The organism is Vibrio litoralis DSM 17657, assembly GCF_000426765.1.
In the GTDB taxonomy this organism is placed as follows: Bacteria; Pseudomonadota; Gammaproteobacteria; order Enterobacterales; family Vibrionaceae; genus Vibrio; species Vibrio litoralis.
This window is the reverse complement of the sequence record NZ_KE384567.1, coordinates 1-115,343: the sequence shown is the minus strand read 5'-3', so window position 1 is coordinate 115,343 and position 115,343 is coordinate 1. Positions and strand designations below refer to the sequence as shown.

Annotated in this window: 99 protein-coding genes, 3 tRNA genes and 1 riboswitch (1 of these 103 running past the window's edge); of the genes, 61 read left to right on the top strand and 41 right to left on the bottom strand. The window is 42.3% G+C overall.

The features are described from left to right. From K358_RS0114110 to K358_RS0114095, 4 genes are all read left to right on the top strand, one after another. Positions 1-212 carry the 3' portion of a DsbE family thiol:disulfide interchange protein gene (locus K358_RS0114110; protein ID WP_027697427.1) on the top strand. The gene continues 373 nt to the left of window position 1, outside the view, so only the last 212 of its 585 coding nucleotides appear in the window; the start codon falls outside the window, past its left edge; its stop codon occupies positions 210-212. Continuing rightward, a complete protein-coding gene (locus K358_RS0114105) occupies positions 212-709 on the top strand; it encodes a cytochrome c-type biogenesis protein (protein ID WP_027697426.1) in 498 nt (165 codons plus the stop codon). The genes K358_RS0114110 and K358_RS0114105 overlap by 1 nt, the downstream gene beginning before the upstream one ends. Further along, positions 706-1,938 carry a c-type cytochrome biogenesis protein CcmI gene (gene ccmI, locus K358_RS0114100; protein ID WP_027697425.1) on the top strand — a complete coding sequence of 411 codons (1,233 nt, stop codon included), beginning with the start codon at positions 706-708 and terminating at the stop codon, positions 1,936-1,938. Before K358_RS0114105 ends, ccmI begins: the two co-directional genes overlap by 4 nt. A gap of 254 nt (positions 1,939-2,192) precedes the next feature. Then, positions 2,193-2,939: an MlaA family lipoprotein gene (locus tag K358_RS0114095; RefSeq protein ID WP_051241357.1), complete on the top strand. Its 747-nt coding sequence runs from the start codon at positions 2,193-2,195 to the stop codon at positions 2,937-2,939. Between the two features lie 109 nt (positions 2,940-3,048). Here K358_RS0114095 and K358_RS0114090 read toward each other — a convergent pair whose 3' ends face one another. The 3 genes from K358_RS0114090 to K358_RS0114075 form a co-directional block, all read right to left on the bottom strand. Then, positions 3,049-4,404 (bottom strand): outer membrane protein transport protein, encoded by a 1,356-nt coding sequence (locus K358_RS0114090; protein ID WP_027697423.1) that lies wholly within the window; start codon positions 4,402-4,404, stop codon positions 3,049-3,051. Between the two features lie 640 nt (positions 4,405-5,044). Beyond that, the gene (locus tag K358_RS0114080) at positions 5,045-5,767 is read right to left on the bottom strand and encodes a DUF3379 family protein (RefSeq protein ID WP_027697421.1); all 723 of its coding nucleotides are present in this window, start codon (positions 5,765-5,767) and stop codon (positions 5,045-5,047) included. After that, positions 5,760-6,323, bottom strand: coding sequence for a sigma-70 family RNA polymerase sigma factor (locus tag K358_RS0114075; RefSeq protein ID WP_027697420.1), 564 nt, complete (start codon positions 6,321-6,323; stop codon positions 5,760-5,762). Before K358_RS0114075 ends, K358_RS0114080 begins: the two co-directional genes overlap by 8 nt. Before the next feature lie 451 nt (positions 6,324-6,774). Here K358_RS0114075 and fadI point away from each other — a divergent pair, with 451 nt between their 5' ends. Together fadI and fadJ are read left to right on the top strand one after the other, a co-directional pair. After that, entirely contained in the window at positions 6,775-8,127 is a 1,353-nt protein-coding gene (gene fadI, locus K358_RS0114070; protein ID WP_027697419.1) for an acetyl-CoA C-acyltransferase FadI, read from the top strand. Continuing rightward, entirely contained in the window at positions 8,127-10,271 is a 2,145-nt protein-coding gene (fadJ, locus tag K358_RS0114065) for a fatty acid oxidation complex subunit alpha FadJ (RefSeq protein ID WP_083962833.1), read from the top strand. The genes fadI and fadJ overlap by 1 nt, the downstream gene beginning before the upstream one ends. Positions 10,272-10,470: 199 nt before the next feature. Here fadJ and K358_RS0114060 read toward each other — a convergent pair whose 3' ends face one another. Beyond that, positions 10,471-13,266 carry an insulinase family protein gene (locus K358_RS0114060; RefSeq protein WP_027697417.1) on the bottom strand — a complete coding sequence of 932 codons (2,796 nt, stop codon included), beginning with the start codon at positions 13,264-13,266 and terminating at the stop codon, positions 10,471-10,473. 349 nt (positions 13,267-13,615) lie between these two features. Here K358_RS0114060 and sixA point away from each other — a divergent pair, with 349 nt between their 5' ends. After that, complete coding sequence (sixA, locus tag K358_RS0114055) at positions 13,616-14,080, top strand: phosphohistidine phosphatase SixA (protein ID WP_027697416.1); 465 nt, start codon at positions 13,616-13,618, stop codon at positions 14,078-14,080. Positions 14,081-14,146: 66 nt separating this feature from the next. Here sixA and smrB read toward each other — a convergent pair whose 3' ends face one another. Further along, the gene (gene smrB / locus K358_RS0114050) at positions 14,147-14,677 is read right to left on the bottom strand and encodes an endonuclease SmrB (protein ID WP_027697415.1); all 531 of its coding nucleotides are present in this window, start codon (positions 14,675-14,677) and stop codon (positions 14,147-14,149) included. A gap of 141 nt (positions 14,678-14,818) precedes the next feature. Between smrB and prmB the strand changes: the two genes are divergently transcribed. The 6 genes from prmB to K358_RS18850 all read left to right on the top strand — a co-directional run bounded on the left by prmB (position 14,819) and on the right by K358_RS18850 (position 23,759). Continuing rightward, entirely contained in the window at positions 14,819-15,751 is a 933-nt protein-coding gene (gene prmB / locus K358_RS0114045) for a 50S ribosomal protein L3 N(5)-glutamine methyltransferase (RefSeq protein WP_027697414.1), read from the top strand. Between the two features lie 180 nt (positions 15,752-15,931). Beyond that, positions 15,932-17,017 carry a chorismate synthase gene (gene aroC / locus K358_RS0114040; RefSeq protein WP_027697413.1) on the top strand — a complete coding sequence of 362 codons (1,086 nt, stop codon included), beginning with the start codon at positions 15,932-15,934 and terminating at the stop codon, positions 17,015-17,017. 191 nt (positions 17,018-17,208) lie between these two features. Continuing rightward, complete coding sequence (locus tag K358_RS0114035; RefSeq protein ID WP_027697412.1) at positions 17,209-19,260, top strand: hypothetical protein; 2,052 nt, start codon at positions 17,209-17,211, stop codon at positions 19,258-19,260. A gap of 197 nt (positions 19,261-19,457) precedes the next feature. Beyond that, entirely contained in the window at positions 19,458-20,156 is a 699-nt protein-coding gene (locus tag K358_RS0114030; RefSeq protein WP_027697411.1) for a Crp/Fnr family transcriptional regulator, read from the top strand. A gap of 214 nt (positions 20,157-20,370) precedes the next feature. Continuing rightward, positions 20,371-21,447, top strand: a complete 1,077-nt coding sequence (locus K358_RS18855) for an OmpA family protein (protein ID WP_051241330.1) — start codon at positions 20,371-20,373, stop codon at positions 21,445-21,447. Beyond that, on the top strand, positions 21,444-23,759 hold the full coding sequence (locus tag K358_RS18850; protein ID WP_051241329.1) for an Ig-like domain-containing protein: 2,316 nt from the start codon (positions 21,444-21,446) through the stop codon (positions 23,757-23,759). Before K358_RS18855 ends, K358_RS18850 begins: the two co-directional genes overlap by 4 nt. A 100-nt stretch (positions 23,760-23,859) precedes the next feature. On the opposite strand, the gene K358_RS0114015 is transcribed toward K358_RS18850, so the two are convergent. Further along, entirely contained in the window at positions 23,860-24,483 is a 624-nt protein-coding gene (locus tag K358_RS0114015; protein ID WP_027697410.1) for a trimeric intracellular cation channel family protein, read from the bottom strand. A 250-nt stretch (positions 24,484-24,733) separates the two neighbouring features. On the opposite strand from K358_RS0114015, the gene K358_RS0114010 reads away from it, so the two are divergent. The 3 genes from K358_RS0114010 (at position 24,734) to K358_RS0114000 (ending at position 26,265) form a co-directional block, all read left to right on the top strand. After that, positions 24,734-25,294 carry an elongation factor P hydroxylase gene (locus K358_RS0114010; protein ID WP_051241328.1) on the top strand — a complete coding sequence of 187 codons (561 nt, stop codon included), beginning with the start codon at positions 24,734-24,736 and terminating at the stop codon, positions 25,292-25,294. 52 nt (positions 25,295-25,346) lie between these two features. Next, positions 25,347-25,610 carry a YfcL family protein gene (locus K358_RS0114005; RefSeq protein ID WP_027697408.1) on the top strand — a complete coding sequence of 88 codons (264 nt, stop codon included), beginning with the start codon at positions 25,347-25,349 and terminating at the stop codon, positions 25,608-25,610. A gap of 127 nt (positions 25,611-25,737) precedes the next feature. Continuing rightward, on the top strand, positions 25,738-26,265 hold the full coding sequence (locus tag K358_RS0114000) for an NADPH-dependent FMN reductase (RefSeq protein WP_027697407.1): 528 nt from the start codon (positions 25,738-25,740) through the stop codon (positions 26,263-26,265). 111 nt (positions 26,266-26,376) lie between these two features. Here the strand turns inward: K358_RS0114000 and mnmC are convergent, their stop codons facing one another. Beyond that, on the bottom strand, positions 26,377-28,476 hold the full coding sequence (gene mnmC / locus K358_RS0113995; RefSeq protein WP_027697406.1) for a bifunctional tRNA (5-methylaminomethyl-2-thiouridine)(34)-methyltransferase MnmC2/FAD-dependent 5-carboxymethylaminomethyl-2-thiouridine(34) oxidoreductase MnmC1: 2,100 nt from the start codon (positions 28,474-28,476) through the stop codon (positions 26,377-26,379). A 311-nt stretch (positions 28,477-28,787) separates the two neighbouring features. Between mnmC and fabB the strand changes: the two genes are divergently transcribed. The 10 genes from fabB to purF all read left to right on the top strand — a co-directional run bounded on the left by fabB (position 28,788) and on the right by purF (position 40,576). After that, positions 28,788-30,011, top strand: a complete 1,224-nt coding sequence (fabB, locus tag K358_RS0113990; protein ID WP_027697405.1) for a beta-ketoacyl-ACP synthase I — start codon at positions 28,788-28,790, stop codon at positions 30,009-30,011. A 212-nt stretch (positions 30,012-30,223) separates the two neighbouring features. Further along, a complete protein-coding gene (locus tag K358_RS0113985; RefSeq protein WP_027697404.1) occupies positions 30,224-31,390 on the top strand; it encodes a 4-phosphoerythronate dehydrogenase in 1,167 nt (388 codons plus the stop codon). A gap of 49 nt (positions 31,391-31,439) precedes the next feature. Continuing rightward, positions 31,440-32,453: an aspartate-semialdehyde dehydrogenase gene (locus K358_RS0113980; RefSeq protein ID WP_027697403.1), complete on the top strand. Its 1,014-nt coding sequence runs from the start codon at positions 31,440-31,442 to the stop codon at positions 32,451-32,453. Positions 32,454-32,696: 243 nt separating this feature from the next. Further along, positions 32,697-34,316: a FimV/HubP family polar landmark protein gene (locus tag K358_RS0113975; RefSeq protein ID WP_027697402.1), complete on the top strand. Its 1,620-nt coding sequence runs from the start codon at positions 32,697-32,699 to the stop codon at positions 34,314-34,316. A gap of 118 nt (positions 34,317-34,434) precedes the next feature. Continuing rightward, entirely contained in the window at positions 34,435-35,223 is a 789-nt protein-coding gene (truA, locus tag K358_RS0113970) for a tRNA pseudouridine(38-40) synthase TruA (protein WP_027697401.1), read from the top strand. A 287-nt stretch (positions 35,224-35,510) separates the two neighbouring features. Then, complete coding sequence (accD, locus tag K358_RS0113965) at positions 35,511-36,425, top strand: acetyl-CoA carboxylase, carboxyltransferase subunit beta (RefSeq protein WP_027697400.1); 915 nt, start codon at positions 35,511-35,513, stop codon at positions 36,423-36,425. Positions 36,426-36,555: 130 nt separating this feature from the next. Further along, the gene (gene folC, locus K358_RS0113960; RefSeq protein ID WP_027697399.1) at positions 36,556-37,830 is read left to right on the top strand and encodes a bifunctional tetrahydrofolate synthase/dihydrofolate synthase; all 1,275 of its coding nucleotides are present in this window, start codon (positions 36,556-36,558) and stop codon (positions 37,828-37,830) included. A 20-nt stretch (positions 37,831-37,850) separates the two neighbouring features. Next, positions 37,851-38,456, top strand: a complete 606-nt coding sequence (locus K358_RS0113955; RefSeq protein WP_027697398.1) for an SPOR domain-containing protein — start codon at positions 37,851-37,853, stop codon at positions 38,454-38,456. 64 nt (positions 38,457-38,520) lie between these two features. Continuing rightward, the gene (locus tag K358_RS0113950; protein WP_027697397.1) at positions 38,521-39,015 is read left to right on the top strand and encodes a CvpA family protein; all 495 of its coding nucleotides are present in this window, start codon (positions 38,521-38,523) and stop codon (positions 39,013-39,015) included. 43 nt (positions 39,016-39,058) lie between these two features. Next, complete coding sequence (gene purF, locus K358_RS0113945; protein WP_027697396.1) at positions 39,059-40,576, top strand: amidophosphoribosyltransferase; 1,518 nt, start codon at positions 39,059-39,061, stop codon at positions 40,574-40,576. Between the two features lie 92 nt (positions 40,577-40,668). On the opposite strand, the gene K358_RS0113940 is transcribed toward purF, so the two are convergent. Then, positions 40,669-41,544: a LysR family transcriptional regulator gene (locus K358_RS0113940; RefSeq protein WP_027697395.1), complete on the bottom strand. Its 876-nt coding sequence runs from the start codon at positions 41,542-41,544 to the stop codon at positions 40,669-40,671. 411 nt (positions 41,545-41,955) lie between these two features. Here K358_RS0113940 and K358_RS0113935 point away from each other — a divergent pair, with 411 nt between their 5' ends. From K358_RS0113935 to recR, 7 genes are all read left to right on the top strand, one after another. Then, complete coding sequence (locus K358_RS0113935; RefSeq protein WP_027697394.1) at positions 41,956-43,056, top strand: response regulator; 1,101 nt, start codon at positions 41,956-41,958, stop codon at positions 43,054-43,056. Between the two features lie 144 nt (positions 43,057-43,200). Beyond that, on the top strand, positions 43,201-43,323 hold the full coding sequence (locus tag K358_RS19505; RefSeq protein ID WP_027697393.1) for a hypothetical protein: 123 nt from the start codon (positions 43,201-43,203) through the stop codon (positions 43,321-43,323). Between the two features lie 44 nt (positions 43,324-43,367). Continuing rightward, entirely contained in the window at positions 43,368-43,754 is a 387-nt protein-coding gene (locus K358_RS0113925; RefSeq protein WP_038150232.1) for a DUF454 family protein, read from the top strand. A 113-nt stretch (positions 43,755-43,867) separates the two neighbouring features. Beyond that, positions 43,868-44,413, top strand: coding sequence for an adenine phosphoribosyltransferase (apt, locus tag K358_RS0113920; RefSeq protein WP_027697391.1), 546 nt, complete (start codon positions 43,868-43,870; stop codon positions 44,411-44,413). A gap of 77 nt (positions 44,414-44,490) precedes the next feature. After that, positions 44,491-46,680, top strand: a complete 2,190-nt coding sequence (gene dnaX, locus K358_RS0113915; protein ID WP_027697390.1) for a DNA polymerase III subunit gamma/tau — start codon at positions 44,491-44,493, stop codon at positions 46,678-46,680. Positions 46,681-46,816: 136 nt separating this feature from the next. Then, the gene (locus tag K358_RS0113910; protein WP_027697389.1) at positions 46,817-47,146 is read left to right on the top strand and encodes a YbaB/EbfC family nucleoid-associated protein; all 330 of its coding nucleotides are present in this window, start codon (positions 46,817-46,819) and stop codon (positions 47,144-47,146) included. A 22-nt stretch (positions 47,147-47,168) separates the two neighbouring features. Next, positions 47,169-47,768, top strand: coding sequence for a recombination mediator RecR (recR, locus tag K358_RS0113905; RefSeq protein WP_027697388.1), 600 nt, complete (start codon positions 47,169-47,171; stop codon positions 47,766-47,768). An 81-nt stretch (positions 47,769-47,849) separates the two neighbouring features. On the opposite strand, the gene K358_RS0113900 is transcribed toward recR, so the two are convergent. After that, complete coding sequence (locus K358_RS0113900) at positions 47,850-48,098, bottom strand: YkgJ family cysteine cluster protein (RefSeq protein ID WP_027697387.1); 249 nt, start codon at positions 48,096-48,098, stop codon at positions 47,850-47,852. A 139-nt stretch (positions 48,099-48,237) separates the two neighbouring features. On the opposite strand from K358_RS0113900, the gene K358_RS0113895 reads away from it, so the two are divergent. Beyond that, a complete protein-coding gene (locus K358_RS0113895; RefSeq protein WP_027697386.1) occupies positions 48,238-48,675 on the top strand; it encodes a YcgN family cysteine cluster protein in 438 nt (145 codons plus the stop codon). Positions 48,676-48,724: 49 nt separating this feature from the next. On the opposite strand, the gene K358_RS0113890 is transcribed toward K358_RS0113895, so the two are convergent. Continuing rightward, positions 48,725-49,681, bottom strand: a complete 957-nt coding sequence (locus tag K358_RS0113890; protein WP_027697385.1) for a ChaN family lipoprotein — start codon at positions 49,679-49,681, stop codon at positions 48,725-48,727. Between the two features lie 169 nt (positions 49,682-49,850). On the opposite strand from K358_RS0113890, the gene K358_RS0113885 reads away from it, so the two are divergent. Continuing rightward, a complete protein-coding gene (locus K358_RS0113885; RefSeq protein WP_027697384.1) occupies positions 49,851-50,600 on the top strand; it encodes an endonuclease in 750 nt (249 codons plus the stop codon). A gap of 22 nt (positions 50,601-50,622) precedes the next feature. Here the strand turns inward: K358_RS0113885 and rlmA are convergent, their stop codons facing one another. The 3 genes from rlmA to gap all read right to left on the bottom strand — a co-directional run bounded on the left by rlmA (position 50,623) and on the right by gap (position 53,660). After that, positions 50,623-51,450: a 23S rRNA (guanine(745)-N(1))-methyltransferase gene (rlmA, locus tag K358_RS0113880; protein ID WP_027697383.1), complete on the bottom strand. Its 828-nt coding sequence runs from the start codon at positions 51,448-51,450 to the stop codon at positions 50,623-50,625. A gap of 115 nt (positions 51,451-51,565) precedes the next feature. Continuing rightward, the gene (locus tag K358_RS0113875; protein ID WP_027697382.1) at positions 51,566-52,450 is read right to left on the bottom strand and encodes a D-hexose-6-phosphate mutarotase; all 885 of its coding nucleotides are present in this window, start codon (positions 52,448-52,450) and stop codon (positions 51,566-51,568) included. A 214-nt stretch (positions 52,451-52,664) separates the two neighbouring features. Beyond that, complete coding sequence (gap, locus tag K358_RS0113870) at positions 52,665-53,660, bottom strand: type I glyceraldehyde-3-phosphate dehydrogenase (protein WP_027697381.1); 996 nt, start codon at positions 53,658-53,660, stop codon at positions 52,665-52,667. Between the two features lie 385 nt (positions 53,661-54,045). On the opposite strand from gap, the gene msrB reads away from it, so the two are divergent. Then, positions 54,046-54,429 carry a peptide-methionine (R)-S-oxide reductase MsrB gene (gene msrB, locus K358_RS0113865; RefSeq protein WP_083962832.1) on the top strand — a complete coding sequence of 128 codons (384 nt, stop codon included), beginning with the start codon at positions 54,046-54,048 and terminating at the stop codon, positions 54,427-54,429. Positions 54,430-54,520: 91 nt separating this feature from the next. Next, positions 54,521-54,802: a YeaC family protein gene (locus K358_RS0113860; protein ID WP_027697379.1), complete on the top strand. Its 282-nt coding sequence runs from the start codon at positions 54,521-54,523 to the stop codon at positions 54,800-54,802. Between the two features lie 108 nt (positions 54,803-54,910). Here the strand turns inward: K358_RS0113860 and ansA are convergent, their stop codons facing one another. Continuing rightward, positions 54,911-55,924: an asparaginase gene (ansA, locus tag K358_RS0113855; protein ID WP_027697378.1), complete on the bottom strand. Its 1,014-nt coding sequence runs from the start codon at positions 55,922-55,924 to the stop codon at positions 54,911-54,913. A 162-nt stretch (positions 55,925-56,086) separates the two neighbouring features. After that, positions 56,087-57,946 carry a signal peptide peptidase SppA gene (gene sppA, locus K358_RS0113850; RefSeq protein WP_027697377.1) on the bottom strand — a complete coding sequence of 620 codons (1,860 nt, stop codon included), beginning with the start codon at positions 57,944-57,946 and terminating at the stop codon, positions 56,087-56,089. Between the two features lie 270 nt (positions 57,947-58,216). Here sppA and K358_RS0113845 point away from each other — a divergent pair, with 270 nt between their 5' ends. The 6 genes from K358_RS0113845 to K358_RS0113820 all read left to right on the top strand — a co-directional run bounded on the left by K358_RS0113845 (position 58,217) and on the right by K358_RS0113820 (position 67,051). Beyond that, on the top strand, positions 58,217-60,220 hold the full coding sequence (locus K358_RS0113845) for an NADPH-dependent 2,4-dienoyl-CoA reductase (protein ID WP_027697376.1): 2,004 nt from the start codon (positions 58,217-58,219) through the stop codon (positions 60,218-60,220). A gap of 236 nt (positions 60,221-60,456) precedes the next feature. Then, positions 60,457-61,005, top strand: coding sequence for an NAD(P)H nitroreductase (locus tag K358_RS0113840; RefSeq protein ID WP_027697375.1), 549 nt, complete (start codon positions 60,457-60,459; stop codon positions 61,003-61,005). A gap of 100 nt (positions 61,006-61,105) precedes the next feature. After that, positions 61,106-63,073, top strand: coding sequence for a DNA topoisomerase III (locus tag K358_RS0113835; protein WP_027697374.1), 1,968 nt, complete (start codon positions 61,106-61,108; stop codon positions 63,071-63,073). Between the two features lie 70 nt (positions 63,074-63,143). Continuing rightward, positions 63,144-64,118 (top strand): glycosyl transferase family protein, encoded by a 975-nt coding sequence (locus K358_RS0113830; protein WP_027697373.1) that lies wholly within the window; start codon positions 63,144-63,146, stop codon positions 64,116-64,118. 266 nt (positions 64,119-64,384) lie between these two features. Beyond that, positions 64,385-65,662: a GGDEF domain-containing protein gene (locus K358_RS0113825; protein ID WP_027697372.1), complete on the top strand. Its 1,278-nt coding sequence runs from the start codon at positions 64,385-64,387 to the stop codon at positions 65,660-65,662. Positions 65,663-65,932: 270 nt separating this feature from the next. Beyond that, positions 65,933-67,051, top strand: a complete 1,119-nt coding sequence (locus K358_RS0113820) for a Fic family protein (RefSeq protein WP_027697371.1) — start codon at positions 65,933-65,935, stop codon at positions 67,049-67,051. Between the two features lie 158 nt (positions 67,052-67,209). On the opposite strand, the gene K358_RS0113815 is transcribed toward K358_RS0113820, so the two are convergent. The 3 genes from K358_RS0113815 to K358_RS0113805 all read right to left on the bottom strand — a co-directional run bounded on the left by K358_RS0113815 (position 67,210) and on the right by K358_RS0113805 (position 69,520). Further along, a tRNA-Ser gene (locus tag K358_RS0113815) sits at positions 67,210-67,300 on the bottom strand. 145 nt (positions 67,301-67,445) lie between these two features. Further along, the gene (locus K358_RS0113810; RefSeq protein ID WP_027697370.1) at positions 67,446-69,263 is read right to left on the bottom strand and encodes a DUF3413 domain-containing protein; all 1,818 of its coding nucleotides are present in this window, start codon (positions 69,261-69,263) and stop codon (positions 67,446-67,448) included. A gap of 41 nt (positions 69,264-69,304) precedes the next feature. Further along, entirely contained in the window at positions 69,305-69,520 is a 216-nt protein-coding gene (locus K358_RS0113805) for a YejL family protein (RefSeq protein ID WP_027697369.1), read from the bottom strand. Positions 69,521-69,691: 171 nt separating this feature from the next. Between K358_RS0113805 and yejK the strand changes: the two genes are divergently transcribed. Together yejK and asd are read left to right on the top strand one after the other, a co-directional pair. Next, positions 69,692-70,693: a nucleoid-associated protein YejK gene (yejK, locus tag K358_RS0113800; protein WP_027697368.1), complete on the top strand. Its 1,002-nt coding sequence runs from the start codon at positions 69,692-69,694 to the stop codon at positions 70,691-70,693. A gap of 165 nt (positions 70,694-70,858) precedes the next feature. Further along, the gene (gene asd / locus K358_RS0113795) at positions 70,859-71,974 is read left to right on the top strand and encodes an aspartate-semialdehyde dehydrogenase (protein ID WP_027697367.1); all 1,116 of its coding nucleotides are present in this window, start codon (positions 70,859-70,861) and stop codon (positions 71,972-71,974) included. Positions 71,975-72,084: 110 nt separating this feature from the next. Here the strand turns inward: asd and K358_RS0113790 are convergent, their stop codons facing one another. After that, on the bottom strand, positions 72,085-72,942 hold the full coding sequence (locus K358_RS0113790) for an ion transporter (protein WP_027697366.1): 858 nt from the start codon (positions 72,940-72,942) through the stop codon (positions 72,085-72,087). Positions 72,943-72,961: 19 nt separating this feature from the next. Next, positions 72,962-73,603 (bottom strand): YchE family NAAT transporter, encoded by a 642-nt coding sequence (locus tag K358_RS0113785; protein WP_027697365.1) that lies wholly within the window; start codon positions 73,601-73,603, stop codon positions 72,962-72,964. Between the two features lie 553 nt (positions 73,604-74,156). Here K358_RS0113785 and adhE point away from each other — a divergent pair. Next, a complete protein-coding gene (gene adhE / locus K358_RS0113780) occupies positions 74,157-76,826 on the top strand; it encodes a bifunctional acetaldehyde-CoA/alcohol dehydrogenase (protein WP_027697364.1) in 2,670 nt (889 codons plus the stop codon). A gap of 110 nt (positions 76,827-76,936) precedes the next feature. Here adhE and K358_RS0113775 read toward each other — a convergent pair whose 3' ends face one another. Continuing rightward, the gene (locus tag K358_RS0113775) at positions 76,937-77,599 is read right to left on the bottom strand and encodes an SDR family oxidoreductase (RefSeq protein ID WP_027697363.1); all 663 of its coding nucleotides are present in this window, start codon (positions 77,597-77,599) and stop codon (positions 76,937-76,939) included. 326 nt (positions 77,600-77,925) lie between these two features. Beyond that, complete coding sequence (sodB, locus tag K358_RS0113770) at positions 77,926-78,510, bottom strand: superoxide dismutase [Fe] (protein WP_027697362.1); 585 nt, start codon at positions 78,508-78,510, stop codon at positions 77,926-77,928. Between the two features lie 417 nt (positions 78,511-78,927). Between sodB and K358_RS0113765 the strand changes: the two genes are divergently transcribed. Together K358_RS0113765 and K358_RS18570 are read left to right on the top strand one after the other, a co-directional pair. After that, entirely contained in the window at positions 78,928-79,263 is a 336-nt protein-coding gene (locus K358_RS0113765) for a Grx4 family monothiol glutaredoxin (RefSeq protein WP_027697361.1), read from the top strand. Between the two features lie 338 nt (positions 79,264-79,601). Next, positions 79,602-80,267 carry a DsbA family protein gene (locus K358_RS18570; RefSeq protein ID WP_051241355.1) on the top strand — a complete coding sequence of 222 codons (666 nt, stop codon included), beginning with the start codon at positions 79,602-79,604 and terminating at the stop codon, positions 80,265-80,267. Between the two features lie 79 nt (positions 80,268-80,346). On the opposite strand, the gene K358_RS0113745 is transcribed toward K358_RS18570, so the two are convergent. The 11 genes from K358_RS0113745 to K358_RS0113695 all read right to left on the bottom strand — a co-directional run bounded on the left by K358_RS0113745 (position 80,347) and on the right by K358_RS0113695 (position 90,256). Beyond that, complete coding sequence (locus K358_RS0113745) at positions 80,347-81,666, bottom strand: Na+/H+ antiporter family protein (protein WP_027697360.1); 1,320 nt, start codon at positions 81,664-81,666, stop codon at positions 80,347-80,349. Positions 81,667-81,724: 58 nt separating this feature from the next. Next, positions 81,725-82,381, bottom strand: coding sequence for a ribonuclease T (gene rnt, locus K358_RS0113740; RefSeq protein ID WP_027697359.1), 657 nt, complete (start codon positions 82,379-82,381; stop codon positions 81,725-81,727). A 245-nt stretch (positions 82,382-82,626) separates the two neighbouring features. Next, positions 82,627-83,043, bottom strand: a complete 417-nt coding sequence (gene gloA / locus K358_RS0113735) for a lactoylglutathione lyase (protein ID WP_027697358.1) — start codon at positions 83,041-83,043, stop codon at positions 82,627-82,629. Between the two features lie 42 nt (positions 83,044-83,085). Continuing rightward, positions 83,086-83,727 carry an endonuclease III gene (nth, locus tag K358_RS0113730; RefSeq protein WP_027697357.1) on the bottom strand — a complete coding sequence of 214 codons (642 nt, stop codon included), beginning with the start codon at positions 83,725-83,727 and terminating at the stop codon, positions 83,086-83,088. 27 nt (positions 83,728-83,754) lie between these two features. Next, positions 83,755-84,504, bottom strand: coding sequence for an electron transport complex subunit E (locus tag K358_RS0113725; RefSeq protein WP_083962829.1), 750 nt, complete (start codon positions 84,502-84,504; stop codon positions 83,755-83,757). A 1-nt stretch (position 84,505) separates the two neighbouring features. Then, positions 84,506-85,132, bottom strand: coding sequence for an electron transport complex subunit RsxG (gene rsxG, locus K358_RS0113720; RefSeq protein ID WP_027697355.1), 627 nt, complete (start codon positions 85,130-85,132; stop codon positions 84,506-84,508). Positions 85,133-85,139: 7 nt separating this feature from the next. After that, positions 85,140-86,192, bottom strand: a complete 1,053-nt coding sequence (rsxD, locus tag K358_RS0113715; RefSeq protein ID WP_027697354.1) for an electron transport complex subunit RsxD — start codon at positions 86,190-86,192, stop codon at positions 85,140-85,142. Continuing rightward, positions 86,192-88,825, bottom strand: a complete 2,634-nt coding sequence (gene rsxC / locus K358_RS18565; RefSeq protein WP_083962828.1) for an electron transport complex subunit RsxC — start codon at positions 88,823-88,825, stop codon at positions 86,192-86,194. Before rsxC ends, rsxD begins: the two co-directional genes overlap by 1 nt. 10 nt (positions 88,826-88,835) lie before the next feature. Then, the gene (rsxB, locus tag K358_RS0113705) at positions 88,836-89,435 is read right to left on the bottom strand and encodes an electron transport complex subunit RsxB (protein ID WP_027697353.1); all 600 of its coding nucleotides are present in this window, start codon (positions 89,433-89,435) and stop codon (positions 88,836-88,838) included. Between the two features lie 3 nt (positions 89,436-89,438). Further along, complete coding sequence (gene rsxA / locus K358_RS0113700) at positions 89,439-90,017, bottom strand: electron transport complex subunit RsxA (RefSeq protein WP_027697352.1); 579 nt, start codon at positions 90,015-90,017, stop codon at positions 89,439-89,441. Between the two features lie 163 nt (positions 90,018-90,180). Beyond that, positions 90,181-90,256 (bottom strand) — tRNA-Asn (locus K358_RS0113695). A 559-nt stretch (positions 90,257-90,815) separates the two neighbouring features. Here K358_RS0113695 and uvrB point away from each other — a divergent pair. After that, the gene (gene uvrB, locus K358_RS0113690) at positions 90,816-92,846 is read left to right on the top strand and encodes an excinuclease ABC subunit UvrB (RefSeq protein WP_027697351.1); all 2,031 of its coding nucleotides are present in this window, start codon (positions 90,816-90,818) and stop codon (positions 92,844-92,846) included. 196 nt (positions 92,847-93,042) lie between these two features. Here uvrB and yvcK read toward each other — a convergent pair whose 3' ends face one another. Further along, complete coding sequence (yvcK, locus tag K358_RS0113685) at positions 93,043-93,933, bottom strand: uridine diphosphate-N-acetylglucosamine-binding protein YvcK (protein ID WP_027697350.1); 891 nt, start codon at positions 93,931-93,933, stop codon at positions 93,043-93,045. 161 nt (positions 93,934-94,094) lie between these two features. Next, positions 94,095-94,251: riboswitch (molybdenum cofactor riboswitch) on the top strand. A gap of 39 nt (positions 94,252-94,290) precedes the next feature. On the opposite strand from yvcK, the gene moaA reads away from it, so the two are divergent. From moaA to moaE, 5 genes are read left to right on the top strand one after another with little or no spacing between them, the layout of a single operon-like run. Continuing rightward, the gene (gene moaA, locus K358_RS0113680) at positions 94,291-95,304 is read left to right on the top strand and encodes a GTP 3',8-cyclase MoaA (protein ID WP_027697349.1); all 1,014 of its coding nucleotides are present in this window, start codon (positions 94,291-94,293) and stop codon (positions 95,302-95,304) included. A gap of 37 nt (positions 95,305-95,341) precedes the next feature. Next, positions 95,342-95,854: a molybdenum cofactor biosynthesis protein B gene (moaB, locus tag K358_RS0113675; RefSeq protein ID WP_027697348.1), complete on the top strand. Its 513-nt coding sequence runs from the start codon at positions 95,342-95,344 to the stop codon at positions 95,852-95,854. Positions 95,855-95,879: 25 nt separating this feature from the next. Next, on the top strand, positions 95,880-96,362 hold the full coding sequence (gene moaC, locus K358_RS0113670; protein WP_027697347.1) for a cyclic pyranopterin monophosphate synthase MoaC: 483 nt from the start codon (positions 95,880-95,882) through the stop codon (positions 96,360-96,362). Positions 96,363-96,388: 26 nt separating this feature from the next. Continuing rightward, the gene (gene moaD, locus K358_RS0113665) at positions 96,389-96,634 is read left to right on the top strand and encodes a molybdopterin synthase sulfur carrier subunit (protein WP_027697346.1); all 246 of its coding nucleotides are present in this window, start codon (positions 96,389-96,391) and stop codon (positions 96,632-96,634) included. A 1-nt stretch (position 96,635) separates the two neighbouring features. Continuing rightward, positions 96,636-97,106 carry a molybdopterin synthase catalytic subunit MoaE gene (gene moaE / locus K358_RS0113660; protein WP_244875260.1) on the top strand — a complete coding sequence of 157 codons (471 nt, stop codon included), beginning with the start codon at positions 96,636-96,638 and terminating at the stop codon, positions 97,104-97,106. A gap of 94 nt (positions 97,107-97,200) precedes the next feature. Here moaE and K358_RS0113655 read toward each other — a convergent pair whose 3' ends face one another. After that, a complete protein-coding gene (locus tag K358_RS0113655) occupies positions 97,201-98,646 on the bottom strand; it encodes a glyceraldehyde-3-phosphate dehydrogenase (RefSeq protein WP_027697344.1) in 1,446 nt (481 codons plus the stop codon). 347 nt (positions 98,647-98,993) lie between these two features. Further along, the gene (locus K358_RS0113650; protein ID WP_027697343.1) at positions 98,994-101,522 is read right to left on the bottom strand and encodes a glycosyl hydrolase family 18 protein; all 2,529 of its coding nucleotides are present in this window, start codon (positions 101,520-101,522) and stop codon (positions 98,994-98,996) included. Positions 101,523-102,089: 567 nt separating this feature from the next. On the opposite strand from K358_RS0113650, the gene K358_RS0113645 reads away from it, so the two are divergent. The 5 genes from K358_RS0113645 to oppF all read left to right on the top strand — a co-directional run bounded on the left by K358_RS0113645 (position 102,090) and on the right by oppF (position 107,826). Then, positions 102,090-103,724 (top strand): ABC transporter substrate-binding protein, encoded by a 1,635-nt coding sequence (locus K358_RS0113645; RefSeq protein ID WP_027697342.1) that lies wholly within the window; start codon positions 102,090-102,092, stop codon positions 103,722-103,724. 194 nt (positions 103,725-103,918) lie between these two features. Further along, positions 103,919-104,839, top strand: coding sequence for an oligopeptide ABC transporter permease OppB (gene oppB / locus K358_RS0113640; RefSeq protein WP_027697341.1), 921 nt, complete (start codon positions 103,919-103,921; stop codon positions 104,837-104,839). 15 nt (positions 104,840-104,854) lie between these two features. Then, on the top strand, positions 104,855-105,757 hold the full coding sequence (oppC, locus tag K358_RS0113635; RefSeq protein WP_027697340.1) for an oligopeptide ABC transporter permease OppC: 903 nt from the start codon (positions 104,855-104,857) through the stop codon (positions 105,755-105,757). A 36-nt stretch (positions 105,758-105,793) separates the two neighbouring features. Next, positions 105,794-106,768, top strand: coding sequence for an ABC transporter ATP-binding protein (gene oppD / locus K358_RS0113630; protein ID WP_027697339.1), 975 nt, complete (start codon positions 105,794-105,796; stop codon positions 106,766-106,768). Continuing rightward, positions 106,765-107,826, top strand: coding sequence for a murein tripeptide/oligopeptide ABC transporter ATP binding protein OppF (oppF, locus tag K358_RS0113625; RefSeq protein WP_156888746.1), 1,062 nt, complete (start codon positions 106,765-106,767; stop codon positions 107,824-107,826). The genes oppD and oppF overlap by 4 nt, the downstream gene beginning before the upstream one ends. A 79-nt stretch (positions 107,827-107,905) precedes the next feature. Here the strand turns inward: oppF and K358_RS0113620 are convergent, their stop codons facing one another. Beyond that, complete coding sequence (locus K358_RS0113620; protein ID WP_027697337.1) at positions 107,906-108,208, bottom strand: cysteine-rich CWC family protein; 303 nt, start codon at positions 108,206-108,208, stop codon at positions 107,906-107,908. Between the two features lie 168 nt (positions 108,209-108,376). On the opposite strand from K358_RS0113620, the gene K358_RS0113615 reads away from it, so the two are divergent. Together K358_RS0113615 and K358_RS0113610 are read left to right on the top strand one after the other, a co-directional pair. After that, entirely contained in the window at positions 108,377-109,315 is a 939-nt protein-coding gene (locus tag K358_RS0113615) for a glutathione S-transferase family protein (protein ID WP_027697336.1), read from the top strand. 108 nt (positions 109,316-109,423) lie between these two features. Next, positions 109,424-109,804: a LysM peptidoglycan-binding domain-containing protein gene (locus K358_RS0113610; RefSeq protein ID WP_038150228.1), complete on the top strand. Its 381-nt coding sequence runs from the start codon at positions 109,424-109,426 to the stop codon at positions 109,802-109,804. A gap of 221 nt (positions 109,805-110,025) precedes the next feature. On the opposite strand, the gene K358_RS0113605 is transcribed toward K358_RS0113610, so the two are convergent. From K358_RS0113605 to K358_RS0113590, 4 genes are all read right to left on the bottom strand, one after another. Continuing rightward, positions 110,026-111,351, bottom strand: coding sequence for an anaerobic C4-dicarboxylate transporter (locus K358_RS0113605; RefSeq protein ID WP_027697334.1), 1,326 nt, complete (start codon positions 111,349-111,351; stop codon positions 110,026-110,028). A 297-nt stretch (positions 111,352-111,648) separates the two neighbouring features. Next, positions 111,649-113,055 (bottom strand): 8-oxoguanine deaminase, encoded by a 1,407-nt coding sequence (locus K358_RS0113600; protein WP_051241326.1) that lies wholly within the window; start codon positions 113,053-113,055, stop codon positions 111,649-111,651. A gap of 146 nt (positions 113,056-113,201) precedes the next feature. Continuing rightward, a complete protein-coding gene (locus tag K358_RS18560; protein ID WP_038150226.1) occupies positions 113,202-114,737 on the bottom strand; it encodes a nucleobase:cation symporter-2 family protein in 1,536 nt (511 codons plus the stop codon). 517 nt (positions 114,738-115,254) lie between these two features. Then, a tRNA-Tyr gene (locus K358_RS0113590) sits at positions 115,255-115,339 on the bottom strand. Positions 115,340-115,343 lie beyond the last annotated feature (4 nt).

Below are 115,343 nucleotides of genomic sequence, written 5' to 3'. Positions count from 1 at the left end.
TGTTATTTGATGGTAGTGGTATGTTTGGCTTAGATCTTGGGGTTTACGGCGCACCAGAAACTTTCTTGATTGATGCCAATGGTCATATTCAGTACCGCCACGTGGGTGATGTGAATATTGATAATTGGAACGAAACCTTACTGCCTTTGTATAACAAGCTAGAAGGTCAAAAAACAGCATTGCCACCAATTCCGATGGAGCGTGCCCAATGATGAAAAAATCTTCACTATTAATGCTGCTATGCATGTTATTTGCAGTACCCGCGATGTCTGCGATTGAAGTGTTTGATTTTGATAACGCACAGCAAGAAGCGCAATTTCAAGAGTTGAGCCATACGCTGCGTTGTCCTAAGTGTCAAAATAACTCAATTTCAGATTCCAATGCGGAATTGGCAAAAGACCTACGTTTGAAAGTGTATCAAATGACCAAAGACGGTAAGTCTAAACAAGAGATCGTTGATTACATGGTGGCTCGTTACGGTAATTTTGTAACCTACAATCCACCATTAACACCATCAACGGCAGTCTTGTGGTTTGCGCCGTTAAGCATAGTGTTACTTGGATTCGGTTTTATTGTGATACGTAGCCGTAGGAAATCAACCGCTGCTCAAGTGAAAGGTCCAACCTCATTAGATAAAGAACAAGAGCAACGTTTAAAAGAGCTTTTAGAAGAATCTGATTCAAACGACAAGAAGGGCAGTGATTCATGATAGCATTTTGGATTGGAACAATAATCTTACTCGCCATCTCTTGCGCGTTTGTTTTATACCCACTACTAAAGCCTAGAGAAGTCGATGAAGCGGCACAACGTGATGATTTAAACAAAGCGTTTTTCCGTGATCGTTTAACAGAATTAGAATCTGAAGATCAGGCGGGTATCGTCGGTAATAAAGATGATCTTGTTTTAGATTTAAAGCAGTCTTTATTGGATGATATTCCGGTTGCTGAGCAGCAAAAGAAAGATTCTGCCGCGGTTAAGTGGATGGCAATACCTTTAGTGATCTTTATGGCGGTGGCTTCGTATGGGGTGTATGCCTTATATGGTGCACATAATAAGGTCGCACACTGGAAGAAAGTTGAAAATAATCTTCCCGTTTTATCGCAAAAGTTGATGAATCCTCAAGGTGTTGAATTAACCGAACAAGAGATGGCGGATCTGACTTTAGCTCTACGTTCTCGCCTGCAATATAATGCGGACGATGCGACGGGCTGGGTGTTACTTGGTCGTATTGGTTTGGCGAATCGTGATATTGAAACCGCGATTGGTGCGTTGACCAAAGCCGATAACTTGATGCCGAATAATCAAGATGTGCAATTAAGCCTAGCTCAAGCGCTAATGTTCTCATCGGATCAAGTTGATTTACAAAAAGCCGATTCGATTTTAGCGCAACTGATGAAACAGCCTGATGTCGATTTGCGCGTTTACTCCTTGCTGGCATTTAGTGCCTATGAAAGTGGTGATTACGCTAAAGCCATCGACTACTGGAAACAGCTTCAAGCTAAAATCGGTAAAGATGATGATCGTTACGACATGCTTTCTCGTAGTATTAAAACGGCTCAGCGTGAGTTAGATGCGATCAATCATCCTGAACAGAAAACCTACCAAGGCACACCAGTTAAGGTCACGGTTTCATTATCATCAGAAGTGAAGCTACCAGAATCTGGCGTGTTGATTGTTTCTGTTCATACGGCCGATGGTGCGCCAATGCCGGTTGCGGCTGCACGTTACCCGATCTCACAATTCCCTGTGACCGTGGTTTTAGATGATAGCAACAGCATGATTGAAAGCCGTAAGTTATCGAGCCTGTCTGACATCATGGTAAAAGCACGTATCGATAGCGATGGTAACGTGGCTACTCGTGAAGGCGACTGGCATGGTGAAAGTTTGCCGATTCATCTTGGTGATGATGCGGTGATTTCAATTGATAAGAAATATTGATAATTAACATTAAGATGCAATACAATTAACGTTATTGCATATTCTTCTTTAATTATAGAAAGGCAATGTATTGAATTACGTTGCCTTTTTTATTCTCTTGGTATTTTAAGTTGTCGTTTTGTCGACGGGGCACCTACAACTCTAATTGCCTTGGGGATAAGTTAATCAATTTTTAAGCTGACACAGGATGTAGTGGCTTGGGTTATATAAAAACCAATTATTCATTTTCGCTTATCTTCCTCTCATCAACTCTGATGCTAGGCTGTAGCTCTACGCCTGAAGAAAAAGCCTCCATTACTCAAAATAAAACCGTTGCTTCCTCTAATAAATCGATGTCAGATCATGATGATGGCGACTTCTTTGAAGGCTTCAATCGGCTGATGTGGGACTTTAACTATGACGTTTTAGATCCTTATATTGTTAGGCCCCTTTCTATTGCCTATATGGAATGGGCACCATGGCCGATACATACTGGACTGAATAATTTTCTAAATAATCTCGATGAGCCAGCCAATGCAGTGAATAACTTGCTGATGGGCAATGGCGATCAAGCGGTAGAGAATTTTAGCCGCTTTTGGATTAATAGCACGATTGGCCTACTAGGACTTATCGATGTGGCATCGATGGCCAATATATCCAGTACCAGCCGAGAGTTTGGCGATGTGGTGGGGCATTATGGGGTTGGTAATGGGGCTTATCTGATGCTGCCCGCGTACGGTCCTGTTACTGTACGTGATGCTGCCGATACCATGGATGGCTTGTATATTCCTTTAAACTGGTTAACCTTCTGGCAAAAGGCTGGCAAGTGGGCATTTCAGGGATTAGAGTCGCGCTATGAATTGATAAGCCAAGAAGGGCAGTTGCGCAATTCCCCCGATCCTTATCAGCTCAGTAAAAGTATTTATATACAACATCAAGACTTTAAAGCTGAAATCACCAAACAGCCTGAACCTGCTCTAGATGAAGACCTATTAGAAGAGTACCTAGGGCACGATTACTAGCTATTTCAAGAAAATATCTGTCTCAAGACAAATTCAAATGAGCAACTAAACAAAAAAGCCTTACTACATATTTGCAGTAAGGCTTGGTTTTTTTGAGTCGAAATTCGAATTAGAAGGTTTTGCTGTATTGAACTCCGGTGATGATCGCATCAGTGTGCGTAGTCGCATCAATGCTTGAAATGCCAGAGTGCTCTTCATGGGTATCAACATCAACGCCTAACAAGTAAGTAAAGCCAAAGTCGATAGTGGAGTCTTTAGTTGGTGCATAAGAGAAGCCTGCAGATAACCAGTTACGGTTTGAATCAGGTACAGCAATGGTGGTCACCGCATCTTGTGCACCCTGGTCAAACATGTAACCGGCACGTAGTGTCCACTTGTCGTTTAGGTAGTAAGTACCACCAATCGCGTAGCTCCAAGTATCTTTCCACTCAAATTTTTGTAGTGAGATATCAGGTCCAGCAGTCGATAATTCATCAAACTTGCTCCAGTCTGTCCACTGAACAGTGTAGCTGATAGCAAATTTGGTACCTTCAAAGCGGTTGTAACCAGAGATCTGTGCAAAATCTGGTAGAGGCACTACGATTTCATCGGCAAGAGTGATCCCGCCTGGGCCATCGATTTTGCCTTTAGCGTGAATTTCAGGGCTAGCGTGATAAGAGATACCCCAGCGGTTGTTGTCGTTTAGCTCGTACGTGGTACCGACGTTCCAACCAAGACCTGCGCCAACGGCATCTACGTCTAAGCTAGGCTCAGCATCGATGCCAAATTGATGTTCACAGTTATTCCAACTACCTGGATTTTTACCATTTTGGCGGCTATTTACAGCAGCACATGCTTTTTGCAAGTTATTGCCTTTGAGTGAAGGAGTAATACTTAGAGTGGGGGAACCTTGTACCGCTAAGCTACGAAAAAATTCACCATGACCATAGATAATGTCTAAACCAGCACCAAAGCTCCATTGATCATTTAGACGATAAGAAGCAGCTAATGCCAGTTCAGCACTAATAATGCTTGATTTACCGCCGTACTCTCCCGGAAAAGAAGAATCAAATTCAGATGCAGTACCAAAGTTAGAATACATGCCTGCACCTACCGCCCATTTATCATTCAGCGGCATAATTAAAAACATGTTAGGAGCAACTGCCCATGCACCAGCATCATCATAACTAACATCACCACCATTGCTATTCACTTTACTCTGATAGTTACCATCTTTGACTGAGATATTAGGTCGAATACCTGAAGCACCCATGGTAAATGAAGTTTTATCAAACAACGCCATGGCAGCTGGGTTAATTGCCATTACAGAGGCATTATCAGCAATGATACCGTCACCAGCGTATGCGCGACCAACACCTGTTGCAGACTGAGCAGCAATTTGAAAGCCTGCAGCAAAAACAGATGGCGATGCAATTAATAAGGCGCTTGCAAGAGTGGATGTGGTGAACACATTCAACTTTTTCATTGGATAATACCTACTTTATGGTTTGTTTTATTTTCGTGTTGCGCTTGAAAATGGGGTGGAGCTTATACCCAAGTGACCTCAAGATGCAGAATTCAGAGCTATCATCCAAGCCTTTAGGCAAGGAAGATTGGCGAAGGAATGTAAACACCTTTCAAACCAATCTGACGCAGTATAAAGGCTTGAATGAAGCTCCCGAAGGGCAAGTTAAAACAAGCTTTATGCTGCGTTAAATTGAATAGAGATAGAGTGACTATGATCATATTCAATCTGCCTTGCCTAAAGCTTGTTTTATTCTTGCTGAACCTTGTATCTTGAGGTCACTTGGGTATCGAGGAGGCGCATTATGGTAGCTAAGTGCCGGTTAACATATCCGACCATTGACTAAAATCTGTTAAAAGTAGTTAATGTGACGCCATTGTCGGCGAATTACTATGTATTTTCGTGTTAATGGGTTTGGTGTTTTTATCTTGTAGTGATGGTGTTTTTGGTGGGTAATATTTGTCGTATGAATGAGTTTGACTGGGGGTTTGTTGTAAGTTGTTGATTTGTATTGATTGGTGTGTTTTCGATAATAGCAACTACTCATCTACCTAGTGAGACAGTAGTTGCTCTATTATCGAGAGTGGTTTTTTATTAAATTTTATTGGTCGAAATTAAGCATTGGGGTGATCTTTTGCGATAAGGCGGCAATATTTTCACCTTTTTCTCCCACCAACACTAAACTACCTTGAGTAAGCGGTATGATTTCACCTTGCATATTACCCTGGGTAAACTGACTGGTTTGTTTTGCTTCAATATTGGAAATGAAAGCAGTCACGCGGCCTTGTTTTCCTTGAAATACCATATGTAAAGCATGATGATCGTGACTAAATCCGCAGTGATTCAAATAATAAATATGGTAGGGGAAATCACCATTTAACTTATAAGAATACGCACTCAGTTTAGCGTTAATTTCTTGCGCACCATTTCCTTCATTAACACCAACAATAAATGGTTCTTCTTCTTTTATATGGTGTATTGCCATACTATCTAAACTTGCGTGTGCCGGTTCCACCAGAAAATTGCCCCAGTTAATCTGTCCTACGAGTAAACCAAAGGTAAAAATGATTGATGCGGCCAGAGCAAACGCTTTACGAGAAAAACTGATGTGAGGTTGGTCTGATGCATTATGCTGAAAAAGAATTTTATCGGCTAAGTCATCAGGTACATCAACGGTTAGTGCTTGTTCTATTTTCTTATCAAGTTGTTGCAGGCTTTCGGCATAATTTTTATTTTTCGGGTTAGTACGGAGTTCAACCAAAATATCATCACTCTTATCATTCGGATCAGAGAGTAAACGACGTCTTAATTCTAAATCATCCATGGTTGGCCCCCTGAGATGGTGAGGATGCATCAAGTTGCTCTTTGATTTGATTACGAGCTCGGAATAAACGAGTCATCACGGTGTTTTTATTGAGATCAAGGATCTGGCTAATTTCATCACCAGTTAATCCTCCAATCACTTGCAAGAATAATGGTTCGCGATATTCAATATCTAAATTCATGATTTGCTTCTGTAACCATTTTTGCTGATGATGTTCATTATCATCAGTTTTTCCGCTATTACCTGGTTCATCAATATCGACTAAATCGAATTGTTTACGTTCAAAGCGCCTCGCATTCTCACGGCGTAATATGGTAATTAACCATGACTTTGCAGCTTTCTCATCTTTCAGACTATCGATAGCTTTCCAAGCGCGCAGGCAAGTCTCTTGCACCAGATCTTCGGCAATATGTTGGTCTTTACATAACCAATACGCATAACGATATAAATCGCGATGGTATGCCCTTACGAGGGACTCATAACGTTTTTGTTTATTCATATCCTTATTGACCGTATCAGAGGATTTTTTCTTTCCAAATAATTTAGAAACTGCCATGTTTATCCCTCATGGTTCTCTTTTTATTTTTGAATTAACTTCCATACTGTATAGACAGTAGTAAGTTAAACTACAAATTCAATTACTTGAGCTAGTTTTTGAATATTACTGATAAAGAAAATGGGCTAGCTATTAATAGAATGATTTACTAACCAATAAAGGCTTGTTTATAGTGTGAATACTTTCAGGGGAAATGAAGCGCTAATTGTGATGTTTGTAAAGTTAGTGTTAATTTTGTCATTTGTGAGAATTAGAAATCAAATATAAATTCGGTGGTTTAAGTTTCTCAAGTTGTTTAGGTCACAACTTTTCATTTACAACCTAATAAAGACTAGTCCCTTGGTTTTAAGTTCAAATTGCTTTGTATACAATCAGAGGTCAGACCTCTTTGAGTCACTCCACTGTAGGTTTAATCGACAGTGACGGTATTTAAATGAATAAAGGAAAGAATATGAGTCAGCAGGAAGTGAAAACCCGCAATGGTGAGCGTATTGCGATTGTCTCTGGTCTTAGAACACCATTTGCACGTCAAGGTACGGCTTTTAAAGAAGTGCCAGCGGTCGACCTTGGAAAGATGGTGGTAAGTGAATTGCTCGCAAGAACTCAAATCGACCCTAAACTTGTCGACCAAGTGGTATTTGGTCAGGTAGTGCAAATGCCAGCTGCACCAAATATCGCTCGTGAAATTGTGCTTGGCACTGGCATGAATGTCTCAACCGATGCCTACAGTGTGACGCGTGCTTGTGCGACTAGCTTTCAATCTGCAGTTAATGTCGCGGAAAGCATTATGGCAGGCAATATTGAAATCGGGATTGCTGGTGGGGCAGATTCTTCATCCGTTCTTCCTATTGGTGTGTCTAAATCGCTTGCTCAAGGCTTATTAGAACTTAGCAAAGCAAAAACACTGCCTCAAAAATTATCTATTTTACGTAAGTTATCTTTCAAAGATCTCATGCCAGTGCCACCTGCGGTTGCCGAGTACTCAACCGGATTATCTATGGGACAAACGGCAGAACAGATGGCGAAATCTCACCAAATCGCTCGTGAAGAACAAGACGCGTTAGCGCACCGTTCTCATACTCTCGCTGCGCAAGCGTGGGAGGATGGTTTAATCCAAGATGAAGTAATGACGGCTTATCCTGAACCTTATAAAGAGTGGATTCATCAAGATAACAATATTCGTCAAGATTCACAGATTGAGCAATATGCCAAACTTCGCCCAGCCTTTGACCGTAATTTTGGTAGCGTGACGGCAGCAACCAGTACACCGTTAACCGATGGTGCCGCGGCAGTATTGATGATGAGCGAAAGTAAGGCGAAAGAACTTGGCTTAGAAGTGCTTGGCTATATTCGTTCTTATGCTTTCTCCGCGATTCAAGTAGAAGAAGACATGTTAATGGGACCATCTTATGCCACTCCTATTGCGCTTGATAGAGCTGGAATTGAGCTAGATGATCTTGACTTGATTGAGATGCATGAAGCCTTTGCTGCTCAAACCCTTGCCAATGTGAAAATGTTTGCCTCAGAAACCTTTGCCAAAGAAAAGCTTGGCCGAGATAAAGCCATTGGCGTGATTGATATGGAGAAGTTTAATGTGCTTGGCGGCTCATTAGCCTACGGACATCCATTTGCTGCAACTGGCGCACGTTTAATGACTCAAACCTTACGTGAATTAAAACGTCGAGGTGGCGGCTTAGCATTAACCACTGCATGTGCGGCCGGCGGATTAGGGGCAGCTGTCATTCTAGAAGTTGATAAATTAGAAACTGATAAAGATGAAGCACAGATGGAAGGAGCGGAATAATGACAATGGATAATCAACTTTCAGCAGAGCATGCTTCAACCAATAATGCGTTTACCTTAACCGTGGATGACAACCAAGTTGCTTGGCTTGCGGTGGATGTACCTAATGAAAAAATGAATACTCTGCAGGCCGAATTTGCTGAACAAATGCAGGCGATTTTTGAGCAATTAGAGCAGAAAAAATCAGACATTAAGGGCATGATCGTTCATTCCTTAAAGCCGGATAACTTTATTGCTGGTGCCGATGTTCGCATGCTGGATGCTTGCCAATCTGCGCAAGAAGCGGAAAGCTTAGCCACTCAAGGGCAAGAGATGTTTAATCGTCTTTCATCACTACCTTTTACCGTTGTGGCAGCGATTCATGGTCCTTGTTTAGGGGGCGGCTTAGAGTTAGCACTTGCTTGTGACTATCGCGTTTGTAGTGATAGCGATGCAACGCGTTTAGGTCTACCTGAAGTTCAATTAGGTTTGTTACCAGGATCGGGCGGTACTCAACGTTTACCTCGTCTTGTGGGTTTGCTTGATAGCCTAGATATGATTTTAACTGGTAAGCAACTACGTGCGAAGAAAGCATTAAAATTAGGTTTAGCGGACGCGTGCGTGCCGCAATCTATCTTATTGCAAGCAGCCCAACAGTTTATTAGTAAATCCAAGCGTAAAGCTAAGAAAGATATCAAAGAATCATTAATGGCCAATACGGGGTTTGGTCGTAAAGTGATTTTTGAACAAGCCGCGAAAAAAGCCAATCAAAAGAGCCGTGGCAACTACCCGGCGATTAAAGCTATTTTACAAGTGATTCAATATGGTCTTGAGAAAGGCATTAAAGAAGGACTTGCTAAAGAAGCTCAAGAGTTTGGTAAGTTGGTTATGACTTCTGAATCTCGTGCTTTACGTTCGATTTTCTTTGCTACTACTGAAATGAAAAAAGATTTTGGTAGTTCTGCACAACCTAAAAATGTTCAAGGTGTTGGCGTTCTTGGCGGTGGCTTGATGGGCGCAGGCATTGGTTATGTTTCGGCTACTAAAGCAAACGTGCCAGTACGCTTTAAAGATGTATCGAATGATGGCGTGTTACATGCTATGAACTACAGCTATAACTTGTTAACCAAGTTGCTGAAACGTCGCGCCATTAGCAAGGCTCAATTACAAAAGCAGATGCAGTCGATTTCTGGCGGTACGGACTTTACCGGTTTTAGCCAAAAAGACATGGTGATTGAGGCGGTGTTTGAAGACTTGTCACTAAAACAAAGCATGGTGCGTGATATTGAAGCTCAGGCCAAAAAAGGCGTTATCTTTGCTACCAATACTTCCTCATTACCGATTAGTAAAATTGCTCAAGGTGCAGCAAAACCTGAGAATGTGATTGGTCTGCATTACTTCAGCCCAGTAGATAAAATGCCATTAGTGGAAGTGATCCCACATCAAGGTACTTCTGAGGAAGTGATTGCAACCACGGTGAAATTTGCTCGTAAGCAAGGTAAAACACCGATCGTAGTTAAAGATAAAGCGGGTTTCTATGTGAACCGTATTTTAGCGCCTTACATGAATGAAGCGGCAAAAATTCTCCTGTCTGGTGAGCCGATTGAGCATATTGACGAGTCATTACTCAATTTTGGTTTCCCTGTTGGGCCAATTGCGCTGCTGGATGAAGTCGGGGTTGATATTGGGGCTAAAATCACTCCAATTTTAGTTGAAGAACTTGGCGAGCGTTTTAAAGCGCCAGATGTGTTTGATATCTTGCTAAAAGATGGTCGTAAAGGCCGTAAGAGCGGCAAAGGTTTTTACACTTATAAAGGTAAGAAGAAAGAAGTCGATAAATCGGTTTATCGCTTACTTAAACTGACTCCTGAGTCGATTCTTAATGAAGAAGTGGTTGCCATGCGCTGCGTTCTTCTAATGATCAATGAAGCGGTTCGAGCATTGGATGATGGCATTATTGCTAGCCCGAGAGATGGGGATATTGGTGCCATTTTCGGTATTGGTTTCCCTCCATTCCTAGGTGGCCCATTCCGTTATATTGATCAAATCGGCGCAGTGAAATTAGTCGACATCATGAACGAGTATGCTGAGAAATACGGCAGTCGTTTTGCGCCGTGTGATGGGTTGTTAACTCGCGCCGGAACCGGAGATAAGTTCTACCCATAGTCTATACCCTTCGTACTTGAAGCTGCAGCTTTGTTGACGGCGTTCTTTCGCCCCAATCACATAGGCGAGCTATGCTCATGGGGCCTCTTTCACTTGTCGCCTCACTGCAACTCCAATTACTTTGGGTATAAATTTGAATGGTGATAATAAACAAAAAGCTTTGCATGTTGAGTGCAAAGCTTTTTTACTATTTCGTGGCTTAACCTAGATCGACATCTTTTGGTCGTAACTGAAACTCATCAATAGAGCCAATTTCTAAGCCGGCCTCTAAATCGGGAGCATCAGCATGTTCGGTGCCTTTTGAATGCATGATTAAGCGGTTGGCAGTTCTTGGTTTTAAGGTATTGACGACAAACCGGATCATTTCGCTTCGGTCTAGTTTCAAAATTTCTTCGACTACCGTTTCTCGGTTATTAAACTCATAATCTTTGTTACCTATCGCAACCCATAGACGTTGACCACGAGCACGTAGATTACTGTCTGGCGACATGATTTGATTGAGCAAACCTTGCTTACTGTTTTGCCATTGTTGTTCGTTGAGTTCTAGCAACACCATATAAAAGGCATTTAAGAATTCATCGACAGAGGCAACTAACTCACTAGGCGCGGCATTGGGTGATTGTACATACAACGCCAAACCGGGGTGGCGATTAAGTGGCATGTTACCTGTGCCCACCATATAGCCGAGTTGTTGCTTAGTGCGAATCTCATGGAAGAATCCGGCAGACATTAAATGGTTGGCGAGCGTATATAGCGCAACATTTTCAGGTGATATTTCTGGTGATTGGTAGTACACCACCAAGGCTGAATCTGCTTGGTCACAATGTATTTCTCGCTGGAAGGTTCCGCTATCACCTAGCATCACTAGTGGCCGCAGAGATTCCTCGTATTGTTGGTCTTTAACATGTAACGCTGATTTCAAGCTAGTGGCCAAATCGGTCGCGGCTTGTCTAGTCCAATCGCCATAGACAAACATTTCAATATGCAATTCAGCCAACATCGCACTGACAAAAGAAGGCAGTTCGTCCACTTCAATCGATTCCAACGCTTCAATCAGTACTGGGTAGGGGGGATTGTTTGGTTGCAAAATGCCGGTCATCGCATTAAATAGCTGAGAAACCGGGCGATCTTTAGCGGTATTTTTCCAGTTACGCAGCATTTGTCGTTTGATGGAATCAAAACGTGATTGGCTAAATTCGCGTGACGCAAAGCGCTCAATAATCACATCCAGTAATTGAGCTTGTTTTTGCGTAAAACCAGACAACATCAATGTCACGCCGCCTTGGTGTGCATAGAGGTTGTAACCCATACCAGCAATTTCAGCTTGGTAGGTTTCTTTCGCCAGTGAGTCGAGAAACATCTCAACACACAAGCGAGTTTTGACTATGGTTCGCGCTGTTGAAACGGCATGTGGGCTATCAATTGCGATAAAGGCCAACCCTTTTGGCACACGAAACTCGGGCTCTTGTTGATGCCACAAACGAAAGCCCGGTTTATCTTCTATGAGCTCGGGTAGGGTGGATTCATTTTCTAACGGCGCAGGGTCAAGCTCATAACAAATATATGGATTGGGCTCCGGAAGTTTAAGCTCACCTGTGATCTCAGGTTGTGTCCAAGCGTCAAGTTCATGTTGAGCAATCGAGCGAATCGAATAAGGTGTGTTGTACCATTTCGCTTGGCGGTCGTATTGCAAACCTTTTGCGATCAACATAACGCGCATATTGTAGGGGGTAAAATGGCGTAATAGCTGACGTAGATGATCTTCATCGTAATGACTCATCATGTAGTCGCCATAGATCACATCATCAGGTTGGTAGTTTTGTAAGTTGATAACTAGGTGACTGGCAATATCAATAGGACGCGATGCTTCTTGGAAACGGAAGGCAGATTCCAGTACCGCTTGTTTTTCGCTATAGCGCCATTCAGCAAGCCCTTGTTGGCGAATTAATTCAATAAACTCAAAGATACGCTGAACGATATATTCAATTTCAGTTAGCCCTTGTTTGGTGAGACTGCAACTGATCGAGAACTCTCGGAAATTACTGCCACTGATACCACCACCAGCAGTCAGTGAGGTAATGAGTTCTTTAGTTTTAAGGTGCTGAAGTAGGCTACCTTCGCTTTCATCACCCAGTAAATGGGCAAAATACGATAAAGGCTTAGATTGGTAAAACTTGTCCATACTTGGAAAGTTAAACGTCATCATTAATTTACGAGAGTCTTTTTCTGGCTCGACACAAACAAACTTAGCAGCATCTTGTTCACGAACCAGTGGGATATTTATGCTTTTGCCTGCGTGTTGGTTATTAATTATAGGAGCAAAGTAGTTGTGCGCCGCTTCTTCTAATTGATCGAGAGAGTGAGGACCAACTAAAGTGACGGTCATTAAGTCCGCCGAGTATTGCTGGCGGTAAAAGTCGATAATTTCATCGCGAATGGAGGTTGTTGGTTCGCCGTCCTCATCAAATAAATCACTCAGTGTTTCGACATTACCGACCGAAAACTTAGCGAATGGATGCTCAGGATTCACTACTTCTTTATGCACTTGATATAAGCGTCTCATGTCGTCTTTAAGTTTTAAGCGAAACTCGGATTCGACGGCTTGACGCTCTTTCTCTAAGGCTTCTTGATTGAAAAGAGGGGCGATAAAAAACTGACTGAAGCGATCGAGTGCTTCTGGGTAGGCTTCGGGAACCACATCAAAAAAGAAACAGGTGTGTTCAGTGCCTGTCCATGCGTTATTTTTACCACCGTTTTGACTGATAAAGGCTTGAAACTCACCGATGGCAGGGTACTTTTCTGTCCCTAGAAACAGCATGTGTTCTAAATAATGGGCTAAGCCTTCACGATGGTAAGGATCATCGAAATGGCCAACGTTGACGGCTAGAGCCGCAGCAGATTTTTGCGCATGTTCATCGTGAACGAGTAAGACGCGTAATTGGTTGTTGAGTGTAATATGGCGATATTGTTTTTGATCGTTTGGACTGATGTGCACGATACACTCCTTGAGATGAGCCGTTTAGAGCACTAATAACGATGAGGCGTTAGAAGACTTAGTGCGTGAAACTGCAACTTTGATAGATGACTTTGAGTATAGAAAATTTAATAACGCTTTTAAGCTCTTATTTATAATATCAAGTATGACGCCTAGCCGTTTGGCTGCAAACGATTTATGCGAGTTATTAAGATGAAATCAAATAATAGTCTCGATTATTGTGGTCAAGTGACCATTTCTACAATTTTTTTGTCTTAACATTACGATTTTAGATAACATCTACCTTGGAGTTGTTATACTAAAGTCTACCTAGTTCGATCAATATTTAAGTTGTTATGTAGGATTGAGTATGCAAATTTTTATTATGCGCCACGGTGATGCGGAAACTTTTGCGGCATCGGATGCTGAGCGTCCATTGAGTTCAATGGGGCGAGATGGCTCTTATCAAATGGCGCAGTATTGCAAAGAGCAGGGTCATGATGAATTTGATCTGGTGTTGGTTAGCCCATATTTACGTGCTCAACAAACATGGCAAACCATTGAGCCTTTATTGAAAGCGGAAAAGGTAGAAGATTGCGCGGATATTACGCCGTATGGAGATTCTGAATCTGTCGTGGAGTACGTGTGTGCTTTAGCGGAAACGCAATTCTTGCAAAATATCTTGCTGGTTTCTCATCTACCTCTAGTCGGGTATTTAACCGCAGATTTTGTCACTGACATTCCGCCCCCAATGTTTCCTACTTCGGGCATGGCTTGTATTGATTTTGATGTCGATACACGTAAAGGGCAGTTGTTATGGCAAGCTCAGCCATAGTTTTAGTGGATTAATAGTTGTTGTGAATTAAATACTTTAATCAAGGAGGCCAATGTGTCTCCTTTGTTATTTCTCCGGAACACTGAGCAATACTAATAATGCCCCATTGCCGCCAAACTCTAATGGTGCTTGGTGGTAAGCCATTACATCAGGATGCTGCGCCAGCCATAGTGGGACTTTTTGTTTTAAGATGTGCTTACCAATGCCGTGCATCACACTAGCACAATCAATCCCTTCCTTCACACAGTGGGCAATCATCGCACCGAGTTCACGCTTGGCTTCCATTTGCGTCATGCCGTGTAAATCTAAAAACACATCAGGCACATACACACCGCGGCGTAAGCGTTTCAATTCATATTTAGACACATCATCACGAGCGTAACGAGTCGGGCCATCTTCATTTAATAGCGGTACGAACTCATCAGAAAAATAAAACTCATTATCTTTCGCTTCACGGAACGTTCGGCGAATTTCTTTTTGTTGTAAGTTCTTTTTCGGTTGTTGGATTATGGTATCCTGTGACAACTTTTTTACGCCCTTCATTTCTTGTTGAAATAGCGCAAAATCATCATCAATGTTGGTGTCTTTTTCGCTCATGACAAGTCCTTTACTGTAAGGGGCGGTATTGTAACCTTAAGCTTAACTAAGATGCGAGCTTCACTTTTGATGCGAATGGATCAAAAGTGAAAGCAAAAGCTATCTTAATCACGATAAGTTAAGAGCCATGCGGAGGCACTCTTGGATAAAATTTTTATAGATGAAGCGGTATCAGAACTGCATACCCTTCAAGACATGATTCGTTGGACAGTGAGTCGATTCAATGCGGCAGGACTGTTTTATGGTCATGGCACAGATAACTCTTGGGATGAGGCTGTGCAATTAATTCTTCCAACTTTATATTTGCCAATTGATGTTCCACCGCATGTATTGAACTCTCGTTTAATTACCAGCGAGCGTATGCGCATTGTTGAGCGTGTTATTCAGCGTATTAACGAACGCACGCCAACGGCATACTTAACTAACAAAGCATGGTTCTGTGGTCTTGAGTTTTATGTGGATGAGCGCGTACTTGTGCCACGTTCGCCAATCGGTGAGCTTATTCAACAGCAATTCCAGCCTTGGTTAACTGAAGAACCAACGCGCATTATGGATTTGTGCACGGGTAGTGGTTGTATTGCGATTGCTTGTGCCTATGCCTTTGAAGATGCGGAAGTCGATGCGGTCGATATTTCACTTGAAGCGTTAGAAGTTGCTGAGCAAAACATTCATGATCACGGTCTAGAGCAGCAAGTATATCCACTGCGTTCGGATCTCTTTAATGATATCCCGCAAGACAAATACAACATCATCGTGACTAATCCGCCGTATGTTGACCAAGAAGATATGGATAGCCTACCGGAAGAATTTAAGCATGAGCCTGAATTAGGCTTAGCAGCCGGTAGCGATGGTTTGAAACTGATGCGCCGTATTTTAGCTGATGCCCCAGACTACCTAACCGACAATGGTATTTTAATTTGCGAAGTAGGTAATTCAATGGTGCATGTGATGGAGCAATATCCTCAAGTTCCGTTTACTTGGTTAGAGTTTGAAAACGGCGGTCACGGGGTATTTCTATTAACTCGTGAGCAGCTAGTTGAACATGCTAGTGAATTTGCGATTTATAAAAAGTAGTCTTGATTAACGATAGATGAGCTTTGTAATGCCAACCTTTTTCTGGGGTTGGCATTTTTATTGGGTGATTTCTGGCGAATGTAGCGATTATTTTTAAAAATAGGGTTTACAAGTTTAAGGCTTGACGACACTATCTAAAGATATAGCAAATAAAAGCAAAAGATTGATTAAGAGGGATTCATGGCAGGGAATAGTATTGGTCAGCACTTTCGAGTGACTACATTTGGTGAAAGCCACGGTAAAGCCTTAGGTTGTATTGTTGACGGTTGTCCTCCGGGGTTACAAATTTCAGAAGAAGATTTACAAAAAGATCTCGATCGTCGTCGCCCAGGTACTTCGCGTTATACCACCGCTCGTCGCGAACCTGATGAAGTGGAAATCCTTGCTGGCGTGTTTGAAGGACAAACCACCGGAACTTCTATCGGTTTGATGATTAAGAACACCGATCAGCGTTCGAAAGATTATTCTGAAATTATGGATAAATTCCGCCCTGGTCACGCTGACTACACCTACCATCAAAAATATGGCGTACGTGATTATCGTGGCGGCGGTCGTTCTTCTGCTCGTGAAACGGCGATGCGTGTTGCGGCAGGCGGGATTGCGAAAAAGTATCTAAAGCAAGAATTTGGTATTGAAGTTCGCGCTTATTTATCACAAATGGGTGATGTGACGATCGATAAAGTCGATTGGGATGAAATTGAAAATAATCCATTCTTCTGTCCAGATGTTGATAAAGTTGATGCGCTCGATGAATTAATCCGTGACTTGAAAAAGCAGGGCGATTCTATTGGTGCGAAACTTTCTGTCGTCGCAACCAATGTACCGGTTGGCCTAGGCGAGCCTATTTTTGACCGTTTAGATGCCGATATTGCACATGCTTTAATGGGTATTAATGCGGTTAAAGGCGTTGAGATTGGCGATGGCTTTGCGGTTGCCAATCAAAAAGGCAGTCAACACCGTGATGAAATGACACCGCAAGGTTTTAAATCAAACCATGCTGGTGGCATATTAGGCGGCATTTCTTCTGGGCAAGATATCGTTGCTAGCATTGCATTGAAGCCAACCTCAAGTATTACCGTACCGGGTGAAACGATTAATCGTCAAGGTGAATCCACTTCATTGATTACTAAAGGTCGCCATGATCCATGTGTTGGTATCCGTGCCGTCCCAATTGCCGAAGCTATGCTGGCGATTGTGTTAATTGATCATTTATTAAGACATCGGGGTCAAAACCACGGAGTGGCAACCGAAACGCCAATTATTTAATTTTCCAGTAACTAATCTTATATTGTAAAAACGCCTCGCAAATTATTCATTGCGAGGCGTTTTTGCATGTGGAGTCTTAAAAAAGATAAATCTAATTAATTTTTTGCTGACTATACTCAATTTAAGAGTAAGAAATATCCTGCTTTTATAGTGTGGGGTTTATGCTGCGCATGCCTTAAAAAGGAATTTTTATGGATATTAAGAGTATTGTTTTAGCGTGTTTTCTCACCGTTTCTTTTATGGGTATTAACGGCTGTGATACTAGCAGTAGCGGTATGCCCTCACAGTCGGTTCAAACGCCTGTAGAGCCGGATACCGGAGAAGGGCCTGATGAGAATGTAGATTCTGGCAACGGAGGAGGCGTCACTGAGAATAATGGTGATAATACTGACAGCGATGGCAGTGGCGACAATGGAGGTTCTACGGATGGAAATGGGGGAACGGATACTGGTGGGGAAGAGGGCATTACTCTAACTGCTTTAACTGTATTACCGACTACACACTCTCTGGCAACGAGTGAACAAGTTCAATTTGTCGCTACCGCTTCGTATTCTGATGATAGTTCAGCAGTGGTTACCGATGCTGTTACATGGAAGAGTGGCAATACAGATTTAATTAGCGTAGTAAATTCCGGTTTAGCGACCACCATTGCCGCCGGTAGTACTTTTATTAGAGCGACTTTAACAGAAGACGGTGTGACGCAGTCATCAGAAGTATTGGTAACAATTACCGGGCCAACATTAACCTCAATTACGGTATCTCCGAAAAAATTTTTGTTGCCAGCTTCAGTTAAGAAGCAACTGACCGCAACCGCTCAGTATTCAGATGGCACTACCGAAGATATTACCGATCAAGTGATATGGACAACTTCTGAAACCACGCTTAATAACCCTGAACCTCCTGTTGGCTCAGATCCAATTTTTGTTACTGTGGATACTAATGGTGTGGTGTTTTGTAATGAGTTTGATGGCGATGATGATTTAGATAATGACACGACAATCACCGCGACTTTTAACGGTATGCAAGATACAGCACAGCTGACCGTTTTTGGCTCTGCAGTTGAAGCCATTAATGTGACTCCAACGGTGATAACTATGGAGAAAGATTCTGTGCAGCAGTTTACCGCAACCGCCTTGTTGGTAATGCAAGGGTTTGTAAGCTCAACGGATGTGACTCAAGTTTCAGGTGATGACCCTTATTACTCCGATTGGGGGTGGAGTTCTTCTGATCCTAGTGTGGTCAGTATTGACCGTTTAACGGGTGTTGCAACAGTACTGAACGCAACGGCTACTCCGGTTGAAATAACTTTCGATCGCGAGACTAGCTCGGGCTTTGCCATGTTGCAAATTAGCGGTGCCGCCCTTGAGAATATAACGATAGAACCATCGGCTAATAACTTAATTCAAGGTACGACAGAAAGTATTCAAGTTTTGGCAAGCTACAGTGATGGCACAACGAAAGATATTTCCTCACAGCAACTACTAACGTTATCCGCAAGTGATCAAAGTATTATTGATATCACGGAAGATAATCGATTGTATGCAAATTCGGCGGGAGTAACATCATTGGTTGCCAGTTTTGGTGGTATTACGTCTGCACCAGTAGAAATGATAGTGGCAGATATCGCACTTGAAAGCATTTCTGTTGAACCAACCAGTCTGTCATTAGCTAAAGGGACTTATGGTCAATTGACTACAATTGCTACTTATAGTGACGGCACAACCCGCGATATTACCAGTGAAGCGAGTTGGATAACTGGAGAATCTGATGCGGTGTCAGTCAATGGTTCAGGTAAAGTAAAGACTAATGAAATGCCTAATAACACAAATGGTGTCAAGGTAAGCGCAACATTTCGTGGTCATAGTTCAGAGAGTAATATTACCGTTAAAGATGTTGCTCCACAGGAGTTAAATGCGTCAGTAGAGCCAACTCAATTATCAGTTGGTGAAAAAGGAAAAATCACGATTACCGCAACATTTGCAGATGGTACCAGTCAAGATGTCACAGAGTCGGCTTTTATCGCTTCTTATTTTGCTCCTTTGACCGTTACACAAGATGGCGTAATTGAGGCTTGGGTAACAGGCGATTATTTAGTGATTTATGGCTATGGTTTTTCGTATGGTTATACCAGCCCTGGCATGTATAACGGTGTAGCGTTTGGCTATGATTACGGTTATGACACCGTATTACCAACAGGTGGTCCCCTGCCTTTTGGTAGCAGTGAAATGGTAACCGTGAACTAGATGATTATATTTAATTATGATGATTCAAAACCTTTTTAACTGTGTGCCTTAAGGTGTTTATTGCTCAATAATTGTTAATAGTGTCTCATTTCATAATGAATAAAATGTAACTGGTTTGAAAATTAATAATTATTTCAAATTTGAAGTTATAACTTATGTATGAGCAATCTCTATACTTAGAACGATAAGGGGCTTATATGATAATGGATTATGTGAAACATTCGGTTCTTTCGCAGTGCGGTCTTTTTACTGGTGCGGAAAGTGAGAATATACTGTTATTAAGCAAGAATACACATTTGGAACATTTTGAAAAAGATACAGAAGTTGTCAGGCAAGGTGAAAGAAATAGCGATATTGGCGTTTTAGCTGATGGTGAATTAGAAATTAATTATCGAACTCATCAAGATCAAGTTCTTCCAATAGCAAAAATAAAACCACTTGAATGGTTTGGTGAGAGTGCTTTTTCGACAAATAATAGTTTGGTATCTGCAAAGACCACAGAAAATTCTAGTGTTATCTTTATTTCAACGTCAGTGTTGTTTGAAGCAATGAATACCGATGAAGTTATCATGAATAATGTCATGATGTGTTTGTCCGATAGGGTTTTTGCAATTAGTCGTTTTGCATTAAGTCATATTGATAACGATACATTATCAAAAATAGGCAAACAAATTTTAAATCAAGTAGAGATGTTTTCTTCATACGAATCTCCTCCGGAGTGCATAGAACTTCGGCTAACAAAAACTCATCTTGCTGCCTTAATTGGTCAAACTCGTCAGTCTATCAGTCCTTATCTAAATAAATACATTGAATTAGGCCTACTGTCCTTTGGCTATGGGACAATAAAGATAAATAATATTAATAGGTTAAGAGCTTATGTTGGTGAGGTTTGTTAGAGAGGGTAATTGTCTAAAATCTTAGCTTGAAATGTATTTTTATTTACATTTACATTTAATCTGTTTTTAACATTTCAATTGTTAAATTCTTTACTTTTTTCTTTTGTTTTTTATATCTATCCATTTTTATTTTGGAGGGTTGTTTGTTTGTGGTTAATAATCTAATTGTCAGTTTTTATTATTAATATAAATATACGCGCAAGGCGGTGAGTGTATGATTAGAACGTTAGCTTATATAAGTGGAGTCTCGGTGCTGTTAGGGTTGCCTTTTTACGCTATTTCAGCAGAGGATAATAAGTCTGTTGGGGTTAAATTTGATTATAATTTTGCTCATTCTAGTTGTGAAGATGATAATTTAGATTGCGATGACCAGTCTTTAGGTGGTGGTGTTTATTTTCGACATAATATTTTTGAGCCTTATTTTTATCAAATTAGTTTTGATTATTTAGGACAATATCAAGCCATTTATCCAGCACTAGCCGATCCATCCCAAAAAGCTAAATATACTGGGGATATTTTTGGTATAGGAGTTTCTGCTGGGCGTGTTTTCTCTCTAACAGAGAATCAAAGTATTATTGCTCAATTAGGGATCCTACCTTGGTATGTAGATGTTGAAGGGAATGAAATAGGTGAGGATGTCGATAATGATAAATCTGGTGTTTCTCCTTTCGCCTCTCTGGCCTACCAATACAATATGACAGAAAAAAGCTATTTAGAATTAGGTTATCAATATACTTACGGTGTTGGTTCTGATTCGACTGGTGGCGCAGATATAAGCCAAATATTTTTAGGGCTAGGATACCGTTTTGGGGCATCGGAGCCTGAAACAATCGTGAAAACGGTGACCGAGACCAAATATGTTACAGTGACTGAAAAAAGCATGACTCTCAATTTTGGGGAAAATAATTCCACCGTCCTTTTTGCTTTTGATTCAGCCAAGCTCAATCCTAATATGTCCTCACTTCTCGCGCCTATGGAGAAACGTTTAAAAGAAAATCCTAACGCTACCGTTACCATTGAAAGCCATACCGATAATGTTGGTTCAGATGATTACAATCATCAATTATCTCAGCGTCGAGGTAATGCGTTAAAAGAATACTTTGTTGAGCAAGGTATTTCTGCTGACCGTATAACTGTGAAGGCTTATGGTGAAGCTCAACCTTTAGTGCCAAACACTTCCGCCGAAAACCGCGCGACCAACCGCCGTGTGGTTCTGTTCTCTCCGCCATTTGAAAAACAAGAAGTGGTGAACAAAGAAATGCAAACACCAGAGCAAGGAGCTGAAATATGAATAACTTAAAAAGATATATGAGTTCATTATTTTTATGGTTCTTCCTTGCAGTGCTAGCTGGTTGTGGGAATGAAAGTAGTGGTTTGCCTTCGCAGTTGGGTGAATCTGTAGGTCAATTAACAATTGTGCCGGAAAACCCTAGCGTAGCAGCTGGCGAAACATTGCAATTGGAGTTAAAGCAAGGTGGAGCATCCATCGAACCTTCAGAAGTGAGTTGGTTTTCCAGTGATACGTCAGTTGTTCAGGTGGATAAAAATGGCGTGATGAAAGGCATTAAGGAAGGTAGCGCAGAAGTTACTGCGGTTTATCAAGGACAAGAAACAACCGTGACGGTCACTATCTTGCCGCCAAAAGCAACGGGGTTGCAAGTGCTACCACAGGTTACTAGTGTGGCTGGCGGGGTAGTGGTGAATTTTATAGCTCAAGGTTTATATTCTGATGGTAGTAATGAAGATGTCACTCAAAGTGCTGTTTGGACGAGCTCTAATTCAAGTATTGCGACGGTAACGTTAGGTGAAGTTACTACATTATCTGCTGGTGAGGTAACGATAAAGGCTGAGTGGCAAGGGTTTTCAGGTAGCGCAATTTTAACGGTAACGAATGCAACGCTATCATCACTTAATATTAGTCCTTCGAGTTTAAATTTAGCCAATGGCACCAGTGATAAATTAACTGCCACCGCTATTTTTAGTGATGGTTCTAGTGTGGATGTTTCTGAGCAAACTACTTGGATTTCAGGTGACGCAGGTGTTGCTAGTGTCGATGACTCTGGGCTAGTGACAGCAAATAGTGTCGGTAGTACCACTGTTACCGCTGATTATGGGACCTTAAGCAAGGATGTTGCTATTACTACAACCAATGCAACATTAGAAACGCTTACTGTGTCACCAGCTACCGCAACATTAGCGAATGGATTAACCAAACAATTTAATGCAACAGCAACCTTTTCTGATAATACGACTCAAGACGTAACCAGCAGTGTTAGTTGGTCAAGTAGTGATACCAACGTCGCCGATATTGACGTTGCTGGTCTAGCCACCGCGAGTACTAAAGGGACGACAACGATAACCGCTAGTCTTTCATCGCAAACTTCTACAGCGGCGTTAACCGTTTCAAATGCTACTTTAGTATCGCTGACTATTGAACCGGATTCCATCACGATGGCGAAGGGGGATAGGGCTTCGATTAATGTTATTGCAAAATATTCAGATGGTAGAAGTGAGGATGTGACAGCACAAGCCACATTAATATCGGATAACAGTTCTGTCGCGGGGGTTAATGTTGATAATACGGTACAGGCTGCGGGGGTAGGTAGTGCTAATATTACCGCATCGCTGAATGCCAAACAATCGGATCCAATTCCCGTTACGGTAACGGCCGCCACCGTAGATAGTATCACCATTGAGCCCACAGTCTTATCCTTGCTGGTGGATACTTCTGAGCAGCTTAAGGCGACGGCAAACTATAGCGATGGAACGACTCGAGATGTGACGTCTGATGCCAGTTGGACAACGGCAAATTCAGATTTTGTGTCTGTCAATGCCGACGGTTTAGTGACCGCGAATCTGGTGACAACTTCTGATGTTGATATCACTGCAAGTTACCTTGGAAAATTTGAAACCTTGGGTGTTGAAGTGATTCAAGACACGGTTGCAAGTGTTGCAATCACACCGCCGACACTCGATTTAGCAAAGGGGGATACGGGGGATTTAACCGCTACCGCTAATTTTGATATTACTGGAAATCGAGATGTTACAAGCTCGACCACGTGGACTACCGATGATCCAAGTATTGCAACAGTAACTAGTAATGGCACCGTTCAATCGATAGGTGAAGGCGTCGTTACCATCACAGGTACGTATGTTTATGAAGGGAATACGGTATTCGATACAGCGGAAGTAACAGTTGGTCCTAAACGTGCTGACTTATTGCATATTAATGCGTTAAGAACGGCAGACTTGGATTTGCTAGGGCTAATTCAATTGAATGTAGGGGCGGGAGATTCGCTTTTTACTATTCAGTCAGAGGTGACCTATTCTGACGGAACTAGTCGTATTCTTGCGCCTAATGAGCCTCAATATATGACGGATAATGCACAGCTAATAAATATTGATGCTACAGGTGAGGTGACTCTTGCGGATGCAAATGTGCTTGAGACTGCTAATGTTACTGCTAGTTTTGAATCATTAGTGAGCGATAATCAAATTAATGTGGCTTGTTTGGCAAGAGTCGATCTTTTAGGGATCATTACTTTAGGCCTTGCCTGTGACATTGACGATACCCAAGCTAACCCAAATTATGTTGCGCCATAGTCGATAACCTAACTCTCTCAATCGAGAAATCAAAGCCAGCAGGGATATTCCAGCTGGCTTTTTGTTTATCCAAAACGTTTTATGGGTGAAGGGATTATGATTAATGAACCGAGCCTTCAACCTTAAGCTGAAATACCGGTAAGCGCCAATTGAAGCGAACCGAAGCCATACGCAGTAGATAGCCTACAACTAAGCTAACAATAATGGCCAGATTCTCATCGACTGCATAGTGTTGTAATAGCAAGTAAATACTTGCGACGATCAGTGACACAGAAGCATAGAGCTCTTGGTGCAAAACCAGCGGTGCTTGTCGGCAAATTAAGTCACGTAATAAGCCGCCAAAGACACCCGTAACAATTGCCGCCACAATGCAAATTCCAGGGTGTAACCCCATATTAATGCCTTTTTGGCAGCCAATGATACTAAAAGCAGCTAGGCCTAAAGCATCTAGGCGAATAAAGATGCCTTTGAATTTGACTACCCATTTGGCAAGCCACGTTGTGAGGATACCTGCCACGCAAGTGATCAATAAATATTGTGGGTGCTGTACCCAAATTAAAGGATAGTTGCCTAAGATAATATCACGTACGCTACCACCGCCGATTGCCGTGGCACTTGCCACCAACATCACGCCAAACCAATCCATGTTTTTACGACCAGCACTTAATGCACCAGTCATGGCTTCTGCTGTAATACCAATAATATAAATAATACTTAATAACATGGCATACTCACTGTTGCTAGGTCTGAAATAAGGGCGTGATTGTATGTGTTCTATAGCAGGCTGACGAATGAGAATTATCGTCATTTTTTGGGTTGATCCATTAGAAAAAATAATGAGTTTGCAATTTTGTTATACTGGCTTGAACGGTGAGTTACATTTGAGTCGTTAAGTTAGGCGGGCGAGGCTTTACCTTATAAGCAAAAGTAAGGACAATAGCCGACATGTTCCCTGTATGTTGTCATAATTTCTAATGAGCGCTAATAAGCATCACCATAATAAATATCGCCATACACCAGAGGCGATTATTTCTATCTTTAATCAGACTTTTTACCCTTCTTATAACACCAAGTTGATTCGTGGTGATGATGAGCCTATTTATCTGCCGGCAGATGAAACGCTAAACTACCACCGGATTATTTTTGCTCATGGCTTTTTCGCTTCAGCTATGCATGAAATCGCCCATTGGTGTGTCGCAGGGCCTGACCGTAGGTTGTTAGAAGACTTTGGTTATTGGTATGAACCAGATGGTCGAACCGCAGAAGTGCAGGCTGAGTTTGAAAAAGTTGAAATACGTCCTCAAGCGTATGAATGGATATTATCAGTCAGTGCTGGCTTTCCATTTTCCGTTAGCTGTGACAATTTAAATGGTGATTTTGAGCCAGACCGTTTAGAGTTTATGGCAAAAGTGCATAAAGAAGTGCTACAAATTTTACAACAAGGGTTACCAGTACGTGTTGCTATGTTATCGAATGCGTTACAATCGCATTATCAAACACCGCCGTTAACACCTGAACAGTTTATTGTGAGTTAAATAAGATAAGAACTCAGAAAAATAATGGCTTAATGAAAGAGTAGAGAGCAAGATGATTATAGAATTGGAAGAAAAACTTCTTGAAGCCATTGACCAAACAGTGGCAACGGCATCTGACGATGAGTTATTTGCTGGTGGTTATTTACGAGGACACATCTCTCTTTCTGCTGCTGATTGTGAAGCAGAAGGTGTGCAAGAGGTTGCCGAATTTAAACAACGTATTCAAGGCAGTTTAGAGCAAGCTCGTAATGAATTAACGCCAGCGGATCAAGTGATCGTAGCAGATATGTGGCAATCACTTAGCATTAAAATTTAGTTGTTCTGATTTTTTGAACAAGTTGATATAGGAAGTTGTCTGGTAAGCGATGTGTAATGCCGTAAAGTACTATTCATAGTAACAAGAACTAATCGCAACGAGAACCAGTTTTGAAGAAGGAATTATTATGAAAATTATTGCATTTGGCGCGAGCACTAGCCTTAACTCAATTAACAAAGCCCTTGCCACATATACGTCCAATTTAGTTGAGGGCGCGGACGTTGAGGTGTTAGACCTAAATGACTTCTCTGTGCCACTATTTAGTGAAGACACAGAGAAAGAAGTCGGTCGCCCAGACGGTGCTCAGGCTTATTTTGCAAAATTAGAAAGTGCTGATGCATTTGTGATTTCTTTTGCTGAACATAACGGTACTTATACCGCCGCTTATAAAAACTTGTTTGATTGGGCATCGCGCATTAATCAACAAATGTTTGCTCACAAGCCAGTTGTGTATCTTTCAGCTAGCCCTGGCCCTGGTGGCGCGCAAAGCGTTTTAGCCCAAGCGGTCGGTTCAGCCGCTTTCTTCCACGCAGAAGTGAAAGCATCGGTTTCAGTACCAAGCTTTTATGATGTGTTTGATATGGAAAATGGCGAAGTGACGGATACTGACATTGCTAAGCAACTAGCGGATGCCGCGGCAAGTTTAAAAGCGTAATTTGCTTATTTGAACAGGCATTACGAAGGATATTAAAAAACGGGATGAACTGTGATGGTTCATCCCGTTTTTATATTGTGTAGTTTCTAGTGATTTTCCGCAGAGACTAGATCACTCTTCGGTGATCGGTCGACCTTTTAGCATTTTACGAACCCACATTCTTGCCGGATGAATTTTCTCTAATACTTCGAGCGGCAGGGGAAGTGGATCACCGGATATTTGTGAGGCTAGTACCTCGGCTAATAATGGTGCCGAGCACAGCCCACGGGCGCCTAGCCCTACCATACAAAACAGATTCGGATAATGTGGGATTTCTGGCATTAAATCGGGACGTTTCCGCAAGATTTGTGGATCGAGTTTGGCGTAGCTTTCGACCACAGGTTCGAATTTAAAAACATTACCCACAAAAGGTAGATGATCACGGGTGACGCTGCGAATACCTTGTCGAGAAAGATTTTCACTGGTATCAACCTCATTCGGCCACGATTGATTTGGTAAGCATTGCTTTAAACGTTCGCCGTTGCTGACTTGCGCCATCGGATCAAATTCTTGGTCAATATTATTTCTATCATAGCTTGCGCCAATACAATGATGACCGTTGTTTGGGTTTTGCGGGGTCATATAGCCGTCATAGCATAAAACGGTTTTGAGTTTACTTAGCGATTCTGTCGTTGGAATATGACTGACTTGCCCTTTAACCGAGGTTGCTGCAATCGCTTTTAATTGTTCAAAGCGAGAAAACTGGTGACCATTGGCGACGACAACTACTTGATGCTGGAAATTGTTTTGTGAATGATGAAGCGTCCAAATTTTCTCAGCCTCATTATAAGAAAGCGATTCAATTTGAGTATTAAAATGCACTTCAACGTTTGGCTGTTGCCCACTTTTTTGTTGTTCGTTTTCTTGCTGGGATAACTCATAAATAATTGCTTGCGTGAGTTGCTGCGGGCATAACCAGCCGCCAAGCGGATAGTGAATACTTTCTTGGTCGATATCTAAACCGATGATTTGTGCGGTTTGCTCGGTGGTTAGACTATGCAGCAATTCTTGCGGATAGTCATTGAGCAGCATTTTATCGAGCTTTTTTTTGGCTTTATCACTCCAAGCGAGTTGGGTGACTCCGCATAAGTCGTAATCAAACTCAAGTTGCGAGGCGGCTTGCTTAACCAATTGGCGAGCAAACAAAAAAGCCGGTGCAAAGAAACGATTGAGCGGCGATTCGGGCTCTGCAATTAGTGGGTAAAGCGCGCCTTGTCGATTACCGGATGCGCCTAACGCAGGCTTATCATCTTCACAATAAAGAGTGATGCTATGACCACGACGATATAAGGCTAACGCTAATGTGGCACTAGCAACCCCACCACCGATAATTGCAATGGGTTTCTGACGATCAAATTGCTCAATAGGGTAGCGTTGAAACCAAGGAGCAAAAGAGTTTTTGGTTAACGACTGCTGTTTGGCTAATGACGGCTGCAATATGCCAGCAATCATTTCACGTTTGGTGCCAAAGCCTTTGACTTTTTTCATGTCAAATCCAGCTTCAATTAACCCGCGACGTACAAATCCTGCCGCAGTAAACGTTGCACAAGTCCCTTCCGCTTTAGTTAAGCGCGCCATGTGCTGAAATAAGGCATCATTCCACATGTCTTGATTTTTACTGGGCGCAAAGCCATCTAAGAACCAAGCATCCACAAGACCTGATTCGGTTTGCGCGAGTTTCGGTAAGCTGTTATGAATATCACCAAACCATAAATCTAATGTGATCATGCCATCGGCGAGGACTAAACGATGACATTCAGGTACCGCAATCGGGTAGTGGGCTTGGAGTTGTTTTGCGTAATCAGCCAGTTCTGGCCAAGCGGCATGAGCTTTAATGAGATCATCAATATGCACTGGAAACTTTTCGAAACTAATAAAATGCAATTGAGTTAATGGTGAGTCAGGTTGGTTTTGTTTAAATGTTTCAAACTCTTTCCAAACCGCAAGAAAATTAAGCCCTGTCCCAAACCCGGTTTCCGCAATCACAAAACGAGATTGTGATGCTTGCTGCCAGCGCGTAGGTAGATGATTTTGCTGGATGAATACATAGCGGCTTTCTTCTAGCCCATTGGCGTTAGAGAAGTAAACATCGTCAAATTGGTGGGATACGGGTGTACCGGATTCATTCCAATCCAGTTGAGCATTTTTGATCACGCGGATATTACCTGTCATTTTGTATCAATTTGGGGCTATTATATACCCATCGGGCGATAGAGTAGATAGCTTCACTGGGTATGACTCATAAAGATTAACGTTTTCGGTAAAGTATTACGTTGTTTAAACTCAGCTTTCATCGTGTCACGCTTTTCGATAGCATGACGATCAGGATCAACACACACGTTGAATCGGTTCGATAAACTGAAAGTAATTTAACCGATAGTGATTGAAATTTACTCATAAGAGTTAAAATATAAAGGAAAGCTGACCACTTCGATTGTTAAGTCAGTTATCATTAAGCGATTTTTGAATTATAGGAACGTCACATGAAACGAGCCGTCATCACTGGTCTAGGTATTGTATCTAGTATTGGTAATAACGTAGAAGAAGTATTGGCCTCTTTAAAAATAGGTAAATCTGGTATTACAGGTTCTGAACAATTTAAAGAAGCTGGACTACGCTCTCAAGTTTGGGGTGATTTGAAGATCAACCCAAGTGAGCATATCGATCGTAAACAAATGCGCTTTATGGGTGATACTGCCTCTTTTGCCTACCTTGCAATGCAACAAGCGATTGAAGATTCTAAGCTAACGGAAGAGCAAGTCTCAAATGACCGTACAGGTTTAGTGGCGGGTTCTGGTGGTATTTCTTCTCAAAACCAAGTGATCTCTGTAGATACTTTGCGTGAAAAAGGCGTTAAGCGTATTGGTCCATACATGGTTCCACGTACCATGGCATCATCAGTTTCTGCATGTCTTGCTACGCCATTTAAAATTCGCGGTGTTAACTACAGCATCAGTTCTGCTTGTGCGACATCAGCACACTGTATCGGTCACGCAATGGAGCTTATTCAATTAGGCAAACAAGATGTTGTGTTTGCTGGTGGCGGTGAAGAGCTACACTGGTCATCTGCAATGATGTTTGATGCGATGGGCGCACTTTCTACTAAGTATAACGAAACACCAGATCGTGCTTCTCGTACTTACGATGCAGACCGCGATGGTTTCGTTATCTCTGGTGGCGGCGGCATGGTCGTTATCGAAGAATTAGAGCATGCACTTGCTCGTGGCGCAAAAATCTACGGCGAAATCGTCGGTTACGGTGCGACTTCTGATGGCTACGATATGGTAGCACCATCAGGTGAAGGCGCAGTACGTTGTATGAAGATGGCAATGCAAAATGTAGATACTATCGACTACGTAAATACACATGGCACTTCAACGCCAGTTGGTGATGTGAAAGAACTTGGCGCAATCCAAGAAGTATTTGGTAAAGACAGCGGTGGTAAGTGCCCTGCGATTTCTGCAACCAAAGCAATGACGGGTCACGCACTAGGTGCGGCTGGCGTTCATGAAGCGATTTACTCAACGCTAATGCTGGAAAATAACTTCATTGCACCAAGCATTAACGTAGAAACGTTAGATCCTGCTGCGGAAGGCCTAGATATCGTAACAGCACCACGTGATCAAGAGTTGAAGACTGTCATGTCAAACAGCTTTGGTTTCGGTGGTACTAACGCAACATTAGTGATTAAGAAATACGAAGCTTAATTCTCTTCGTAATTGAAGCTGCAGCTTTGTCGACGGCGTTCATTCGCCCCAATTACTTAGACTAGAGCTAAGCTCATGGGGACTCATTCACTTGTCTTCTCACTGCAATTCCAATTACTTTGAGAATTATCGCGATATTTAGAGTAAATAATCCTCGGCTTAGGTCGGGGATTTTTTTATCATTAAGGAAATTAATTGTTCATGAGTGTAAAATGAAAATAGTCATTGATGAGAATATGCCGTATGCCGAAGCCTTGTTTAGCCAACTAGGGGAGGTTGAGATGAAATCTGGGCGCAATATAAGCGCTGATGATTTAATTGGGGTAGATGCATTAATGATTCGCTCTGTGACCAAAGTGGATGCTGCATTATTAGCCAAAGCGGATCGCTTGAAGTTTGTCGGTACCGCGACCGCCGGTATGGATCATGTAGACCAAGAATTGTTAGCAGACAAAGGCATTACGTTTAGCGCGGCACCCGGTTGTAATAAAGTCGGGGTGGCGGAATATGTTATTAGCTCTTTACTGGTCATTGCTCAGCAACAAGGTTTCTCTGTATTCGATAAAACGGTGGGAATCATCGGTGCAGGTCAAGTGGGCAGTTATCTGGCGCAATGTCTGCAGGCTATTGGTATTAAAGTGCTACTTAACGATCCACCAAAGCAAGCCCAAGGTGATGGGCGAGAGTTTGTTGATTTAGAGACTTTACTCGAACAATCCGATGTTATTTCACTTCATACCCCGATCACTAAAGCGGGGCAATGGCCAACACATCATCTTCTTGGTGAGCTAGAATTAAACCAATTACGTGGCGATCAAATTTTAATTAATGCTGCTCGTGGCCCTGTGGTGGATAACCAAGCTTTAAAAGTACGGTTGCAACAAGCCGATGGTTTTACCGCGGTTTTGGATGTATTCGAACCTGAGCCAAATGTAGATCTAGAGCTGTTGCCTCTGCTGACTTTTGCGACCCCGCACATTGCAGGCTACGGACTGGAAGGGAAAGCGCGTGGCACTACGATGATCTTTAATCGTTTTTGCGAGTTTCTTGGGCTAAATAACCGAGCCAATCCAGATGAGTTATTACCAACTGCTCCAGTACCTATGGTGAAGTTATCAGCGGGCTGGACAGAAGAGGGTAAGAAAAACCAAGCATTACTGCACAATTTAACTCAGTTGATTTATGATGTTCGCCATGATGATGCGGTTTTTCGTCGAGAGATAACTCAAGCCGATCCAGCAATACAGGCTCAAGCCTTTGATGCAATGAGAAAAGACTACTGGGATCGCCGTGAATACAGCGCGATAACGTTAGCCATGCATCAAGAATCGAACGTCGAACTGACGCCTTTTTATCATTTAGGGTTTAAACGCGCTTAATTGAGCGTATTAAGCCTTCAATATGCTCCATATTTAAATTGAGGTTTTCATGAGTCAAGAATTTAACGTTGCTATCTTTGGTGCAACTGGTGCCGTTGGCGAAGCTATGCTTGAAGTATTAGAAGAGCGTAAGTTTCCTGTAGGTGATCTTTATTTACTCGCCAGTGAGCGTAGTGAAGGGAAAACTTATCGCTTCAATGGTAAAACGATTCGCGTTCAAAATGTCGAAGACTTTGATTGGTCACAAGTGCATATCGCTTTATTTTCAGCAGGTGGTGAATTATCAGCAAAATGGGCACCTATCGCCGCTGATGAAGGCGTTGTCGTGATTGATAACACTTCTGAGTTCCGCTATGAATTTGATGTGCCACTTGTGGTGCCGGAAGTGAACCCTGAAGCGATTGCTGAATTTAGAAACCGCAATATTATTGCCAACCCGAACTGCTCTACTATCCAAATGTTAGTGGCGTTAAAGCCAATACATGATGCAGTTGGCATTGAGCGTATTAACGTTGCAACCTATCAATCAGTTTCTGGTGCAGGTAAAAAAGGTATCGATGAATTGGCAGGCCAAACCGCTAAATTATTGAATGGTTTACCCGCTGAGAAAGATGCCTTTACTCAACAAATTGCGTTTAACTGTATCCCGCAAATTGATGTGATGATGGAAAATGGCTACACCAAAGAAGAAATGAAAATGGTGTGGGAAACGCAAAAAATATTTAATGATCCATCTATCCAAGTGAACCCAACGTGTGTTCGTGTACCTGTATTTTATGGTCATGCTGAATCTCTACATATTGAAACTCAAGCACCCATTGATGCTGAGCAAGTGATGGATATGCTAGAGCAAATGGAAGGCGTAGAAGTATTCCGCGGCATCGATTACCCAACTCAAGTTCGTGATGCTGGTGGTAAAGACACGGTAATGATTGGACGTGTGCGTAATGATATCAGTCACCACAGTGGTATTAATATGTGGGTCGTTGCCGATAACGTACGTAAAGGTGCGGCAACCAATGCAGTACAAATTGCTGAAGTGCTGATTCGAGATTACTTCTAAGAGTGATACTCAAGTAATATCAAGGCACGACATTGAATTGAGCCCTATGCTGAGAAGTGTAGGGCTTTTTTTGATCTCGCTATCAGTAATGTTCCCTTAATGCTTGAATTTGACCGTGAGATCATTTTATTCGATAAAAAACAGTAAGAAATGAAGGATTTTTATCAGCAACACTACCCGAATGGGGTTATTATCCTATATATTTAAATTTATTGATTAAACCTTTGGATTAGCCGAATTTTTATGCGCCGTACATTCAAACATTTCATCGCTCCCGTCACGCTACTTTTTGTAACCCAAATTTCGGTTGCTTGTGCTGATGACAGCAGAGTTACAGTGGAGCCATCAAATCATGTACCTGCGCAATCCAGTTCGGATGTTGCGGCATTTGAACCTACGGAAGATATCGCATCAATCTATGGTCCGACTGGCGAAGATGAAACCTTATGGTCAATTGCCAAGGCTTATCGTCCTAGTAAAACTGTTTCGGTCGCCCAAACTGTATTAGCGACTTATAAGCTGAACCAGAAAGCGTTTGAAGACCATAATATCCATGGCTTAATCCCTGGCAGTGTATTGCGTTTACCGACACTTGAGCTGATAGAAAAAGAGTCAACTCAAGACGCTGTCGAGATTATTCAGCGTGATAAATTGCGACCAGTTCCATCACAAGTCGATGAATCGATCCAGCCACCTAAACCGGCAACATTAGCTGACTACCCATCAACACAACCTTCTCCAGATTTATCTAATAGCGATAATGCGAAAACGTTGAATGAGCATTTGAATGGGAAACAGCAAGTAATCTCTGATGAACAATCAGAATCGGTTGCTCCGGTTGATGCTCAAGCGACCACTGAATCTCAGCAGGGCACTGAATCACAATCGATCACTAACTCACAACAGACATTAGATATTCAAACGGATGAGGAGCAGGTTGAACTGACTCAAGTTGAAGCGATGAATGATCGCCTTACTTCAGAGTTAGATAAAATACAGCAACAGCTCAATGAACTGAAAACCTCGTTGAAAGCGGATGAGCAAAATCGCCTGCAAATTAATGAAGCAGAAGCTCAATCTACGTCAATTGATACTCCTCAAGCTTTTGTTCGTATAGCCAATCAGCATCCGTGGCTGTGGTTTATTATTTTATTACCACTAATATTAATCTTATTTATTATTCGTCTATTGTTCTCTCACCGGCCTAAGCGTAGTGAGGAATTAGAGCGTCTAGTCGCGCCTCAAGAAACAATCGAACCAGCAAGGCTAGTGGTTGACACAGCATCGACACAGCCACAAGCTTCTTCAGAAACAGAAACGTTTGAATTTTCTGACGATGAGTTACCTGAATATGGTGAAGATGAAGCGCGTCACGATGCCGATACAGAACCTCAGGCTTTTGAAGCTGATATTCCGACGGTAGAAGACATTGAAGATGATATTGCTAACCATAAGTTGGACGATGCACTGGTGTCTGACCTTAATAGCGATTCGATAATCAGTGACGATAGCATTGTATTAACTGAAGATAACCCTGCTGAAGCGGTAGACTCTTCTTATATAGAAACTCAACCGCAACCAAAGGCTGAATTAGGTAATGCCGATCAGATTGATTCTGAAAATATTAATGAGCAAGAAGAGCCCGATCTTGATGTTGGACTAGACGAATTCCCTGATGTACTCGGTGATGTGAATGACTTTGACGTTGATATCAATGCCGAAATGAATAGTAATCTTGATCTAGCTAAGGTTTTCCTTGAAATGGGTGATGAGCGTACCGCGATTAAGTTATTAAAAACGGTGATCTCAAAAGGTGATGAAGTATTGAAAACCGAGGCAAATAAGCTGTTATCTTCAATTTAAGTAAAGTGATAAATTGCATCAGGAATAGGCTTTTTACTTGCTGAAACTCGCATGTTGAGGTTATTTGGGTATATACTTTGCGACCGTTTTTTAATGATGTGACAAAGAGTGGTTTTAAATGCGTATTGCGTTAGGTGTTGAATACGATGGCAGCAAGTTATTCGGCTGGCAAAGACAAAAAGATGTGCCTAGTGTGCAAGAGCATTTAGAAAAAGCGCTGTCGGTTGTCGCGAATCATCCTGTAGAAGTCCAATGTGCTGGCCGTACCGATGCTGGCGTTCATGGCACAGGACAAGTTGTCCACTTTGATACTACGGCGTCAAGAAAGCTAGTTGCTTGGACTATGGGTGTTAATGCCAATCTACCTAGTAATATTGCGGTGAGATGGGCTCATGAAGTGTCTGATGACTTCCATGCGCGTTTTAGTGCTACGGCGCGTCGTTACCGCTACATTATCTTTAATAACGCCTTTCGACCTGGAATCTTACATTCTGGAGTAAGCCATTATCACAATCCTCTAGATGCAGGGAAAATGCATCAAGCTGGTCAGTTTCTATTGGGTGAAAATGACTTTACGTCCTTTAGAGCGGTACATTGTCAATCACTAAGCCCTTGGCGAAATGTGATGCATTTGAATGTGTCTAGAATGGGCCAATATGTGATAGTCGATATTAAAGCCAATGCTTTCGTTCACCACATGGTGCGTAATATTGTGGGTAGCTTAATAAAAGTGGGAACCGGTGATGAGAATCCTGAATGGATCGCTTGGCTACTTGAACAAAAAGATCGCAGCTTAGCAGGGGCAACCGCTAAAGCAGAAGGTTTGTATCTAGTTGATGTCGACTACCCTGAGAGCTTTAACTTACCTAATGTCGCCATTGGTCCGCTATTTTTACCTGCTGACTAATTATACTTGGACATAGACCAAGTAACCTCATATAGATTAGGGTGGATTTTTTTCACATTATTATTACACTAACATTAATCAGTACTTATATATTGATATCTTTAGTGCATAAAAGCTTGAGCGCTTTAATTTTCATCAAACTTTGATGTTTATTTCAGCGTCTAAATATAGGTACAACCAGTTTTTTATCTACAGTGCGGGTATTATGTGTTTTAATCTCCTCCGCATTTATTTCTCAAATTCTCATCCTTTGCATACAGCGAGGGATCTAGCTAAAAGGTCTTCCCATGAGTTGGCTTGAAAAAATTTTTACAACTACAAATATTGTTAATACACGTAAAGCGTCTATCCCTGAAGGGATCTGGACCAAATGTACTTCTTGTGAGCAAGTCTTATATCAAGCGGAAGTAGAACGTAATTTAGAAGTTTGCCCGAAGTGTGACCATCATATGCGTATGAAAGGTCGCCGTCGTTTAGAGACATTTTTAGATCAAGGTACCACCGTTGAAATCGGTCAGGAATTTGAGCCGAAAGATAAACTGAAGTTTAAAGACTCTAAGCGTTATAAAGACCGTATCACAGCAGCTCAAAAATCAAGTGGTGAAACTGAAGCGTTAATTGCCATGAAAGGTGAGCTTTTAGGTATGCCTTTGGTGGCTTGTGCGTTTGAGTTCTCGTTTATGGGCGGCTCAATGGGCTCGGTTGTCGGTGCACGTTTTGTTCGTGCGGTTGATGAAGCGATTGCCAATAACTGTGGCTTAGTGTGTTTTTCTGCCAGTGGTGGTGCCCGTATGCAAGAGGCATTAATGTCTTTAATGCAAATGGCAAAAACCAGCGCAGCACTTGAGCGTTTATCGCAAAAAGGCTTACCGTTTATTTCGGTAATGACAGACCCTACTTATGGTGGTGTATCGGCAAGCTTAGCCATGCTAGGTGATATTAATATTGGTGAACCAAAAGCCATTATTGGTTTTGCTGGACGTCGTGTTATCGAACAAACCGTTCGTGAAAACTTACCTCAAGACTTCCAAACCAGCGAGTTCTTACTCGAGCATGGCGCAATTGATATGATTGTTGATCGTCGTGAAATGCGTCAGCGCATCGCTGGCCTTGTTGCTAAGATGACAAACTACCAATCGCCATTAGTGGTTTCGATTGATGATGAACCATCTTACGAAGTACCCGTTGCCGATAAGAAATAATCCTCATTAACGTCTCTGGTCTATACCCAGTGCAATTAAATGGATTGCTGCCTATAGGTTTAGTGCCAAGGCAGCAAATAAATGATATCTTATCTTTACTTAAGTGAAGATGTAATGAGTCATGCGTTTAATGAGTAAACATAATTCTCCAGAAGCCACATCACCTTTGTCGATGTGGCTTCATTATTTAGAAAATATCCATACCAGTGCTATCGATCTTGGCCTAGATCGAGTAAGTAAAGTCGCTCAATCTGCAAATTTAACCAAACCTGCTCCTAAAGTTATCACTGTTGCTGGAACCAATGGCAAAGGATCGACTTGTGCATTGATGGAAGCGATCTTACTTGATGCAGGTTATCGTATTGGCGTCTACAGTTCTCCTCATCTTATCAATTATAATGAACGTATACGAATTAATGGCCATGATGTAAGTGATGATCTCTTAACTCAATCCTTTGATTTTATTGAGTGCAGCCGCAAAGATACCAGCTTGAGCTTTTTTGAGTTTGGCACACTTGCCGCTTTGCGAGTCTTCCAAACTGAACAGGTCGACGTTGTCTTGCTTGAGGTAGGGTTAGGTGGACGATTAGATGCCACCAATGTGGTGGATCATGATGTATCGGTGATCACCAGCTTAGCCATCGATCATGTGGACTGGTTAGGCAGTGATATTAACGTTATCGGTTTTGAGAAAGCGGGTATCTTTCGTTCAGGTAAACCGGCGATTTGTGGTCAATCAAAGTCACCACCTACTGTTGCCGCGCATGCTGATGATATTGGTGCAGAGCTTTATCAGGTTGGATTACAGTTTAACTATCAAGTTACCGATGAAACTCGTCAATTATGGCGCTGGCAATCAGGTGGCTTTGATTTAGATGAATTGCCGATACCATCTTTACCATTAGCCAATGCGGCGACCGCGTTAATGGCACTGAGTACATCGGGGCTAGAATTGACAGATGTGAATGTCGTTAACGGATTAAATTCAGCTCGTCTATCTGGTCGAATGCAGTTGTTGTCTTCACAGCCTACGGTTTTATTAGACGTTGCTCATAATCCTCACTCTGCACAGTATTTAGTTGAACAACTCGAAAAACAGCATCCGGGTAAGGTAGTAAGAGCCGTTGTTGCTATGCTACACGATAAAGATATTACTAGTACATTGCAGACGCTGGCGCCTGTGGTAAAACATTGGTACCCAGCTTCATTGCAAGGGCCTCGAGCCGCAAGCGTAGATGAACTCATTGAGCATTTAGCTTGCTATGAAGGCCGCTATACAACGCCTGTAGATGCTTTTATTCAAGCGTATGAACACGTTAAAGAAGATGAAGTATTGCTTGTAGTCGGCTCTTTCCATACGGTAGGGGAAGTGCTTAATTACTGGCAACAAAAAAATATTAAGTAAACAAATAAGAGGAAATCAAAATGGCGAGTAAATTTCAAAGCCGTTTGATTGGTACCGTGATTCTTGTCGCGATTGGTGTGATTGTTTTGCCTGATGTTTTTGATGGGCAGAAAGAGCATTATAAAGAAGAATTTGCGGCAATTCCGATTAAACCTACTGATGATGCAAGTCAGGCTTCAACTTCGCAAGATGTGAAAAAGCCGGTTGAACTTGATGTTGCATTACCGGAAGAGCCAGTGACGGTCACCGTTGATGAGGCGCCCAAATCAGAGCCAGTCAAATCAGTAACCGTGCAAGCTGAGTCTAAAGCCAAACCTCAGCCTGAAGTAAAACCTCAACCTAAGCCGGTAGTCAATAAACCTGCGTCAGTTCGCGAGAAAAACCAATATAGTGATAGCGCATGGATCATTCAATTGGTGGCTCTTAGCAATAAAGATAATGCCCAAAAGTTGGTGGCTGATTTGCAAAAACGTGGATTTCAAGCACATCTAAAGCAAGATGGTAAGCTATCTCGAGTCATTGTTGGCCCTGATGTTTCTAAAGAAAAGATGGAACAACAAATTGATAAGCTGCAAGAAATTACAGGCTTAAAAGGTCAATTGCAGACTTTTAAGCCACTTAATTAATAAGAAAACGTTTGCGTCGCGTATTTTTCTGGTAAAATGCGCGCCAACTTAAGATGTAAATTTTATGATTTGGATAGATTTTGTCATTTTAGGGGTGATCGGCTTTTCCGCTTTGATCAGCTTAGTTCGTGGTTTCGTTAAAGAAGCTCTGTCTTTAGTGATTTGGTGTGGTGCATTTTATATCTCCACGCATTATTACCTAAAGCTTGCAGCGTACTTTACCAATATTGAAAATGACATGGTTCGAAATGGAGCCGCATTAGGGGCTTTGTTTATTGCGACACTGGTTGTCGGAGCGTTAGTGAATTATGTCATTAGCCAGCTTGTGGTGAAAACCGGTTTATCGGGTACCGATAGGGTATTAGGTGTGGTTTTTGGAGCATTGCGTGGTGTGTTGATCATTGCAGTCGTGTTATTTTTTATGGATGCGTTTACCGCGTTCCCAAATTCAGAGTGGTGGAAATCGTCGCAGTTGATCCCGCAATTTAGCCAAATCATTGCTCCGTTTTTTGATCACTTAAAACAGACTTCAAGCTTTTTATCTGGCGCGCCTTTGTAATTGAACTGGAGGCGCCAGTTCTCCACCAACCGAGGGTTAAGACATGTGTGGTATTGTTGGAATCGTAGGTGTAACGCCTGTCAATCAATCGATTTATGATGCTTTAACGGTATTGCAGCATCGTGGCCAAGATGCCGCAGGTATTATTACCATAGATAGCAATCGTTTTCGTCTGCGTAAAGCCAATGGTTTAGTGAAGGATGTGTTCGAAATTAAACACATGAAACGACTACAAGGTAACGTTGGTATCGGCCATGTTCGTTATCCAACAGCAGGCAGCTCTAGTGCTTCTGAGGCTCAGCCATTTTATGTAAACTCACCTTATGGGATTACATTAGCTCACAATGGTAACTTGACCAATGCTCATGACCTTCGCCAATGGTTGTTTGAGCAAGGTCGTCGTCACATTAACACTACCTCTGATTCTGAAGTATTACTTAACATTCTGGCTCAAGAAATTGACCTTTCTGAAAACTACCCACTAACTCAAGCTGATGTGTTTGGTGCGATTAAAAAAGTACACAAGATCGTTAAAGGTGCCTATGCGGTTGCTGCAATGATTATTGGTCATGGCATGGTGGCATTCCGAGACCCGAATGGTATCCGTCCTTTATGTTTAGGTAAGCGTGAAGTCGAAGGTCGTACCGAGTATATGGTGGCATCGGAATCAGTCGCTTTGGATGCGGTTGGTTTTGATTTTGTACGTGATGTTGCACCAGGTGAAGCGATTTATGCCACCTTCGATGGACAATTCTTTAGTGAGCAATGTGCGGAGCAGCCAACTCTGAATCCATGTATTTTTGAATTTGTTTATTTTGCTCGCCCAGACTCATTTATCGATAAAATTTCGGTTTACAGTGCACGCGTTGAAATGGGTAAAAAACTAGGTGAAAAGATTAAACGTGAATGGGATAATCTTGATATCGATGTCGTGATCCCAATTCCGGAAACGTCATGTGATATAGCCTTAAAAATCGCTCAGTTGATTGATAAGCCATATCGACAAGGGTTTGTGAAAAACCGCTACGTTGGTCGTACCTTTATCATGCCAGGTCAGCAACAGCGTAAGAAATCGGTGCGTCGCAAACTGAATGCGATTCGTTCTGAATTTAAAGGTAAGAACGTATTGCTTGTTGATGACTCTATCGTTCGTGGTACTACGTCTGAACAAATCATTGAAATGGCCCGTGACGCTGGGGCCGAAAATGTTTACATGGTATCTGCTGCGCCTGAAGTTCGATTCCCGAATGTTTATGGTATCGACATGCCAAGTGCCAATGAGTTGATTGCACATGGTCGCGAAACCGATGAAATTTGTAAGATGATTGGCGCTGATGCTTTGATGTTCCAAGACCTTAACGATTTAGTGGCAGCGGTTGGTTTAGGTAACCCAAGCATCACTCAATTTGAGTCTTCTGTGTTTAGTGGTCAGTATGTTACCGGTGATATTGACCAAGCATACTTAGATCATATTGATTCATTACGTAATGATGATGCCAAATTAGATCGTGATATGCAGGTTGATTTAGCGAACTTAGAAATGCATAACGAAGGCGCGTAATCTTTATATTCATTGCTGAAATTGAAAAGCCAGAGTTTGAATGAACTCTGGCTTTTTAAGATTACTATAATTGAGTGACTGATAGGGTTGAGTTAAAGCACTTCATGCTGCGCGATAAAGTCGATTAATAAACGGACTTTTTCGGGCTGATGATTCTTGTGATTATAAAGCATGTAGATATCGCGAGAATTGGCACTCCAATCGTCGAGTACACGCACTAAACGACCCTCACGCAAATAGGCCTCAATCATTACATCAGGCATCAAACTGATGCCTAAACCATGGGTACAAGACTTACGTACCACATTTAATTCACTCGCTTCTAAGCGGCCTTTTTCATTGATAGTGACCGTTTCACCTTGTGAGTTGGTCAATTGCCACTTCACCAGTGGTAGGCCTTTCAACAAAGCATGGTGGCGTAAATCATCTGCATGATGTAGATCGCCACAGTCTGCCAAGTATTTAGGGCTAGCGACGAGCACATCTTTAACTTCATTGATTTTACGCGCAATTAAGGTGGAGTCACGTTGAGGGCCAACACGGAAAATGACATCCCATTCAGTTGGGTCAAGTCGATCGGCGTAGTTGGTCATTAACAATTCAATACGAATATCAGGATACTTTGCCATAAACTCATTAAGCATTGGCATGATAATACGCTTGGCGGTATTGGCTGGCGCTGAAATACGTAGCTTACCTGATGCGCCTCGGCATTCATCAGAAATGGTCTCTGTGGTTTCTGTTAAGTGTTTTAACAGAGGAGAGCATTCATCGTAAAATCGTTGTCCAGCTTCGGTTAAAGAGAGTTTACGAGCATTACGGTTAAGTAGGCGTAGATTTAATCCTTCTTCCAACGCTTGGATACGACGAGTAATGGTTGCCACAGGGATAGCAGTTTTACGGGAAGTAGCAGTATAGCTACCATTATCCACAACCAATCGGAATAAATTCAAATCATCAAGTTTCATTATATGAGCACTTATTTATACTACGAGTAGAGGGTAGTGTAGCGGAACATTAAGCAAGATGGTTGTTTAACATCAAACATTATTGTTATTTGATATCACCATAACTTGTATTCATGTCAATTTCAGTAAATTTGTCTTCTTTCTTGAGGATTAGTGCTATCCATATTGATGATTTGTAATTGTTTTTAACAAAGAATATAGCCGAGTCATCGCAACCTTATGAAAGTTCACTCGAGCTTAGCTTTTTGGGAGCAAGGCACAATATTCATCACAGTAATTTGAATTTAAAACTTTTAATAACTACCTTTTAAATGGTTTTATGATATGTCCAAGTTATTTGCACTTTGAAGTGACTTGGGTATAAGTCACGTTGAATTATTGCACTGAGTCGTATTAAGAGGTTACCCCAATATGCATAAATCTGTTTCTCAAGTGCAGAACGTAAAAATGGCGCTAGATAGCGCAAGACAAACAATCATGCTAGTGGATGATGATCCTATTTTTCGCAGTATGATTGCTTCGTATTTAAAAAAACTCAACTTTGAAGTCACCGAAGCCGAAGATGGGCTGGATGCGTTAAAACTATTACGACATCAAGTGCCAGACTTGATGATTTGTGACTTAAATATGCCGATCATGAGCGGTATTGAGCTGGTTGAAGAAGTCAGCTGGCAGTTCCCTATGCTGCCAATGATTGTGGTGTCAGCGACAGAAGATATGGGAGATGTCGCGCGCGTATTACGCTTTGGTATTAAAGACTTTCTCACAAAACCGATTACCCACTTAGATCATTTTACTTCCGCTATCAAAAGTACCTTGGAAGAGTCGCAGGCGAACCCTAGTGTCGTGCGTGATTTTTCAAGTCAATGGTTTCAGCTTGATCACTCTGGGCAAGTTGATGAAGAGAAGGAATTATACTGGCACTTAAACCATCTTAAAGATAACGTCGTTACCTCACGAGATTTACTACACGCCCTTCAGCCTGAGCGAGATACTCAGCAAGGGGGGTGGAAATGTAGTTACCATGTTTTACAACCATCTGAAATGATGCCACTGGTATTTGATTATGCTTGGCTAATGGATGGTCGCTTTGCTTTTTATCTTGTGGATTCATCGGATGGAGGCGAGAACGGTGTCGGGACCGCCTTGTTGATCCGAGCGCTATTTAACGACTTTTTGAGAACACGAAAGCGTTGCCATTCTGATTTGAAAGATTTAGCCGATGCGGTAGAAAAAGGCATTAGCTGCACCAAATGTTCAAACCCTATTAATGCATTATTTGGTATTGCCGATATGGTAGAAGGCACGATCTCTATTCTGCCGGCAGGAATGAAAAGTAATTGGTTGTTTGACGGCTCGACTCAGGCCATTGAAAAAGGCATTAAGTTGGGTGAAGGCTGTACTAAAAACTTTGTAACAAGCCATCTGCCGATGAAGAAAGGTGGTGAGCTTGTATTGAGTGAACTCGGGGTGCGTAGCTTTAAATTAACCATCAAAAATGTAACTTACTAAAAAATTAGTATTGGTTGGAGATAAGAGGGCGTTCAGAATTCTGTGAGCTATCTGACAGCCTTGTAATAACCTTGAATTTTGTCGGTTTTTGTTTGTTCGATTTTCTCCTATATTTTGCCCTCAATTTTACACGAGGGACCGAAAATGGCAGATGAAAACTTTAACGAACCATTCAATCTATTTTACTTTTTAGGCGTGATTGTCGCTTTACTTTTACCTACTCTTCCTGCAACACTTACATGGATTAATCTTTTAAGCCAAAATTAGCGCTTAGCCGTCTGTTGTAAGGAATTCAAACCATCATCCGTAAAATGTTACTCAATGCCGTTGGTGGTTTATCTCTGGTACTCGGTGTGCTTGGGATCTTTCTCCCTTTACTTCCAACCACTCCATTTCTTTTACTGGCGAGCGCATGTTTTATGCGTAGTAATGAGAAATTTCATCACTGGATCCACCACCATCCGCATTTAGGCCCGATCATTGATAACTGGAATCAGCATCGAGCAGTGAGTGCTGCCATGAAAAAAAGAGGCTATGTGTTACTGGCAATGAGCTTTACTTTCTCTTTTGTGATGCTGCCTCAGTGGTGGCTCAAGCTAGGGTTGGTGTTTGGTTTTGCGATATTGTTTTTTTGCTTCCACCGTTTACCGGTTCATGAGCCTACTTCAAATGTTGCCGATTCTAGTGAAAATCACTAACATACCTGCCATATTCAGTAACGACTTTTTTCGCTGAAGTTATATTAATAATTACCCCAAGCTTTAGTGATGTTATTATCAAGCTAAAGTTTACCTAAGATAAGAATTCTATAATGACTACTGATACTCAAGCGCTTATTCAAGCGAGCATTAAAACCATTCCTGACTACCCTAAAAAAGGGGTTTTGTTTCGTGACGTGACAAGTTTGATGGAAGATCCACAAGCTTATCAAGCAACCATCCAACTACTAGTTGAAAAATATCAATCGATGGGCTTCACCAAAGTAGTGGGGACGGAAGCTCGTGGGTTTTTATTTGGTGCACCGCTAGCGTTGGAGTTAGGCCTTGGTTTTGTACCGGTTCGCAAGCCAGGTAAATTGCCTCGTGAAACTGTTTCTCAATCTTATGAATTAGAGTATGGAACGGATGTTCTTGAAATTCATACCGATGCGATCAACGCCGGCGATAAAGTATTAGTCGTTGATGATTTGCTTGCAACCGGTGGCACTATCGAGGCGACCGTTAAACTGATCCGTCAATTAGGTGGTGAAGTGACCGATGCGGCTTTTGTGATTAATTTGCCTGAAATCGGCGGTGAAGAAAAGCTGAAAGCACTAGGCTTAAATGTGTATAGCATTTGTGAGTTTGCAGGCCACTAAAATCTGCGTGGGTAGTATCTCTATAATTAATAGAGCCCCATTATTCAACAGTCGGAATGATTGAACCGGAAGATTTGATGAGTTATTTAGCGTTAGCAAGAAAATGGCGACCAACTAAGTTTGAAAATGTGGTTGGCCAAGGTCATGTAATTACCGCTTTAGAGAATGCTTTAAAGCAGAACCGATTGCATCACGCCTATTTATTCAGCGGAACTCGTGGTGTCGGTAAAACATCGATCGGCCGACTGTTTGCCAAAGGGCTGAATTGTGAAACCGGTATTACCGACAACCCGTGTGGTGTGTGTGATAGCTGTATTGAAATCGATCAAGGTCGCTATGTTGATCTATTGGAAATTGATGCGGCATCTCGTACTAAGGTAGAAGATACTCGTGAGCTGCTAGATAACGTTCAATACAAGCCAGCACGTGGGCGCTTCAAAGTGTACCTGATAGATGAGGTACACATGTTATCTCGTCACAGTTTCAATGCATTATTAAAAACGCTGGAAGAGCCACCAGAATACGTTAAGTTCTTACTAGCGACGACTGATCCTCAAAAGCTGCCAGTGACGATTCTTTCTCGTTGTTTGCAATTCCATCTAAAACCGATTAGCTCTGATCAAATTCATGAGCAATTAGATTTTGTGCTCGGTGAAGAAAACATTACCTCAGAGCCTAGAGCATTAAGCTTGATTGCTCATGCAGCAGATGGAAGTATGCGTGATGCGTTAAGTTTATCTGATCAAGCAATTGCCTTGGGAAATGGTCATATTGATAGTGCGACCGTCTCGAACATGCTAGGTACGCTGGATACCGACCAAGCAATCTATTTACTCGAAGCGATCAGCAGTAAACAACCGCAAATCGCGATGAATTGCCTTGAGCAACTAGCAGAAAATGGTATTGATTGGGATGGTTTGTTCAAAGAGCTAAGCAGCCAGCTACACCGTATTGCTATGTATCAAGCACTGCCAGCAAGTTTAAATAAAGAGCAACCGGATGCGGAAAGAATTGAGCTTTTAAGCCAATCTCTAACGCCTCAAGATGTACAACTTTACTATCAGATGACTTTGAAAGGTCGTCAAGATTTGCCGTTATCTCCAAGTGAAAAAATGGCAGCAGAAATGCTAGTGTTGAGAATGCTAGCTTTTAGACCGGCGCAAGCGGTATCTGGCAATACGATTATCGCTCCAGCGGTGCAAACGAAAAGTATTCCAGTAGTTGAATCTGCACCTAGAAGTGGGGGCAGAGCACAACAATCGATGCCTCAACCGGTCGCGCCTCAGCTTACGCGAAATCAGCCAACGAATTCACCAACCGCGGCACCAAGTGTTCCTGTGGCAAATCAGATGGGCAGTAGTGATCACAGCGCTGCTAGTCAACCAGCAGTTGAACAGTCTGGATATGAATCGCCAAGGCACCCACAAGGAAGACACCCACAACTAGGGGCTACCAATACTGAGGCACCACAGCAAGCGCCTCAGACTCAGCAGCAACAGCCTACGGCACCCGCTTCACCGTTAACCGGATTGAGACATCAGCTTCGTAGTAAACGTGAAAACTTACGCACGGCACCTGCTACTGGGAATGATCCAACAAAAAAGACTGAAGCGACGTCTGCTAAACCAGTTAAAACATCGGTACTTGATCGTATTGCAAGTAAGCATACGGCCGCCGCGGTTGAAGCTGTGCAGGGGTCGCCAATATCACCAAATGGTACGCCAATCTCTGGAGCCGCAAAACCAGAAGATGCAAATGAACCGTATCAATGGAAGCCAACTCAGCCTGAATCACAGCAACAAGAAAGCCAAGAGCTAACGCCGACGCAAATTAAGAAAGCTTTAGAGCATATCAAAACGCCAGAGATGGCAGAAAAACTACTGCGTGAAAGTATTGAGCAAAGTGAGTGGGCGGCGATCATCGATCAACTTAATACCGCAAAACTCGTGCAGCAACTCGCATTAAATTCGACCTATAGTAAAACAGATCATGTCATTACCTTAGGCTTACGTGCAGAACAAGCGCATTTGAATACTCCAAAAGCGCAAGAAGAATTGACGGAAGTGTTATCGCAACATTTTCAGCAAAGTTGTGAGTTGGTGATCCAAAACAGTGCTGATGGTATTACGCCACTCGAACTAAGAGAAAAACTGTATCAAGAGAAGCTCAAGCAAGCATTTGAAAGCCTAGATGCCGATCCTAATATCCAATTTTTGCAAAAGCGTTTCGCTGCAGAAATAGATAAAGACAGCGTAAGGCCGATTTAATTAACGGTTAAACCGTGTGCAATTAATTAACAAAACACATTATTAGGCACAAGAGCGAGTTGATTTTTAGTTGACTCGACCCAATAACCTAATAATAACCACAATCATTCTATTTAGATAACAAGCGAGAATAAGCATGTTTGGTAAAGGCGGAATGGGCAACATGATGAAGCAAGCCCAGCAAATGCAAGAGCGTATGCAAAAGCTTCAAGAAGAAATCGCAAATATGGAAATCACTGGTGAATCTGGTGCAGGTCTTGTAAAAGTGACCATTACTGGTAGCCACAGCGTTCGTCGTGTTGAAATCGATGAAAGCTTGATGGAAGACGATAAAGAAATGCTAGAAGATTTGATTGCAGCTGCATTTAATGATGCTGCTCGTCGTGTCGAAGAAACACAAAAAGAAAAAATGGCTTCAGTAACTGGCGGTATGCAATTACCACCAGGCATGAAAATGCCGTTTTAATTGAACCAGTAGAGAGTCATACATGCGCACAAGCAGTATGCTGGAACAATTAATGGAGGCCTTACGTTGCTTACCTGGGGTTGGCCCCAAGTCGGCTCAGCGTATGGCCTTTCATTTATTGCAGCGTAATAGAAAGGGTGGTTTGCAATTAGCGGAAGCCTTATCTCAAGCAATGACAGAAATCGGTCACTGCGATCAATGTCGAACCTTTACCGAGCAAGATACCTGTCATGTCTGTACTAACCCTAAGCGTCAAGCGAATGGGCAGATTTGTGTAGTAGAAACGCCTGCCGATATTGCTGCTATTGAAGCAACCGGGCAATATTCAGGTCGCTATTTTGTTTTGATGGGGCACTTATCGCCGCTTGATGGAATCGGGCCAAGTGATATTGGTTTAGATTTGTTAGATTACCGCTTAAGTAATGGTGATGTTGAAGAGGTGATTCTTGCAACTAACCCGACAGTAGAAGGCGAAGCTACCGCGCATTATATTGCTCAGCTATGTAAAGCTCATGGGGTTAATGCCAGTCGTATTGCTCATGGTGTACCTATGGGCGGTGAGCTAGAGTTGGTAGATGGTACTACGTTATCTCACTCACTACTCGGCCGACAAAAGCTATAAGCTCTGAAAATTATAAATCTTTGAAAGCGTGGCAATTCGGGCGCGCTTTTCTTCTTTCTTCTTTCTTCTTTCTTCTTTGTTTTAAGTTATCGCTTCTAACTCGGTGATAATATTGATTGCGTCTTGATTATCATTGCCGCAAATTGATATTTCAGCTTTAAATGCATGGCACACTTTTGGTCTTTCAGGCTTACCAAACAACTTGCATAAATTATCTTCATTTAATTGAATACATCGAACACCAGCAGGCTTACCTTTCGGCATTCCCGGGATCGGTGATGATATGCTAGGTGCAATGCAGCAAGCACCACATCCAAGACGACACTCCATAAAACACATCTCAGCAGTTCAAAAATTGGTCGCAGATAGTAGCAAAATACCCATACAGAAAATAGCATAACTTGAATTTTGCCTATAATCAGCGTATAAAACGCAGCCTAGATTCTATACAAGTTCAAGTAGGCATATTATGACAACTCCATTTTGGAAAACTAAATCACTACAACAAATGAGTGAGCAAGAATGGGAATCATTATGTGATGGTTGTGGTAAGTGTTGTCTGCACAAGTTAATGGATGAAGACAGTGATCAAGTCTATTACACCAACGTTGCTTGCAGTTGGCTCAATAGTAAAACATGTGGCTGTAAAGATTACCCGAATCGTTTTGAGTCTGGTGAGGAATGCTTAAAGCTGACTCGTGACAAAATCGATGAGTTTAACTGGTTACCAGAAACCTGCTCATATCGCTTACTCGCAGAAAATAAGCCTCTACCTGAGTGGCATCCGCTTATTACCGGCTCGAAATCGGCCATGCATGCAGCAGGGGAAAGTGTACGTAATAAAGTGGTTTATGAAATTGATGTGGTGGACTGGGAAGACCACATTTTGAATCATCCCAATAGATAACGATTAAAACCAATACCTCTGCCCGAAAGCAGGGGTATTTTTTGGGTTGTTACGAACAATCCGGTTCGGTTCTATTTTTAAATAGTTCACTAAATGCCGCTTTTTGGTTTTCAGGTTTGATATATCTCACGGGTGGATTAAGGACTTCAAGTTGATAATCGTTACTATCTTTAATGATGGTATTTACCGGAGTGACGATGGCGATATTTAAACTAGGATCAAGTTGCTTTATTTGCGCGGCCGTTCCTAGACCAGCTTCGGTATGAAATTTTCCCGCGATATGTACGACGGTTGTTTTGGGGTTAGCATGTTTGTAGCTGACGATGCTTTCAGCCATGGTGGCATCCCACGTTAGCTGAGAGGCATACATATTTAAATGCTGACTTGGCTCGCCATGATGCATCGAAGCCATAAATTTTTGTTTATAGGGTGAATCACCTAAGTCGATATTGCTTGCAACATAGGCTCGCTTATCTTGAGGTAGTTTCGCTAAGTAGCCTAAGCCATGCTTGCTAATGCAATGAACCATTGGCTTAGGTGCATTGGCGGCAATAATATCTAGTTGATGACTTTTCGCCAGTTCGACTAATGGGCGGTAGTCACTTTCATAATTTGGCCATGCATTGGCTTGCTTGATCAGTGTTTGTTCGCCTATTTCATCATTTAAGTACGAATTGACCACTGGTTGGTTATCACGACTAAATTGCTCCATTGATAGTGCGACACTTTGTTCATTTTGAATGAGCTGTTTAAGAGTATCGGTCTGAAATCTGTGTATCCCCGCATGTGTATGCCATTCACCAATTAAGATCACATCGGCTGTTTGGATATTTTCAGCCCATTGTGACAGCGAAATGTTATCACCCTGTGGAGTATAGATTTGATAATCGTAAAAACTGCTGACACTAGTTGAATTATTTTGTGAAGAGGTGAGTGAGCTGCAACCACTGATGAGTGCCAGAGTGAGTAAGCTGAATGCGGATGTATTTAATCGTTTAGGTAACATGATGATCTCCAATTGATTCCGCATAGTATCGGACAAATTAATCATCATCAATATTAATGATAATTATTCGTAACTACGACCGCGCTTTTATTGAGCAATTTAATGATAAATAGTATGAAAAAAGTATTAGAAGAGACGTAAAATAGGGGCTTCAATTAGGAAGTCTCAAATGAAAAAATGGCCATTAGTGGCGTGTGTGTTGTTTTCGCCAGTGTTGTTTACCAATGTGGCCTCAGCAACTCAAAACACGCAAATAGATTCGTTTTCAAAAGCAAAGCGCTTGCTGATGAAAAACGTTTATAACAAGACAGATATGCGTAACACCGTCTACTGTGATGCAAAGTTTGATGAAAAAAAGCAAATAACACTACCCCAAGGATTTAATGACTCCTTGTATACCTCACGCTCTAAGCGAGTCGAATTCGAGCACATTGTACCGGCTGAAAACTTTGGCCGTGCATTTAAAGAATGGCGAGAAGGGGATGCTCAGTGTGTCAGTAGTAAGGGTAAAGCTTATAAAGGGCGTAAATGCGCGAATAAGGCTAATTATGAATATCGCTTAATGCAGGCCGATGGCTATAACCTATTTGCCGCAATTGGCAGCGTTAACGCATACCGTTCGAATTATAATTTTCAGATGATGTCTGGAACACAAAGTGATTTTGGATCGTGCGATTTTCATGTTGAAGATAGAAAGGCTCAGCCACCACAACAAGCACGCGGTTTGATCGCTCGTACTTATTTATATTTTGATGCTACCTACTCACAGTTTCGTTTAAGTAAGCAACAAAAGCAGCTATTTACCGCTTGGGATAAGCAATATCCGGTGAGTGCGTTTGAATGTCAGAAAGCTGAAATAGTGAAAAGCTATCAGCACAACAGTAACCCTATATTAGAAGAGCGTTGTGCTGCTTTGTAGGCCTGATGTTACTGACGATAGGTTAATCTTGTTTACGGTAAACTCGTAAAATAAAATCGGCCTCACAGTCAAACTGTGGGGCATTTTTTAATTGTGCTTTCACTTCTTCCGAAGCCTTCCAAGCAAACGGCGTCATCTGGAGTAAATCATCTGCTTCATTACCTGTCATTGTCATTTCATAATGCAGCTTTTGTTCTTCTAGTAGCGTAAAACTTGCAATGTTTTCTGGAGACTCATCATGCAATCTCACGTCTTGATAAACGAGCTCTCGTAACTGATATAAATGACGAGCAGCAGGGGTAACGGTAATGACTATCCCATGGTCTGTGGTAGTACGTTGCAGCTCTTGATGATCACATGGCGCATAGATACGCAAAATGGCATCTAGTGAGTGATCTGTAAAGGGTAATCGATGGCTAGAAGCAACACAAAACTGCATCGTTTGATTGCTGTAGCGTTTTGCTGCGTAGCGAATGGCAACTTTAGAAATATCCAAGCCATAGCAAGTCGCTGCTGAGTGTTGTTGTTTAAGCTGTTGTGCAATGTAGTGAGTGTAATAGCCTTCACCGCAACCGATATCGAGTAATTGGTGAGAAGTCCCGACTAGGTGCTTTTGACACAATGCCGCTACCGCTTCACGCATCGGGTGATATTGCTCAGATGCTAAAAAGCGACGTCTGGCTTGCATCATCTCTGCATTATCACCCGGCTGCTTAGACCGTTTATGCTGTACCGGCATTAGATTAACGTATCCTTCTTTCGCACGATCAAACTGATGGTTATTAGTGCAAGTAAACCCATTCTGAGTAGCGTTTAGAGTGTGATGGCAAAGAGGGCATTGATAGGTCATACAGGGTCAGTCTTGTTAGTAATTTGGATGCGGAGTATGGCATGGAGTGAATGGTGAAAAAAGGACTAGGCTGAAAAAGTTCCTAGTCCCTAGTTTTTAGTTCCTAGATAGAGCCCTATGCTTTCAAGCCTATCTTAGTACTTAGCAAATAGCTTTCACCGGGCTCAAGTGTGTGGCCATCTTCTAGCGACTCTGCGTAAAGAGTTGATTCAACGCATACCATGTTGGCATAGGCATCATTTTTGATATCTACCATACCTTGAGTTAATTCCCACGGGTTCCAGATAACCGCTGCGGTATCACCTTCATTTTCAACGCTGATGATGCGTTTGTTATTTGGGTCTGAAATCAGAATTTGTTTCGCAGGATGAGTGTAAACACGGTCAACACCCGCGGTAATATTGAGTGAATCACCACCTAGGCACACTTTGCCATCTTGCAGTTTGTCAATGTAGTGATCGCCCATACCCGAAATTTGGGTATCCAAGATATTGGCAATGTTGAAGTAAGTATGCAGAGCGCCAGAGAACTTCCAAGCCTGATCATCAATATTTTTGATGTGCATAGTTACGATTAATTGCTCAGAGACTTCAATATCTAAAAAGACTTCAAATTGATGTGGCCAGATCGTCAAGGTTTCTTGAGAGGGCTTTAGCTCAATTCGAACCACTACACCATCTTGATTTTCTCTATGCTCAACCAAAGACCATTCAGTGGTGCGGGCAAAACCATGACTTGGCTCAGCCGCTTTAGCAAACCACGGCCAACAAACAGGAATGCCACCACGCAATGGTGTCTTGCCATCACAAATTGCATCTTCACTGGTAAAGATAAGCTCTTGCTTGCCTTGAGGCTTGAAGGAAATAACATGGCCACCAAACAAGGATATGGCAGCTTCTGCTTTAGCATGTTGGATACGGATAATTTTAAGCTGGTCTTTTTGAACAACCGTAATGCAATCAGATAGGGTACTGATAACAGGTAAGTGGGTAAGGTTCATGGAGTGGGTTCCTAGTTTCTGGTCCCTAGTCTCTAGGAAAAGAAGATTTCCTGAAAAAGGGAGTCATCAAAATCATAACTATAGTCAGTAAAACAAATAGCTTCAGTAAAAACCCAGGGACTAGGGACTAGCCACCCAGGAACTATCAACAAAAAAGGCGACACAATGGTCGCCTTTTATTAACTTGTCTTCAAAAGAAGATCTTGCTTAATGCTTACTTAGAGATGTGAGCGATTAGGTCAAGAACTTTGTTTGAGTAGCCGATTTCGTTGTCGTACCAAGATACAACTTTAACGAATTTGTCGTTAAGTGCGATACCAGCAGCAGCATCAAATACTGAAGTGTTAGTTTCGCCGATGAAATCTTGAGAAACAACAGCGTCTTCAGTGTAACCAAGAACGCCAGCTAGTTCGTTTTCAGAAGCGCGCTTCATTTCAGCACAGATTTCTTCGTAAGTTGCTGCGCTTGCTAGGTTAACTGTTAGGTCAACTACAGAAACGTTAGCAGTTGGTACGCGGAAAGCCATACCAGTTAGTTTACCTTGTACTTCAGGAAGTACAACGCCTACTGCTTTAGCAGCACCAGTTGAAGATGGGATGATGTTTTGAGAAGCACCACGACCACCACGCCAGTCTTTCGCAGAAGGACCATCTACAGTTTTTTGAGTTGCTGTAGTTGCGTGAACAGTAGTCATAAGACCAGAGTCAATGCCCCACTTGTCGTTAAGTACTTTCGCGATAGGCGCAAGACAGTTAGTAGTACAAGAAGCGTTAGAAACGATATCTTGACCAGCGTAAGTTGCGTGGTTAACGCCCATTACGAACATTGGAGTTGCGTCTTTAGAAGGACCAGTAAGAACAACTTTCTTAGCACCAGCAGTGATGTGCTTACGTGCAGTCTCGTCAGTTAGGAAAAGGCCAGTTGCTTCAGCTACAACGTCAACGTTGATTTCGTTCCACTTAAGATCTTCTGGGTTACGTTCAGCTGTAACACGTACAGTTTTACCGTTAACGATTAGGTTACCGTCTTTTACTTCAACAGTACCGTTGAAACGACCGTGAGTTGAATCGTATTTAAGCATGTATGCCATGTACTCAACATCGATAAGGTCGTTGATGCCAACAACTTCGATGTTGTCACGCTCAACAGAAGCACGGAAAACGAAACGTCCAATACGGCCAAAACCGTTAATACCTACTTTGATAGTCATTGTAGTTGCTCCACAACTTAATTTCAGATTAAAGATAACTGGTAGTAAAATTACAGAAGCCAGTTACATCTTGCAAGGCATAATCGGTGTTTACTTGTTTAAAGTCAAAAAAAAGAGTTACTTTCTTTCTGAATTCTCGTAAATCGATTAATTCATACCCAGCAGGTATGTTTCTGATTCTGATTCCATTACTACCAATTTGGAAATGTTGAGACTATGAACCATAGTTTCCCGTGATTCAAGTCACTATTTTAAACTGTGGGAAAGTATGTGCCACATTATGGGTAATTGGCAAGTTTTTGTTCAAAACAATCAATGGTAAAGTAGTGTAATATTTTTGCTTTAATGATGATTGACTTTTGTAGTGAATAATAATGAGGATGTTGTGAAAAAGACGGATAAAGAATGGAAAACTTCCTTAACAGAAGAACAATATAGAGTATGTCGTCTTGGTGGAACGGAAGCGCCATACTCAGGTACTTTGCTTCATAATAAAGAAACAGGCACTTATCAGTGTACTTGCTGCCAAGCCGATTTATTTGTCTCAGATGATAAATTTGATTCAGGCTGTGGTTGGCCAAGTTTTGATAAGCCGGTTTCAAAAACGGCGATTAAATATTTAGAAGATCACAGTCACGGAATGATTCGAACAGAAATCCGCTGTGCGCAGTGTGATAGTCACTTAGGGCATGTGTTTTTAGATGGACCTCAAGAAACAACGGGGCAGCGTTTTTGTGTGAACTCGGTATCGTTAGTTTTTAATCGTTAACTCGCATCTTGAAGTCACTTGGGTATATTTCCACATTAGTTAAGCGAAGGCAGTGGATATGTTGTCGCTACAATTCGAAAGGAATAAGAATATGAATGTTGAACAGTTGCTGAATGCGATGACACCGGAAGTGCTCGAGCGTTTAAACTATGCGATTGAAACTGGCCGTTGGTTAGATGGCTCGCCAATTACCAAAGAGCAGCGCGATTCATGCATGCAAGCGGTGATGCTTTATCAGTCAAAGCACAACCATGATTCTCAACATATGTCGGTTGCCGCGGGCGGTGAAGTGACGTTTAAATCGAAAGCGGATCTAAAAAAACAGTTTTCAGACACAGAAGAAGATATTTTGCGAGTGAAGGTGGAGAATTAGAATCGGTTCCTAGTTTTAAAAGGGCCGGAGCTCGTTTCTCGGGCGCTTTGCTTCTCGTTGCTCGAATTATCTTTTCCGAGCAACGAGTAACGAGAACCCGAGTGACGCTTATAAACTCATCTCACCGCGCAATACTTGCTTCATCTGAGATTTAATTTCTTCGTAGCTTAGGTTTTTGCTGAGTAAGTAGTGTAGCTTCGCTAGAGCCGCTTCATGCGTCATATCATAACCACTAATCACACCTGCTTCCGCTAAAGATACGCCAGTTGCGTAACCATCCATATTCACTTTTCCAGTTAAACACTGAGTGAGATTTACCACGATCACACCACGCTCAGACGCTTCTTTTAAATGACCGAGCATTTCTTTGTTTTGCGGAGCATTGCCCACACCAAATGTTAGTAAGATCATCGCATTGACTGGTTGGCGAAGTGTGTTACGAATCACTTCATGCGAGATCCCAGGGTACATGGTGATCACACCAATTGGTTGTGGCGTGATGGTGTGAACTCGAAATTCACCCTCTGGTTTTTTATCAATGAAGTCGGGATTGCTGACTTGAATGTTGATCCCTGCTTCAAGCAAATGCGGCATATTAGGTGATGTGAAGGCATTGAAGCCATCAGCACGCGATTTAGTACTGCGGTTACCGCGCATCAATTGGTTATTAAAAAATAACGTTACTTCATTGATTGGGTAGTTTGCTGCAATGTGTAGGGCATTTAATAAGTTGGCTTGGCCATCTGAACGCAGCTCTGCGAGGGGAATTTGAGAACCTGTCACAATGACTGGCTTGCCAAGATTTTCAAACATGAAAGACAAGGCAGAAGCGGTGTAAGCCATAGTGTCGGTGCCGTGTAGAATCACGAAACCATCATATTTATCATAGTTAGCTTTAATATCATCAGCAATATGCTGCCAATCATTTGGCGTCATATCAGAAGAATCCATTAGTGGAGAATATTCATGTACCGTGAAAAGAGGCATTTCTTCGCGGTGAAACTCAGGCATGGCTTGTAGCTGTTGAGTCATAAAACCATCGGCAGGAATGTAGCCATGAGAAGAACGCTTCATGCCGATCGTGCCGCCAGTGTAGGCGATGTAGATATGTTTTCTAGTCATAATTTTAGAATATCGTTTGTAGGAACAGACAGGTGGTGGATTATAACGATAATTCACGGTATACCCAAGTGACTTAATAAACAGAGTAATACTGTGCGTAGCAATGAAAAAACCAGCGATAGGTCATCGCTGGTTTTTGGTTGGTGAGTACTTTGAAAGTGGTTAGTTAGCTTGGCAAGTTAAGCAAAACGAATAATAACCTTTTGGATCATTTAAACTATTCAATAAGTCAGCACTTTGCGAAATTTGCGCAGCAGCGGGTTTGAGTGAATCTGGCAGCCATTTATTTAATGGGTTACCAATTGATGCATCCATTGAGCTAAACAGATCTTGCAACATTTGCTGCGTCGGCGTTAGTGGCTTATCTATCCAAGTTAATTTATAGCTATCAATCTTCGCCAGTTTCGCGGCTTCATTAATCGCATCATCAAAATCGCCCATTTGATCGACTAAACCACGTTTCATTGCATCTTGCCCAGTCCATACTCGACCTTGAGCAATTTTATCGACGTCGGCAACTTTAATATCACGGTTCTTACCGACGAGTGAAATAAAGCGATGGTAACCATGTTCAATTCCCATTTGCATGGCTTCAGAAGCGCCTTTCGATAGACCATTGGTTAGGCCAACACCAGAGAATGGACTAGTGCCGATACCATCAGTATTCACACCAAGTTTACTTAAGCCTTTTTCAAAGGTAGTGATAATGCCAAAAATACCAATGGAGCCAGTGAGGGTAGTTGGCTGGGCAATGATTTTATCTGCGCTCATTGAAATCCAGTAACCGCCAGAAGCTGCAAGGCTAGACATCGAAACCACCACCGGTTTACCCGCTTGCTTTAACGCCTCAATTTCATTACGAATAATCTCAGAAGCAAAGGCACTACCACCTGGGCTGTCTACACGTAATACAACCGCTTTAATATTGTCGTCTAGGCGAGCTTGTCGTAATAGGCGAGCCATCGAATCTCCGCCAACGCTACCCTTAGGCTGGTCGCCATCTAGAATCGTGCCGCTTGCAACCACGACTGCCACTTTATCAGCGGTAGTGACAATAGGAGGTGTGACTTTTTCTTTATAGCGATAATAGCTAATGCCGTTATAGCCATTTTTCTCTGTGCCACCGAATTTAGAGCGCATAAAGCTCATGGCTTGTTGGCGAGTCATTAATTGATCGACTAAGCCGACTTGCTTCGATAGTTTCGCTAAGTCGCCATCAACACTTTTCATCTTCGCCAAAAACTCATCCATGCTTGGGGTGATCGCTTTAGCGTCTATTTTTCTATTGTGCGAAACATCATCAATATAAGCACCCCATAATTGGGTTAGCCATGCAGTTGCTGATTCTTTGGCTGCTGCTGACATATCATTACGAATGAAAGGTTCTACCGCCGATTTGTAAGTCCCTACGCGGAAAACATGCGTGGTGACATCCAGTTTTTCTAAGAGATCTTTATAGTAAAGCGTATAAGCGCCATAGCCTTTAAGAAGTACCATACCGTCTGGAGAAAGGAACACTTTATCGGCATAGCTTGCTAGGTAGTATTGGCTTTGATTGTAAAAATCGCCATAAGCATAAATAGGTTTGCCAGTGGCTTTGAATTCGCTAATCGCTTTGGCGATGTACCTCAGTTTGGTTAGATTGGTTTCCGGCATTTGCTTTAAATTTAGCACTAAGCCAGGCACAGAATTATCTGCGGCGGCAAAACGGATCGTCGAAACGATATCGTATAGTACGTTTTCTTTTGGTAGGTCTTTATCAAACAAAGTGCCAGATAAGGAATCAAAAGGGTTAACGTAAGTACGTTGTTCAACAATCGGCCCTTCTAAATTGAGAACCAGAGCCTCTTTCTTAGGCGCTTCTGCTTGCTCTGAAGTCGGATCTTGTTGCGGGAAAAAAGAGAAGTAGACGAGAACCAACACACCAATAAATAAAAGGTTGAGTAAGGCAACACGTAGGAAGGATATCAACTTCCATAAGCCTTTAAAGATCGTCGCAATAAAGCAAAATAGTTTTTTCATATTTCTGTCCAGTTAAACATGACCAATAACTTATTCGAGCAATGTACCATAAGCTGAACTAAGAGTGTCGCCTCATCAATTGTTAAACACAAGATTCATCTAAAATTTTTCTGAACATCATCAGTTTTTTCGTAACCGCATCGATTGTAAGAAATAAAATGCGGAAAATTGAGCTAGGTTGCAAAAATGTAAACAGATGTTTGAATGCTGGTGTCAGAGGCGATAGTGTGGTCGGACCATATAATAACAACTAGACTCACAGGTGAGAGCATGTACCCACATTTATTAGCGCCACTAGACCTTGGATTTACTCAATTACGCAATCGCGTATTAATGGGCTCAATGCATACTGGCTTAGAAGAAGAGCGTGGCGAGCTAAAAAAACTCGCGGCCTTTTATGAGGAGCGTGCGAAAGGCGGTGTGGGTTTAATTGTGACTGGTGGGTTTTCACCAAACTTAAGAGGCCGCTTAGCACCGTTTAGTGCCCAATTAAGCACCTCTTCTCATGCTAAAAAACACCGTGTTGTTACTGAAGCGGTTCATAAGCATGGTGGTAAAATAGCGCTGCAAATTCTCCATGCGGGTCGTTATGCAATGCATCCATTCTCACAAAGTGCCACTGCTACTCGTGCACCTATCTCTAAATTTACCCCGTGCAAAATGAGCGCCCGACAAATTCGTAATACCATTGATGACTTTGCCAACACCGCCTATTTGGCGCAAACCGCGGGTTATGATGGTGTAGAAGTCATGGGCTCGGAAGGTTATCTAATCAATCAATTCATTTGCCAGAGAACAAACCAACGTGGTGATGAATGGGGTGGCAGTTATCAAAACCGTATTCGTTTCGCTTTGGAAATTGTGAAATCGATTCGCGAAAAAGTCGGCAATGAATTTATTATCATCTTTCGTTTATCCATGCTGGATTTGGTTGAGCAAGGTAGTACGTTTGATGAAGTTGTCGAGCTTGCCAAAGCATTAGAACAAGCGGGCGTTACTTTAATTAATACCGGCATTGGCTGGCATGAAGCTCGTATTCCAACCATTGCAACTCAAGTGCCTCGCGCAGCATTTAGTTGGGTGACTGAAAAAGTTAAACCGCATTTATCGATTCCAGTGATCACCTGTAACCGGATTAATACCCCAGAAGTGGCGGAGAATATTTTATCTCAAGGGCATGCTGATATGGTGTCGATGGCACGTCCTTTCCTTGCCGATCCTGACTTTGTGAATAAAGCTGCTGAGCAAAAATCTAAGCTCATTAATACCTGTATTGGTTGTAATCAAGCCTGTCTCGATAATATTTTCAAAGGAAAAACGGCGAGCTGTTTAGTTAACCCAAGAGCTTGCCATGAAACTGAAATGCCAATTATAGCGACCGCAACCAAAAAGCGTGTCGCAGTGATTGGTGCAGGGCCTGCCGGTTTAGCATGTGCAACCATTGCGGCAGAGCGTGGACATCAAGTGGATTTATTTGAGAAAAATGATCGAATTGGTGGGCAGTTCCGTCTGGCGATGCAAATTCCCGGCAAGGAAGAATTTCGAGAAACGATTCGTTATTTTGCCAACCGAATAGAAGAAACAGGCGTGAACTTAAAGCTCGATACTGAAGTAAGCTTTGATGATATCGCTGACTACGATGAAGTGGTTATGGCCTCTGGCGTGAAACCAAGAGTGCTGGATTTAGAAGGGATGAAAGATAATCAAAAAGTTATCGACTACCAAACTTTGATCCGTGAGAAAACGGCACTAGGCGATAAAGTAGCGATCATTGGTGCTGGTGGTATTGGCGTGGATGTCGCGAGCATGATCACCGAGCCAGAGCAGCATAGCATCAGTGATTGGTTGGATGATTGGGGTATCGATCAGAATCTCAAAATGGCGGGTGGTTTAATGCCATTGCCAGAAAGTCTCAGTGATAAAGAAGTGTGGTTAATGCAACGTCGTCAAGGTCGTGTCGGCAAGGGGCCGGGGAAAACCACAGGTTGGATCCACCGAGCCACGTTACAAAAACGTGGCGTTAACTTGATGGGGGGCGTTGCCTATCAAAAAGTCAGCGAGCAAGGTTTGCACATTACGCTAAATGAAAAAGAAACTTTACTTGATGCAGATAATATTATTGTTTGCGCAGGGCAAGTCTCGGTTCGCCCATTTGAAGAACAGTGGCAATCACTCAATGGTAAATTGCATGTGATTGGTGGTGCAGACGTTGCCGGCGAATTAGATGCGGTACGCGCGATTCGTCAAGGGACGAAGGTTGCGATGTCATTATGACTTATACCCTTCGTAATTGAAGTTGTAGTTTTGTTGACGGCGTTCATTCGCCCCAATCACATAGACGAGCTATGCTCATGGGGTCTCATTCACTTGTCGCCTCAACTGTAAGTCCAATTACTTTGGGTATGGTTATTCTGGCTACATGAATTGTTGAAATTGTAATGAGAATCATAGCCAAGTCACGACGATTTGATTATGATTCTCATTCTTTATATCAAGCCGTAGGGATAGTTATGCAAGCATTGGATTTATTATTAGAGCGTCGTTCAATTGCTAATCTCGTAGAGCCTGCACCGGAAGGTAAAGCTTTAGAAAACATTATTAAAGCTGGGCTGAGAGCGCCGGATCATGGCAACCTGACCCCTTGGCGTTTTGTGATTGCTCAAGGTGAAGGTTTACGTAAATTAGCCGATATTCTAGTTCATGCTGCTGAAGTGAATCAAAGCCCAGATGCAGTGATTGAAAAATTAAAGAAAGCGCCATTTCGTGCCCCTATGGTGATCACTGTGATCGCTAAAGTGAAAGAACATGAAAAAGTGCCAGCCTTAGAACAATATTTATCTGCAGGTTGTGCCGCACAAGCAATGCAAATGGCTGCGGTAGCACAAAGTTTCCAAGGGTTTTGGCGCTCGGGTGAATGGATGTTCCACCAAGAAGTTCATCAAGCATTTGGTTTAGAAGGTGAAGATCAAATCGTTGGTTTTTTATACTTAGGTACGCCAGGTTGTTCCGCGATGAAAGTGCCAGAGCGCAACATCGGTGATTATGTTTCATACCTATAAACGCACCATAGGTTAAATACTGTATAAATTAACAGTTTTTGGTTGATTTTTAAGGGCAACATTCGATAATGTGGCCCTTTGTTTTTGGTGATACGGAAAAATTGTGCGTTTATTTATTGCGGAAAAACCAAGCCTAGGGCGAGCGATAGCCTCAGCGTTACCTAAACCTCATAAAAATGAGCAAGGTTATATTCGCTGCGGTAATGGTGATATTGTCACTTGGTGTATTGGTCACCTGCTTGAACAAGTTGAGCCCGATGCCTACGATGACCGCTATAAAAAATGGAATCTTGCTGATTTACCGATAATTCCTGAACAGTGGCAACTGCGTCCTCGTGCAGCGGCTAAGAAACAGCTTTCGGTTATCAAACAACTCTTTAAACACAAGCCTGAATTAATTAATGCGGGTGACCCCGATCGAGAAGGGCAATTACTGGTTGATGAAGTGATTGACTACCTCAAAGCCAGTAAAGCTCAAAAACAGACCGCACAACGCTTATTGGTTAATGATTTGAACTTGCCCGCGGTAAAACGCGCGCTAATTCAAATGCGTTCTAACCAAGAATTTATTCCTCTTTCTATTTCAGCTTTGGCGCGCTCTCGTGCCGACTGGTTATATGGCATGAACATGTCTCGTGCCTATACCTTACTCGGGCAAAAAGCCGGCTATCAGGGCGTATTGTCAGTTGGTCGAGTACAAACACCAGTTTTGGGGTTAGTGGTGCGTCGAGATGAAGAAATAGAGAATTTTATTCCACGAGATTATTTTTCTCTGCATGCTTTAATTCCATATCAAAATGGGGCTGATATATTTGATATTCGCGCGAAGTGGAAGCCAAGTGAAGCGATTAAACCTTGGCAAGATGAAGAAGGTCGAGTGCTTAATCGTAAGTTAGTCGAAAACGTCGCTGAGCGAATAAAAGGTCAGCCAGCAACCGTCAAAAACTCCGAGCAAAAACAAACCAAGCAAGCGCCACCTTTGCCTTATTCCTTATCCGCATTGCAAATAGATGCCGCACGTCGCTTTCAAATGAGCGCGCAAGATGTATTGAATGTGTGCCAGTCTTTGTATGAAAAGCACAAGCTGATCACGTATCCACGCTCAGATAGCCGATACTTACCGAAAGAGCATTTCGCGCAAGCTCCGGCGGTAACAAGTGCGATTAGTCAAAATGATAAGCAGTTGGCAAGTGCCGTCGATAATGCGGATTTAACCCTTAAATCCAAAGCATGGAATGACAGTAAAGTAGATGCTCACCACGCGATTATTCCGACGCCGAAAAAGATGTCGAGCAATGGCTTATCTGGGCATGAAGCGAAAATCTACCAGTTAATCGCAAGGCAATATTTAATGCAGTTTTATCCTGCTGCCGTCTACGCTGAATCAAAACTAGAGTTTGATATTGCTGGTGGTTTATTTATCGCAAAAGGTCGAGTGCTCGTCTCTGCGGGTTGGAAAAGCCTACTGCCCGCGGGGAAAGCCGCTCAAGTTGAAGAGGATGAAGCCGATCCAGTACCTGCATTACAACAAGGTGAAGTACTCACTTGCCGTGAAGGTGAAATAAAAGATCATAAAACCGAGCCGCCTCGTCATTTTACCGAATCTACATTATTGCAAGCCATGACTGGAATTGCGCGCTTTGTCGCCGATAAAAACTTAAAGAAAATACTGCGTGAAACGGATGGCTTAGGAACGGAAGCGACACGGGCTGGCATATTAGATACCTTATTTAAAAGGCAGTTGTTAGTACGTCAGGGACGAAATATTTTAAGTAGTGAAGCGGGCAGAGGGTTAATCCATGCTTTGCCAACAGAATCGACTTACCCTGATATGACAGCCCATTGGGAGCACCAACTCCAAGCGATGGCTGAAAAACAGCAGCCTTATGCGCCTTTTATGCAAACTTTAGAGCAGCAGATCAGCACTATTATTAATAAAGTTCAAAACTCTGGCGTGCCATCTTCATTGCGAGATCTACCACAAGTCGAGCGGAAACCATTTAAAAAGCGTAGTTTTAGAAAATCACCCACGAAGAAAACTGCTTCGAAAAAGCCAGGCGGGAAGTAAAGCGTTCTGATATAACTATTATTAGTAATAGTTGGTATTAAATGATTGAGCATAAGTAACAAGGATGGATATGAGTATTATTTTAGAATGCATTCGCACAGTTGGACGTGGAGAGCGCGGTCGAAAACCACTTTCAGAGCAACAAGCTTTTGATGTGATGGATGCTTATTTAACCAGTAAGGAAGCTGGCGATGATTCGGTAGGTGATGATCAAATGGCGATGCTATTGATGCTGATCCGTGTGCAGAATGAAACCAATGAAGAAATTGCCGGTTTCGTGAAAGCGTTTCAATCTAGAGTACCTAGTCTCGGTGCTGATATTGATTGGCCTTGCTATGCTGGCAAACGAAAGGCTGATAACGGAATGGATCAGCCTTGGCATGGTTTAGCAGCGAAGATTCTTTCACTCAATGGCCATAAAGTATTACTACATGGTTATAAAGATGTCGCGAGTGGCCGAACTCATATAGAAGATTACCTTGAGCAGCTCGATATCCCAGTCGCTCAAAACCCACAAGATGCTCAGCAATTATTAGAATCTCACGGTATAGCCTACCTTCCTTTAAATCATTTCGCGCCTATTGCTCAAACTATGATTGGTTGGAAGAACCGCTATGGTTTAAGAACGCCAATTAATACCGTAGTGCGTGCATTAAACCCAGGCGCAGCCAAGATTGGTGTTCGTGGTAGTTTTCATCCTGGATTTCAGCAGCTCCATGCTGAAGTTGATCAAACAATTGATAGTAAAAGTTTATCGGTGATTTCCTATAAGGGGCAAAACGGAGAGTCAGAATATAACCCTAAAGTCAGTCAAACGGTGTGGTTGAGTAGCCAACGTGGGGTAGAGTCGTTCTATTGGCCAGAAATGATGGATCTTGACCTAACAATGCCGATGAAGCCGGTTTTTCGACAAGTAGAAGAAGTGTCTAATCTAATGGCTAATACTGTGATTGCCAGTATGGCGGCGGTGCTCTTCACTGAGACCCAACAATATGAAAAAGCTTACAAGCAAGCGCTAAACTACTGGAATGTATATTGTCGTTAAAGGTCAAATTGTAGGGATGTTGTGACTGGATAAACCTTACTTTAATTAAGCTTAATTTCTATATTGTGAAATTCATACATTTATCGATTAAAGGAAGCTGCTACCTTTAAAGATATTGTCAATTATCAATTAAAGGATGTTGAATGCCTAGGGTTAAGCAAGAATCATCACATTCCTTTTTATATTTATGCCTGACCTGCATACTGTGCTGGCTTGCTTATAGCTGTGTCACAATTTTCAATTATGCAGAAAGTGTTGTGTCTGATATGAAAAATGATCTTTCACAATACTTTGTTTCAAATGAAAAAATTTCCGCACACCTCTCCGAAGTATTGCCTATGCTGGAAGATTCTCAGCCGTTAAATCAGCAATTGAAACTAACCAAAATTGAATCGCTCGATATAGAAGGTTTTAACATAACATCGAATCAATTTGCTGAGTACGCAGGCGCATTGATTGCTCAGGGGGATGTGGTTAATGTCCCGTTTAATTTATCGTTATTCATGCATGAATTAGATCGTAGTTGGGCAGAAGAAGATAATAGTGCCCCTGGTGCATTCTTTACTTACTACCCTGAAGGTCAACAATTTGCTTATACCAAGAATCGACAAAACCTTAGCTCACAGCCTCCTCAATTGACCCCATTTCGTTATAGAAAAGATGACATACCTGTTGATTATAAAAAACCGATACTCACTACTCTAGAGCGCTCATACCCAAAAGGTAATAGCATTGTTGTGCTGATTACGCCCGTATTTGTTGATAATAAACTCGTCGGTGATTTAGGTATGCGTCTTAGACTTGAAAAGCAAATGCTGGATTCATTAGGGCCATGGTTAAGTCAATATATGGCGCTTGATATTGATTTTCGAGACCAAAAGTTTTCTATGGGAGATAACCGTTTTTTCCCTCAAATACTATTCAAGCAAGCGGAATATAACGGTATTACTATTACCGCTTATATGCGAACTGATTACATCACCAAGTATATTCTACCGTGGTTTTTATCGATGCTCTTCATCATGGCTATGGTGTATTGTGTGCTAAATAAGCACAGGACAGAGGCGATACGTTTTTCATCGCTATCAAAAACTGATGAGCTTACCGGATTGTTTAATAAACGAGTATTAGACGAAATGGATGGCATGGGGGTGACAAAAGGCACACTGTTTTATATTGATGTTAATGACTTTAAATATATTAATGATAGCTATGGTCATCAGATAGGCGATGATGCGCTTCGTTATATTGCATCAGGAATGCGTGACTGTATGCGAGATTCGGATGTCTGTATACGATTAGGGGGAGATGAGTTTTTGATTGTTACGGATACACAAATCATTAATCCTGAAAAAATTAAACGTAAACTTAACCAAGCGATCAGCGGCACCGCATTTACGAAAGATATTACCTTAAGTATCTCGATTGGATATAGCCACTTTGACGATATAAGTTCTTTAACACAATCAATACATCAAGCGGATAAACAGATGTATGAGGAAAAGAGTCGTTACCGGAAAGTTGGGGAAGAGCTTAGAGCATAAATATCCCCCCTCCAATGTTGGTTGTCCAGCTCTTGGAGGTCAGTTCATTTTGTGGTGCTGTAAAAGATTATGAGTAATCAAGAGTAAATTTCACCTGTTCTCATTATGCGTTAATCCATTTAACACGTTACGATAGTATGTTAAAAAATACATAAATAATTAACCTATATGCTGTAACTGTCAGTTCAGTTAACCTATAATGCATTAAATGTTAGTTTTTTAATAAAAAATTAACCTATTCAACTAAGTGCACTAGGCTAGGTAATTTGAATGTTTAATCCAGAAGTTCCTTACGATATCCCTCCGTTACCTGTCGATGGTATCGAGACAGTAAAAATTTTGAAGAAAGTAACACCTGCCGCGAGAGCACTATCCGCTTTAAATCAGGTTGCTAGGCTTCTCACCAATCAAAACCTACTGGTTAACCTAATCCCAATATTAGAATCAAAGTCGAGTTCTGAGATTGAAAATATTGTGACCACGACGGATGCGTTGTTTAAGCATGAATCGGATTCATCAACTGCCGATCCTGCAACCAAAGAGGCGTTGAGATACAAAAAAGCACTGTTTCTAGGGTTCGAATCCGTATCCGGAGACAATGCACGCCCTTTAAATACAAATACGGCAGTCGACATTTGCAGTGAGCTTATCGATAAACAAGTCGACGTCCGTAAGGTCATAGGGACAAACCTAAAGAATCAGCGTACTGGTGAGGTCATTTACACACCGCCAGTGGGTGAGGATAACCTAAGGAATAAACTGTCTAATTGGGAGTCTTATATCCATGATCATGATGTCGACCCATTAATTGCGTTGGCAGTTGCTCACTATCAGTTCGAAGCTATTCACCCATTCCTAGATGGTAATGGTCGAACTGGACGAATACTCAACATTCTATTTCTCATCGAAAACGAGTTGCTCTCACAACCGATTCTCTATTTGAGTCGCTATATCATGGAAAACAAGGAGGATTACTACCGGTTATTGCTGAACGTTACCCAAGAGGGCGATTGGGAGCCTTGGATATGCTTTATGCTTGAAGCTATCACAATCACCTCTCAATGGACAATCAACAAGGTCAACGCGATTGTAGAGCTTCAAAAGCAAACGTCGGAATACATCAAAGCGTCTTCTCAAAAAAACTACTCATATGAGTTAGTTGAGCTTTTGTTTGAAAAGCCTTATTTGAGAACGCGAGACTTGATTGATAGAGGGCTTTACCGCTCTCGACAAGCAGCAATAGGTGCACTTAAGTCACTAGAAGAGTTAGGCGTTTTGGAGTCCAAGACTGCGGGTCGAGAGACGCTATTTATCAATACGCGCCTTTTAGATCTCATGTCTTACGACACTAACGAATTTTTGCCGTTTGAATATGGCCCTAAAGAATAACGAGCATAAAGAGGACGTTGAGGGCTTTGGGGCAACAAATGCGGGTATAGTAAACGGAGTTGGCTTGCTTGATTAAGTACATTGTCTCACCTGTTTGATTTGGTGATCTGCAGTACCCTATAAAAGAAAAAACGCCTGACAAGTCAGGCGTTTAAAAGTGGCGGAGGGATAGGGATTTGAACCCTAGAAGAGCTATTAACCCTTGCCGGTTTTCAAGACCGGTGCTTTCGACCACTCAGCCATCCCTCCGAATTGCGATAAATGATATATACAGCTTAAGTTTTTGTAAACCCTTAATTTTAATTATTTGGCTGCTTTTTGAGCAAATGAATAGGGTAAAATTCAAATATAAAAAAGGAAGCCGAAGCTCCCTTAATTTTTGTTGTTTTAGTTATTAGTCACTTTGGCGATAGAAGCGTTTCAGCTCTGAAAGCCCTTGTAACACGATGGAAAGTTTAGGTTTTGCATCGTTATTACGCTGATAGTTCTTATCGAATACCTTGTAGTTACCAAACTCATCGACTACCGTGGTTGTCTCGTTGGTGATTAAAGCGATGTTGTCACTATCTCCCGCTAAAATCCATGGACGAGATGAGGCATTAAATAAATTTTTGCCGCTACCATAGTCATACGGGTTAGAGGATGACTGGAAAAGGTCTTGCATTATAGTCGCTGAGAAATCCAAGTGACTGGTTTTATGCTGATACAGTTCAGGGGCTCTGCCCGGCCAATGAATCACCATAGGTACTTGTAACTGGTAACGACTAAAGTTGCTGTTTGAGCCCCAGCTATTATTTTTTGTTTCGTTAAATTCAGTACCATGATTCGATGTGATCACTACAACTGTATCGTCTAGCAATTGCTTGCTTTCTAACTGAGTGAGAATCTTATTCACTTTCTGGTCAGCAGAAAATGAGGCTGATTTATATTGTGCAATTAACTTCTCAAAAGGGGCTTTTGAGTCAGTTTTAAAGCGAGGTAAAACATTTGGAGTCTCTTCAAATTGTTCTACTTCTGACAACTCAATATAACTAAACCAAGGTTGATTCGGTGATTGGTTTATCCATTGGGTCCATTGTGATACGACGCTTTGATCTGGATTGTTTTGGTTTTGCTCTGAGTTTGCGTCATCAATCTGTGCAAAAATCTCGTCATAAAACGCCGTATCACTAAAACGTTCGTTACCGAATGCCGCCATAGAATAGTCGCGCTCATTCATGGTTGAAATGAACAGAGGTGGAGTGTCTTGTGACTTTATGCTCGCGGAGTAACTACTTGGTAAACCATAAAACAGTCCAAATACACCATAGGTGTTATTACTTGCACTGTAGTGGTTGATAAAGTTTTGATTGTTTTTAGCAAACTTATAGGTCATTGGCATGACTTCTTCTGTCAGCATGTCACTGCGCAAGTTATCAACCATGACTAATAAGACATTGTACTTCTTGCCACGACCATCAAATCTAAGTGGTTCAAGCGGGTAGTTAACTACCTCGCTTGCTTCACCATTTTGCTCTAGGCGTTCAAGATATTCATCTTTATCCAGGAAGCCATGTTTTTCCATGAAAGATTTCGCCGTCATCGGGTAAGACAATGGGAAGTTGGCTTTCTGGCTAGTAATTGGGTTATAGAAAAAGGCATCCGCCCAGATATAAACCAAGTGACTACTTACAAAACATAAGAAGAAAACAATAGTTGCAGGCTTGCCAATACGCTTGCGTGACAATTTACGCTGCTTTTTCCAAATCCATTCTGAAATGGCAATTTGTAGCAGGAAGATAACCGGTACTGCTGCAAAGAGGTACTGCCATTCAGCATTGAATGAGGTTTTTTCTTTGCTTAGTAATAATTCCCAGACGACAGGGTTTAAATGGAGGTGTAAGCGCTCATAGGCTTGAGTGTCTAGCAAAAGCAGAGTTAAACAAATGGTTGCAAAGCATACACTTAATAAACGTAATAATTTACGAGAAGGTATAACGAAGGTGAGCGGGAATAAAATAAGAATATAAAGCGCGAACACTAAAAAACTAAAATGGCCCACCCAAGAAACGATTAGGTAAGCTTGTCCAAGCAGGGTATCTGGCCACGGTGATTGAGTGACAAAGCTCGTACCAATTAGCATAGCTAAGATGATATTAAAGAAGGCGAACCAGTGTCCCCAGCTTACCAGTCGAGAGACGCGCTCTCCGTATGAATTTTCGCTATCAACCATTTAAAATATCGTTCTAACTCAATTTGGTTTAAGAATGCATTTTAGTCATCAATTGATGATAAAAGGGCTTGAGAAAATTTATCTGCAATGAGTTTACGTTGAGATTTTGGCACATTTGAGTTCAATATGTTAGTCACCATATTACCAGCAATCATTAGGCTTAGATCAGGATTCGCATCATGCTTTTTTAATACGGCAGCAATTTCTGCCAGAATTTGTTCAATTTTTTGGTCGCTGTACTTAGAGTTAATAGGCATAACGTTTTTAAATAACTTCCTAGATTCAGTTAATGATAGTGCTCAATTGCTCTGTGTTATTATTAATTAACATATTGTTTCAGAGAATTTTTAAGCCAGTTGGGTATATAAAGCGGCTTATGATAACCTAGTCTTCCTCACAACTGAAACATCAACTGAAACTAATTTACCATGAGCTTAGATATTTCCAACGTTATACTGCATAAATTGACCAAAAATAGCCAAGATGAGCTAGTTGTTAGCTTGCGTGACTCTACACTGCCTAGTGATGAAGTGACGGAGCAATTGGTTGCAGAGTTACACCGTACTTTCAGTGCTAAAGCAGGAAAGGGCTTTGGTGTTTACAAAGAAGAAAGTGAATTTCAATCTTGGATGAAACAGTTGCGTCAAGGTGAATTAAATTTTTATGATTTTTCGCAACAATCGGCTGAACGATTAAAATCAGAGTTATCTAAATATCCTTTTGCAGAAGAAGGCGTACTGGTTTTAGCTGAATATCAATCGTTAGCGACAGATTACCTTTTCATCGCTTTACTCCCATCTAACCAAAGCTTGAAAGTCAATGATGCGTTGGACATCAGCGGGACCGATTATCTCGATATTAATAAAATGGATATTGCGGTTCGCATTGATTTGTCTCGTTATGAAACCGATCCAGACTCTAACCGCTATTTAAGCTACATCAAAGGTCGTGTTGGTCGTAAAGTGGCAGATTTCTTCTTAGATTTCTTACAAGCAGAAGTCGGTTTAGATACTAAAAAACAAAACCAAGTATTAATGCAAGCGGTCGATGATTATTGTGTCGATGCGCAACTTAATAAAGAAGAAACCGTTGCATGCCGCAAACAGGTGCATGATTTTTGTAACGAACAGTTAAAGTCTGGCGATGAAGTTACCATTCAGGAATTATCGGGTGAGTTAAGTGGTGCAGGGCACCATGACAATTTTGCTGAGTTTACCCAAAAACAAGGTTATGAATTAGAAGAAAGTTTTCCTGTTGATCGCTCAACCATCCGTAAGCTTGCCAAGTACGTAGGAGCTGGCGGCGGCTTGTCGATTAACTTTGATAGCATGTTATTGGGTGAGCGTGTTTTTTATGATCCGGAAACCGATACGTTGACTATCAAAGGGATCCCGCCAAATTTGAAAGACCAACTAACGCGTCATTCATAAGCGTTAGCCTATCCATTGTCTTTGAATATACCTAAGTCACTTGGGTATAAATTCTAAATCGGATTTGAAGATTGACGGCAGCAATGAGATAGTAAAGAAAGAATAAAGATTGGTGGTCGGTTTGACCGCCTGTTTATAATTTTAATTCATGGAGAGGATGAAAGAATGAGAGTAGGTTTAGTCGGATGGCGTGGCATGGTTGGTTCTGTACTGATGCAACGCATGGTGGAAGAGAAGGACTTCGACCTTATTGAACCAGTATTTTACAGCACTTCACAAGTGGGCATTCCCGCTCCCAACCTAGGTAAAGATGCTGGCATGCTACAAGATGCCTTCGATCTTGAAAGCTTAAAGCAGCTTGATGCGATTATTACTTGTCAGGGTGGTTCATATACGGAAAAAGTTTACCCAGCACTTCGTCAAGCAGGCTGGAAAGGCTACTGGATTGATGCGGCTTCAACATTGCGTATGAAAGATGATGCCATCATTGCCCTAGACCCAGTTAACCTGAACCAAATTCAACAAGGTATTCATTCTGGCACCAATACATTTGTGGGTGGTAATTGTACGGTTAGCCTTATGCTGATGGGCCTTGGTGGTCTATATGAAAAAGGCATGATTGAATGGATGAGCGCGATGACTTATCAGGCTGCTTCTGGTGCTGGCGCGAAAAATATGCGCGAATTAATTGCCCAAATGGGTGTAATTAATCAATCAGTTAGCGCTGAAATGGCCGATCCTGCAAGTTCAATTCTAGATATTGACCGCAAAGTAGCAGAAACGATTCGCTCAAGTGACTACCCAACTAATGAATTTGGCTCACCTTTAGCGGGTTCATTAATTCCTTGGATTGATGTGAAGCGTGAAAATGGTCAGAGTAAAGAAGAATGGAAAGCCACCGTTGAAACGAATAAGATCCTAGGCCTTGATGGTTCTAATTCTGTGCCAATTGATGGAACTTGTGTACGAATCGGTGCAATGCGCTGTCACTCACAAGCTTTGACTATCAAATTGAAGCAAGATGTGCCAATGGATGAGATTGAAGATATCCTTGCAACGCATAATGATTGGGTGAAAGTGATCCCGAATGAGCGTGATATTACAACTCAAGAGCTTTCTCCAGCTAAAGTGACAGGTACGCTTTCTGTACCGGTTGGGCGCTTACGTAAAATGGCAATGGGCGACACTTTCCTGAATGCGTTTACCGTTGGTGATCAGCTATTGTGGGGGGCAGCAGAGCCGCTACGTCGTACTTTACGAATCATTTTACAAAACCGCTAATGTTATTCGATTTATAATAGCTCTCGGCTAATACTGAAAAGTCCGCATTATTTTTTAATGCGGACTTTTTTACGGGTGAAAATATAGAATTATCAAATGATTACATACTATTAAGCCTGTTCATCTGGTTTAGGAACCGGCACGACACGTTTATCTGGTTCGGCTAATTCACTACCGCAATGTTTACAGAAAAGCGCGTCGGTTTCATGGCCACCTTTTGCGCAGTTTGGACATAATACTAGAGTGCGGTGGGCTTTCATTTCTTGATTGAGTTCGGCGGTAATGATCCCGGTGGGAACCGCTAAAATTGAATAACCGAGTAGCATTGTCAGCGCCGCGACACCTTGCCCTAGCGGCGTCTTCGGAACCACGTCGCCATAGCCTACCGTCGTAATGGTTATAATTGCCCAGTAAATCCCACGAGGAATGCTAGTAAAGCCATTTTCAGGCCCTTCGATAACATACATTAACGCGCCAAAAATCGTCACAAGAATAGCAACAGCGCTGAAAAAAATCAGGATTTTACGTTGCGACATTGCCAGCGTGCGAACGAGTAGGTTGGAGTCTTGTAAAAAACGTACCAGTTTGAGTATTCGGAAGATCCGCATGACACGTAATAGGCGAATAATTCCGATGAAGCTTGCTGATGGGAAAAAGAAAGCGAGGTAAGTTGGAAGTATCGCGAGTAAATCTATGATGCCATAAAAGCTCTTAGCATAAGCTTTGGGCTTTGGTGAACAATATAAACGTAATAGATACTCAATGGTAAATAGGCCAGTAAAAAAATATTCCAGAATATCGAATTCTTGTTGCCATTCTGCGGCCAAGATAGGAACGGAGTCTAATATCAAGACTGCCAGTGAGCTCAAGATTGCCACGATCAGTAATATATCAAAACGGCGTCCTGCCGGAGTATGCGTGCCAAAAATGATGACATAAAGCTTATGCTTAAACGTCTCTTCGCTCATAAATAGATTCCTTTATTTCCTATCCCATTAAACCTGGGAAGAGGTTTCGTACGCCATTTGCAATAAATTCGACACCTAACGCCGCTAATATTAATCCCATAATACGAGTGATAACGTTAATCCCAGTTTGCCCTAAAAATCGAACAATGAGTGGCGCTGAGCGAAATAATAACCATGAACAAAAGCAGAAAGTGGCAATGGTCGCAATAATTCCCACGGTTTCAATCAGAGTGGGGTAGCGAGAACCGTAGACAATGGTTGAACTGATCGCACCAGGGCCGGCCATAAGAGGCATAGCTAGAGGAACGACTCCAATTTGTTCACGGCTTATAGATTCTGTGCGCTCTTGCTTATTTTGTTTATCTTCACCAAGTTTACCGCTCATCATGGAAAAAGCGATACTCATCAGTAGTAGGCCACCGGCTATGCGAAATGAATCAAGTGAAATGGTGAACATATCAAGTAAAAGTTGCCCACAAAGCAGAGAAACAACCAAGATGACACCCACGGCGATATTAGCAGTTTTTGCTGTTTTGCTTTTCTCTTCTGGCGACATATGGCCTGTCAGTGAAACAAATACCGGCATGATGCCAATCGGGTTGACGGCGGCGACGAGCCCAAGAAAAAATTGTAAATAGATGGCAAATTCAATGCTAGCCATAATGTTATCTCAGATAGTAAATAGATGAGGAAGTATACCTAGAGGACGTTGATCTTTCGAGAGTAAATTAAGCGAGGGGAAAAGTGGCAGTTTAAGAGGTTTGAACTAGGCTAATTGTTGGTTAACTATATAAAAACATTAATATTGTAAAAAATAACACTAAAGTATTACGTTTGCTCTTAGATTGCGTATACTCGTTGTAGCACAGAGTTCGCGTCTTTAGCTTGTTTGTAAATTACAGTAATAAACTTACAAAAAGTGCGCTTTATTCGTAGGTTTTAAATGGTTGGTTGAATATTTTTTACCAATCAAAATAAATAAAACATATGTAAAAACAGTATGTTGTAATTATTGATTTTAAGTGACTACCGCTTTAGTAGTATTTAGATTGCAGGAACTGATCTACATCAATATTTTTAATATTTGAAAGCATATACTCAGTTTTGAAAGCAATTTACTAAGGCAAATTTGACCGGCATCGGTTAGCACTTTTATTAGTGATAACAGTAGTCTTACTAAATAGTTTTTAATTTTAAATCTTAGGAGATTCATTATGCCTGTAACTAACTTAGCTGAACTAGATGCTCTTGTCGCACGCGTTCAAGCGGCACAAAAGGAATTTGCTACTTTTTCTCAAGAACAAGTAGATAAAATTTTCCGCGCAGCATCTTTAGCAGCTAACCAAGCACGTATTCCTCTAGCACAACAAGCGGTAGCGGAATCTGGCATGGGTATCATTGAAGACAAGGTTATCAAAAACCACTTCGCTTCAGAGTTTATCTACAACAAATACCGCGATGAAAAGACCTGTGGCATCCTTGAAGAAGGCACTGACACAATCACTATCGCTGAACCAGTTGGTATCATCTGTGGTATCGTTCCAACCACTAACCCAACTTCAACTGCGATTTTCAAATCTCTTATTTCTTTGAAAACTCGTAACGGTATTATCTTCTCTCCACACCCTCGTGCGAAAAACTCAACCAACGATGCGGCAAAATTAGTACTAGATGCTGCTGTTGCTGCGGGTGCTCCTAAAGACATCATCGGTTGGATTGACCAACCTTCAGTTGAATTATCTAACGCACTGATGAAGCATGACGGTATCAACCTTATCCTTGCAACTGGTGGCCCTGGCATGGTTAAAGCTGCATACTCTTCTGGTAAGCCAGCTATCGGTGTAGGTGCAGGTAACGTTCCTGTTGTTATCGATGAAACGGCTGACATCAAGCGTGCAGTTGCTTCTGTTCTTATGTCTAAAACATTCGATAACGGTGTAGTTTGTGCTTCAGAGCAAGCAGTAATCGTGATGGATGAAGTGTACGAAGAAGTGAAAGAGCGTTTTGCTTCTCACAAAGGTTACGTTTTATCAAAAGCAGAAGCAGATAAAGTACGTAAAGTTCTGTTAATCAACGGCAACCTAAACGCTGATATCGTAGGTCAACCTGCGGTTAAAATTGCTGAGTTAGCGGGTGTTAAAGTTCCTAGCGATACTAAAGTATTAATCGGTGAAGGTGGCGTTGTAAGCCATGACGACGAGTTCGCTCATGAGAAACTATCTCCTACTCTAGGTATGTTCCGTGCGTCTTCTTTTGAAAACGCGGTTGAACAAGCAGTAACTATGGTTGAAATCGGTGGTATCGGTCACACCTCTGGTCTTTACACAAACCAAGACACGAACGCAGACCGTATCAAATACTTCGGCGATAAACTAAAAACAGCGCGTATTCTTATCAATATCCCAACCACTCACGGTGGTATCGGTGACTTGTACAACTTCAACGTTGCACCTTCGCTAACGCTAGGTTGTGGTTCATGGGGTGGTAACTCTATCTCTGAAAACGTAGGTCCTAAACACTTAATCAACAAGAAAACGGTTGCTAAGCGAGCTGAGAATATGTTGTGGCATAAACTTCCAAAATCAATCTACTTCCGTCGTGGCAGCCTACCTGTTGCATTGACTGACCTAGAAGGCAAAAAACGTGCATTCCTAGTAACTGACCGTTTCCTTTTCAACAACGGTTATGCAGATGAAATCGTGAGCCTACTTAAAGCTCAAGGTATGGAAGTTCAAACTTTCTTCGACGTAGAAGCGGATCCAACGCTATCTGTTGTTGAAAAAGGTGCAGCACAAATGCAAAGCTACCAACCAGATGTAATCATTGCTCTAGGCGGTGGTTCACCAATGGATGCAGCGAAAATTATGTGGGTTATGTACGAGCACCCAGAAACGCACTTTGAAGAACTATCAATGCGCTTCATGGATATCCGTAAACGTATCTACAAGTTCCCTAAAATGGGCGCAAAAGCTGAACTAGTATGTGTAACTACAACGTCTGGTACCGGTTCTGAAGTGACACCATTCGCAGTTGTAACCGATGATCGTACTGGCGCGAAATACCCATTAGCGGATTACGAGCTAACTCCTAACATGGCTATCGTTGATGCGAACCTTGTTATGAACATGCCTAAGTCTCTAACGGCATTTGGTGGTTACGATGCCATTACTCACGCACTAGAAGCTTACGTTTCAGTTCTTGCTAACGAGTACTCAGATGGCCACGCTCTACAAGCTCTTAAGATGCTTAAAGAGTACCTACCATCTAGCTACCAAAATGGCGCAGCTGACCCAATCGCTCGTGAGAAAGTACATAACGCAGCCACTATCGCTGGTATGTCATTTGCGAACGCATTCCTAGGTGTATGTCATTCCATTGCACACAAAATTGGTGCAGAGTTCCACATCCCACACGGTCTTGCTAACGCATTAATGATCTCTAACGTTATCCGTTTCAACGCTAACGATAACCCAACTAAACAAACTGCATTCTCTCAATATGACCGTCCACAAGCACGTCGTCGTTATGCTGAAGTTGCTGACCACCTAGGCCTAAGCCAAGAAGGTGACCGCACTGCACAGAAAATTGAGCGTCTATTAACTTGGTTGGATGAAGTGAAGAAAGACTTGGATATCCCAATGTCTATCCAAGCGGCTGGTGTTAACGAAGCTGATTTCCTTGCGAAACTAGATGACTTAGCGGTAGATGCGTTTGATGACCAATGTACTGGTGCTAACCCACGTTACCCTCTAATTTCTGAGCTTAAAGAAGTACTGAAAGCGGCTTACTATGGTAAAGCATACATCGAAGGTGAAACGTTCGAAGGCACAACAGTGATTAAAAAAACTGAAGAGCCAGTAAAAAAAGCAGCTAAGAAAAAATAATCTTAGCCTGAAATAATGGAAGCCCTGCTTATGATGTAAGCAGGGCTTTTTTACGTTTTGGTTTTGAAGTTTTTGAATGACAGACGACTAAATTGAGCGTTCTACTTCGATTAATATGAATCTAAAATACGACCATTAAAATACTCGTTTTCCACAATGTACTCAGTGTTTCTGATCAGCTCATCATGGCTCTTTGCCCAGCCACGATGTTTAGTGTGTCGCTCAGCGCGGCTTGGTAATATCCCTCCCACCCGAATATTAAAGGGCATTAATTCTTTAGCCCAATTCTGAGTAAACTCGGAGATTAAAGAAGAGGGTTGAGAAATGCTGTCTTGCTCTTGACTTGATAGGTTAACAATCACACCACGTTTCTGATTATGCAGCATTTGTCTGGCGGCCAATTTACTAAAGCAAAGCATAGTCGTTGCCAGTTTTGAATATTGACGGCTGTATCTGTCGATCTGTTCATCCTTGATAAGAGAAGGGGATGGTAGGCTAGGGTATAGGTTAATTAAGACATCAATACCTTTGTCAAACTGTTGGTTGATAGAAGAAAACAAAGGTTGGACACTTTCAAAACTTTCATCATCGAGAAGATATTGGAATACATTGGAAGAGTACGGCTGACAATGATGTAAAGCTTGATTTAGCGATGCTTCGTTGTTATCAACGAGAATGACGTTAGCATTTAGAGAAAGAAAGTGTTGAGCTAAATTTTGACCTAAATGAGAGCCTGCTGATGTGATTACCACGACGGAGTTTTGTATGTTCATATAGCACCTCATTGGTATCAAATAAAAAATACCTAATGCCCTTAAACACAAAGCCATGAATGGCGTTAATTATTACCTCCAAGGTGTCTATGGGCCTTAGATAGTAATAATGGTAGTAAAACGTGTAAAGATCCTGTGAATAACATCAAAGAACTGAAATGAAATAATGAAAACTACTAATCTATAAGGGAAAGAGCTGTGAATAAAATATTTTTTATTTTCTGTGTATAACCACACCAAATTATTAAACAGAAAGGTCAGAACATAAAAAAGACCAGCCGAAGCCAGTCTTTTGAGCATCAAATGATTTCTCGACGGATCGGGAATTATTTGATTAGGTTTTCTTCTACGAAAGACCAGTTAACTAGTGCCCAGAAACCATTCATGTAATCTGGACGAACGTTACGGTAATCGATGTAGTATGCGTGTTCCCACAGGTCAACAGTAAGAAGTGGAGTAACGCCTTCTTCTGTCAGTGGAGTTGCTGCATTAGACGTGTTGATGATGTCTAGAGAGCCATCTGCTTTTTTCACTAACCAAGTCCAAGAAGAACCGAAGTTGTTGATTGCAGAATCAGTGAATTTTGCTTTGAACTCATCGAATGAGCCAAATTGTTGTTTAATTGCTTCTGCAACAGCACCTGTTGGTTCGCCGCCAGCGTTTGGAGCTAGGCAGTGCCAGTAGAAAGTGTGGTTCCAGATTTGTGCTGCGTTGTTAAAGATGCCGCCTGTTGAAGTCTTAACGATTTCTTCAAGAGACTTACCTTCAAACTCAGTACCAGGGATTAGGCCATTTAGCTTAACCACGTATGTGTTGTGGTGTTTGCCGTGGTGGTAATCTAAAGTTTCTGCTGAGATGTGTGGTTCTAGTGCATCTTTTTCGTAAGGCAGGGCTGGTAATTCAAATGCCATTGCTCAAATCTCCATGTGTTAGAAAGGGACTTTCTTGTGTTCTAAATAGAACAGCTTCCGATTGTTGTAATCATACTAACTGATGATGCCATTTCCATGACAGTGAAACATCGATCGTCTTGTTTAAACAATGAAATGATTAAGTGACAATTGTTAAGCATCAGTTTGAGCCATTAACGACTAAGCTCAGTTTAGCAAGTTTTTACTTTATTAAAAGACTTGGATCCAAAAATTTCTTATGCATCACTTATTTGTACATGAGTAGTAGGTTAGAGAATGTTCCAAATCGCGTAACAATACGGTGCATAAATAGGGCAATTAGAATACCCTTACAAATAATGCCTTTTTATTCTGTTATAGATACAAGTAGAATGGACTAACAACTTAAAGCGATGCTGAAATCCTAGAGAGGAAGTAATGGAAACTATCGATAAAATTAAACAACAGATTTCTGAAAACACAATTCTGTTATACATGAAAGGTTCACCGAAACTACCAAGCTGTGGTTTCTCTTCTCAAGCTTCACAAGCTTTGATGTCATGTGGTGAGAAGTTTGCTTATGTAGATATTCTACAAAACCCAGACATCCGTGCTGAATTACCAAAATACGCTCAATGGCCAACATTCCCACAATTGTGGGTTGAAGGTGAGCTAGTTGGTGGTTGTGACATCATCATCGAGATGTTCCAAAAAGGTGAATTGCAAACCTTGATCAAAGAAGCGGCAGCACGTGCGCCGGCAAGTGAAGAATAAAAAGTATTTTTTACTGAAAGAAAAAGAGCCAATTGCGGCTCTTTTTTTATATCTATACCCAAGTGACTTCAAGGTGCAAGTTTCAGCAAGAATAAAACAAGCTATAGGCAAGGCAAATTGAATATGATCATAGTTATTCTATCTCTATTCAATTTAACGCAGCATAAAGCTTATTTTAACTTGCCCTTCGGGAGCTTCATCCAAACCTTTATGCTGCGTCAGATTGGTTTGAAAGGTGCTTACATTCCTTCGCCAATCTTCCTTGCCTAAAGGATTGGATGATAGCTCTGAATTCTGCATCTTGAAGTCACTTGGGTATAAAATAGAGAGAGTTAATGATGAAAGGGATTTTGTATTACATTCACGATCCTATGTGCAGTTGGTGTTGGGGCTACAAACCGACATGGGATAAATTAAAATCAGCGTTACCTGAAGGTATCCAAGTGGAATATTTGCTTGGTGGGCTTGCTCCAGATAATCATGAGCCTATGCCACAAGAGATGCGAGTAATGTTGCAGCAAACGTGGAAACGAATTGAAAGCCAATTAGGCACTCAATTTAATTATGATTATTGGACACTCGCCGAGCCTGTTAGGACAACATATCCCGCTTGTCGAGCTGTGATTGCCGCTCAACATCAGGGAGCTGGAGAGGCGATGAATCAGGCTATTCAGCAAGCCTATTATTTACGAGCGATGACGCCGCATACCGACTCAACACACGCTCAATTAGCCGAGGAGCTTAATCTTGATGTTGAACGATTTACTCATGATTGCAAAAGTGCTGACGTAGAACAGGAGTTTGATCGTCAACGTGAGTTTTGTCAGTTGCTCGGAGTTCATTCTTTCCCCAGCTTAGTGTTACAACTTGGCGAAAAATATTACGTAGTGAAATTGGATTATGCTTCGGAGAGCACCAGCTTGAAAGATATCGAGCAGCGAATGAAGTGGGCGAATAGTATTGAGACCACGAAACGTTGGGTTGGATTAAAACCGAAAGACTAAGAGTATTTAGCTTCAGCTACAAAAAAGCGCATGTTTCGATTAAACGAAGCATGCGCTTGTATTTAACTTGAGGTAATAATTACAGAACCATTGCCGCAATCCAACCAAACACGATAAGCGGTAGGTTGTAGTGTAGGAATGTTGGGATCACAGAGTCTTTAATGTGATCGTGCTGTCCATCAGCATTTAAGCCCGATGTTGGACCTAAGGTTGAATCTGACGCTGGAGAGCCGGCATCACCTAACGCGGCTGCAGTACCAACCAGTGCAATGGTTGCCGCTGGTGAGAATCCAAAAGAAATCGCAAGAGGCACGTAGATAGTGGCGATGATTGGAATGGTAGAGAAAGATGAACCGATACCCATAGTGATCAATAGACCAACGATTAGCATCATTAGCGCGGCTAAAGCTTGGTGACCACTCATGCTAGTTTGTAAGAAGGTCACTAGGGTTTCAACACCACCAGTTGCTTTCATTACACTTGCAAAGCCGTTGGCAGAAATCATGATAAAGCCAATCATCGCCATCATCTGAACGCCACGAGTGAAGTTGTCTTGGCTCGTTTGGAACGGTTTACCGAATGATAAAATGATGAAACCAACTAGTGCGCCTACAATCATTGAGCCAGAATATAACTGAGCAGATAAAGTCGCAATGATACTAATTACTGCAACAATCACTGCTTTTTTATCAATGCCTTTTTGTTTTACTTCAGCGGCTTCATTTTGTTTCTCAGTATAAGTGCGTGGCTTACGGTAGCTAATGAAAACACTTACTAATAAGCCAAAAACCATACCACAAGCTGGGATAACCATAGCGGCAGGGATTTGCGCTGCAGTAGCAGTGGTTAAACCATTGCTTTGTAGAGCAGGTAATAAGATGTCATTTAAGAAGATGCCACCAAAGCCGATAGGCATAGTCATGTATGGAGTCACTAAACCAAAGGTCAAGATACACGCAACCATACGACGGTCGATGTTCATTTTATTGAAAGCCGATAGTAGTGGCGGAACAATAATTGGAATGAAGGCAATATGAACTGGGATAACGTTTTGAGAGAAAATTGCCATGATGAATAGCGCGCCGAAGATGGCGTATTTCACCATGCTTGAAGCTTTTTCATTTTCTTTACCATGGACGCGTTTAATTACTGCATTAGACAAAATGTCAGTAATACCAGTTTGAGATAGTGCAACCGCAAAAGCACCTAATAAAGCATAACTTAAAGCGATTTCTGCACCGTCACCTAAACCTGATTGGAAGGCTGAGATGGTTTGATCAAGTGACATATTGGCAAGTAATCCACCAGTAATGGCACTCAAGGTTAGAGCTATCACGACATTGACTCGGAAAACCGATAGTGCAAGCATTAAGCAAACGGAGATAACGACAGGGTTCATTGTAATTCTCTTTGTATAAATTAATGTTGTATAAGTGTGTTACCAATCTGAGTTGGTATTATTGCTTTTCTTCGGTTGTATCAGCTAATGGCCAACCACCTAAAGCTTTCCATTTATTCACTATGTTGCAAAATAATTTAGCGGTAATTTGAGTATCATAGAGAGCTGAGTGCGCAGCTTGATTATCAAATTCAAAACCTGCGGCGCGGCAAGCTTTCGCTAGTACGGTTTGACCGTAGGCTAGGCCACTGAGTGCTGCGGTATCAAATGTGGCAAAAGGGTGAAATGGAATACGTTTCAGTTTGCTACGTTCCGCTGCTGCCATGACAAAACTCAAATCAAAGTTCGCATTATGAGCAACCATGATCGCTCTGCTGCAATCTGCTGCTTTTTGTTCTTTACGGACTAATTTGAAGATTTCTTTGAGCGCTTCCGCTTCAGTGACTGCGCCTCTTAATGGGCTGTATGGATCACGAATGCCGGTAAACTCTAAGGCTTCTTTCTCAAGGTTTGCGCCTTCAAATGGCTCAACATTGAATTGAATGGTAGAGGCTGGATATAACTCGCCGTTTTCGTCCATGGCTAAGGTTACAGCACAGATTTCGAGTAATGCATCAGTTTGAGCATTAAAACCCGCGGTCTCCACATCGATAACAACGGGAAAATAGCCACGAAATCGCTGTTTTAGTGTCAAGGCTTCATTTATGTCAGTCATATACTTTCAGATCCATGAATTTAGGCGCGTATTATTGCAGATTAGGAATTTAACTTCACTCACTAATATGGTTTATTAGCCGTTAAATATGAGGTTTTATTTAGAATAAATGATTTTTTATTGCTACCACGAAAGAATGAGGAGAGTTTGATTTATTGCGTTTATATGAATAAAAAGGCGTCTATGTGAATAAAAAAAGAACCCTGATAATAGGGCTCTTGTATTTAGGGGGGGATAGAGGTCAATTAACCTTCTAAGCCTGCAGACATTTGGTTGCGCTGGATAAGCTCAATCATGTAGCCATCTGGATCTTTAACAAATGCGATATGCGTGCTGCCGCCTTTTACCGGGCCAGGCTCACGAGTAACCGTACCTCCAGCTGCTTTAATTGCATCACATGCGGTGTAGATATCATCAAAACCAATCGCAATGTGACCGTAGCCTGTCCCTAGATCGTATTCAGAAGTATCCCAGTTGTAGGTCAGTTCGATCACTGCACCTTGAGATTCATCACCGTAGCCTACGAAAGCGAGAGTATATTTATATTCCGCGTTTTCATTTTTACGTATTAGTTGCATACCAAGAACTTTGGTGTAGAACTCGATTGAACGATCAAGATCGCCAACACGAACCATAGTATGCAAAACTCTTCCATTCGACATTGTGTGCTCCTTATTAGAATGTAAAGTAATCAAACGGCATGATTACTCTTCAGGATAAACTTTTTCTTTGAACTCGCAGAGATCTTCAATCAGGCAACTACCACAGCGTGGCTTACGTGCGATACAGGTGTAGCGGCCGTGTAGAATTAGCCAGTGGTGAACATCGAGTTTAAACTCTTTAGGTACAACCTTTAATAACTTGGCTTCAACGTCATCAACCGTTTTACCCATTGCTAATTTTGTTCTATTTGATACACGATAAATATGAGTATCGACCGCGATGGTTGGCCAACCAAAAGCGGTATTGAGTACTACATTAGCGGTTTTTCGACCTACGCCCGGCAATGCTTCTAATGCCGCGCGATCTTCCGGCACTTGGCTGTTATGTTTTTCAATTAAGATCTTACAAGTCTTAATGGTGTTCTCTGCTTTAGAATTAAACAGGCCAATCGTCTTGATGTATTCTTTTAATCCATCAACCCCTAGTGCCAGAATTGCTTCAGGAGTATTGGCCACCGGATATAGTTTATCTGTGGCTTTATTGACGCTGACATCGGTAGCTTGAGCCGAAAGAAGTACCGCGATCAATAACTCAAATGGCGTTGACCAATTCAGCTCAGTTTGAGGGTTGGGGTTACCTTCACGTAGCCTTTCAAGGATCAGTCGGCGTTTTTCATTATTCATTTTTTTACCAATCAGTCTCTATATTCGTTAGGCGTTAGTCACTCTAGCGCGCTCAATAGTTGGTTTTTCTTCTGCTGGTTTTCGCTTATCGATTTGCTTATCAATCACTTGCTTTAGCGCAATTAAGAAACCCACGCCGATAAATGCGCCCGGTGGTAGTAGAGCAAGTAAGAAGCTGCTATCAATATGGAAAACTTCAATGCGTAAAGAGGCCGCCCAATCACCTAGTAACAGGTCTGCGCCGTCAAACAGAGTACCTTGTCCAATCACTTCACGTAGCGCGCCTAAAACCGTTAGGGCAGCGAGCATACCAAGGCCCATCCAGAAACCATCTAAGGCGGCTTTTTTCGGGGCATTTTTAGATGCGTAGGCTTCTGCGCGACCAATGATCACACAGTTGGTGACGATAAGAGGAATGAAAATACCAAGTGACAGATAGAGACCGTAAGCATAAGCACTCATCAATAGCTGAACACAAGTTACGACAGAAGCAATGATCATCACAAAGATGGGAATTCGAACTTCTTTAGGAACGTAGTGACGTACTAGCGAGACAATCGTATTGGTTGAAATTAGTACCAGCATAGTCGCAAGACCCAAGCCAAGTGCGTTGGTGATGGTCGATGACACCGCCAACAAAGGGCATAAACCCAATAGTTGCACAAGGGCAGGGTTATTATCCCATAAGCCATTTTTCATTAACTGCTTATTCTCAGGATCAGAAACTTGGGTTGCAGAATCCAATGATGTGTCAAGCGTTGCGCTATCTTCAGACATTTTATCCCTCACAGTTTAATGGTTGGTTGAGAATGCTTTGTTTATTTTGTTTAAAGTACACCACGGTTTTCTTCACCGCTTTCACAATCGCTCTAGGGGTAATGGTAGCACCAGTAAACTGATCAAATTGTCCGCCATCTTTACGTACCGCCCATTCAGAGTCGTTACTTTGACTGACCGTTTTGTGGTCAAAGCTAAAAATCCAGTCAGTTTTACGAGTTTCTATTTTATCGCCTAGGCCTGGGGTTTCATTATGAGCTAATACTCTAGTGCTAGTAATCACACCTTGCATATTCAAACCAACGATAATTTTAATCGCACCATTATAGCCATCAGGCGCATAAGTCTCGATGGCAATGGCCGTCGGTTGACCAGCTTTGGTTGCCAGATACGCCGGCAGTGGCTCGGTGGTGACGGTACTTTGTGACGGTAGCAGCATACATGATGCGAACAATTGATTGTCGTGCATGCTTTGCGGGATCACTTGGTTGAGCGTTTTTTGCAACTCTTGCTGTTGTTGCTCGACAATTGTGTCGTGTGTTACCCGATTAGTGATCGCAACCAAAGAGGTAGAAGCAATCGCAAAGACTGCCAAGATGCCGCCATTTTTTTTCATTGCATTTAGCATAGCGATATTACCTTACATGCCCATAAGTACGTGGTTTGGTGTAGTAATCAATTAATGGCACCATCATGTTGGCTAATAGAACCGCAAAGGCCACACCATCAGGGAAACCACCCCAACTGCGAATTAAGAACACTACAATACCGATAAATGCACCGTAGATGATTCTACCTTTCGTCGTGGTAGAGGCAGTGACAGGATCGGTAGCAATAAAGAAGGCTCCAATCATGGTTGCGCCAGAAAGTAGGTGCAAAATAGGGGAGGCAGTTGTCCCGGGAGCAAATAGAGAAGTAATCGTGCTTACCACTAATAGGCTAACTAGCATTGCTAGAGGAATTTGCCATTGAACTATGCGTAATCTTACTAACACGAGCCCACCTAATAAGAAGGCAATATTCACCCATTGCCAACCGACACCGGCTAAACCAGCAAAAGTAGGTTGTTGCATGATTTCACTTGCGGTATGTCCGGCGCGAAGTGAAGTTTTGAAAGTATCGAGAGGCGTTGCCATCGTGACACCGTCAATACCTGCACGAACTTGCTGCAGAGATAACCCATCAAGATTGAAGCCGGTAAAAAAGAGTTTTAAGCAATCATCAAAATGTAAATGCACATGCGCTAATGATTCAGGGCTTACCCAACTTGTCATTTGAACAGGAAACGAGATAAGCAATACCACATAAGCGACCATTGCAGGGTTGAATAGGTTTTGACCTAAACCACCATAGAGATGTTTACCGATGATGATGGCAAAGAAGATACCAATAGCAAGGATCCACCACGGTGAAAGCGGAGGAATAGCCACTGCGATCAACATACCGGTGACCAGAGCGCTATTATCTCTTAAGCTCAGAATAGGTGGGCGCTTACGCATTAGCATAATGGCGGCTTCAAATAGCCAAGCCAATAAAATAGCAAAAACCACTTGGATCAATACGCCGTAACCAAAGAAGTAGGTTTGTACCGCAATGCCAGGCAATAAACATAAGGCGACCCACATCATAATATTCGATGTGGTGCGTTTAACGCGGACGTGTGGAGAACTCGCTATAAAGAACGACACTATTTTTTCTCCTGAGATGATTTGTCGATAAATACTGGAATATCCAATAAATCTAAGGTGACTTCAGAGTCTGGTTTATCTTTTGATGAAGACTCATCCGTTGATTCACTATTTTGTGAGTCATTATTGGATGTGATTTCTTCTTGGGGTTTATCTTGTTGTTGCGCCGCTTTACGAGCTTTAGCACGAGCAATTGCAGCGGCTACTGCAGCTTTCTTCGGATCGTTTGCTTCTGCTGGAGTAGTCTCCGACTCAGTCGCTGGTTTTTCAGCGCTTGCTTGATTTCGCGCTGGTTTCTCAGAACTAGTCTCATCAGCACTTTGCCCATCTGTATCTTGCACTTCTGTATTTGGCTGCTGGGCCGCTTTACGAGCTTTGGCGCGAGCAATTGCAGCCGCCACTGCAGCTTTCTTCGGATCGCTTGCTTCTGCTGAAGTAGTATCCGACTCAGTCGTTGCTTTTTCAGTGTTTGTTTGTTCAGGCGCTATTTCATCAGCATCTTGTTGTGCCGCTTTACGAGCTTTGGCACGAGCAATTGCAGCTGCCACTGCAGCTTTCTTCGGATCGCTTGCCTCTGCTGAAGTAGTATCCGATTCAGTGCTTGCTTGTTCAGACGCTATTTCATCAGCACCTTGTTGCGCCGCTTTACGAGCTTTAGCGCGCGCAATCGCAGCGGCTACCGCAGCTTTCTTCGGATCGCTTGCTTCTGTTGGAGTAATGTCCGATTCAGTCGTTGCTTTTTCAGTGTTTGTTTGTTCAGGCGCTATTTCATCCGCACCTTGTTGTTGCGCTGCTTTACGAGCTTTAGCACGCGCAATTGCAGCTGCGACCGCTGCATTTTTCGGTGTTGATTCTTGAGTTGTAGCGTCGTTTGACGTCGGCTCTTTTGTTTGCTGTTCGTCAGCCTGAGAACCTTCTGCTTGCTGCTGAGCTTTCTTCTCTCGTGCTAGGCGTTTACGTTCTTCTCGCAGTTTGCTCATTTCTGAATTATCAGGTTCAGTTTGGCCCGCTTTTGCTGCTGCGGCTTGTTTGGCCTTAGCTCTTGCGATTGCCGCTGCTACCGCAGGTTTCACTTCTTTTTCTGCTGGCTGTTCCGTTTCGGCTTGTTTAGCTTTGACGCGCGCAATTGCGGCTGCGACCGCATCATCACCGCTGGTTTGTTTCATTTCACTGCGACGTTTTTCCGCGGCTTGTTTAAAGCGCTGTTCACGCTCTTGTTTATCACGTTCTAAGCGTTTTTGGCGCTCTTCAAAGCGTTGCTTAGCACGTTCAGCTTCTTTAGCTTCTTGATTACGCGTCCAAATTTCTGATTTCGCTTGGCGGTAATATTGTACTAGTGGGATATCACTTGGACAGACATAAGCACAAGCGCCACACTCGATACAATCAGAGAGATGGTATTCTTCACATTTTTCATAATCTTGCGCTTTGGCATACCACTGTAGTTGTTGTGGTAGTAGTGAAGCCGGGCAAGCTTCCGCACAAGCGGTACAACGAATACAGGCTAACTCTTGGCCTGTTGGAGCAATTTCTTTACGTTTCGGCGCTAAAATACAGTTGGTGATTTTAGTAATTGGCACATCCGCATGTGGCAGAGTAAAGCCCATCAAAGAGCCGCCCATAATCAAACGAGGATGCTTTTTCTCGGCCTTGTAACCGAATTGACGTAGTAGTGCGGATATTGGCGTACCTAGACGCGCTAAAACATTACCTTTTTGGGCAAAAGAATCACCGGTTAAAGTAACGACGCGTTCAATCAATGGTTCACCATCAATAATCGCGCGCTTGATAGCAAAAGCCGTACCCACGTTTTGCATTAACACACCAATCGCCGCGGAGTGTTCTTTACTTGGCACTTCACGACCAGTCAGCACTTTTATTAACTGCTTCGAGCCGCCTGATGGGTATTTAGTGGGGATAACACGAATAATAAGATCAACATCTTTGGCTGCTTCTTCTAAAGCAGCGATGGCTTCTTTTTTGTTATCTTCAATACCAATGATTGTCACTTCAGGTTGCAAAATATGCTGAATAACCTGAACGCCTTGGATGACTTCTTGAGCATAATCTTGCATAAGGCGATCATCGGCCGTGATATAAGGTTCACATTCTGCGGCATTGATGATGAGTATTTTGGTTTTCGCTAAACCCGTATGCAGTTTGCGTGCGGTAGGGAAGCCTGCGCCACCCATGCCTGAAATGCCTGACTGGCGAATTTTTTCAATTAATACTTCAGAGTCTCGTTCTAAATAATTGGAAACTGGCTTTTTTTCACACCATGTGTCGTTGCCATCTGGTTTGATCACAATACAAAGATCAGAAAGACCAGAAGGGTGGGCGATGGTGCGTTTTTCAATCGCAGTGACCGTGCCGGAACTTGGTGCATGCACTGGTACCATAAAAGCTAAGTTGGCTTGAGTTAACTGCTGACCTTTTAAAACCTTATCGCCGACATTAACACAGACATCACCCGGTCTACCGATATGTTGCTTCAGCGGCAATACAAACTCTTCAGGTAATTCCGCATGAACAATAGGCGCTGTTGACGATTGGATTTTATTTTCAGGCGGATGAATACCACCAGGAAAATCCCAAATCATACCGTGACGAATCTGTTCAATTAACGACAACATACTTTTTCCTTTAACTCACGGTTTGGTCTTTAGAGTCAGCAGAGGCTGATGATGGTTCAAGATCGGTAATAACCGGGATAAGCTCCAACTGCCACTTCCAAGTATCTGGTGTTGTTTCAATTGGGATCATTTCAATACAATCAGTTGGACACGGTGCGACACAAAGATCGCAACCAGTACATTCGCTTTGAATGACGGTGTGCAGCGCTTTAGTGCCACCCACTATCGCGTCGACAGGGCAGGCTTGGATGCATTTAGTACAGCCAATGCACATATCTTCATGAATAAAGGCGACGGTTTTAACCGCGTCTTCTACGCCATTTGAATCGGTTGGGACGTCTACTCCCATCAAGTTGGCTAATTTCTCAATACCTGCTTGTCCACCCGGAGGGCACTTCGTGATTTCATCACCATTCGCAATCGCTTCAGCGTATGGACGACAACCGGGATAGCCACATTGACCACATTGGGTCTGCGGTAAAATATTATCAATTTGGTCAACAATAGGATCGGCTTCAACTTTAAAACGAATCGAAGCAAATCCTAAAATAACGCCGAAAATAGCGGCGAGGGCGGCAATAGCGGCAACCGCAATCAAGATGGTAGTCATGGATTATTTCACCAAACCTGTGAAGCCCATAAAGGCCAGAGACATTAGCCCTGCGGTAATCATGGCAATAGAAGCACCTTTAAATGGCGCAGGGACATCCGCTGCGGCAATACGCTCACGCATCGAAGCAAACAAAATCAAAACAAGCGAGAAGCCAACCGCAGCACCGAAACCATAAATAATGGATTCAATAAAGTTATGGTTTTCATTGATATTAAGAAGAGCCACCCCTAATACTGCACAGTTAGTGGTAATCAGAGGTAAAAATATCCCAAGAAGACGATATAAAGTCGGGCTAGTTTTGTGTACCACCATTTCAGTGAACTGCACCACGAAAGCGATCACTAAGATAAAGCTCATGGTTTGTAGATATTCGATCCCTAGTGGTCGCAAAATGTAAGTTTGCACTAAGTATGAACAGACGGATGCTAAGGTTAAAACGAAAGTCGTCGCAAGGCCCATGCCGATTGCGGTTTCAAGTTTTTTAGATACACCCATGAAAGGGCAAATACCGAGAAATTTAACCAGAACAAAGTTGTTGACCAGAACAGTGCCAACAAGCAACAGTAGATAGTCTGTCATATCGTCTCTTTGGGTTAATAATGATCCCAACATTATCGTCATTTGTGACGTTAATAACAACCTACAGGAAATAGGTATTTGAAGGTATTGAGTAATTAATGATGGAATGCATGAAAAATGAACGAAAAAAAGCCGCATTTTAGCGATGCGGCTTTTTAGTATTTGGCTCCCTGTGCTGGACTTGAACCAGCGACATACGGATTAACAGTCCGCCGTTCTACCAACTGAACTAACAGGGAAAAGTTATGGGCAGGATTCTAGCTATGGTGAAACAGACTGTCAACGGCAGAAGGCGACAAAAAAGTGAAAAATAATACTTTTTTTCTCTTTACTTTTTTGTAAGCCGTATCAGATAAGGCGGTTGTGTAGTTATCCACTAAATTTGTGGATAAGTGTGTTAATGAAACTTGAGCAAGTATTTATGCTTAGAAGCTAAAGGCGAGGAAATATAATTCTAACTATGTAATCTATTGTTTTAACTTGTTTTATTGTTTTGTTTTATTGGAAGAGGTTTGTGGGTAAAAAAGATAAATATTAATGAAAATGTAAAATCAACAACTTTTTGGGGAAAACCCGTGGATGAAAAGTAGGTGAAAGGTTGGATGAGATTTTTTGCGGGACGAGAATGCTACCAAACTGTAATAGGGTAAGCTAGAGTAAAAATGACTTTTTTCAGACCATATTTTAGTTAATAAAACTGTCACATAACCGACCGCGATTTAAAGCGTTCATAATAGGCTTGTGGTAAGGTCAACCAATCGAATAAACCGCCGAGAATTCTCCATTTAAGAGGCAAGTATGAGTAAGTTGTATCAACTGGTTTCCGATTATAAGCCAGCCGGCGATCAGCCAGAGGCGATTGCAAAGTTATCTGAAGGGTTAGAGGCCGGCTTAGCCCATCAAACGTTATTAGGTGTGACGGGTTCGGGTAAGACATTTACCTTAGCTAATGTGATCGCTAAAGCGCAGCGTCCAACGATTTTACTTGCCCCAAATAAAACGCTTGCTGCGCAGTTATATGGAGAAATGAAAAGCTTCTTTCCTAATAACGCGGTCGAATATTTTGTCTCCTACTATGACTACTATCAGCCGGAAGCGTATGTGCCTACCACAGATACCTTTATTGAAAAGGATTCTTCGGTTAACGCCCACATCGAGCAAATGCGTTTATCTGCCACCAAGTCTTTAATTGAACGTAAAGATGCGATTATTGTTGCCTCAGTGTCGGCTATTTACGGTTTGGGTGATCCGGATTCTTATTTAAAGATGATGCTGCACATTCGTCGTGGTGACATTTTAGAGCAGCGTGATATTATTCGTCGTTTAGCCGAGCTGCAATACAGCCGAAATGACATGGTCTTTGAGCGAGGTAACTTCCGAGTTCGAGGTGAAGTGATAGACGTATTCCCAGCCGATTCTGAACATGATGCCATTCGTCTGGAAATGTTCGATGAAGAAGTAGAATGCATCAGCATTTTTGATCCGCTAACCGGCGCAATTAAACAGCGAGATATTGCTCGTGCCACTATTTATCCTAAAACCCACTATGTCACACCGCGTGAACGCATTCTTGAAGCCATTGAAGATATCAAAGATGAGTTGGTTGAAAGACAAAAGGTACTACGAGAAAACAATAAGCTATTAGAAGATCAGCGTATTACGCAACGTACTCAGTTTGATATCGAAATGATGAATGAATTGGGTTTCTGCTCTGGTATCGAAAACTACTCACGCTATTTAAGTGGACGCAAAGAGGGTGAGCCACCACCGACTCTCTTTGATTACTTACCTCATGATGGTCTGCTTATTATCGATGAATCTCACGTGACAGTGCCGCAAATTGGCGCGATGTATAAAGGCGACCGTTCACGTAAGGAAACCTTAGTCGAGTTTGGTTTTCGTTTACCTTCGGCGTTAGATAACCGACCACTGCGTTTCGAGGAGTTTGAATCGCTCGCGCCGCAGACTATTTATGTTTCAGCCACGCCAAGTGCGTATGAGTTAGATAAATCGGGTGGTGATGTGGCTGAGCAAGTGGTGCGTCCTACTGGGTTACTCGATCCTGAAATTGAAGTTCGTCCGGTTGCCACGCAGGTAGATGATTTATTATCGGAAATTCGCCTGCGGGTTGCAGTTAATGAACGTGTACTTGTGACCACTTTAACTAAGCGTATGGCGGAGGATTTGACGGAATATCTCACCGAGCATGATGTCAAAGTCCGTTATTTGCACTCAGATATTGATACGGTTGAACGTGTTGAGATTATTCGAGACTTACGCCTAGGTGAGTTTGATGTGTTAGTGGGTATTAACTTACTTCGAGAAGGTTTGGATATGCCTGAAGTATCTTTGGTGGCAATTTTAGATGCTGATAAAGAAGGCTTCTTGCGTTCAGAACGTTCATTGATCCAGACCATTGGTCGAGCAGCACGTAATATACAAGGTAAAGCGATTTTATATGGTGACAGTATTACCAAATCGATGCGTAAAGCAATAGATGAAACAGAACGTCGCCGTGCTAAACAGCAGCAATATAATGAAGAAATGGGAACGACGCCTCAAGCGCTGAAGAAAAGCATTCAAGATATCATGGAACTGGGTCATGTCGGCACTCGCAAAGGCAAGAAAGACAGTAATGTGATTTCACTATCTAAAGTGGCAGAGCAAGCGGCTGAATATCAAGCGTTAACACCACAGCAACTTGAGAAACAAATAAGTCAGCTGGAAAGTGAAATGTACCAGCACGCTCAAAATCTGGAGTTTGAACAAGCGGCACAAAAACGCGATGAGATTGAGAAATTAAGAGCGCAGTTTATTGTGAATAGTTAATCGCTTCTCGTAGCTTGGACGCTCCGCTTCTCGTTGCTCGATGTATTTGTCGAGTCACGAGAAACGAGTTTCCGAGCAGCGTTGTTTATTGTAAATAGTTAAAAGAGATAATCGTTTTTTGTCGCTTGGACGCTTTGTTTCCCATTGCTCGATGTATTTATCGAGTCACGAGAAACGAGTTTCCGAGCAACGTTACTTATTGCAAAATAATCTTCTCAATTTCTTGCTGAAGCTTTTTACGATCATGACGCCATTCATGGTTAGGTGAGGCGAGATTAACTTCAACACATTGGTAGTTTTTATCTAACCCATCTGAAAAGTTTTCACCAAGTAGGACATCTACCTGTCTGCCATCGCAAGCTCGTTGGCACCATTTTAATCGCTCTTCAAGGCTCATCATTCCAGCTGGGCCAAATTCATTATCCAGATTATCAACAAACACTAGCTTGGCTTGGGTGTTTTGGGCGATGGCTTTGCCAATATCAGGTAGTAATAGTGGCGGCATAATGCTGGTTAAGAAACTGCCTGGGCCTAAGATAATGCAATCCGCCGACAAAATGGCGTCAATGCCTTCTTCAGTTGCTGGCACTTCAGGCTCTACATATAAACGCTGTAGAGGTTCAGACATGTCATCGACATTGGTTTCACCACGTACCCATTTGCCGGTTTTTGATAATGCAGTCAGATCGGCAGGGTGCTCGGACATGGGCACAATATTGACTTCAACCTTCAACATATCACAAATCAGGTGAATGGCGTCCAATGGGCGAATTGAGAGGTTATCTAGTGCGGTGAGCATTAAATTGCCGAGGTTATGGCCGTTTAATTCACCGGCACCACGAAAACGGTACTCAAACATCATCGAACTAATATTCGGTTCGGTAATCAGTTGGTTGATGCAGTTTCGGGTATCACCCCAAGCAATACCACCTTGGCATTGGCGAATACGTCCGGTGGATCCCCCATTGTCAGTGGTCGCCACAATACCGGTGGCGTTAGCACCAAAATCTTTTAGTGCGGCAAGCATACGGCCTAGGCCATGACCGCCACCAATCGCGACGACTTTTTTGGTTTTATGAATGGGCATAAATTGGATTCTCTAATGAATTGACCTTTGAAATCAGGCTAAATGACAATTCTTTGATATCGATTAACTAAATATAACGACCTTATGCCTAAATGGGTATGGAAAAATCTCATTTTGTTGCGTACCATTTAAAAACAGTGTTGCTGATCTATTTATCAGTAATCACGTCATAACTCCGAGCGTTAATCACTAAGTTCATTATTCGTTGTATCAATGACGATTGAATACGTTTTTAAAGCCAGTGACATACTGTCACCAGGGTTGGTTTAGAAATGAGCCTTCCTCCCGTATTTGGAAAGGTGTTTCGTGACTCAATTAGTTTCCCAATATACTCCTGATTTTTCGGGCGTATCCGATGTGGCATCATCCACATCATCCACAGAAAACCCTCAATTTGTCGATCGTTTTTCGCGCAAGTTTTATTATTTGCGCCTGTCGATCACCGATGTGTGTAATTTTAAGTGCACTTACTGTCTACCTGATGGTTATAAGCCAAATGGTCACAAAAACTCGTCTTTTTTAAATCAAGCTGAAATTAAACGTATTGTAAATGCGTTTGTAGACTGTGGCACTACCAAGGTTCGCATTACAGGTGGTGAGCCTACACTACGCAAAGATTTCAATGACATTATTGCATCCGTTGCGCAAACCTCAGGCATTACTAAGGTTGCGACCACAACCAACGGTTACCGTATGGCTAAACAAGTTGGTGATTGGAAAGAGGCCGGTTTAACGCATATTAATGTCAGTGTTGATAGCCTTGATCCTCGTTTGTTTCATCAAATTACCGGTGAAAACAAATTTCATGATGTGATGGCCGGCATCGACCGCGCATTTGAAGTCGGGTATCAACAAGTCAAAGTCAACGTGGTGTTACTGAAGCAGTTTAATGGCCATGCGTTACCGAGCTTTTTAAACTGGATTAAAGACCGCCCAATTCAATTACGTTTTATCGAATTAATGCAAACCGGTGAGATGGATGAATTATTTGAGCAACAGCATCAATCTGGTGTCAGTATTCGTAATCATCTAATCGCCAATGGTTGGTTGTTAAAAGTAAAAGAAGCCAATGATGGGCCGGCGCAAGTGTTTGTACATCCTGACTATCAAGGTGAAATTGGCTTGATCATGCCGTATGAAAAAGGTTTTTGTGAAACCTGTAATCGTCTGCGTGTTTCTGCGACAGGTAAACTGCATCTATGTTTATTTGGCGAAGAAGGCGTAGAGTTGCGTGATTTGTTGCAACAGGATGAGCAAGAAAAAGATCTTATCGCACGAATTCAAGGTGCGCTCGATACCAAATCCGTCAGCCACTTCTTGCAAGAAGGCAAAACGGGTATGACGCCACATTTGGCCTCTATCGGCGGTTAATTCTTCGTTATTATTTTGATTTTTTGAGGTTATCAACATGGCACGTGTTGCTGCTGAGTTTAAACCTGCACGAATTGCAGTCCTGACCGTATCGGATTCTCGAACTCCTGAAAATGACACATCGGGTGATTATTTTGCTGAGCAACTTCAGCAAGTAGGGCACCAATTGGCTGAGCGTCAAATTGTCGCCGATAACAAATATCAAATTCGCGCCTTGGTTTCTCAATGGATTGCCGATGATGCTATTCAAGCGGTCTTAATTAGTGGTGGCACAGGTTTTACAGCAAAAAACTATACAACGGAAGCACTGCAACCTTTATTTGATAAGCAAGTAGAAGGTTTTGGTGAGATTTTTCGCATGCTGTCTTTTGAAGACATTGGTTCTTCGAGCCTACAATCTCGCGCAATTGCTGGAATGGCTAATCAAACGGTTATCTTCGCGATGCCAGGTTCGACCGGTGCATGTCGTCTGGGTTGGGAAAAGTTAATCAAGGAGCAGCTTGACGCTTGTCATCGCCCTTGTAATTTTATGCCTCATCTTTCCGCTTAAAAAATTCTAATAAGGAATGAAATCCATGTCTCAATTTACTCATATTAATGCCTCTGGCGAAGCCAACATGGTCGATGTATCTGCTAAACAAGAAACGGTACGTGAAGCGCGTGCTGAAGCTTGGGTCACCATGTCGAAAGAAACATTAGATCTTATTGTGTCTGGTTCGCATCATAAAGGTGATGTATTTGCTACTGCGCGTATTGCAGGCATTCAAGCGGCCAAGAAAACATGGGATTTAATTCCACTTTGCCATCCTTTACTGCTTTCTAAAGTAGAAGTTCAGTTAGAAGCTAAACCGGAAACCAATCAAGTTCGCATTGAATCTGTGTGTAAACTAGCTGGCAAAACGGGCGTTGAAATGGAAGCGCTAACCGCGGCTTCAGTGGCGGCTTTAACCATCTACGATATGTGTAAAGCCGTGCAAAAAGACATGGTGATTGGTCAGGTTCGGTTACTTGAAAAAACCGGTGGTAAGTCTGGCCATTTTGTTGCTATACCCAAGTAACTTAATAATCTTCGGAAGGTTGAACAATGATTAAGGTTTTATTTTTCGCTCAAACTCGTGAGCTAGTGGGTGTTGATTCAGTGACAGTGGAAGCCGATCAGGTTACAGCAGAAGCGCTACGTCAGCAGTTATGCAACAACGGTGAACAATGGGCGCAAGCGCTACAATCTGGCAAATTGCTGGTGGCAGTCAACCAAGATATGGTGAAAATGGATACCGTTCTTAAAGCTGGTGATGAGGTTGCCTTTTTCCCACCAGTAACAGGAGGCTAATATGTCTTCAGCGGGAATGGTTACAGAAATGGTCAGCGTACAGTTTGAAGACTTTGATGTCGGCGCGGAATATCAGCAGCTTGCGCAAGGTACGGAGGCGGGCGCGATAGTAACCTTTGTTGGTAAAGTGCGCGATATGAATCTTGGAAATTCGGTTACCGGGTTGAGCCTAGAACATTATCCAGGAATGACTGAGCGTTCTTTAATTCAGATTTGTGAACAAGCGAAATCACGTTGGCCACTTTTGAATATTCGTGTGATCCATCGTGTTGGTGATTTAGACTTGGGTGATCAAATTGTATTCGTTGGTGTTTCAAGTGCTCATCGCAATGCAGCGTTTGAAGTCTGTGAATTTGTTATGGACTATCTAAAAACCCAAGCGCCATTTTGGAAAAAAGAACGAACAACTGAAGAAGTTCGCTGGGTAGAATCTCGTGATTCAGATACCAAAGCAGCGGATCGCTGGAAGTAGATTAAAATTGATACTTTATAATATGAAAGCTTCTGAACATATGTGCTCAGAAGCTTTTATTTGTTTTGAACTATGTGTTTGTGAACGGCTTAGTTTAGGCTTCTAACGACGTTAATTTAGGGTAGGTTTGGAAACGAACGCCCATCATGTGTTCCATGCAATGAATCACTTGGCAGCTATAACCAAACTCATTGTCATACCATATGTATAAAACACAGCGATTATCTTGCGCGATGGTTGCAGCACCATCAACCACTCCTGGATAACGTGAACCAACTAAATCTGTCGAAACAATTTCCGTGGATTGAGTATAGTCAATTTGTGGCGATAACTCAGAGCGATGCGCCATTTGTTGTAAGTAGTGGTTCAGCTCTTCTTTGTTTGTGTTTTTTTCGAGATTCAAATTAGCCACTGCCATTGATACATTTGGCGTTGGAACTCGGATCGCATTACCTGTGAGTTTCCCCTGTAATTGAGGTAATGCTTTGGCGACAGCTTTAGCCGCTCCAGTTGAGGTTAACACCATATTCAATGACGCACTGCGGCCACGGCGTTCGCCTTTATGGAAGTTATCAATTAAATTTTGATCATTGGTATATGAATGCACGGTTTCGATGTGACCAGATAAAATACCATAACGATCATTGACCGCTTTTAGTACTGGCGTTATTGCATTGGTAGTACAGCTGGCGGCAGATACGATGCTATCGCAAGCTTCTATATCTTGATGATTGACACCAAAGACAATGTTTTTGATTTCACCTTTACCGGGCGCAGTTAATAGTACTTTTGAGCTGCCTGGACATTCTAAGTGCTGACTAAGCCCTTGCGCATCACGCCATACTCCCGTGTTATCCACAACTAACGCTTCTTTAATTCCATACTGTTTGTAATCCACTTCTTGTGGAGAATTAGCATAGATAAACTGGATGTAGTTGCCGTTAACAATTAACCCACTATTTTCCTTGTCAATAATGATGCTGCCATTAAATTGTCCATGCACCGAATCACGGCGTAGCAAGTTGGCACGTTTTTCTAAATCACCACCTTTACCTCCACGTACAACCACTGCACGTAAACGAAGCGGGTAACCTGGACCGCTTTTTTCAATCAAAAGTCGCGTCAATAAACGCCCGATTCGACCAAAACCATATAGAACTACATCTTTAGGAGCGGTAACGGTTTGGCCATTTAGCGCCTCTCTCAGTTCTGAAACTAAGAAATGACCTATACTGCCGGGTTCATGACGCTTATATTGTTGGCTGAGTTTGCCAATATCAATATAGCAAGGGGAAAGAGGCATATCGCAAAGCTGTTCAATCAGAGGTTCAATTTGTTGTAGATTAAGTGATTGGTGAGTGTAGCGATGAGCGAGGTGAGTCAGTTTGATCATGTCGATGGTACTGGCATTAACTAATGTCTTACCAAACATGAGGAGTTCTACGCCTTTTTTTCGGTAGAGCTGAGCAATTTTAGGTAGTAAGTTCTCAGCAATGGTTTGAGCTTGTTGCCATTCTTGTTGATGGACTTGAGCATTCATGTGGTTACCTTTTATGAGTACTGGATTAGTAAAACAGATTTTCTGGGCATGGTGTCACTCTTGTTGGTGATTATTTGGCGTGTAATTGATATGCCAGAAAATTTGCCGAAGATTGTATGGTCAGGCAGATGATTATGCTAAGGAAATGTGAAATTTGATTGAGCTTTTGTTAACTGGTTCACGTCAAGATTTGGTTTTGTAAAAAGGTTTGGTGCATTTGGAGGGCTGAAACTTGTACTTTGAAGTAACTTGACTACATACGTTTAAACGAAAGGCTTACTCATAAAAATGAGTAAGCCTTTGAGTTTTAGTTAATCTGGTTTTTAGTTAGTTTGAATTTTGAAAAATTAGTTACAGCTGGCTGCGCCCAAGTTTTCCCACACACCCCATTGACCAGTTTGACTTGGGTTTTCACCGGTAGTCCACCATTTGGCTTCATATAAAGTACCATCTAGTGTGACTTGGTCACCGCCAGTATAAACGGCTGACGAATCCCAAGCATTGGCACAAACTGGATCAGTAGTGCCTGACTTTTTCAGTACAACCACAGAGGCTGATGCTTCACTTGTCAATTCACCATCATTGACTAGTACAGTGAAGTTAAGCGTTGTATCTTGCTCATATTCAGCTGCTACAAAGCTAATGCTTGAACCTGAACCCGTTACGCCTGATGGCAGAGTCCAAGTGTAAGTCAGTGCATCACCTTCCGCATCAGTTGAACCTGAAGCATCAACCGTTACTGTATCGCCAGCATTAACTTGAGTAGGAGCGCTTAAGTTAGCAACTGGTGCAGTATTTGTTGGTTCTAGATCAACAGGGTTAACGGTAATGGCCACATTATCGCTATCAGCAGCACCTTCATTATCGGTGACAGTTAAAGAGAAACCTAAAGTTTGGACTTCAGTCACTTCAGCAATATCAAAGCTAGCCGTTGCAGAGCTTGAGTTTTGCAGAGTAACGGATGGCCCAGTAGTTTGTGTCCATTGATATGATGCAATGCTGCCATTGCGATCACTAGAAGCAGAACCATCTAGTTCTACTGTAGCAGGACCGACTACCGTTTGATCGACACCTGCGCTTGCGGTTGGTGCATAGTTAGTTATTTCACCCGCTAAACCTTCGTGCATCGCATTAAGGATATCACCGTTATCGGCATCAATTTCCCAAGAGAATAGGCCAGCAAGACCTAAACTACGAACGTATTCACCTTTAGCGATAACAGAGCGAGGGCTATCATAAGTCACTAACTTACCATCTGAACGGTTCCACACCCATGCCGCTTCAGCTTGTTCATCATAGCCAGTCTCAAAGCCATTGATGCCTTCACCATTTGGACCAATCATCGTGCTCTTCACACCTTTATAGTCAATAACACCCGCTTCCCAAACACCTTGTTCTTTCGTGCCGGTTAGTTTGCCATTACCCGTACCCGTCATTGGGTCGCCAGCAACAGTTAAGCTTTCAGGCATTACACCATCCCAACCACGGCCATACATAGTAGCACCTACAACCAATTTATTCGCCGGAACACCTTGCTCTAGCAAAATCTTGATTGCGTTGTCTGTAGTATAAGCTGGGCCTTTGTATGGTTCACCTTCCGCATCCATACCCGTTCCATCACATTGACCAGGGCGCATGAAGCTGCCGCAATAAAGGGCAGTTTGGTGACCAGGCACATTATTCCAACCGCCGTAGAAGTCATAAGTCATGGCAAAGATGTAGTCCATGTATTGCGCTGCATCGGCATAATCGACATCTTCAAGTTTGTCGTAACCAACACCAATTGCTGAAGTCAGTTCATACTCTTTACCATTTTGAACTTCGAGTTCATCGAGCATAGCGCGCAGTTCACGCATTAAAGCGATATAAGCGGGGCCATCGTTTACAGGGTCACCTAGGTCAGCTGCTTGGCCGCCGCCACCAGGGAACTCCCAGTCAATATCGACACCGTCAAAGAATTTCCATGTAGTTAAGAATTCTTTGACTGAAGCCACAAAAATATCGCGTTTTGATTTATCAGTGAAAGAAAAGAATGGGTCCGAAAGCGTCCAGCCACCGATAGATGGAACAATTTTAAGGTCAGGATTACGCTGTTTAAGCGCCATCATCATGGCAAAGTTACCCTTGATAGGCGTATCGTATTCATGACCCGCTTGCTTGAAGCTCTTTTGATAAGCAGCCCATGGATCATGAATTACAACGTTAAAATCAGGCACGCCTTTACATGCGGTTTGTAAAGCGTTGTAACTATTGCCGCCAACCGATTGAAGTGATTCATTAGGTCCACAGATTGGAATAAACCCATAAAGGATATGAGTTAGATTATCGGCTGGCAGGTTATCAACTGTATAGCCGCGGTCGTAAATACCCCATTCAACAAAGTAGGTACCAACAACTGTATTGGGATCAGTATTATAGGTTTTGTTATTTGGGTCGATGTTCATGGTTAATGGCTCTAAATGAGAACCATCGGTATCGGCAATAGAAAGCTCTACAGGTTGCGTTTTAGTACAACCTGTTGCATCACACGCTTCAATTTCCATTTGATATACACCGCCTTGGGAGTATTCAAATGAAGCCGTCGTTTTGCTGCCGCTAATTGGGCCGGTTGCGACTTTTTCACCATCAAAGTAAATGTTGTAAGTGTCGCCAGTTTCTCCGCTATATTGATTGAAAATAATATCGATTTGAGCATTTTCATGGTACTGAACCATGCTGTTGTAACCTGATGTGGTTTCCATTGCTAAATCAATTTTGGAGAATTTTAAATTTTTAGACCCGTACATATCTAAGCTCGGAGCAGAAGGGGCAGCCATAACGGATGCTGAACCCAACGCTAAGGCAATGCTCACTGCGGTGAGATTGAAACGTTTCATACCATTTCTCTCTTTAGTCCTTTCTTAATGTGCTCACCTAAAAAAGATCAGGTGAAACCTGCACTTCACTTGTGCATCACTGCCAGTGTTGATGAGATAACGAGAGTCAACAAAGAACAAAAAGATAATTTTGAATCGATATACAAATAATAATTCGCGTTATGAAATATCTTTCAAACAAAGTCTATTTGAAGTCTCTATTTGATAAAACTTGTCAAAGTTAAACTTGAAAGTGATAAAAATTGAACTATGAAAGTAGTCAATAAAAGATTGAAAATCATATAACTAGAGTGAATCTTACTATGCAATCGATTTCATTTGGATATACATACTGTTAATGGGGAAAAGTGTAATCTATGCTACGTTTTTATAATTTTGTTGTGGTGGATCCCAGAAAATATTGATAGCTTGTCCCGTTCTATATATTGCTATAACAGTATTGGTTAGAGTAAAAATCGCACAAATCTTTAAAAAATAGTGAAGACTACTAATTGACCAGTGTTGGATAGTTATAATCGATATAAAGATGTCACGGATGCATTAATATAAAAATTGGAGTTTACTCATATGCGTAAAAATAAAATCACTCAAGTGATCCTACTTGGTGCCGGCCTTGCTTTCGGTGCTGCTTCTCTTTCTGTTTCTGCCGCTGAAGTACCAGCAGGCGTTAAATTAGCGGAAAAACAAGAATTGGTGAAAGGCAACGGTGCAGAAGTTGCTTCTATCGATCCACAGAAAACAGAAGGTGTGCCTGAGTCCAATGTGATTCGTGATTTATTTGAAGGCCTAGTTAACCAAGACGCAGACGGTAACGTTGTTCCTGGTGTGGCTGAAAGCTGGGAAACTCAAGACAACAAAACCTTTATCTTCCACCTACGTAAAGATGCAAAATGGTCAAATGGCGATCCTGTAACGGCTGATGACTTTGTCTTTACTTTCCAACGCGCAGTTGATCCTGCTACTGCATCGCCATACGCATGGTATTTAGAAATGACTACCATGAAAAATGCCGCGCAAATCATTTCTGGTAAAGCCGATAAATCAACCCTTGGCGTGAAAGCAATTGATGCGAATACGCTTGAAGTAAGCCTTGAATCTGCCGTGCCTTATTTTGTGAAAATGATGGGCCATACCACGGTTAAGCCAGTGAATAAAAAAGTACTGGAGAAGTGGGGCGATCAGTGGACGAAACCTGAACACTTCGTAAGTAACGGTGCTTATGTGCTGGATAGCTGGGTACTGAATGAGCGCATGGTGCTAGTGCGCAATAAGAATTACTGGGATAACGACAGTACTGTTATCAATCAAGTGACTTATCTACCAATTGAAAGTCAAAATGCTGAAATGAACCGTTTCTTAGCGGGTGAACTCGATATGACGGATGAGTTGCCAAATGAGCAATTTAAACGTTTACAAAAAGAGCATCCTGAAGATGTGAAAGTAGTAGGTAACTTGTGTTCATATTACTACGGCTTTAATAACTCTAAACCACCATTTGATGACGCACGAGTTCGCCAAGCCCTGTCTTACACGATTGACCGTGATGTGATGACTCGTATCTTACTTGGTCAAGGTCAAAAACCTGCGTACTTCCTGACCCCTGAAATTACGGCTGATTTCCACCCAACAATGCCAGAATACGGTACTTGGACGCAGAAACAACGTAATGAAAAAGCGAAACAGTTATTAGAAGAAGCGGGTTACAACAAATCGAACCCTCTTAAGTTTAAGCTACTTTATAACACTGATGATAACCACAAGAAAAATGCCGTTGCGATTGCATCTATGTGGAAAAAATCACTTGGTGCGGTTGATGTGACTCTAGAAAACCAAGAGTGGAAAACTTATCTAGATACTCGTCGTCAGGGTAATTTTGACGTAACTCGTGCGGGTTGGTGTGGTGACTACAACGAAGCTTCTGCGTTCTTGTCTCTAATGCAGTCTAACAACAGCTCGAATGATCCTCGTTACCATAGCAAAGAATATGATGCGGTAATGGAAAAAGCACTTAACTCGACAAGTGGTGAAGAGCGTGCTGATTTGTACGCGGAAGCAGAGAAATTATTGGCTCGTGATATGCCAATTGCTCCTATCTTCCAATACGTGAAAGCACGTCTAGTGTCTCCACTGGTTGGTGGCTTCCCTATGAATAATGCGGAAGATAAAATTTATACTAAAGATCTGTATAAAATCGCTAAGTAATTATTGCTAAAGATTAGGTTCTGTATGGAGACATGCAGAACCTATTTTTATCTTTCTAAAGCAATCTTTCTCACCGTTTAAAAATACAAAATTATAATAATAAAAATAATATTTACCCAAGTAAAACGGGTATAACAAGGAATGTTCATTGCTAATGAGCAAGCTATTTATTAGTCACAACTGGAAGTTTTACTATGTTTAAATTCATTTTTAAAAGGCTTATCGAAGCGATACCGACCTTGTTGGTATTGATCACGGTGTCTTTCTTCCTGATGCGCTTTGCACCAGGTAACCCGTTCTCAAGTGAACGCCCGTTACCTCCTGAGGTCATGGCCAATATCAATGCCAAATATGGGCTCGATCAGCCGGTATTAGTGCAATACACCACTTATTTGACCAACATTCTGCAAGGTGACTTTGGTCCATCATTTAAGTATCAAGATTATACCGTAAATGAATTGGTTTACGCCGCTTTGCCGGTATCTGCCAAAGTCGGCTTTTTTGCCTTCGTATTTACCGTAATTATGGGGGTAGGGGTCGGAACCATTGCGGCGCTGCGGCAAAATACCTGGGTAGACTACACCATAATGTCGACCGCCATGCTAGGGGTCGTTATGCCCTCATTCGTATTGGCACCTGTTTTGATTTATATCTTCTCGATTAACCTAGGTTGGTTCCCGGCTGGCGGTTGGAAAGACGGTGGCTTCCAGTATTTATTCTTACCTATGGTTGGTATGTCTCTGCTTTATGTGGCGACGTTTGCTCGTATTACTCGTGGCAGCATGATTGAAACCTTGAACAGTAACTTTATCCGTACTGCGCGCGCAAAAGGTTTGAGCTACAAATACATTATTTTTAAACATGCGTTAAAACCTGCATTACTTCCTGTTGTGTCATACATGGGCCCAGCGTTTGTCGGCATCATTACCGGCTCTGTGGTTATCGAAACTATTTTTGGTCTACCGGGTATCGGTAAATTGTTCGTTAACGCCGCCTTCAACCGTGATTACTCACTAGTAATGGGAATTACCATTCTGATTGGTTTCCTCTTCATTCTTTTCAATGCCGTTGTCGACGTACTACTGGCTTACATTGATCCGAAAATTCGTTACTAATCAGGGACTGACGCTATGTTAACTAAAAAAGAAAATTTAGAAGCGATCGAAAAGTTCTCTGAGAACTTAGAAATTGAAGGTCGCAGCCTTTGGCAAGATGCTCGTATTCGCTTTATGCGCAACAAAGCTGCAATGGTGAGCTTGGTGATTTTGGTGTTGATTACTTTATCAGTGATTTTTCTACCAATGTTTGCCCAGTTTGCTTATGACGATACCGATTGGTATTCACTACAAGCCGCGCCTTCTGCTGAACACCTATTTGGCACCGATAGCCTAGGCCGAGATTTATATGTGCGTACCTTAATGGGCGGCCGAATCTCTTTGATGGTTGGGATACTAGGCGCATTTGTTGCGGTATTGATTGGTACTTTATACGGCGCAGCTTCTGGCTTTATCGGCGGTAAAGTTGACCGTATCATGATGCGTATTTTGGAAATCTTATACGCGGTACCTTTCATGTTCCTAGTGATCGTACTAGTGACCTTCTTCGGTCGTAATATCATCTTGATCTTCGTTGCGATAGGGGCGATCGCTTGGCTGGATATGGCACGGATTGTACGTGGCCAAACACTCAGCCTACGTAATAAAGAGTTTATCGAAGCGGCGCACGTTTGTGGCGTAAGCAACTGGAAAATCATTACTCGTCACATTGTGCCAAACGTACTAGGTATCGTTGCAGTGTATTCAACGCTACTCGTACCAAGCATGATTCTGACAGAGTCTTTCTTATCTTTCCTAGGTCTAGGGGTGCAAGAGCCAATGACCAGCTGGGGGGCATTACTGCAAGAAGGCGCACAAACCATGGAGATTGCGATCTGGCAATTAGGTTTCCCTGCCGCATTCATGGTCGTCACGCTGTTCTGCTTTAACTATGTCGGTGATGGTCTGCGCGATGCGTTAGATCCAAAAGATCGTTAATTGCTGCCTAAGCCAAATAGAATTTAAGGAAAGATAATGAGTAATTTATTAGATGTACAAGATTTAAGGGTTGAGTTTAAAACCCAAGACGGCATGGTGACTGCGGTTAACGATTTAAGTTTTTCAATCAAGCAAGGTGAAACCCTTGGCATTGTAGGTGAGTCTGGTTCTGGGAAATCCCAAACGGTATTTGCCATCATGGGCTTGCTGGCGAAAAATGGTGTGATCAGCGGTAGTGCCAAATTTGAAGGCAAAGAAATTTTAAACTTGCCAGAAAAAGAGCTTAACAAGATCCGCGCAGAACAAATCGCGATGATTTTCCAAGATCCTATGACCTCATTGAACCCATATATGAAGGTCAGCGATCAGCTAATGGAAGTATTAATGTTGCACAAAGGCATGGGTAAAACCGAAGCATTTGAAGAATCGGTACGCATGCTTGAAGCGGTGAAAATCCCAGAAGCTCGTAAGCGTATTAACATGTACCCGCATGAGTTCTCTGGTGGTATGCGTCAGCGTGTGATGATCGCAATGGCGCTGCTTTGCCGCCCGAAACTCCTGATTGCCGATGAACCGACTACTGCACTAGATGTAACGGTACAAGCGCAAATCATGGACTTGTTGAATGAGCTTAAAGACGAATTTAACACCGCAATTATTATGATCACTCACGACCTAGGTGTGGTTGCCGGGTCTTGTGACAAAGTACTGGTAATGTATGCCGGACGTACTATGGAGTACGGTACGGTCGATGAAATCTTCTACAAACCAAGCCACCCTTACAGCGAAGGCTTACTACGTGCCATCCCTCGTCTTGATACTGAAGGCGAAGAGTTGCCAACCATTCCAGGTAACCCACCGAACTTGTTACGTTTGCCAACCGGTTGTCCGTATCAAGAGCGTTGTCACCGCGTTACCGATCGTTGTCGTCAAGAAGCACCACAACTTCTACCATTTGGTGAAGATCGTTTCCGTGCTTGTTTTTCTGAATGGGAGACTTGGAAGTCATGAGCATTACAAATGAAGTAAAAACAGAACAACCAAGCAGTGTTGAGCTTAAAGCCAAAATTGAAAAAGTGGCATTAGCGGATAAAAACTTACTGCTCGATATTAAAAACTTAAAAGTTCACTTTAATATTGCCTCGAAATCCGCTTGGCCTTGGTCTAAGCCATCAAAACTAAAAGCCGTTGATGGCGTCAATGCTCGCTTATATGAAGGTGAGACTCTGGGCGTAGTCGGCGAGTCTGGTTGTGGTAAATCAACCTTTGCTCGCGCGATTATTGGCCTAGTGGAAGCCACCGAAGGTGAAGTCATGTGGTTAGGCCAAGACTTAACTCGCATGCAAGCGGTTCAAAAGCGTGAAAAGCGCAAAGAAATTCAGATGATTTTCCAAGATCCGCTGGCGTCGCTTAACCCACGTATGACAGTTGGTGACATCATTGCTGAGCCGCTTGTGACCTTTTATCCCAAGCTATCTAAGGCTGAAGTGAAAGCCAAAGTAAAAGCCATGATGGATAAGGTTGGTCTGTTACCGAACGTGATTAACCGTTATCCCCATGAGTTCTCAGGTGGTCAATGTCAGCGTATTGGTATTGCTCGCGCGTTGATTTTAAATCCTAAGATGATCATTTGTGATGAGCCGGTATCCGCTTTGGATGTATCGATTCAGGCGCAGGTAGTGAACCTACTAAAAGAACTACAGCGTGAACTAGGCTTGAGTCTAGTGTTTATTGCCCACGATTTATCGGTAGTAAAACACATATCAGATCGCGTATTGGTGATGTACCTAGGTAATGCGGTAGAACTCGGCGAGGCAGATGCACTATTTGCTAACCCGAAACACCCATACACCAAAGCCTTGATGTCAGCGGTGCCGATTCCCGATCCGAAGAAAGAACGCGCCAAAGTGATTCAAATGTTGGAAGGGGATTTACCATCACCAATCAACCCACCATCAGGTTGTGTGTTTAGAACCCGTTGTCCAATTGCCACTGCGCAATGTGCGGAGCAAAAACCACAAATTAAAGGTACTGATGTTCATGCGGTATCGTGTTTGCTGGTGGATTAATCCGGTCTAAAAATTAACTGAATGAAAGCAGTGCTGAAAAGTGCTGCTTTTTTATTACCGATTTTTGAGCCAATGAGTTTTAAACGACTGGTTTCTTTTCCAAACAGCGGCGGCATAAACAGACATCGTAATTTTCGGTTATTTGACGCTCTTCTATTTCAAAACACCAACAAGTTTCTTTCCCGGCAGCGATATCACAAAAAGTATTGTCACCACATTCAGGGCAGGCATGCGTGCTTTTTTCACCACTGAGTTTGGCCATTACTTGCGAGTGGGCGTCATCATCCATTTTGCTCCATTGCAGAATTTCACCCATGGTGCGATGGCATCCAGAGCAGATCCCCGCGTTATTTTTACAAGCTGCAATACATGGTGTTTTCATAATGGGAAGTCAGTAATGAATGAGTTGAGGCTTTATTGTAACAGAGACTTTATCATGGCTCACTCCTTCAAATCTTTCGAACAAAACCGTCAGCTCGTTGCGGTGTGACTGAGCGCTAGGCTACTTATACTGAGAGATATTAAACAGAACACAGAACAGGAGAGCACAATGGGTAAGTTAGTCGAAGGTGTATGGCATGATGTGTGGTATGACACGAAATCGAGCGGCGGTAAATTTGTCCGTGAAGATGCCGGTTTCCGAAATTGGATTGAAAATAAGTCAGATGCGCCATTTCAGCCTGAATCGGGGCGTTATCACTTATATGTGTCTCTGGCTTGCCCTTGGGCGCACCGCACCTTAATTATGCGTGAGTTAAAAGGATTAGCCGACCATATTGATGTCACTGTCGTTAGCCCCGATATGCTGGAAAATGGCTGGGAATTCAGTCAGCCTGAGCCGCTATTTGGCTTTACGAAACTTCATCAAATTTATACCCAAGCCAAGAGTGATTATTCAGGTCGCGTGACGGTGCCAACGCTGTGGGATAAGAAAACCAACACCATAGTCAGTAATGAATCATCAGAGATTCTGCGCATGTTTAATTCTGAATTTAATGACTTAACCGGTAATACCGATGATTACTACCCAACTGATTTACGTTCGGAAATTGATCTGTGGAATGAGTTTGTTTATCCCAATATCAATAATGGGGTGTATAAAACGGGCTTTGCGACCACACAACCAGCGTATGAAGATGCGTTTGATGGGTTATTTGCGGCATTAGATAAGGTAGAGCAGCACTTATCGGAGAGTCGGTATTTAGTTGGCGATAACATCACAGAAGCAGATTGGCGCTTGTTTACTACTTTAATTCGTTTTGATGCGGTCTACGTTGGCCATTTCAAATGTAACTTAAAACGCATCGCGGACTATCCGAATATTCAAGGCTATATGAAAGAGCTCTATCAGGTGCCTGGTGTCAAAGAAACGGTTAATTTTGAGCATATTAAACGTCATTATTATTTCAGTCATAAAGGCATTAACCCGACTCAAGTGATCCCGAAAGGGCCTGAATTAGATTTAGATTCACCTCATGGGCGAGGGTAATGTCGGTTGACTGAATATTATTAATCTCAGTAATAAATATAAATCACTTGAAATTTATAGGGTTTATTGACTAAATTAAAGACTCAAAGCAATCAAAGGTATTTGACTATGTTAAAGAGTAACCAAAAAATCATTACGCTAACGATGCTCGCTTCTGCTTTAGTGCTTTCTGGCTGTGCTTCAAACGATGAAGTGATTGAGCAGCAGAATCAACAAGCTGAAAAACTAAGCTCTCTACAAGCTGATCTACAAGCTCAAAAAGAGTCAAATCAGCAGCTAGCCGATAAAGTTGATCAACTGGCGATGGATCAAGATGAAATCAAACAAGGTATGCAAGATAAGTCGAGCGCTTATGTGATCAAAGAAAATGATACCTTGTACCGCATTGCCAAGGAGCACGATATGACGGTCGATCAATTACAGCAACTAAACCCAGAGATTAAGAATCCAAAATCGTTATTGATTGGTCAAACGATCAAACTGAAATAATGGATTAAAGCCTTATAAATCAAGCTCTAATAAAAAATGGCTGATCAATTGATCAGCCATTTTTGTATTTAGTGTACGTGATGTCTATACCCGAAGTAATTGGAGTTGAAGTGAGGCGACAAGTGAATGAGGCCCCATGAGCATAGCTCGCCTATGTGATTGGGGTGAATGAACGCCGTCAACAAAGCTGCAGCTTCAAGTACGATGGGTATATTGTGACATTAGCCTAGTAAGGTAGTCGAAATAAAGTAACCAATCACAGTCGCAGTCGATACACCAATGATACCTGGAATAAAGAAGCTATGATTCAATACATACTTACCAATCGACGTCGTGCCTGAGCGGTCAAAGGTGATCGCCGCCAGATCCGATGGGTAGAATGGGAAGAAGAAATAAGCATAACAAGCTGGAATAACCCCGATTAATACTTCCGGTGGAATACCTAACGAGAAACCTAATGGGAACATAATCGTCAGTACCGCTGCTTGGCTTTTTAAGAAAACCGAAGTAGCAAACATAGCAAAAGCAAAGGTCCAAGGATGAACACTAACAATGTCACTCACCATTTCAATTAAGTAAGGTTTGTGATGTTCAATGATGGTGTCACTCATCCAGGCAATACCAAAGATGATGATCACAGCCGACATCCCCGCAGTAAATACATTACTTTTAGCGATTTCTTTTGGATCGACTTTAGTGCATAGCAAAATAATCGCGCCGACAGCTAACATTAAGAACTGAATGGCAACCGACATGCCAACCCCTTGAGGTAGCAGATTCAGATCTTTACCAAACATCGCAACAAATACTACCACTGCAATACCGGCTAAGAACACGGTTAAACCTGTTTTAGCTTTTTTTGCATTGGCAATATCATTACCACCTTCAACGCCTTCATCAATTAACGCGGCTTTAAAATCTGTGTTTTTGCAGCGCTCGATAAAGGCTTCATCTTGATCTAGCTCTTTACCTCGGAATAGACTCCAAGTACAACCAGCGAGTAAGCCGCAGAAGGTTGCTGGAATGGTAACCATCAATACATGAACTAGTGAAATGTCTAAGTCATTTTTGGCAGCGGTTGCCATTACGACGGCAGCGGCCGCGGCGATTGGGCTTGCGGTGATCCCCATTTGCGAAGCAACTGAAGCCATTGCCATTGGGCGCTCGGGACGAATGCCTTTTTTAATTGAAACATCGTAGATAACGGGTAGAAGAGGGTAAACACTGTGACCAGTACCGACAAGAACCGTTAAAAGATAAGTACAAAATGGCCCTAGAAAGACGATTTGATTCGGGTGTTTACGCAGTAATCTTTCTGCAAACTTAACTAGTAATTTTAAACCACCCGTTGCCTCTAATGTTGCCGATGCTGCAACCACCGCAAGAATAATCAACATAACGCTGATCGGCGGAGAGCCCGGTGCAATACCAAATACAAACGCTAAAACGGAAACGCCTAAGCCGCCTAATAAACCGAAGGCAATACCGCCAAACCGAATTCCTGTGAAAATCACTGCTAACAACAGCAGCATGTGAATATAGAACATACTTGTTACCCCTAAAGTATTAATACTGTAGAGAAACTAGCATTGCGGAAATTAGAGAATCTTGATCTAGTGCAATATCAATACGTTATTTTAATGGCGGAAATCGATAGTGTGATGGTGGTTTGAAAAAGGTAGGGGAAAGAGGAGTATAGAGCCCTAACATGTTGAGGGCTCTATGGTTAAGGTAATGTGACTTTGTTTAACTATTAACCAATTAACTTGGATCTATATTCACTTAGCGTTATATAAACGTAGCTTTTATTAACTAAGCTTCATGTATTAACTAAGCTTCTTGTATCAACGCAGCTTCATGGCTTTTTCAGCCAGACGTTTCGCCGCTGCTCGATGTTGAATCAACAAGTCTTCCAAGTCGAGCCCGATGACATGACCATCATGCACTCGCCATTCGCCGTTAATCATCACGCGGTCAGCTTGTTGTGCGCCACACATAATTAACGCCGCCAGTGGGTTGTGTGAGCCAGAGAAACGAATTTCATCTAGGGTAAACATGGAAATATCCGCTTGTTTACCGACTTCTAGAGTACCGATGTCAGAACGTCCCATTGCAGCCGCTGATCCCTTGGTTGCCCAGCGTAGTGCGTCAAGGTGTGACACATTAGCAGATCCATAACGTAAGCGTTGCAAGTACATCGCCATACGTACTTCGCTAATCATGTTTGAACCATCGTTAGACGCAGAACCATCAACCCCTAGGCCAACTTTCACGCCTGCTGCTTCTAATTCGTTATTACGACAAATACCAGAAGCGAGCATCATGTTCGAGGTTGGGCAATGGCTGATACCAACACCAGCGCTACCGAGGCGTTTGATTTCTTCATCATTAAAGTGAATGCCATGCGCCAGCCAAGTTTTATCATTTAGCCAACCGACACTTTCAAGGTAATCAACAGGTCTATGGCCAAAGCGTTGCAAGCAGAACTCTTCTTCATCAATGGTTTCACAAAGATGAGTATGCATCATCACATTCTCTTGATGAGCAATGCGTGAGGTTTCTTTCATTAAATCAGTGGTGACAGAAAATGGCGAGCAAGGCGCTAAGGCAATCTGCGTCATCGCACCATCTTCACGCTGGTGGTATTGGTTAATCAGCCTCAAGCTGTCATCAATGATGGTTTGTTCGGTTTGAATAGTATGGCGTGGGGGGAGGCCGCCATCGTCTTCCCCTAAGCTCATCGAGCCGCGAGTCAAGATGGCGCGAACGCCGAGTTTTTTGGCGGTTTCAACTTGAATATCAATCGCATGCTCTAAGCCAACTGGAATTAAGTAATGGTGATCTGAGGCGGTTGTACAACCCGACATCATCATCTCAACCAGCGCAACTTCAGTAGAAAGGGCATGCATTTCTTCATCAAGGCCTGCCCATACTGGGTAGAGGGTTTTGAGCCAGTTGAATAGTTCTTTGTCTAACGCATCAGGGTAGGCACGAGTTAATGTTTGATAAAAGTGATGGTGGGCATTGATTAAGCCGGGCGTGACAACGTGATTTTTGGCATCAACGACAATATCAATCTTGTGGCTTGGTTCAGAATTTAAAGCGACCAACTCAAGGATGGTGTTGCCACGAACCACAATCCCGCCACGTGCATCTTGCGAGACGCCAGTATAGATATCGAGCGGATTTTTAATCCAAGTGGTCGTTAGGTTTTGATTCGCTGAATGTTGAGTATTAAGCGTTTGAGGCATTCATAATTTTCCTTAGCCATCTCAGCCATTTCAGGGGAGAGGGTCTTATTTTTAGGTTTGTTAATGGTTGGTAATGTTTATGGGTGTTAATACTTTTAGCTGCAAAAGGCAAAAGCCGAACATGCCGACTTTTACCTTGAGTATCATTATTTCATCGCGGTACTAGGGGTGAGCCGAGACTTTGATTCTGGTGAGGTAGTTTGTTGGTCCGATAAATTATCGTCTTCAGATTGCGCCTCAAGCAAGGTTTGGTTTCTTACCGCATCACGTTCTGCCGCTATAGTGGCAATCGCTTTTGAGATGGTTGCTTTTGATTCCATCACTTTGAACGCAGGAGAATGACATTCTTCGTCTTTCGCCATTTCAACCGCTTCTTGCTTTTTCATTGCTAGTTCTTCTTTACGATTTTGCGGTAAAATTTGGTGCAAAATAATTGCAATCAAAGTGCCGGTAGTGATGCCAGAGTGGAAGAATTCCGCCATTGCATGAGGTAAATGCTGAATTAAACGTGGTTCAACCGTCACCGCTAAACCTGAGGCTAAGCTGACACAAATGATTAAGGCATTACGCTTGGTATCGGCCGCTTTAATCAGCATACGAATACCAGCATAAGCAATCATACCGAACATAATGAAACCAACGCCGCCTAGAACGGGTTTGGGAATGGTTACCGCAATCGCTGCCAATTTTGGAAATAAACCGCCAAGAATTAACAGGCCACCGGTTGTAGCAACAACATAACGACTTGCCACACCGGTAATCCCTACAATACCCACGTTTTGACTAAATGAAGCCAGTGGCATACCTGTCATCAGTGCAGAAAGGGTACTACCTAGGCCATCGCCTAATACACCACGTTTTAAATCTTTACCGGAAACTTCTTTTTGGCAATTTGCACCTAGTGCCATGAAATCACCAGTGGCTTCGGCAACCACAATGATATAAGCCAAACTCATACTTAAAATGGCGCCCCAAGAAAAAGTCATGCCATATTTAAGAGGGGTCGGGCTGCCTACCCAAGATGCTTCAGTGACTTGATTTAAGTCGACCATACCCATGGTTAAAGCCGCAATGTAGCCACCGACCAACCCAATCACAATGGCAGAGGCTGCGATCATACCTTTGCAATACACTGAGACTAGGATAACGATACCAAGTGAGATTAAAGCAAGAAACAGTTTTGGTAAGGTCGCAAATTCTTCACTACCTTTTGGCGCATCGCCAATCCAGCTCATCGCGACAGGTAGAATAGTTAAACCGATTAATGTAATGACAACGCCACTCACCACATCAGGGAAGAGTTTTTTAATTTGCGTCATAAAGAAGCTGGCAAAAATCACTAAGAATGAGCCAACAAAAGCAGCACCCATAATGCCACTCATGCCATCTGCTTTGCCGATAGAAATCGCTACACCGAGGAAAGCAAAGCTGGAACCCATCACAACTGGTAATCGAATTCCCACAGGGCCAAGACCGACACATTGAACAATCGTGGCAATACCACCAACGAGTAACGCAGCGTTTATTAGATCTGCAATTTCTGCAGCGGGTAAGCCGACCGATGCACCGACAATAAGCGGTACCGCAACGATCCCCCCGATCGATGCTAGCATGTGTTGTAAAGCCAATAGTAATGTTGTTCCAGCAGGTGGGCGTTGGTTAAGCGTATATGTAAGCTTCATGACATTTCCTTGTGTCTCTTCCACTAGATTCTTATAGGTAGTTATGGGGCTACCTTCCTAAGTTCGAATTAGCAGTTCTTGTTATATACCCAAATCATGTGGGTAGTTATATTTCTGCATCCATGTATGTATAGGTGTGCTTTAACATTAATGCAACAATATTGAATACAATCAAATTTGTAAATTAGTGGTGTTAATTTCTGCAAGCTAGGTCTAACTGGCAAGTTTTGTGCCAAAAAGGAAATGGAGTGAATGGAGAGGGAATTCAATAAATTAAAATGGGTAAGTGATTGTAATTAAAGGAAGCGTGGATCATAAAAGTGCAGGTGCTGTTATAAACTAGTGCAAATTGATGCTGGGTTTGTTGTATACAATATAATGGATATATTGTTTTTAATTTAACGGTGAGCGTGTCTTTTCTATTACAGGAATGTGAAGTGAGGCAGATTTTAGACGAAAAAAAACCAACTGCGAAAGTTGGTTTTTTATGTCTTTTTTATAATAAAAAGAAAAATAATGGTGGAGGGGGACGGATTCGAACCATCGAAGGCGGAGCCGGCAGATTTACAGTCTGCTCCCTTTGGCCACTCGGGAACCCCTCCACAA

Bases quoted from the DNA above. Each gene is read 5' to 3' on its own strand.
- K358_RS0113645 (WP_027697342.1), top strand. From the start codon at position 102,090: ATGCGTAAAAATAAAATCACTCAAGTGATCCTACTTGGTGCCGGCCTT.
- K358_RS0113900 (WP_027697387.1), bottom strand. From the start codon at position 48,098: ATGGAGTGTCGTCTTGGATGTGGTGCTTGCTGCATTGCACCTAGCATA.
- moaD (WP_027697346.1), top strand. From the start codon at position 96,389: ATGATTAAGGTTTTATTTTTCGCTCAAACTCGTGAGCTAGTGGGTGTT.
- apt (WP_027697391.1), top strand. From the start codon at position 43,868: ATGACTACTGATACTCAAGCGCTTATTCAAGCGAGCATTAAAACCATT.
- yvcK (WP_027697350.1), bottom strand. From the start codon at position 93,933: ATGCCCATTCATAAAACCAAAAAAGTCGTCGCGATTGGTGGCGGTCAT.
- fadI (WP_027697419.1), top strand. From the start codon at position 6,775: ATGAGTCAGCAGGAAGTGAAAACCCGCAATGGTGAGCGTATTGCGATT.
- purF (WP_027697396.1), top strand. From the start codon at position 39,059: ATGTGTGGTATTGTTGGAATCGTAGGTGTAACGCCTGTCAATCAATCG.
- asd (WP_027697367.1), top strand. From the start codon at position 70,859: ATGAGAGTAGGTTTAGTCGGATGGCGTGGCATGGTTGGTTCTGTACTG.
- K358_RS0113620 (WP_027697337.1), bottom strand. From the start codon at position 108,208: ATGAAAACACCATGTATTGCAGCTTGTAAAAATAACGCGGGGATCTGC.
- K358_RS0113895 (WP_027697386.1), top strand. From the start codon at position 48,238: ATGACAACTCCATTTTGGAAAACTAAATCACTACAACAAATGAGTGAG.
- K358_RS0113600 (WP_051241326.1), bottom strand. From the start codon at position 113,055: ATGCCTCAAACGCTTAATACTCAACATTCAGCGAATCAAAACCTAACG.
- K358_RS0113925 (WP_038150232.1), top strand. From the start codon at position 43,368: ATGTTACTCAATGCCGTTGGTGGTTTATCTCTGGTACTCGGTGTGCTT.
- oppD (WP_027697339.1), top strand. From the start codon at position 105,794: ATGAGTAATTTATTAGATGTACAAGATTTAAGGGTTGAGTTTAAAACC.
- K358_RS0114035 (WP_027697412.1), top strand. From the start codon at position 17,209: ATGGATATTAAGAGTATTGTTTTAGCGTGTTTTCTCACCGTTTCTTTT.
- recR (WP_027697388.1), top strand. From the start codon at position 47,169: ATGCGCACAAGCAGTATGCTGGAACAATTAATGGAGGCCTTACGTTGC.
- ccmI (WP_027697425.1), top strand. From the start codon at position 706: ATGATAGCATTTTGGATTGGAACAATAATCTTACTCGCCATCTCTTGC.
- K358_RS0113840 (WP_027697375.1), top strand. From the start codon at position 60,457: ATGCAAGCATTGGATTTATTATTAGAGCGTCGTTCAATTGCTAATCTC.
- moaB (WP_027697348.1), top strand. From the start codon at position 95,342: ATGGCACGTGTTGCTGCTGAGTTTAAACCTGCACGAATTGCAGTCCTG.
- oppF (WP_156888746.1), top strand. From the start codon at position 106,765: ATGAGCATTACAAATGAAGTAAAAACAGAACAACCAAGCAGTGTTGAG.
- K358_RS0113975 (WP_027697402.1), top strand. From the start codon at position 32,697: ATGCGCCGTACATTCAAACATTTCATCGCTCCCGTCACGCTACTTTTT.
- rsxC (WP_083962828.1), bottom strand. From the start codon at position 88,825: ATGTTGTCGTTAATTGAACAGATTCGTCACGGTATGATTTGGGATTTT.
- K358_RS0113985 (WP_027697404.1), top strand. From the start codon at position 30,224: ATGAAAATAGTCATTGATGAGAATATGCCGTATGCCGAAGCCTTGTTT.
- K358_RS0113775 (WP_027697363.1), bottom strand. From the start codon at position 77,599: ATGAACATACAAAACTCCGTCGTGGTAATCACATCAGCAGGCTCTCAT.
- moaC (WP_027697347.1), top strand. From the start codon at position 95,880: ATGTCTCAATTTACTCATATTAATGCCTCTGGCGAAGCCAACATGGTC.
- K358_RS0113810 (WP_027697370.1), bottom strand. From the start codon at position 69,263: ATGGTTGATAGCGAAAATTCATACGGAGAGCGCGTCTCTCGACTGGTA.
- K358_RS0114015 (WP_027697410.1), bottom strand. From the start codon at position 24,483: ATGTTATTAAGTATTATTTATATTATTGGTATTACAGCAGAAGCCATG.
- fabB (WP_027697405.1), top strand. From the start codon at position 28,788: ATGAAACGAGCCGTCATCACTGGTCTAGGTATTGTATCTAGTATTGGT.
- K358_RS0113765 (WP_027697361.1), top strand. From the start codon at position 78,928: ATGGAAACTATCGATAAAATTAAACAACAGATTTCTGAAAACACAATT.
- K358_RS0113885 (WP_027697384.1), top strand. From the start codon at position 49,851: ATGAAAAAATGGCCATTAGTGGCGTGTGTGTTGTTTTCGCCAGTGTTG.
- ansA (WP_027697378.1), bottom strand. From the start codon at position 55,924: ATGACTAGAAAACATATCTACATCGCCTACACTGGCGGCACGATCGGC.
- rlmA (WP_027697383.1), bottom strand. From the start codon at position 51,450: ATGACCTATCAATGCCCTCTTTGCCATCACACTCTAAACGCTACTCAG.
- aroC (WP_027697413.1), top strand. From the start codon at position 15,932: ATGGCAGGGAATAGTATTGGTCAGCACTTTCGAGTGACTACATTTGGT.
- truA (WP_027697401.1), top strand. From the start codon at position 34,435: ATGCGTATTGCGTTAGGTGTTGAATACGATGGCAGCAAGTTATTCGGC.
- K358_RS0113825 (WP_027697372.1), top strand. From the start codon at position 64,385: ATGAAAAATGATCTTTCACAATACTTTGTTTCAAATGAAAAAATTTCC.
- K358_RS0114090 (WP_027697423.1), bottom strand. From the start codon at position 4,404: ATGAAAAAGTTGAATGTGTTCACCACATCCACTCTTGCAAGCGCCTTA.
- K358_RS0113890 (WP_027697385.1), bottom strand. From the start codon at position 49,681: ATGTTACCTAAACGATTAAATACATCCGCATTCAGCTTACTCACTCTG.
- K358_RS0113790 (WP_027697366.1), bottom strand. From the start codon at position 72,942: ATGAGCGAAGAGACGTTTAAGCATAAGCTTTATGTCATCATTTTTGGC.
- K358_RS18570 (WP_051241355.1), top strand. From the start codon at position 79,602: ATGAAAGGGATTTTGTATTACATTCACGATCCTATGTGCAGTTGGTGT.
- K358_RS0113955 (WP_027697398.1), top strand. From the start codon at position 37,851: ATGGCGAGTAAATTTCAAAGCCGTTTGATTGGTACCGTGATTCTTGTC.
- K358_RS0113785 (WP_027697365.1), bottom strand. From the start codon at position 73,603: ATGGCTAGCATTGAATTTGCCATCTATTTACAATTTTTTCTTGGGCTC.
- K358_RS0113980 (WP_027697403.1), top strand. From the start codon at position 31,440: ATGAGTCAAGAATTTAACGTTGCTATCTTTGGTGCAACTGGTGCCGTT.
- uvrB (WP_027697351.1), top strand. From the start codon at position 90,816: ATGAGTAAGTTGTATCAACTGGTTTCCGATTATAAGCCAGCCGGCGAT.
- moaE (WP_244875260.1), top strand. From the start codon at position 96,636: ATGTCTTCAGCGGGAATGGTTACAGAAATGGTCAGCGTACAGTTTGAA.
- K358_RS0113875 (WP_027697382.1), bottom strand. From the start codon at position 52,450: ATGAACCTTACCCACTTACCTGTTATCAGTACCCTATCTGATTGCATT.
- sodB (WP_027697362.1), bottom strand. From the start codon at position 78,510: ATGGCATTTGAATTACCAGCCCTGCCTTACGAAAAAGATGCACTAGAA.
- K358_RS0113940 (WP_027697395.1), bottom strand. From the start codon at position 41,544: ATGAAACTTGATGATTTGAATTTATTCCGATTGGTTGTGGATAATGGT.
- K358_RS0114005 (WP_027697408.1), top strand. From the start codon at position 25,347: ATGATTATAGAATTGGAAGAAAAACTTCTTGAAGCCATTGACCAAACA.
- K358_RS0114105 (WP_027697426.1), top strand. From the start codon at position 212: ATGAAAAAATCTTCACTATTAATGCTGCTATGCATGTTATTTGCAGTA.
- fadJ (WP_083962833.1), top strand. From the start codon at position 8,127: ATGACAATGGATAATCAACTTTCAGCAGAGCATGCTTCAACCAATAAT.
- K358_RS0113610 (WP_038150228.1), top strand. From the start codon at position 109,424: ATGTTAAAGAGTAACCAAAAAATCATTACGCTAACGATGCTCGCTTCT.
- rsxA (WP_027697352.1), bottom strand. From the start codon at position 90,017: ATGACAGACTATCTACTGTTGCTTGTTGGCACTGTTCTGGTCAACAAC.
- smrB (WP_027697415.1), bottom strand. From the start codon at position 14,677: ATGAGCGAAAAAGACACCAACATTGATGATGATTTTGCGCTATTTCAA.
- dnaX (WP_027697390.1), top strand. From the start codon at position 44,491: ATGAGTTATTTAGCGTTAGCAAGAAAATGGCGACCAACTAAGTTTGAA.
- sppA (WP_027697377.1), bottom strand. From the start codon at position 57,946: ATGAAAAAACTATTTTGCTTTATTGCGACGATCTTTAAAGGCTTATGG.
- oppC (WP_027697340.1), top strand. From the start codon at position 104,855: ATGTTAACTAAAAAAGAAAATTTAGAAGCGATCGAAAAGTTCTCTGAG.
- K358_RS0114030 (WP_027697411.1), top strand. From the start codon at position 19,458: ATGATAATGGATTATGTGAAACATTCGGTTCTTTCGCAGTGCGGTCTT.
- gap (WP_027697381.1), bottom strand. From the start codon at position 53,660: ATGACTATCAAAGTAGGTATTAACGGTTTTGGCCGTATTGGACGTTTC.
- K358_RS19505 (WP_027697393.1), top strand. From the start codon at position 43,201: ATGGCAGATGAAAACTTTAACGAACCATTCAATCTATTTTACTTTTTA.
- K358_RS0114075 (WP_027697420.1), bottom strand. From the start codon at position 6,323: ATGGCAGTTTCTAAATTATTTGGAAAGAAAAAATCCTCTGATACGGTC.
- K358_RS0114000 (WP_027697407.1), top strand. From the start codon at position 25,738: ATGAAAATTATTGCATTTGGCGCGAGCACTAGCCTTAACTCAATTAAC.
- K358_RS0113655 (WP_027697344.1), bottom strand. From the start codon at position 98,646: ATGAATGCTCAAGTCCATCAACAAGAATGGCAACAAGCTCAAACCATT.
- K358_RS0113725 (WP_083962829.1), bottom strand. From the start codon at position 84,504: ATGTCTGAAGATAGCGCAACGCTTGACACATCATTGGATTCTGCAACC.
- K358_RS0113935 (WP_027697394.1), top strand. From the start codon at position 41,956: ATGCATAAATCTGTTTCTCAAGTGCAGAACGTAAAAATGGCGCTAGAT.
- K358_RS0113650 (WP_027697343.1), bottom strand. From the start codon at position 101,522: ATGAAACGTTTCAATCTCACCGCAGTGAGCATTGCCTTAGCGTTGGGT.
- yejK (WP_027697368.1), top strand. From the start codon at position 69,692: ATGAGCTTAGATATTTCCAACGTTATACTGCATAAATTGACCAAAAAT.
- folC (WP_027697399.1), top strand. From the start codon at position 36,556: ATGAGTAAACATAATTCTCCAGAAGCCACATCACCTTTGTCGATGTGG.
- K358_RS0114080 (WP_027697421.1), bottom strand. From the start codon at position 5,767: ATGGATGATTTAGAATTAAGACGTCGTTTACTCTCTGATCCGAATGAT.
- K358_RS0113615 (WP_027697336.1), top strand. From the start codon at position 108,377: ATGGGTAAGTTAGTCGAAGGTGTATGGCATGATGTGTGGTATGACACG.
- rnt (WP_027697359.1), bottom strand. From the start codon at position 82,381: ATGACTGACATAAATGAAGCCTTGACACTAAAACAGCGATTTCGTGGC.
- accD (WP_027697400.1), top strand. From the start codon at position 35,511: ATGAGTTGGCTTGAAAAAATTTTTACAACTACAAATATTGTTAATACA.
- sixA (WP_027697416.1), top strand. From the start codon at position 13,616: ATGCAAATTTTTATTATGCGCCACGGTGATGCGGAAACTTTTGCGGCA.
- K358_RS0113820 (WP_027697371.1), top strand. From the start codon at position 65,933: ATGTTTAATCCAGAAGTTCCTTACGATATCCCTCCGTTACCTGTCGAT.
- K358_RS0114095 (WP_051241357.1), top strand. From the start codon at position 2,193: ATGCTAGGCTGTAGCTCTACGCCTGAAGAAAAAGCCTCCATTACTCAA.
- K358_RS18850 (WP_051241329.1), top strand. From the start codon at position 21,444: ATGAATAACTTAAAAAGATATATGAGTTCATTATTTTTATGGTTCTTC.
- mnmC (WP_027697406.1), bottom strand. From the start codon at position 28,476: ATGACAGGTAATATCCGCGTGATCAAAAATGCTCAACTGGATTGGAAT.
- gloA (WP_027697358.1), bottom strand. From the start codon at position 83,043: ATGTCGAATGGAAGAGTTTTGCATACTATGGTTCGTGTTGGCGATCTT.
- K358_RS0113745 (WP_027697360.1), bottom strand. From the start codon at position 81,666: ATGAACCCTGTCGTTATCTCCGTTTGCTTAATGCTTGCACTATCGGTT.
- K358_RS0113830 (WP_027697373.1), top strand. From the start codon at position 63,144: ATGAGTATTATTTTAGAATGCATTCGCACAGTTGGACGTGGAGAGCGC.
- rsxB (WP_027697353.1), bottom strand. From the start codon at position 89,435: ATGACTACCATCTTGATTGCGGTTGCCGCTATTGCCGCCCTCGCCGCT.
- K358_RS0113845 (WP_027697376.1), top strand. From the start codon at position 58,217: ATGTACCCACATTTATTAGCGCCACTAGACCTTGGATTTACTCAATTA.
- K358_RS0113605 (WP_027697334.1), bottom strand. From the start codon at position 111,351: ATGTTCTATATTCACATGCTGCTGTTGTTAGCAGTGATTTTCACAGGA.
- K358_RS0113910 (WP_027697389.1), top strand. From the start codon at position 46,817: ATGTTTGGTAAAGGCGGAATGGGCAACATGATGAAGCAAGCCCAGCAA.
- K358_RS18560 (WP_038150226.1), bottom strand. From the start codon at position 114,737: ATGAAGCTTACATATACGCTTAACCAACGCCCACCTGCTGGAACAACA.
- rsxG (WP_027697355.1), bottom strand. From the start codon at position 85,132: ATGCTAAATGCAATGAAAAAAAATGGCGGCATCTTGGCAGTCTTTGCG.
- K358_RS0113860 (WP_027697379.1), top strand. From the start codon at position 54,521: ATGAATGTTGAACAGTTGCTGAATGCGATGACACCGGAAGTGCTCGAG.
- nth (WP_027697357.1), bottom strand. From the start codon at position 83,727: ATGAATAATGAAAAACGCCGACTGATCCTTGAAAGGCTACGTGAAGGT.
- K358_RS0113950 (WP_027697397.1), top strand. From the start codon at position 38,521: ATGATTTGGATAGATTTTGTCATTTTAGGGGTGATCGGCTTTTCCGCT.
- K358_RS18855 (WP_051241330.1), top strand. From the start codon at position 20,371: ATGATTAGAACGTTAGCTTATATAAGTGGAGTCTCGGTGCTGTTAGGG.
- oppB (WP_027697341.1), top strand. From the start codon at position 103,919: ATGTTTAAATTCATTTTTAAAAGGCTTATCGAAGCGATACCGACCTTG.
- K358_RS0113805 (WP_027697369.1), bottom strand. From the start codon at position 69,520: ATGCCTATTAACTCTAAGTACAGCGACCAAAAAATTGAACAAATTCTG.
- adhE (WP_027697364.1), top strand. From the start codon at position 74,157: ATGCCTGTAACTAACTTAGCTGAACTAGATGCTCTTGTCGCACGCGTT.
- K358_RS0114010 (WP_051241328.1), top strand. From the start codon at position 24,734: ATGAGCGCTAATAAGCATCACCATAATAAATATCGCCATACACCAGAG.